Annotated in this window: 110 protein-coding genes (2 of these 110 cut by a window edge); 43 read left to right on the top strand and 67 right to left on the bottom strand. The window is 54.2% G+C overall.

Features of this window, described 5'->3' with window-relative positions; genetic code table 11:
* From KGP16_RS08825 to ygbI, 10 genes are all read right to left on the bottom strand, one after another.
* Positions 1 to 710, bottom strand: partial view of a fimbria/pilus outer membrane usher protein gene (locus KGP16_RS08825; RefSeq protein WP_223501169.1) — the 5' end (the start) only. 1,384 nt of this gene lie to the left of the window's left edge; the window shows 710 of its 2,094 coding nt (coding positions 1-710); its start codon is at positions 708 to 710; its stop codon lies beyond the left edge, outside the window.
* A gap of 89 nt (positions 711 to 799) precedes the next feature.
* Positions 800 to 1,288 carry a hypothetical protein gene (locus KGP16_RS08820; protein WP_021805103.1) on the bottom strand — a complete coding sequence of 163 codons (489 nt, stop codon included), beginning with the start codon at positions 1,286 to 1,288 and terminating at the stop codon, positions 800 to 802.
* Positions 1,289 to 1,700: 412 nt separating this feature from the next.
* Positions 1,701 to 2,366: a LuxR C-terminal-related transcriptional regulator gene (locus KGP16_RS08815; RefSeq protein ID WP_223501168.1), complete on the bottom strand. Its 666-nt coding sequence runs from the start codon at positions 2,364 to 2,366 to the stop codon at positions 1,701 to 1,703.
* A 100-nt stretch (positions 2,367 to 2,466) separates the two neighbouring features.
* A complete protein-coding gene (locus tag KGP16_RS08810) occupies positions 2,467 to 3,126 on the bottom strand; it encodes a fimbria/pilus periplasmic chaperone (RefSeq protein WP_021805105.1) in 660 nt (219 codons plus the stop codon).
* 9 nt (positions 3,127 to 3,135) lie between these two features.
* Entirely contained in the window at positions 3,136 to 4,779 is a 1,644-nt protein-coding gene (locus KGP16_RS08805) for a hypothetical protein (protein WP_223501166.1), read from the bottom strand.
* The gene (locus KGP16_RS08800) at positions 4,769 to 7,252 is read right to left on the bottom strand and encodes a fimbrial biogenesis outer membrane usher protein (protein ID WP_209555348.1); all 2,484 of its coding nucleotides are present in this window, start codon (positions 7,250 to 7,252) and stop codon (positions 4,769 to 4,771) included. The genes KGP16_RS08805 and KGP16_RS08800 overlap by 11 nt, the downstream gene beginning before the upstream one ends.
* A gap of 115 nt (positions 7,253 to 7,367) precedes the next feature.
* Positions 7,368 to 8,036, bottom strand: a complete 669-nt coding sequence (locus tag KGP16_RS08795; protein WP_059200281.1) for a hypothetical protein — start codon at positions 8,034 to 8,036, stop codon at positions 7,368 to 7,370.
* A 77-nt stretch (positions 8,037 to 8,113) separates the two neighbouring features.
* Positions 8,114 to 8,704 carry a common pilus major fimbrillin subunit EcpA gene (locus tag KGP16_RS08790; protein WP_021805109.1) on the bottom strand — a complete coding sequence of 197 codons (591 nt, stop codon included), beginning with the start codon at positions 8,702 to 8,704 and terminating at the stop codon, positions 8,114 to 8,116.
* A 943-nt stretch (positions 8,705 to 9,647) separates the two neighbouring features.
* A complete protein-coding gene (locus KGP16_RS08785) occupies positions 9,648 to 10,436 on the bottom strand; it encodes a winged helix-turn-helix domain-containing protein (RefSeq protein WP_037375075.1) in 789 nt (262 codons plus the stop codon).
* Positions 10,437 to 11,164: 728 nt separating this feature from the next.
* A complete protein-coding gene (ygbI, locus tag KGP16_RS08780) occupies positions 11,165 to 11,929 on the bottom strand; it encodes a DNA-binding transcriptional repressor YgbI (protein ID WP_021805110.1) in 765 nt (254 codons plus the stop codon).
* A gap of 260 nt (positions 11,930 to 12,189) precedes the next feature.
* Here ygbI and ltnD point away from each other — a divergent pair, with 260 nt between their 5' ends.
* The 6 genes from ltnD (at position 12,190) to KGP16_RS08750 (ending at position 17,893) form a co-directional block, all read left to right on the top strand.
* Entirely contained in the window at positions 12,190 to 13,104 is a 915-nt protein-coding gene (gene ltnD / locus KGP16_RS08775) for an L-threonate dehydrogenase (protein ID WP_021805111.1), read from the top strand.
* The gene (gene otnK, locus KGP16_RS08770) at positions 13,104 to 14,366 is read left to right on the top strand and encodes a 3-oxo-tetronate kinase (RefSeq protein ID WP_305802308.1); all 1,263 of its coding nucleotides are present in this window, start codon (positions 13,104 to 13,106) and stop codon (positions 14,364 to 14,366) included. The genes ltnD and otnK overlap by 1 nt, the downstream gene beginning before the upstream one ends.
* A 2-nt stretch (positions 14,367 to 14,368) precedes the next feature.
* Entirely contained in the window at positions 14,369 to 15,001 is a 633-nt protein-coding gene (gene otnC, locus KGP16_RS08765) for a 3-oxo-tetronate 4-phosphate decarboxylase (protein WP_037375203.1), read from the top strand.
* 3 nt (positions 15,002 to 15,004) lie between these two features.
* Positions 15,005 to 15,781: an HPr family phosphocarrier protein gene (locus tag KGP16_RS08760; RefSeq protein ID WP_021180527.1), complete on the top strand. Its 777-nt coding sequence runs from the start codon at positions 15,005 to 15,007 to the stop codon at positions 15,779 to 15,781.
* 111 nt (positions 15,782 to 15,892) lie between these two features.
* Positions 15,893 to 17,263 carry a GntP family transporter gene (locus KGP16_RS08755; RefSeq protein WP_059200275.1) on the top strand — a complete coding sequence of 457 codons (1,371 nt, stop codon included), beginning with the start codon at positions 15,893 to 15,895 and terminating at the stop codon, positions 17,261 to 17,263.
* Between the two features lie 99 nt (positions 17,264 to 17,362).
* Entirely contained in the window at positions 17,363 to 17,893 is a 531-nt protein-coding gene (locus KGP16_RS08750) for a GNAT family N-acetyltransferase (protein ID WP_021805116.1), read from the top strand.
* Here KGP16_RS08750 and KGP16_RS08745 read toward each other — a convergent pair.
* Positions 17,876 to 18,751, bottom strand: a complete 876-nt coding sequence (locus tag KGP16_RS08745; protein WP_223501164.1) for a LysR family transcriptional regulator — start codon at positions 18,749 to 18,751, stop codon at positions 17,876 to 17,878. The two genes, KGP16_RS08750 and KGP16_RS08745, sit on opposite strands and share 18 nt — an antisense overlap.
* A gap of 94 nt (positions 18,752 to 18,845) precedes the next feature.
* Between KGP16_RS08745 and KGP16_RS08740 the strand changes: the two genes are divergently transcribed.
* Entirely contained in the window at positions 18,846 to 19,847 is a 1,002-nt protein-coding gene (locus tag KGP16_RS08740) for a nitrilase family protein (protein ID WP_021180523.1), read from the top strand.
* A gap of 118 nt (positions 19,848 to 19,965) precedes the next feature.
* Here the strand turns inward: KGP16_RS08740 and ompX are convergent, their stop codons facing one another.
* A complete protein-coding gene (ompX, locus tag KGP16_RS08735) occupies positions 19,966 to 20,484 on the bottom strand; it encodes an outer membrane protein OmpX (RefSeq protein ID WP_021180522.1) in 519 nt (172 codons plus the stop codon).
* Positions 20,485 to 20,877: 393 nt separating this feature from the next.
* Here ompX and rhtA point away from each other — a divergent pair, with 393 nt between their 5' ends.
* Positions 20,878 to 21,765, top strand: coding sequence for a threonine/homoserine exporter RhtA (rhtA, locus tag KGP16_RS08730; protein WP_059200273.1), 888 nt, complete (start codon positions 20,878 to 20,880; stop codon positions 21,763 to 21,765).
* Between the two features lie 133 nt (positions 21,766 to 21,898).
* The gene (gene nanQ, locus KGP16_RS08725) at positions 21,899 to 22,366 is read left to right on the top strand and encodes an N-acetylneuraminate anomerase (RefSeq protein WP_021805120.1); all 468 of its coding nucleotides are present in this window, start codon (positions 21,899 to 21,901) and stop codon (positions 22,364 to 22,366) included.
* A 44-nt stretch (positions 22,367 to 22,410) separates the two neighbouring features.
* On the opposite strand, the gene KGP16_RS08720 is transcribed toward nanQ, so the two are convergent.
* From KGP16_RS08720 to KGP16_RS08695, 6 genes are all read right to left on the bottom strand, one after another.
* Positions 22,411 to 23,616, bottom strand: coding sequence for an aldose 1-epimerase family protein (locus tag KGP16_RS08720; RefSeq protein ID WP_218519630.1), 1,206 nt, complete (start codon positions 23,614 to 23,616; stop codon positions 22,411 to 22,413).
* A 270-nt stretch (positions 23,617 to 23,886) separates the two neighbouring features.
* Positions 23,887 to 24,420 (bottom strand): AAA family ATPase, encoded by a 534-nt coding sequence (locus KGP16_RS08715; RefSeq protein ID WP_094982948.1) that lies wholly within the window; start codon positions 24,418 to 24,420, stop codon positions 23,887 to 23,889.
* 66 nt (positions 24,421 to 24,486) lie between these two features.
* Positions 24,487 to 25,449, bottom strand: coding sequence for an aminoimidazole riboside kinase (locus KGP16_RS08710; RefSeq protein ID WP_115159212.1), 963 nt, complete (start codon positions 25,447 to 25,449; stop codon positions 24,487 to 24,489).
* Between the two features lie 23 nt (positions 25,450 to 25,472).
* Positions 25,473 to 26,840, bottom strand: a complete 1,368-nt coding sequence (locus tag KGP16_RS08705; RefSeq protein WP_059200268.1) for a carbohydrate porin — start codon at positions 26,838 to 26,840, stop codon at positions 25,473 to 25,475.
* A gap of 182 nt (positions 26,841 to 27,022) precedes the next feature.
* Positions 27,023 to 28,456, bottom strand: a complete 1,434-nt coding sequence (locus KGP16_RS08700) for a glycoside hydrolase family 32 protein (protein WP_223501162.1) — start codon at positions 28,454 to 28,456, stop codon at positions 27,023 to 27,025.
* A gap of 18 nt (positions 28,457 to 28,474) precedes the next feature.
* Entirely contained in the window at positions 28,475 to 29,716 is a 1,242-nt protein-coding gene (locus KGP16_RS08695; RefSeq protein ID WP_037375204.1) for an MFS transporter, read from the bottom strand.
* A gap of 245 nt (positions 29,717 to 29,961) precedes the next feature.
* Here KGP16_RS08695 and KGP16_RS08690 point away from each other — a divergent pair, with 245 nt between their 5' ends.
* The 3 genes from KGP16_RS08690 to KGP16_RS08680 all read left to right on the top strand — a co-directional run bounded on the left by KGP16_RS08690 (position 29,962) and on the right by KGP16_RS08680 (position 32,217).
* Complete coding sequence (locus KGP16_RS08690; protein ID WP_209555298.1) at positions 29,962 to 30,969, top strand: LacI family DNA-binding transcriptional regulator; 1,008 nt, start codon at positions 29,962 to 29,964, stop codon at positions 30,967 to 30,969.
* 365 nt (positions 30,970 to 31,334) lie between these two features.
* The gene (gene dps, locus KGP16_RS08685; protein WP_021180512.1) at positions 31,335 to 31,838 is read left to right on the top strand and encodes a DNA starvation/stationary phase protection protein Dps; all 504 of its coding nucleotides are present in this window, start codon (positions 31,335 to 31,337) and stop codon (positions 31,836 to 31,838) included.
* 154 nt (positions 31,839 to 31,992) lie between these two features.
* Positions 31,993 to 32,217 carry a DksA/TraR family C4-type zinc finger protein gene (locus tag KGP16_RS08680; RefSeq protein ID WP_223501161.1) on the top strand — a complete coding sequence of 75 codons (225 nt, stop codon included), beginning with the start codon at positions 31,993 to 31,995 and terminating at the stop codon, positions 32,215 to 32,217.
* An 87-nt stretch (positions 32,218 to 32,304) separates the two neighbouring features.
* Here the strand turns inward: KGP16_RS08680 and tnpA are convergent, their stop codons facing one another.
* Positions 32,305 to 32,763: an IS200/IS605-like element IS1541C family transposase gene (gene tnpA, locus KGP16_RS08675; protein WP_032908551.1), complete on the bottom strand. Its 459-nt coding sequence runs from the start codon at positions 32,761 to 32,763 to the stop codon at positions 32,305 to 32,307.
* Between the two features lie 543 nt (positions 32,764 to 33,306).
* Here tnpA and glnH point away from each other — a divergent pair.
* From glnH to glnQ, 3 genes are all read left to right on the top strand, one after another.
* Positions 33,307 to 34,050: a glutamine ABC transporter substrate-binding protein GlnH gene (glnH, locus tag KGP16_RS08670; RefSeq protein ID WP_021805128.1), complete on the top strand. Its 744-nt coding sequence runs from the start codon at positions 33,307 to 33,309 to the stop codon at positions 34,048 to 34,050.
* A 113-nt stretch (positions 34,051 to 34,163) separates the two neighbouring features.
* Complete coding sequence (gene glnP / locus KGP16_RS08665; protein ID WP_021805129.1) at positions 34,164 to 34,823, top strand: glutamine ABC transporter permease GlnP; 660 nt, start codon at positions 34,164 to 34,166, stop codon at positions 34,821 to 34,823.
* Positions 34,820 to 35,542, top strand: coding sequence for a glutamine ABC transporter ATP-binding protein GlnQ (gene glnQ, locus KGP16_RS08660; protein WP_021180508.1), 723 nt, complete (start codon positions 34,820 to 34,822; stop codon positions 35,540 to 35,542). The genes glnP and glnQ overlap by 4 nt, the downstream gene beginning before the upstream one ends.
* Before the next feature lie 34 nt (positions 35,543 to 35,576).
* Here glnQ and KGP16_RS08655 read toward each other — a convergent pair whose 3' ends face one another.
* The 14 genes from KGP16_RS08655 to KGP16_RS08590 form a co-directional block, all read right to left on the bottom strand.
* The gene (locus tag KGP16_RS08655) at positions 35,577 to 35,807 is read right to left on the bottom strand and encodes a hypothetical protein (RefSeq protein WP_021805130.1); all 231 of its coding nucleotides are present in this window, start codon (positions 35,805 to 35,807) and stop codon (positions 35,577 to 35,579) included.
* Positions 35,782 to 36,315, bottom strand: a complete 534-nt coding sequence (locus KGP16_RS08650; RefSeq protein WP_094982952.1) for a hypothetical protein — start codon at positions 36,313 to 36,315, stop codon at positions 35,782 to 35,784. Before KGP16_RS08650 ends, KGP16_RS08655 begins: the two co-directional genes overlap by 26 nt.
* Positions 36,316 to 36,531: 216 nt before the next feature.
* The gene (locus tag KGP16_RS08645) at positions 36,532 to 37,836 is read right to left on the bottom strand and encodes a PAS domain-containing methyl-accepting chemotaxis protein (RefSeq protein WP_223501160.1); all 1,305 of its coding nucleotides are present in this window, start codon (positions 37,834 to 37,836) and stop codon (positions 36,532 to 36,534) included.
* 283 nt (positions 37,837 to 38,119) lie between these two features.
* Positions 38,120 to 39,085 (bottom strand): 23S rRNA (adenine(1618)-N(6))-methyltransferase RlmF, encoded by a 966-nt coding sequence (gene rlmF / locus KGP16_RS08640; protein WP_223501159.1) that lies wholly within the window; start codon positions 39,083 to 39,085, stop codon positions 38,120 to 38,122.
* A gap of 93 nt (positions 39,086 to 39,178) precedes the next feature.
* Positions 39,179 to 40,198 carry a glycosyl hydrolase family 8 gene (locus tag KGP16_RS08635; RefSeq protein ID WP_371822688.1) on the bottom strand — a complete coding sequence of 340 codons (1,020 nt, stop codon included), beginning with the start codon at positions 40,196 to 40,198 and terminating at the stop codon, positions 39,179 to 39,181.
* A 2-nt stretch (positions 40,199 to 40,200) separates the two neighbouring features.
* Entirely contained in the window at positions 40,201 to 40,686 is a 486-nt protein-coding gene (gene bcsD / locus KGP16_RS08630) for a cellulose biosynthesis protein BcsD (RefSeq protein WP_021180504.1), read from the bottom strand.
* A gap of 2 nt (positions 40,687 to 40,688) precedes the next feature.
* The gene (locus KGP16_RS08625) at positions 40,689 to 44,678 is read right to left on the bottom strand and encodes a cellulose biosynthesis protein BcsC (protein ID WP_179248145.1); all 3,990 of its coding nucleotides are present in this window, start codon (positions 44,676 to 44,678) and stop codon (positions 40,689 to 40,691) included.
* A gap of 36 nt (positions 44,679 to 44,714) precedes the next feature.
* Positions 44,715 to 47,141, bottom strand: a complete 2,427-nt coding sequence (bcsB, locus tag KGP16_RS08620; protein WP_209555302.1) for a cellulose biosynthesis cyclic di-GMP-binding regulatory protein BcsB — start codon at positions 47,139 to 47,141, stop codon at positions 44,715 to 44,717.
* A complete protein-coding gene (gene bcsA, locus KGP16_RS08615) occupies positions 47,138 to 49,249 on the bottom strand; it encodes a UDP-forming cellulose synthase catalytic subunit (RefSeq protein WP_059200259.1) in 2,112 nt (703 codons plus the stop codon). Before bcsA ends, bcsB begins: the two co-directional genes overlap by 4 nt.
* 17 nt (positions 49,250 to 49,266) lie before the next feature.
* A complete protein-coding gene (gene bcsQ / locus KGP16_RS08610; RefSeq protein WP_037375089.1) occupies positions 49,267 to 50,073 on the bottom strand; it encodes a cellulose biosynthesis protein BcsQ in 807 nt (268 codons plus the stop codon).
* Positions 50,064 to 50,597: a cellulose biosynthesis protein BcsO gene (locus KGP16_RS08605; protein WP_223501158.1), complete on the bottom strand. Its 534-nt coding sequence runs from the start codon at positions 50,595 to 50,597 to the stop codon at positions 50,064 to 50,066. The genes bcsQ and KGP16_RS08605 overlap by 10 nt, the downstream gene beginning before the upstream one ends.
* Before the next feature lie 443 nt (positions 50,598 to 51,040).
* Positions 51,041 to 51,994: a DNA-binding protein YbiB gene (gene ybiB, locus KGP16_RS08600; RefSeq protein ID WP_209527907.1), complete on the bottom strand. Its 954-nt coding sequence runs from the start codon at positions 51,992 to 51,994 to the stop codon at positions 51,041 to 51,043.
* Between the two features lie 37 nt (positions 51,995 to 52,031).
* The gene (locus KGP16_RS08595; RefSeq protein ID WP_223501157.1) at positions 52,032 to 52,664 is read right to left on the bottom strand and encodes an FMN-binding negative transcriptional regulator; all 633 of its coding nucleotides are present in this window, start codon (positions 52,662 to 52,664) and stop codon (positions 52,032 to 52,034) included.
* 225 nt (positions 52,665 to 52,889) lie between these two features.
* Positions 52,890 to 54,308, bottom strand: a complete 1,419-nt coding sequence (locus KGP16_RS08590) for an MFS transporter (protein ID WP_223501156.1) — start codon at positions 54,306 to 54,308, stop codon at positions 52,890 to 52,892.
* A 98-nt stretch (positions 54,309 to 54,406) separates the two neighbouring features.
* On the opposite strand from KGP16_RS08590, the gene KGP16_RS08585 reads away from it, so the two are divergent.
* Positions 54,407 to 55,237 carry a helix-turn-helix transcriptional regulator gene (locus KGP16_RS08585; protein WP_021180495.1) on the top strand — a complete coding sequence of 277 codons (831 nt, stop codon included), beginning with the start codon at positions 54,407 to 54,409 and terminating at the stop codon, positions 55,235 to 55,237.
* On the opposite strand, the gene dinG is transcribed toward KGP16_RS08585, so the two are convergent.
* Positions 55,238 to 57,439: an ATP-dependent DNA helicase DinG gene (gene dinG, locus KGP16_RS08580; protein ID WP_223501154.1), complete on the bottom strand. Its 2,202-nt coding sequence runs from the start codon at positions 57,437 to 57,439 to the stop codon at positions 55,238 to 55,240.
* A gap of 364 nt (positions 57,440 to 57,803) precedes the next feature.
* Here dinG and ompC point away from each other — a divergent pair, with 364 nt between their 5' ends.
* Positions 57,804 to 58,898 carry a porin OmpC gene (gene ompC / locus KGP16_RS08575; RefSeq protein ID WP_021805140.1) on the top strand — a complete coding sequence of 365 codons (1,095 nt, stop codon included), beginning with the start codon at positions 57,804 to 57,806 and terminating at the stop codon, positions 58,896 to 58,898.
* Positions 58,899 to 59,090: 192 nt separating this feature from the next.
* A complete protein-coding gene (locus KGP16_RS08570; protein WP_179248152.1) occupies positions 59,091 to 59,927 on the top strand; it encodes a GNAT family N-acetyltransferase in 837 nt (278 codons plus the stop codon).
* A 45-nt stretch (positions 59,928 to 59,972) separates the two neighbouring features.
* On the opposite strand, the gene KGP16_RS08565 is transcribed toward KGP16_RS08570, so the two are convergent.
* The 4 genes from KGP16_RS08565 to KGP16_RS08550 form a co-directional block, all read right to left on the bottom strand.
* Entirely contained in the window at positions 59,973 to 60,284 is a 312-nt protein-coding gene (locus tag KGP16_RS08565; protein WP_021805142.1) for an AzlD domain-containing protein, read from the bottom strand.
* Positions 60,281 to 60,988: an AzlC family ABC transporter permease gene (locus tag KGP16_RS08560; protein ID WP_059200250.1), complete on the bottom strand. Its 708-nt coding sequence runs from the start codon at positions 60,986 to 60,988 to the stop codon at positions 60,281 to 60,283. The genes KGP16_RS08565 and KGP16_RS08560 overlap by 4 nt, the downstream gene beginning before the upstream one ends.
* Positions 60,989 to 61,058: 70 nt before the next feature.
* Positions 61,059 to 61,904 (bottom strand): AraC family transcriptional regulator, encoded by an 846-nt coding sequence (locus tag KGP16_RS08555; RefSeq protein ID WP_371822686.1) that lies wholly within the window; start codon positions 61,902 to 61,904, stop codon positions 61,059 to 61,061.
* A gap of 30 nt (positions 61,905 to 61,934) precedes the next feature.
* A complete protein-coding gene (locus KGP16_RS08550; protein WP_209555309.1) occupies positions 61,935 to 63,389 on the bottom strand; it encodes an MFS transporter in 1,455 nt (484 codons plus the stop codon).
* Between the two features lie 103 nt (positions 63,390 to 63,492).
* On the opposite strand from KGP16_RS08550, the gene KGP16_RS08545 reads away from it, so the two are divergent.
* The 3 genes from KGP16_RS08545 to KGP16_RS08535 all read left to right on the top strand — a co-directional run bounded on the left by KGP16_RS08545 (position 63,493) and on the right by KGP16_RS08535 (position 65,559).
* The gene (locus KGP16_RS08545; RefSeq protein ID WP_021805146.1) at positions 63,493 to 64,146 is read left to right on the top strand and encodes a metalloregulator ArsR/SmtB family transcription factor; all 654 of its coding nucleotides are present in this window, start codon (positions 63,493 to 63,495) and stop codon (positions 64,144 to 64,146) included.
* Positions 64,147 to 64,287: 141 nt separating this feature from the next.
* On the top strand, positions 64,288 to 65,199 hold the full coding sequence (gene yedA, locus KGP16_RS08540) for a drug/metabolite exporter YedA (protein WP_021805147.1): 912 nt from the start codon (positions 64,288 to 64,290) through the stop codon (positions 65,197 to 65,199).
* A 183-nt stretch (positions 65,200 to 65,382) separates the two neighbouring features.
* Entirely contained in the window at positions 65,383 to 65,559 is a 177-nt protein-coding gene (locus KGP16_RS08535; RefSeq protein WP_021805148.1) for a hypothetical protein, read from the top strand.
* Between the two features lie 6 nt (positions 65,560 to 65,565).
* Here the strand turns inward: KGP16_RS08535 and KGP16_RS08530 are convergent, their stop codons facing one another.
* From KGP16_RS08530 to KGP16_RS08500, 7 genes are all read right to left on the bottom strand, one after another.
* Complete coding sequence (locus tag KGP16_RS08530) at positions 65,566 to 66,348, bottom strand: phosphate/phosphite/phosphonate ABC transporter substrate-binding protein (RefSeq protein ID WP_218519646.1); 783 nt, start codon at positions 66,346 to 66,348, stop codon at positions 65,566 to 65,568.
* A gap of 5 nt (positions 66,349 to 66,353) precedes the next feature.
* Positions 66,354 to 67,124: an ABC transporter permease gene (locus tag KGP16_RS08525; protein WP_059200245.1), complete on the bottom strand. Its 771-nt coding sequence runs from the start codon at positions 67,122 to 67,124 to the stop codon at positions 66,354 to 66,356.
* On the bottom strand, positions 67,121 to 68,056 hold the full coding sequence (locus KGP16_RS08520) for an ABC transporter ATP-binding protein (protein ID WP_021805151.1): 936 nt from the start codon (positions 68,054 to 68,056) through the stop codon (positions 67,121 to 67,123). Before KGP16_RS08520 ends, KGP16_RS08525 begins: the two co-directional genes overlap by 4 nt.
* Positions 68,053 to 69,207: an ABC transporter permease gene (locus KGP16_RS08515; RefSeq protein ID WP_305802311.1), complete on the bottom strand. Its 1,155-nt coding sequence runs from the start codon at positions 69,205 to 69,207 to the stop codon at positions 68,053 to 68,055. Before KGP16_RS08515 ends, KGP16_RS08520 begins: the two co-directional genes overlap by 4 nt.
* Positions 69,208 to 69,307: 100 nt before the next feature.
* Positions 69,308 to 70,237, bottom strand: a complete 930-nt coding sequence (locus tag KGP16_RS08510) for an ABC transporter substrate-binding protein (RefSeq protein ID WP_021180478.1) — start codon at positions 70,235 to 70,237, stop codon at positions 69,308 to 69,310.
* 29 nt (positions 70,238 to 70,266) lie between these two features.
* Complete coding sequence (locus KGP16_RS08505) at positions 70,267 to 71,298, bottom strand: fatty acid desaturase (RefSeq protein ID WP_223501152.1); 1,032 nt, start codon at positions 71,296 to 71,298, stop codon at positions 70,267 to 70,269.
* Positions 71,299 to 71,476: 178 nt separating this feature from the next.
* Positions 71,477 to 72,370 (bottom strand): LysR substrate-binding domain-containing protein, encoded by an 894-nt coding sequence (locus tag KGP16_RS08500; protein WP_059200243.1) that lies wholly within the window; start codon positions 72,368 to 72,370, stop codon positions 71,477 to 71,479.
* Between the two features lie 139 nt (positions 72,371 to 72,509).
* Between KGP16_RS08500 and KGP16_RS08495 the strand changes: the two genes are divergently transcribed.
* The 3 genes from KGP16_RS08495 (at position 72,510) to KGP16_RS08485 (ending at position 75,658) form a co-directional block, all read left to right on the top strand.
* Positions 72,510 to 73,154: a hydrolase gene (locus KGP16_RS08495; protein WP_059200242.1), complete on the top strand. Its 645-nt coding sequence runs from the start codon at positions 72,510 to 72,512 to the stop codon at positions 73,152 to 73,154.
* 75 nt (positions 73,155 to 73,229) lie between these two features.
* On the top strand, positions 73,230 to 73,775 hold the full coding sequence (locus KGP16_RS08490; RefSeq protein WP_094982970.1) for an antibiotic biosynthesis monooxygenase: 546 nt from the start codon (positions 73,230 to 73,232) through the stop codon (positions 73,773 to 73,775).
* 11 nt (positions 73,776 to 73,786) lie between these two features.
* Complete coding sequence (locus KGP16_RS08485; protein ID WP_223501151.1) at positions 73,787 to 75,658, top strand: amidohydrolase; 1,872 nt, start codon at positions 73,787 to 73,789, stop codon at positions 75,656 to 75,658.
* Between the two features lie 87 nt (positions 75,659 to 75,745).
* Here KGP16_RS08485 and KGP16_RS08480 read toward each other — a convergent pair whose 3' ends face one another.
* Complete coding sequence (locus KGP16_RS08480) at positions 75,746 to 76,876, bottom strand: Gfo/Idh/MocA family protein (protein WP_223499140.1); 1,131 nt, start codon at positions 76,874 to 76,876, stop codon at positions 75,746 to 75,748.
* Positions 76,877 to 77,132: 256 nt separating this feature from the next.
* Here KGP16_RS08480 and KGP16_RS08475 point away from each other — a divergent pair, with 256 nt between their 5' ends.
* The gene (locus tag KGP16_RS08475) at positions 77,133 to 77,645 is read left to right on the top strand and encodes a DUF523 domain-containing protein (RefSeq protein ID WP_094982973.1); all 513 of its coding nucleotides are present in this window, start codon (positions 77,133 to 77,135) and stop codon (positions 77,643 to 77,645) included.
* On the opposite strand, the gene KGP16_RS08470 is transcribed toward KGP16_RS08475, so the two are convergent.
* Complete coding sequence (locus tag KGP16_RS08470) at positions 77,616 to 78,038, bottom strand: NUDIX hydrolase (RefSeq protein WP_223501149.1); 423 nt, start codon at positions 78,036 to 78,038, stop codon at positions 77,616 to 77,618. The two genes, KGP16_RS08475 and KGP16_RS08470, sit on opposite strands and share 30 nt — an antisense overlap.
* Before the next feature lie 94 nt (positions 78,039 to 78,132).
* Between KGP16_RS08470 and sseA the strand changes: the two genes are divergently transcribed.
* Together sseA and KGP16_RS08460 are read left to right on the top strand one after the other, a co-directional pair.
* Entirely contained in the window at positions 78,133 to 78,993 is an 861-nt protein-coding gene (gene sseA, locus KGP16_RS08465) for a 3-mercaptopyruvate sulfurtransferase (RefSeq protein ID WP_021805162.1), read from the top strand.
* Between the two features lie 13 nt (positions 78,994 to 79,006).
* Positions 79,007 to 79,519, top strand: coding sequence for a GNAT family N-acetyltransferase (locus KGP16_RS08460; protein ID WP_037375098.1), 513 nt, complete (start codon positions 79,007 to 79,009; stop codon positions 79,517 to 79,519).
* On the opposite strand, the gene KGP16_RS08455 is transcribed toward KGP16_RS08460, so the two are convergent.
* The 8 genes from KGP16_RS08455 to KGP16_RS08420 form a co-directional block, all read right to left on the bottom strand.
* Positions 79,514 to 80,452 (bottom strand): cation diffusion facilitator family transporter, encoded by a 939-nt coding sequence (locus KGP16_RS08455; RefSeq protein WP_021805164.1) that lies wholly within the window; start codon positions 80,450 to 80,452, stop codon positions 79,514 to 79,516. The two genes, KGP16_RS08460 and KGP16_RS08455, sit on opposite strands and share 6 nt — an antisense overlap.
* Before the next feature lie 135 nt (positions 80,453 to 80,587).
* Complete coding sequence (locus KGP16_RS08450; RefSeq protein ID WP_021180467.1) at positions 80,588 to 81,052, bottom strand: DUF1456 family protein; 465 nt, start codon at positions 81,050 to 81,052, stop codon at positions 80,588 to 80,590.
* 130 nt (positions 81,053 to 81,182) lie between these two features.
* Positions 81,183 to 82,070: a phosphonate ABC transporter, permease protein PhnE gene (gene phnE, locus KGP16_RS08445; RefSeq protein ID WP_223501148.1), complete on the bottom strand. Its 888-nt coding sequence runs from the start codon at positions 82,068 to 82,070 to the stop codon at positions 81,183 to 81,185.
* Complete coding sequence (gene phnE, locus KGP16_RS08440; RefSeq protein ID WP_223501147.1) at positions 82,070 to 82,933, bottom strand: phosphonate ABC transporter, permease protein PhnE; 864 nt, start codon at positions 82,931 to 82,933, stop codon at positions 82,070 to 82,072. The genes phnE (KGP16_RS08445) and phnE (KGP16_RS08440) overlap by 1 nt, the downstream gene beginning before the upstream one ends.
* Before the next feature lie 118 nt (positions 82,934 to 83,051).
* Complete coding sequence (phnD, locus tag KGP16_RS08435; protein WP_021805167.1) at positions 83,052 to 83,984, bottom strand: phosphonate ABC transporter substrate-binding protein; 933 nt, start codon at positions 83,982 to 83,984, stop codon at positions 83,052 to 83,054.
* A gap of 37 nt (positions 83,985 to 84,021) precedes the next feature.
* Positions 84,022 to 84,855: a phosphonate ABC transporter ATP-binding protein gene (gene phnC / locus KGP16_RS08430; protein WP_021805168.1), complete on the bottom strand. Its 834-nt coding sequence runs from the start codon at positions 84,853 to 84,855 to the stop codon at positions 84,022 to 84,024.
* Between the two features lie 146 nt (positions 84,856 to 85,001).
* Positions 85,002 to 86,459: a tagaturonate reductase gene (locus tag KGP16_RS08425; RefSeq protein ID WP_223501146.1), complete on the bottom strand. Its 1,458-nt coding sequence runs from the start codon at positions 86,457 to 86,459 to the stop codon at positions 85,002 to 85,004.
* A 70-nt stretch (positions 86,460 to 86,529) separates the two neighbouring features.
* Positions 86,530 to 87,555, bottom strand: a complete 1,026-nt coding sequence (locus KGP16_RS08420) for a zinc-binding alcohol dehydrogenase family protein (protein WP_179246150.1) — start codon at positions 87,553 to 87,555, stop codon at positions 86,530 to 86,532.
* 149 nt (positions 87,556 to 87,704) lie between these two features.
* On the opposite strand from KGP16_RS08420, the gene KGP16_RS08415 reads away from it, so the two are divergent.
* Together KGP16_RS08415 and KGP16_RS08410 are read left to right on the top strand one after the other, a co-directional pair.
* Entirely contained in the window at positions 87,705 to 88,610 is a 906-nt protein-coding gene (locus tag KGP16_RS08415; RefSeq protein ID WP_021805171.1) for a GntR family transcriptional regulator, read from the top strand.
* Between the two features lie 210 nt (positions 88,611 to 88,820).
* Positions 88,821 to 90,179 (top strand): MFS transporter, encoded by a 1,359-nt coding sequence (locus KGP16_RS08410; RefSeq protein WP_037375099.1) that lies wholly within the window; start codon positions 88,821 to 88,823, stop codon positions 90,177 to 90,179.
* 36 nt (positions 90,180 to 90,215) lie between these two features.
* Here KGP16_RS08410 and trpS read toward each other — a convergent pair whose 3' ends face one another.
* The 4 genes from trpS to KGP16_RS08390 form a co-directional block, all read right to left on the bottom strand.
* Positions 90,216 to 91,223 (bottom strand): tryptophan--tRNA ligase, encoded by a 1,008-nt coding sequence (gene trpS, locus KGP16_RS08405; RefSeq protein ID WP_021180458.1) that lies wholly within the window; start codon positions 91,221 to 91,223, stop codon positions 90,216 to 90,218.
* Between the two features lie 203 nt (positions 91,224 to 91,426).
* Positions 91,427 to 91,954: a cysteine hydrolase family protein gene (locus KGP16_RS08400; RefSeq protein ID WP_223501145.1), complete on the bottom strand. Its 528-nt coding sequence runs from the start codon at positions 91,952 to 91,954 to the stop codon at positions 91,427 to 91,429.
* 46 nt (positions 91,955 to 92,000) lie between these two features.
* Positions 92,001 to 93,104, bottom strand: a complete 1,104-nt coding sequence (locus tag KGP16_RS08395) for a suppressor of fused domain protein (RefSeq protein ID WP_115159188.1) — start codon at positions 93,102 to 93,104, stop codon at positions 92,001 to 92,003.
* A gap of 126 nt (positions 93,105 to 93,230) precedes the next feature.
* Positions 93,231 to 94,115 (bottom strand): oxygenase MpaB family protein, encoded by an 885-nt coding sequence (locus KGP16_RS08390; protein ID WP_223501144.1) that lies wholly within the window; start codon positions 94,113 to 94,115, stop codon positions 93,231 to 93,233.
* 101 nt (positions 94,116 to 94,216) lie between these two features.
* Here KGP16_RS08390 and KGP16_RS08385 point away from each other — a divergent pair, with 101 nt between their 5' ends.
* Positions 94,217 to 94,660: an acetyltransferase gene (locus tag KGP16_RS08385; protein ID WP_094982983.1), complete on the top strand. Its 444-nt coding sequence runs from the start codon at positions 94,217 to 94,219 to the stop codon at positions 94,658 to 94,660.
* Between the two features lie 47 nt (positions 94,661 to 94,707).
* On the opposite strand, the gene KGP16_RS08380 is transcribed toward KGP16_RS08385, so the two are convergent.
* Positions 94,708 to 95,355, bottom strand: a complete 648-nt coding sequence (locus tag KGP16_RS08380; RefSeq protein WP_021805177.1) for a TetR/AcrR family transcriptional regulator — start codon at positions 95,353 to 95,355, stop codon at positions 94,708 to 94,710.
* 438 nt (positions 95,356 to 95,793) lie between these two features.
* On the opposite strand from KGP16_RS08380, the gene KGP16_RS08375 reads away from it, so the two are divergent.
* Positions 95,794 to 96,051: a YdgH/BhsA/McbA-like domain containing protein gene (locus KGP16_RS08375; protein WP_021805178.1), complete on the top strand. Its 258-nt coding sequence runs from the start codon at positions 95,794 to 95,796 to the stop codon at positions 96,049 to 96,051.
* Between the two features lie 51 nt (positions 96,052 to 96,102).
* Here KGP16_RS08375 and KGP16_RS08370 read toward each other — a convergent pair whose 3' ends face one another.
* A complete protein-coding gene (locus KGP16_RS08370) occupies positions 96,103 to 97,401 on the bottom strand; it encodes an SLC13 family permease (RefSeq protein WP_223501143.1) in 1,299 nt (432 codons plus the stop codon).
* Positions 97,402 to 97,648: 247 nt separating this feature from the next.
* Here KGP16_RS08370 and amyA point away from each other — a divergent pair, with 247 nt between their 5' ends.
* The 3 genes from amyA (at position 97,649) to KGP16_RS08355 (ending at position 101,418) form a co-directional block, all read left to right on the top strand.
* Positions 97,649 to 99,139: an alpha-amylase gene (gene amyA / locus KGP16_RS08365; protein WP_021805180.1), complete on the top strand. Its 1,491-nt coding sequence runs from the start codon at positions 97,649 to 97,651 to the stop codon at positions 99,137 to 99,139.
* Between the two features lie 123 nt (positions 99,140 to 99,262).
* Positions 99,263 to 100,114 carry a PA4780 family RIO1-like protein kinase gene (locus KGP16_RS08360; RefSeq protein WP_021805181.1) on the top strand — a complete coding sequence of 284 codons (852 nt, stop codon included), beginning with the start codon at positions 99,263 to 99,265 and terminating at the stop codon, positions 100,112 to 100,114.
* 128 nt (positions 100,115 to 100,242) lie between these two features.
* Entirely contained in the window at positions 100,243 to 101,418 is a 1,176-nt protein-coding gene (locus KGP16_RS08355; RefSeq protein ID WP_059199164.1) for an IS4 family transposase, read from the top strand.
* A 53-nt stretch (positions 101,419 to 101,471) separates the two neighbouring features.
* On the opposite strand, the gene KGP16_RS08350 is transcribed toward KGP16_RS08355, so the two are convergent.
* A complete protein-coding gene (locus tag KGP16_RS08350; protein ID WP_094982987.1) occupies positions 101,472 to 101,936 on the bottom strand; it encodes an isoprenylcysteine carboxylmethyltransferase family protein in 465 nt (154 codons plus the stop codon).
* A 76-nt stretch (positions 101,937 to 102,012) separates the two neighbouring features.
* Between KGP16_RS08350 and KGP16_RS08345 the strand changes: the two genes are divergently transcribed.
* Entirely contained in the window at positions 102,013 to 102,828 is an 816-nt protein-coding gene (locus KGP16_RS08345) for an AraC family transcriptional regulator (protein ID WP_094982988.1), read from the top strand.
* Here the strand turns inward: KGP16_RS08345 and KGP16_RS08340 are convergent.
* Positions 102,804 to 103,397: a LysE family translocator gene (locus tag KGP16_RS08340; protein WP_021805184.1), complete on the bottom strand. Its 594-nt coding sequence runs from the start codon at positions 103,395 to 103,397 to the stop codon at positions 102,804 to 102,806. The two genes, KGP16_RS08345 and KGP16_RS08340, sit on opposite strands and share 25 nt — an antisense overlap.
* 231 nt (positions 103,398 to 103,628) lie before the next feature.
* On the opposite strand from KGP16_RS08340, the gene yajD reads away from it, so the two are divergent.
* The 3 genes from yajD (at position 103,629) to KGP16_RS08325 (ending at position 105,244) form a co-directional block, all read left to right on the top strand.
* On the top strand, positions 103,629 to 103,970 hold the full coding sequence (gene yajD / locus KGP16_RS08335; protein WP_021180444.1) for an HNH nuclease YajD: 342 nt from the start codon (positions 103,629 to 103,631) through the stop codon (positions 103,968 to 103,970).
* A gap of 336 nt (positions 103,971 to 104,306) precedes the next feature.
* Positions 104,307 to 104,942 (top strand): division plane positioning ATPase MipZ, encoded by a 636-nt coding sequence (locus KGP16_RS08330; protein ID WP_021805185.1) that lies wholly within the window; start codon positions 104,307 to 104,309, stop codon positions 104,940 to 104,942.
* Entirely contained in the window at positions 104,939 to 105,244 is a 306-nt protein-coding gene (locus KGP16_RS08325; RefSeq protein WP_021805186.1) for a hypothetical protein, read from the top strand. Before KGP16_RS08330 ends, KGP16_RS08325 begins: the two co-directional genes overlap by 4 nt.
* Positions 105,245 to 105,476: 232 nt before the next feature.
* Here KGP16_RS08325 and KGP16_RS08320 read toward each other — a convergent pair whose 3' ends face one another.
* The 3 genes from KGP16_RS08320 to KGP16_RS08310 form a co-directional block, all read right to left on the bottom strand.
* Positions 105,477 to 106,400: a dihydrodipicolinate synthase gene (locus KGP16_RS08320; protein ID WP_021805189.1), complete on the bottom strand. Its 924-nt coding sequence runs from the start codon at positions 106,398 to 106,400 to the stop codon at positions 105,477 to 105,479.
* A gap of 92 nt (positions 106,401 to 106,492) precedes the next feature.
* A complete protein-coding gene (gene bglX / locus KGP16_RS08315; RefSeq protein ID WP_037375104.1) occupies positions 106,493 to 108,790 on the bottom strand; it encodes a beta-glucosidase BglX in 2,298 nt (765 codons plus the stop codon).
* A 96-nt stretch (positions 108,791 to 108,886) separates the two neighbouring features.
* A complete protein-coding gene (locus tag KGP16_RS08310) occupies positions 108,887 to 109,813 on the bottom strand; it encodes a LysR substrate-binding domain-containing protein (RefSeq protein ID WP_039995865.1) in 927 nt (308 codons plus the stop codon).
* Between the two features lie 140 nt (positions 109,814 to 109,953).
* On the opposite strand from KGP16_RS08310, the gene KGP16_RS08305 reads away from it, so the two are divergent.
* Both KGP16_RS08305 and KGP16_RS08300 read left to right on the top strand, forming a co-directional pair.
* On the top strand, positions 109,954 to 111,108 hold the full coding sequence (locus KGP16_RS08305) for a pyridoxal phosphate-dependent aminotransferase (RefSeq protein ID WP_021805192.1): 1,155 nt from the start codon (positions 109,954 to 109,956) through the stop codon (positions 111,106 to 111,108).
* A gap of 33 nt (positions 111,109 to 111,141) precedes the next feature.
* The gene (locus tag KGP16_RS08300; RefSeq protein ID WP_223501142.1) at positions 111,142 to 111,924 is read left to right on the top strand and encodes an ABC transporter substrate-binding protein; all 783 of its coding nucleotides are present in this window, start codon (positions 111,142 to 111,144) and stop codon (positions 111,922 to 111,924) included.
* A 51-nt stretch (positions 111,925 to 111,975) separates the two neighbouring features.
* Here the strand turns inward: KGP16_RS08300 and ddlA are convergent, their stop codons facing one another.
* Entirely contained in the window at positions 111,976 to 113,082 is a 1,107-nt protein-coding gene (gene ddlA, locus KGP16_RS08295) for a D-alanine--D-alanine ligase (RefSeq protein ID WP_094982991.1), read from the bottom strand.
* Between the two features lie 171 nt (positions 113,083 to 113,253).
* On the opposite strand from ddlA, the gene KGP16_RS08290 reads away from it, so the two are divergent.
* The 3 genes in view from KGP16_RS08290 to dld are tightly spaced (at most 43 nt apart) and all read left to right on the top strand, a layout consistent with a single transcriptional unit that may run on beyond the window.
* On the top strand, positions 113,254 to 113,457 hold the full coding sequence (locus KGP16_RS08290; RefSeq protein WP_024527427.1) for a ParD-like family protein: 204 nt from the start codon (positions 113,254 to 113,256) through the stop codon (positions 113,455 to 113,457).
* Positions 113,454 to 114,248, top strand: a complete 795-nt coding sequence (gene map, locus KGP16_RS08285; RefSeq protein WP_021180434.1) for a type I methionyl aminopeptidase — start codon at positions 113,454 to 113,456, stop codon at positions 114,246 to 114,248. The genes KGP16_RS08290 and map overlap by 4 nt, the downstream gene beginning before the upstream one ends.
* Before the next feature lie 43 nt (positions 114,249 to 114,291).
* Positions 114,292 to 115,343, top strand: the 5' portion of a protein-coding gene (dld, locus tag KGP16_RS08280) for a D-lactate dehydrogenase (RefSeq protein WP_021805196.1). It continues 646 nt past the right edge of the window; 1,052 of the gene's 1,698 nt are visible here — the first part of the coding sequence; it begins with the start codon at positions 114,292 to 114,294; its stop codon lies off the right edge, out of view.

Here is a 115,343-nt window from a genome sequence, read left to right as displayed (position 1 = left end):
TATACCCAAGGCAACACTGGCCCCTGTGACGAAGGAAACATATTATCGTCAGATGACAATTTTATCCCACGATTGGGGAAGGGATCCAGATAGAAAGTATTATTGTAGCCCTCACCAAAATACAGACGAGAGTTTATCGCGGGGATGTCTCTTTCAGCGTAAAGATCGGAAAACCTTATCCGTTTCTGTGGCATACCCTCATTATCATGAAATTGCCGTGATCTTAATCGCCAATGTTGGTAGTTGATGCCAGACTCTAACTCAACGACTAAGTTATCTTTTCTTTTTCTTCTGATATAACGTTCTCCCTGATATTTTTTATAGTTAACATCATAGTTTATCAGGATAGCTGGAATACCCTCATCTCTATACTCGATAGCCAGGCGAGGATCGGCCTTGACCTCCGTTGACTCTAAGAATGTAAAAAAAAGAAAATTCACCTTATCAATTAAGGTAACGGTAATATTTAATGGATAAAGATCTTTAACTTTGATACAGCCGGTTTGTGGTACCTCACTCATGTTTTCTGGTGAGAGGATTTCCCATTCTATAAGCTTTTTTCTATCAAAACACGGAAAACCGTCCTCCGCCATGTCCAATTCAATATGACCGATATCCCGATCCCCTTGGGAGATATAAAAATACTCACCTGCATGGGCAAAACAGGCTGCCATGAATAGAATAGGAAAAGCGAATAAACTTTTATTCATATTGTTCGGGTGGGAATAATAGAATTTATAAAAATGCACCGGCAGTCATCATTAAACATGCCGGTACATTATTATTGAATTAAAACAGTTTACTTACCTTCGACGGAAGGCAGGATCGCATCCAATTTATCCAACTCACTCATCATGGCACGATAAACATAGAGTTTAGACTGAGCATGGCGCCCATCTAATTTGTTTGTTGCGCCAAGATCACGCAGCTTTTTGAGCAATTTCTGAGTATTTGGTTTGTTGGCATCTGCCTTGGGAATGGCGCTATATTCTGCAAAGAGATCCTGCCACTCTGCTTCCCAAGCCTCTTGCTGGTTGTACCCTGGCGTGATTGCAGTTCTGGTTTTAGCGGCAACGGAACCACAATACTTATGTGCACCACCGCGTGTGCCGTAAATAACCCAGAGAGGCGATTTTTCCCGAGGATCATTGCCATATGACTGGATATCACTGACGCACTTGGTAACTTCATTACGCATATTTTGCTCTTGGCTGCTGATACCAGCAAAAGCATTCGCTGAGAACACCAGAGTACCGAGCATCAAAAGCCCAATTTTGCTTTTATTCATCTATATAGATCCTTCTAGAATAATTAATTAAAAACATGAATACGCCGTTCTTAAAGGCAGAAGGACCTTAATTTATAGCATTTATTAAGACAATAAAATTCAGCTAAAATTTTTTACTTTCGGATCTTTCATGAGAAATTCTTTAATATAACCAGTAAATTCTCAACTTAACACCGGAAATGATAATATTATCACGCTATTAATAACACCAGGCTGGTCGTTTTATAGTCACTTGTAATGTAAAACAGCGAACGATTCGCTTACCAGTGTTATATATATCATTAATATAAATCCTGGAATGAAGAATAAAACCAGAATAAAAGTGATTTGCACTGATTTAAGCCAGGTAGATTGACAGTGGAATTGTTTGAACTAACGCAACTGGCATTACCTGAGAAAGAGCCCTTCTCTCTCAGTGAGGTGGAGCAGGATGTATGCCCGAAATGGCAGTTTCATCCCAGTAGCGGGTTCTGAACGCCAACAGCAGCTGCATAAAGCCAACCTGATTCAGCCCCAACTTGCGCATAATATTCAGCTTATGGGTGCAGACGGTCTTATAGCTGCGCCCGATAACCTGAGCGGCATGCTGTGCATTGGCTCCGGCAACCATCAATCCCAGGATACGCCATTCACAACCTGATAATGGCCGCAGTTCCTGCAACAACAGTTGCCGCATCGCTGGGCTACGATAACTGGCGGTGGGATGAGCCGCCGAAATGGCTGCCAGTAAATAATTCACACTATCGCGCTTGGCCACTAATGAGAGGTGTTTTTGCGTTGCAAGCAGCGACAAAATATCCGGGTTGATGATATCGGTGAAAACCACCAAAGACGCCTTTGGCCAAAGCGTACCGAAGGTCAACACGAATCGCACTACCTGATAAATTTCTTCGGTATGATGGTAGAGCTCCATAATAACCGTTTGCTGTTCATTATCATTGAGTGATGAGACAATATCTTTCAGTCGACTTAGATGGCTGATTTTTTTATTTTTCGGGTCAATCAACGCCTGCAGGCCGATCTTTACCAAAGGATGGGGCTCAAAGAGAATAGACGTCTCGTTATAGAAGGCATACATAATTAATTATCCAATTGAAAATATTTTATTTTTTAGTTTATAAAAACCACCTGAAACCCGCGTTCCTTGCCGAATGGTCAATAAAATCCAATCTGGCTAATTAAATACAACTTTTATCCACGTTGATAAACTTATCGTTATAAATAATAAATTTCTGACCTTGCAGTTTGATACCCGGATGCGACAGCGTATCCCCTGGGCGTAAATACTCGGTGATCCCCTCTTCATCAGTGCTATCACAACCGGGTTTCAGCAGAAACTTAAAAAAGGTATTACCGGTGTTTTTGAGCGTACCGCGCTGCTTGTCAAGCTGGTAGTCAAACAGGGTGACACGCGGTCTGACCACCAGAATGGTATCCATTACCACGATCGGCTCCAGATTGGCACCGGCTTTGTTGCTCTGCCCGGTGGTCAGCAGGTTAGTCGGTACCTCGCGAAATGAGACACGATAATAACGCTCTTTATTATCCTTCGGCCCATGGTAGTAGAACTTGTAATATTCCCCCTGCCCTGCCCGCAGCGTCAGTTGCTTGGGGGCAAACAGCAATTCACCCTCTGCTGGTCGGGTTCGCACCTCTTGCTCCCCTGGCCGATCGATGGCACGAATGGAAACCTGATAAAACCGGGCGCTGGCGTTATTGTTCAACACCCGTTTGGCGACAAAGGACTGATCCTGATCCATCGCAAACGTCATGGTGCCCACGTTGATCGCCCCGGCGGTAAAGGGCAGGAAGATTAGCCATAGCAGCAGAGTTTTCACATCATCCCCTTAATTGATATTGCGCCAGGTTGCCTCAACGTGGATTTCACCGGCGGCATGCACATCACCATACCAGGCGTTACCTTCCACCGTTTTCAGCGAGATCGGTGCGTTCATCGGGATCCTGAACTTGACCTTGGTCTTGTTCATCACCCCCACGTCACCGGAAATATCGTTCCATGGTGTGCTGCTCCACAGGGCGTTGGTCATATCGTGCCACTGGCTGTCACAACCGGCATCAAACACCTGCTCCGTCCCCGTGCTGGTAGTAATACTAAGCTGGGCCGGGAATGGAACCTTCGTGGTATTGTCTGGCGAGGAGAAAATACAGTAGTTGATCCCTCCCAGTGACTGCGTTGGGCCGGTCGCCATAACCCTGACCTGATCGGCATTGGTCTTAGCGCTAGTGGTCACAATATAACCAAATTCCAACGGTGGCTCTGAAGGGCCAACATAGCCTTCCCGGTGCGGGCTGTTATCGAAATCCTCGGAAATAATGCTGATACTGAAATCACGAGGCTTGATGATCAGTTGGTTAGAAGTCGAGAACTCATACCAACCCGATTCCGGCGAGGTGGTGTTCTGGAAACGGAAGTTAATCAGATCGTGCGTACCGCCGTCGGTGATCCCCAGCTTGACCATCTGTTTGAAGAAGTTACTGGCAAAAAACACGTAAACGGCATTGCTGCTCTTCAACTCGTTAAACGTATAGTAGCTGCCGGTACCCGAGGTATTTTTCCAACTGTTGCCATTCAAACTGAATTGCAGATCGGCCGCATTAACCGCCGATGACAGTGCGGCATGGTTGATCGACGGAAAAATATGGATCGAGGTGTTACTGACGCTGCCATCCGTTTGCAGATCGTAGCTGACCATCTTGCACATGATACCGCTGCGGGCACCGACGGTTTGGTTGCGACAGTCCGCATTACCTTCACCGATGATCGGTATCCCATCGCTGTTGACGAACACTTCCGATACCGCATTGGTATTGATGAAGCGCAGGTGTGCTGCTTTGCTATGGGTGACGTTACGTCGATACCAGGTGCCTGAGCTTTGATCCTTGCAACGTTCGCCGTTGCTGGCATTGTAGACAACGTTGGTCTGACAACCGTTGATCTGCATGCTGAACGAAGTGCCCGCTCCCATCTGTTTCAGGTACTGATAAAAACTCGGTGACATCATGCCGTGCATCCATTTTGCCCCACCAGAGGTGACGACAGCACCGTAAAACCCTTTCTCATCGGTGGTTTCTGGCAAGATCAGGCTGGTATCCATGTCACAGCCGGCATACCAGTTGATGCAGCGCAGGCCAAGGAACGGGTTTTTAATTGGCGCATTTTCCAGCCACATATCAAAGCGGTTGTTAGCCGTCAGCCCATAATTATAGCCATTATCGACGTAACCCAGGCTCTGCTGGTAAATGGTGCCGGAACCCCCATATTTCAGGCCGGTCCATTTATTGGCACCGGTCAGCCGCGGATCGAGTCCCCCTGCCGGGGTCACAAAGAAGTTATCGTCCGCATTGTTCTCAACAAAGACAAACTTCATCGTGGCGGCATCTCCCAGATTGGTCGGGTTCACCGCCTGCGCCGGGGCGATGCTCAGCAGGCCACCGATCAACAGCGCCAAACGTATGCTATTAGCCTTCATTGCTCATATCTCCTGGTTGGCCCACTTTGGCGTAGGACTTCAAGCCGCGGCAAACCACGTCGCCGACCCAGACCGCACCCTGTGCCTTGCTCAGATCCAGCGCCACCTCACAGCTTTGATTGTGGCGGTAGGTAAAATCGATTACCGGGAATTTCTTATCCACATCCATCACGAACTCCCCTTTTTCATCCGTACGGGTACGCCCGATATGGTTGTTGATATTGGCGTTGGCCAGCAGCGTGCCATCCTCGGCCTTGATACGGCCAAATACCGTGACCATCTGTTTGATTTGCGGTTCGATGACCGCCACGTTGCCCGGGTACAGCGTCAGGCTGTTCTTACGATTGGTGACGATATCGAAGCTTTCCGCCGAGTTTTTGTTGTTCATCAACTCCACCACATACTGACCGTAAGGGGACAGTGGCAGGTAGTTCTTGTCGCCGGTCAGCTTGACGACGCGGCCATCTACGCGCGCAGTCAGCATGCCTTCATTTTCCAGGCCGGTATTGATAATGATCCCTGAGTTACCTTCATTGCGCCCACTTGCCGCGATATGACGCCCCTGCCAACCAACGCTACCGTTAGCGGTCAGGCTGGTATTCACGTAGCCGTCTGCGGAGCTGCTAACGTTGACGGTGCCGGTAGAATACTTGGTGTCAAAACGGGCGTAGGCACCGCCGTTAAAGCTGTTATCCCCGTTGGTATCCCCGGAGATGGCGCGCGACAGATTGGCCCCCACGGTACGGATCGGCCCATCGGCAATCTCTTTACGCGCCGCAATATTGGCCGTGGTGTAGCCGTTCTGGTTAGAAACCCCGGCGCTGAACCAGTTGCCCAGTGGCAAGGAGAAATCGAGCGCAATGTACTTGCCGGTATTACCGCCGGAATGGCCATTATTGTATCGCTGTACCCCCGCACGTATGCCCAGCGTGCCGTAACGGCCGGTGAACAGATTCTGGTAGTAATCCACGTTGTAATAATGGCTGCTATTTTTCTTGTCGTCGTTATAACTGACGCTGAGCGTGCCGAGGTGAGGCACAATCGCCCCCAAGTTCAGCGAGCCGCCGATCGCCCGGTTATGGGCATCGTTTTGGCGCAGTTTGTTGCCGATCACCGTTTTTTCTTCGTTGGCCCACAGCGTACTGAAACCACCGGGCAGCGTGGCGCTCACGGTGTTGATCAGCGTCCAGGATCGGTCCGTGGCTACCATGCTCTGCGTGCTAACCTGCACCGCATCGATGATCGGTATGCTTAAACGGCCTTCCGCCACCGAAGTACTGTCCAGGGAATAGCCGGACAGCGCCCAGTTAAAGCGAGACAGGTTGCCAGAGGCTGAAGCCCCCAGCAGGTAGCTATCTTTAGCCTCAGCGAAGCGATCGTTGTCGCCATGCCACTCATCCATACGCACCATACCGCCCCAATACTGCCAGAACATCGGCGCACCCGCGGCGTGCAGCGGACTATAGAGTTTGTTAACCCGCTGCATACGGCGGCTGATCACCTGACCATTGACGATCACCTCAACCTGCACATCGTAAATACCGAAAGGCAGCGTGCCGGTATCCACTTCGTGGTTACCCATGGAGAAATTCTGTACGCTGAGCAGGCGGCCATCACGCGACAGGTGAACCTCCCCCGCCGAGGGGAAGAAAGCGACAATCGGCGTTAACGACTGGGTATTATCAAACACCGTCGAATTGGCACGGCTGCCATAGGACATGCCGTAGATTTTGCTCGAATTGATGGTGGTCACTGGGCCCAGCGATTGCAGGTTCCAACTGTCGAGCATGCCTGCGGCAAAGCGTCGGCCAGCGAAGTCACGCTCATACATCACCTTATACAGCGTCGAATCCTGGTTGCTGCTGCCAATCCCATAGACAGAACCGTTCACTTCCACATGATGCTCACGCAGAGAGGTGACGTTATTCAGCGATAAATAGCTGGAGGTAAAACCTTCACTGGCTTTGGTGCGATTGTCGTAAATGCCCAGGTTATAGGCTAGCGTGCTGCTTATCTCATCAACACTCGACGCACCAATATCGCTGGCGCGCTCACGCAATACCGTCCCCAGGGCCGATTGCTTCACCACCAATTGCAGGTTCAACTGGCGGAAATCCAACGCCAGCCAAGCATCATCCGACAGCGTGATGCGTTGCTTATCGTCAAAGTTGGCATCATTGAGCGCATTGAGCTGCTTGGTGATCGCGGCGGTCAACTGTGCGCCACCCTCGTTATCTTCCAGGGTAATTTCGCTGATTTTCAGATGGTTATCATCAAGCACCAGCAATGCGCGCCCAATGCGTTGATCGTCTTTCAGGGTGCTGTTTTGTTCAAAATGCAGCAATAACGGGATGCTCATCCCCTCGCGCAATGCCATGCTGAAAGTCTGGGGGATCAACACGCCATCAATTTGGGTTAACCCGGCGGCAAGAGCCGACTGCCCAGGGATCATCACGGCCGGGATAACGCTCATCCCCACCGCTACTGATATCTTGAGTAATGCACTATCCAGTGCTAGTTTCACGTCTAACTCCTTGAACTATTATGCATCCCTTTACTGCAACATCCCGTGGCAGCCCAACTCAGTGTTATTTGACTTGAATAAATTGCTCTCCATACCAAAGCGCAACGTGGCTTTTCTTATCATTGATATCCACTTTGGACAGGCCACGATCTTTACCTGGCATGACAAAATAGTTTTCCTTGCAGTTGCTGCCTTCTTTCTTATTCTTGCAGGGGCCGTAGGCCACCATTTTGAAGGTGGCATTGCCGGTATTGGTGATTTTGTTATTGGCAAACTGATGATTAAAATTAACCTGACGTGGCGTAACCACTAAAATGGTGCCAATACGCGCCGAGGTGGTGGCCACGCCATTGCGTTTGGCGGTATTCTGCCCCGCATCGGTTAATGCCTGATCAAACCAGACAATCCGGTAATAGCGTTCTTGATTATCTTCTGGCCCCTTATAATAAAAACGGATCACGTCCCTGGCGTTGGCTGGCATCATCAGGCTGGCGGGTGACAACAGCATTTCGTCTTTCGTCGCCATCGGGATCACGGTGCCCGATTCCGTCGGGTCGGAAATCCTTTCTATTTTTATATTCACCAGGCGGCCGCTATCCGTCGTATTTTTAATTTCTTTACTTAGCGTCGCGCTATTACTGGGCATAAAGGAACTGATCGCACCAACATCCAGCGCCAAAGCGCTGTGGCACAGAGACAGCAACAGGGGAATAGAAAAATAGAAACGATTCATAGCGGTATTCCAAACTCTTTAGCTGACAAAAACAGGGGGTTTCCCCCCTGTTAGGACGCATTACTCTGGGGAAAAGATTATGCGGTAGTCCAGGTAGCGTTGAACTCTACGCTCACGTCACCACTCCAGATACCTTCAGGCAGGGTGCTGAAATCCGTCACCGCAGTTGTGCCATCAGCAGTTGCGCCGATAATGGTGAAAGTGAACTGGTCTTGCGCGCTGGTACGAACGGCTTTGTCGTAAGCTGCAGACAGTGCGCTCAGGTTACCACCCAGAACACCGGCCTTAACGTCGATCATGGTAGTTTGAGCGGTTTTGCCTACGTTAGCGCCGTTGTAGTCAACGCCGACTTCCAGGGTAGAACCCGAGGTGTCAAGCTGAGTCAGAGTATTGGATACCAACTTGGAGGTCAGTTTAAAATCGGTGGCGGTTCCTTCGCCCTCGATAGTCACGTCGAACAGACCTTTCTGGCTGTTGAAGCCTTTGATGCCTTCAGCATATTGGAAAGACAGGCTGCCGATTGGCGTCACAACCAACTTGCTGGTGGTATCTTTCTTGGCAGTGGCTGACCAGGTAGCCAAGGCTTGTGCGGTAACGTCTGCTGCCTGAGCGGTGCCCACTACTGCGAATGCTGAAACGATTGCCAGAGCAAGTGTGATCTTTTTCATGGTAAAACTCCCTAAGTTATAGATTTCTATTGTCCGTTAAATGTACCGATCTTTGTCATCTCCACTCACTCCGGTATTGCCAGTTGCTAGCGGGATAACGCCAAGTATTGATATGCAACGTGAGTATGCCTCTCGTCCTACTTGGCGAGAAAAATCTTAACCCAAATAAATCTTAAGATAATCATTAACTAGTAAATGTGAAATGTTTAGATTTAAATCCTGCATTTAATCTTTTTAACACTCAATTAAGGATAGAAATCCCACCCACGCTAGGCGAGTAGCAGAATTATCCTAGATTAATTCGATCAAACATTAATCACGTTATAACTACCGTTATTCGGCGTCCATTCTGGTGAAAAATCAGCCTGTACAGTTATTGCCTGTCAGTTAAGGCAACCCATTTCCTCTCACCCCACCCCTCTCCCAAAGGGCGAGGGAGCTAGTACGGTGCCGTGTTCAAGTGCAGAGAAAAGCTGCGACAGGGTTGATGCAGAGGAGGTGTACCGTAATAAAATTGTGGCACGCTCGGTCCCTTCTCCTTTTGGGCGAGAGAGCTGGTACGGTGCCACGTTCAAGGTGCAGAGGTGAGCGGAAAGAGGGTTATTGCAGAGACGGTGTGCCGTAATAAAATGGTGGCACGCTCGGTCCCCCTCTCCTTTTGTACGAGGGTGGCGGTACTACAGGTGCAGAAGTGAGCAGAGAGAGGGTTGAGACAGTGTGCCGTAATAAAGTTGTGGCACGTTCGGTCCCCTCTCCCTTTGGGAGAGGGCTAGGGTGAGGGGCATTACTGTTTCGGGATAGTGAGCCAGCGGAATAATAAGGGGGATAAATCACTGTAACGATCGTACTTGAGGGGAGATAACGTTAGTAAAGTGGTTAAATCTCAGGCCACGATGTTCTGGCTGTCGGTCGTTCACCCCGCCAGCCAATCAGCATCATTCAATTACAGGGAGGATTCGCTTTCCAGACCAGAGCAAAGTTCAATCTTATGCTCTCGCAAAATCTTGCAGCGGAGAAAAAATAGCCGTGAGATGCCAGAAATATACGACTTCACCTGATTTCCACGTATCAGCAACAGGTATTCATCCGGCTGGCATTGGATTTTTTGCCTTGCCACCTGCGCCAGCACATCATCGCTGAATGCCGGATCTGCCCGAACCGTGGAGTACGACATAAATACCGCGCAGTTACCCGATTTACCCAGATAGCTCTCTTGCCGGATACTTGGATTGAAAATATAGAACGCTATGCCTGCCAACACCACACACACGAAGCCCAGCATCCCCCAACCATAGCGCAAGGAAGCACGGGAGAACACCTTACCTACCACCACGGGTATGGTTTTAGCGACTGATACCGGCGGTTCGGCACCAAGGATCGGCGTATCCTTATCATCTTCACAAGACACAATCTGGATTTCGCTGTGCAGCATAAAACCCACCTTGGGAACCGTGACGATCACCTCCTCATCAATTCCCAGCGCCTTGATCACTCTACGTAACTTGCTCACGCACTGGTTAAGATTATTGTTACTGGAAATCATCCCATAATCATCCCACACCTTTTTGAAGATCACTTCACGGCTCACAGCATCGCCCTGGTGGACAATAAGTAACTGCAGCAAGCGCTTGGATGGGTTGGAGATGGTGACAGTATCGTCAAACAGATCGCTCAAACTCAGCGTTCCGCTATCGACATCGAAGATAATACGGTCATTAAGCTTATATTTCATTATATTCACGACTTTCACTATAAAAACAGACAGCCCAGGCATTAATCGTTAATAAAATCATTTAATTGAAATTAAAAAAAAGCCTTCGTGAACGTTTTTATCGCTAGTAAATAGACCGCGGGTAATTGTCATTAACTGTGGCATTTTTCCTTCTCCCTGGAATAAGAATTTTCTCATGACCAAAACAAAGATTATCGAAACACGCTGATTATTGATATATTGATTCGTTAAATTTCATAAGGATAGATTTTTATGTTGCCATAAATATATTTTTAGCGAAAAAATTCACCAAAACACCTTGCAGAGCCTGTTTTAATGTAAAAATATCGCAGATTTAACCATCACTAAGATCTTACAGGACTGGGAAAGTCGATGTTTTCGGCTAGCGTTGATAACCTTTATCATTTAAATCAATGGTTTTAACCTGTCACTCTGCCAGATAACCGCCTTGACATGACACTGACTTTACATAGCGATATAACCTGGTATTAACCATACTCATTAGGGTGTATATCAGCACCGCATTAAGGTGAATCCATAAAAATAACTCATTAACTTTTTATAGGTAAATATTATGTAGTAGCGGGCTGACGGTGCCACCGGCTGGCACCTGGACGTGATGGAATTATTGCGGCTCAATGCCTGGATTATCTGCTGTGGAGTCTGTAGCCACGATCTTGGGGCAGCGATAACCACCCCGGTGTTTATCAGATTGGCGGGATTGAAAGTCACTGCATCGCAGTAAGCAACGTAATATTTGCCTGCGTAATCGCCTCACGCGCCGCTTCCGGCAGGTGATCGTCAGTGATGATCACCTCAAAGACCGAAATCGGCAGCGCCAGATAGGTGGCCACTTTGCCATATTTGGACGTATCACTTAGCAAAATGCGACGGCGGCTGGCCTCAACGATGGCGTTTTTCACCACCACCTTATCCTCGTTCGGGGTAGACAAACCACGCATACTCCATGAAGAAGCAGAGATAAACGCCAGATCGATAAACAGATTACGTAAAGCCTGAGCCGCAGCGGCCCCGACGCAGGAACGGTTTTCCCGGCATACCGTACCGCCGGTGTGGATCAGCTTGCACTGGCTATGTTCCAGCAGATAGGCGGCAATAACAAAATCGTTGGTCACCACGGTGATATCGTCACGATCGCCGAGCTGACGAGCCAGGGCCAACGTGGTGGTGCCTGCATCCAGGTAGATGCAGCTGTTGGCCGGGATCTGCCGCGCGGCCAGTTGCCCAATGGCAGCTTTCTGCTGGCTGAACATCCCTTCCTTATCCTGATGCGAAGGCTCAATCGCCACTCGTTCGGCCGACTGCACACCGCCAGAAACGGGCAGTACGCTGCCCTGCTCTTCCAGTTTTTGCAGATCGCGCCGGATGGTCATGTGTGAGACCCCGAGCCTTTCGGTCAGTTCAGCTATGCTGACTGCGCCGCGCTCGGACACCAGCGCCAAAATTTGTTGGTGGCGTTCAACAGGTATCACGGTTCCCCCTCTGTGACTACGATGATAATAATTGTGATTTTACGTCAATTTTCGTGCGACGGTAGTAAAGCTTTTCAGGCTGTGAAGTCAGTCATAAACATAAAAAACATTTAAAAGCATTATGTTAGCAAGCGTAACCGTTTTTTCGACCGTCTGTTGCATTGTTAATAATTGTGAAGGTGATCACCGATATCCGCGTCAATAACGCTTACATTTAACACATCAAAACAAATAATCACTAAAATTAACAGAGGTGCATCATGGCACAACCAGGAAACTACGCAGTTTGTATCGTCGGTTTAGGTTCAATGGGCATGGGCGCGGCAACGTCCTGCATCAATGCCGGGCTGACTACCTATGGCGTCGATCTCAACCCTCAGGCACTGGCGGCGCTAAAGCAAGCCGGTGCCAAACAGGCCGCCACCAGCGCAGCAGACTTTGCAAACGAACTGGATGCGGTGCTGCTGTTGGTGGTTAATGCCAACCAGGTAAAACAGATCCTGTTCGGGGATAACGGCCTGGCGGCACAGTTGAAACCCAATACGCCGGTGATGGTGTCATCCACCATTGCTGCTGCGGATGCCAAGGAGATCGAACAGAAACTGTTGGCGTATAACCTGCCGATGCTGGATGCCCCGGTTTCCGGCGGTGCAGCCAAGGCCGCGGCTGGCCAAATGACCGTGATGGCCTCGGGCAGTGAGAGCACCTTTGCCCAGTTGCAACCGGTGCTGGATGCCGTCGCCGGGAAAGTGTACCGCATTGGCGACGAGATCGGCCTGGGGGCAACGGTCAAGATCATCCATCAATTGTTGGCAGGCGTACACATTGCCGCCGGTGCTGAGGCGATGGCGCTGGCCGCACGCGCCGGTATCCCGCTGGACGTGATGTACGATGTGGTCACCAACGCCGCAGGCAACTCCTGGATGTTTGAGAACCGTATGCGCCACGTGGTCGATGGCGACTACTCACCAAAATCTGCGGTAGATATCTTCGTCAAGGATCTTGGGCTGGTGGCCGATACCGCCAAAGCGCTGCACTTCCCGCTGCCATTGGCCTCCACGGCGTTCAACATGTTCACCTCCGCCAGCAACGCAGGTTTCGGCAAGGAAGATGACAGCGCGGTGATCAAGATCTTCGCCGGGATCGAACTGCCAAAGAATAAGGAGAACTCATAATGTTACTCGGAGTGATTGCAGACGACTTTACCGGTGCCACCGATATCGCCAGCTTCCTGGTGGAAAACGGTTTACCTACGGTCCAGCTCAATGGCGTACCGCAGGATGATACCCCTGTCGACTCGCAGGCGGTGGTGATCAGCCTGAAATCGCGCTCCTGCCCGGTCGACCAGGCGGTCGAGCAGTCGTTGCAGGCTTTAGCCTGGTTACAGCGCCAGGGTTGCCGCCAGTTCTACTTTAAGTACTGTTCCACCTTCGACAGCACAGCCCAAGGCAATATCGGGCCGGTTACCGACGCCTTGCTCGATGCGCTTGGCGAACAGCAAACGGTGATTTCCCCTGCACTACCGGTAAATGGCCGCACGGTATATCAAGGCTATCTGTTCGTGATGGACCAGTTGCTGTCGGAATCCGGTATGCGCAACCATCCGGTGACGCCAATGACCGACAGTAATCTGATGCGGCTAATGGAGGCCCAGGCCAGCGGGCGTTGCGGGCTGGTCAACGCGGCAGAGATGGATCGTGGAACCGGTGCAGTGCAGGAAAAACTGCAACAGCTGGCACAGCTTGGCGTGCGCTACGTGGTATTGGATACCCTGAACGAACAGCATCTGCTGACACAGGGCGAAGCGCTGAAAACCATGAAGTTGGTCACCGGAGGTTCAGGGCTGGCGATCGGCATTGCCCGCCAATGGGCGCAGCCGGGCCAGGAAAAAGCCCAATCTGCCGGAGCGCCACAGGGGAAGAAAGCCGTGGTCCTTTCCGGCTCCTGCTCCACCATGACCAACAAGCAGGTAGCACGCTACCGCCAACAGGCTCCGGCACAGAGCATTGATGTCTCTCGCTGCATCACAGCAGGCGAACGCAGCGCCTACGCAGCAGAGCTAAGTTCATGGGTAGAACTGCAGGCCGCACAGCCACTGGCCCCATTGCTGTATGCCACCGCCGAACCGGAGCAACTGCAACGAACCCAGCAGCAATACGGCACCGAAGCCGCCAGCCAGGCGGTAGAAGCCCTGTTTGCCGAAGTGGTTAAACGCCTGCAACAACAGGGTTTCAGCCGCTTTATCGTCGCCGGCGGTGAAACCTCTGGCGTGGTCACCCAGGCATTGGGGATCCGCGGCTTCCATATCGGCCCTTGTATTTCTCCAGGCGTGCCTTGGGTACGCGCAATCGAACAACCGGTATCACTGGCCCTGAAATCGGGCAACTTCGGCGATGAAAACTTTTTCGCCAGAGCACAAACGGAGTTTTCAGTATGACGATGACCGCTGACACTGAACGGCTGGCAAGGGAAGAGATGGTGCGCCTGGGGGCTTCGTTCTTCCAGCGCGGCTACGCTACCGGTTCAGCAGGCAACCTTTCGCTGTTGTTGCCAGACGGTACCCTGCTGGCCACCCCAACGGGCTCTTGCCTGGGGGAGTTGCAGGCAGACAAGCTGTCGAAAGTCAGCCTGAGCGGTGAATGGATTTCTGGCGACAAGCCCTCGAAAGAGATCAGCTTTCACCGCGCGCTGTACCAGAACAACCCGGCGTGCAAGGCGGTAGTGCATCTGCATTGCACCTATCTGACCGCGCTTTCCTGTCTGCAAGGGCTGGATACGGCAAACGCCATCAAGCCGTTCACCCCTTATGTGGTGATGCGCGTCGGCCAGGTGCCGGTGGTGCCTTACTACCGCCCCGGCGATCTGCGGCTGGCGGAAGATCTGGGCAAGCTGGCCCCAAGCTACAAGGCTTTCCTGTTGGCGAACCACGGCCCCGTGGTCACCGGTGAGAGCCTGCGGGAAGCCGCGAACAATACCGAAGAAATGGAAGATGCGGCCAAGCTGATTTTCACCCTCGGCAACCGCCCAATTCGCTATTTAACCGATGATGAAATTGCCGAGTTACGGAGCTGAACCATGCCAAAATTTGCTGCCAATTTATCAATGATGTTTACCGAGCACTCGTTTCTGGATCGTTTTGATGCCGCTGCGGCGGCCGGATTTAAAGCGGTAGAGTTCCTGTTCCCTTATGATTACCCTGCCGATCTACTGGCGGATAAACTGCAACAAAATGGTCTACAGCAGGTGTTGTTCAATACCGCGCCGGGCGATGTGGGCGCAGGCGAATGGGGGCTGGCGGCATTGCCAGGCCGCGAGCAGGATGCCCGTGCGGATATCGATCGCGCTCTGGAATATGCCATCGCCCTCAAGTGCCCTAGCGTTCACGTGATGGCTGGCGTAGTGCCGCCAGGGGAAGATATTGCCCGCTATCGGGAAACCTTTATCAGCAATATCCGTTACGCCGCCGACGCCTTTGCCCCTCACGGCATCAAGGTGTTGATCGAAGCGCTCAGCCCACCGATCAAGCCCAACTACCTGTTCTCTAGCCAGCATCAGGCGGCAGAGCTGGTGGCCGCCATCGATCGCCCGAACGTGTTTATTCAGTTCGACTTCTTCCACGCGCAGCTGGTGGACGGCAATATCGGCAATCTGATCGCCTCATTGGCCGGGCGCTATGCCCATATCCAGATCGCCTCGGTGCCAGACCGTAATGAACCCGATGACGGTGAGCTGAATTATCCTTGGCTATTCGCCCAGTTGGATAAGGTGGGCTACCAAGGCTGGATCGGTTGTGAATATAAACCTCGTGGAGAAACGACGGCGGGTCTGGGTTGGGTGAAACCTTACCTGTAATCAAGAACTCGTAGCGCCAACACCAGTTCCAATAACATAAAAAATAAACGCACCCGTATCGCCCCAGGGCGATCGCGGTGCCGGACTCTTACCTGAATTAAAGGCTATGCTATGTCTCCAACTATGCTACTGATCATTGCCGTACTGGGTGTCGTACTGCTGCTATTGATGGTCATCAAGGCGAAGGTTCAGCCGTTTGTCGCCCTGCTGGTCGTTAGTCTACTGGTCGCGCTTGCCAGCGGGATCCCAACCGGTGAAGTCATGAAAGTGATGACCGCCGGGATGGGCGGTGTACTCGGCTCGGTGACCATTATCATCGGCCTGGGTGCCATGCTGGGTAGAATGATCGAACATTCGGGCGGCGCAGAATCCCTGGCGCAGCGTTTCAGCAAAGCGCTGGGGCCAAAGCGCACCATTGCCGCGCTAACCAGTGCCGCATTCGTCCTGGGCATTCCGGTGTTTTTCGACGTCGGCTTTATCATCCTGGCCCCGATCATCTATGGCTTTGCCAAAGTGGCTAAAGTCTCACCGTTGAAGTTTGGCTTGCCAATGGCCGGTGTGATGCTGACGGTCCACGTTGCTCTGCCACCACATCCAGGCCCGGTCGCGGCGGCGGGGCTGTTGAATGCCGATATCGGTTGGCTGACCATTATCGGCCTGGTCATCTGTATCCCGGTGGGCGTTATCGGTTACTTCGCGGCAAAATATCTCAACCGTAAAGCCTACCCCCTCTCCATTGAGGTGTTGGAACAGCTACAGCTGGCAGCCCCTGAGCCAGCACCAGAGGGCAAAGCCCCACTCAGCGATCGGATCAATCCGCCGAGCGCCGGGTTGATTACCGCGCTGATCGTTATTCCTATCGCCATCATTATGCTGGGCACCGTTTCTGCCACCATGCTGCCACCAGGTTCAGCGCTGCGTGATGCCTTGTCATTAATCGGCTCACCGGGCGTAGCGTTAATGATCGCCCTGGTGTTGGCGTTCTATCTGCTGGCTATCCGTCGCGGCTGGAGCCTGCAACACACCAGCGATGTGATGGGAGGCGCGTTACCGACAGCGGCAGTAGTCATCATGGTTACCGGTGCGGGCGGAGTGTTTGGCAAGGTGCTAGTCGAGTCTGGCGTGGGTAAAGCGCTGGCAGATGTGCTGACCACCATTGGCCTGCCGTTAATCCCGGCTGCATTTATCATCTCGCTGGCACTGCGTGCCTCGCAGGGGTCGGCTACCGTCGCCATTCTGACGACCGGCGGGTTGCTGTCCGAAGCGGTTATCGGGCTTAACCCGATGCAGCTAGTGTTGGTCACGCTCGCCACCTGCTTTGGCGGTCTGGGGTTATCCCACGTTAACGACTCCGGCTTCTGGATTGTCACCAAATACCTTGGCCTGTCAGTGGCCGATGGCCTGAAAACCTGGACGGTATTAACCACCCTGCTCGGTTTAAGTGGCTTCGTCTTTACCTGGCTGCTGTGGCTGGTAGTGTAACTTCCCGGTATTGCTAGAGCCAAAGCAGTTCGGCTACAGTGGTGAGTATCTTGAGGCGTTGCTCCGGCAGCGCCTTTTCTCTTGTTCAGGAAGCGAGCCATGACCATTCACACCGTTGCCCCCACCTTGATCACCGAACGTCTGATCCTGGATGCCCACCGGCTGGAAGATTTTGACGATTTAGCCGCCATGTGGGCCGATCCTGCGGTGGTGCGCTATATCGGCAGTACGCCACGCGACAAGGAGGACAGCTGGGGCCGCCTGTTACGCTATATCGGCCACTGGAAATTGCTGGGTTACGGCTACTGGGCGGTGCGGGAGAAAAACAGCGGCAGGTATATTGGCGGCATTGGCTTCGCCGATTTTCACCGAGATATTCAACCCGCACTCGATGTCCCCGAAATGGGCTGGACGCTGATCACGGCTGCACACGGTAAAGGCTATGCTACCGAAGCCTTGAACGCCGCGCTGGTCTGGGCCAAAGAGAATTTCTCACAGGACAAAGTCGTTTGTATCATCTCGCCGGATAACCGCCCTTCGCTTGGCCTGGCGAAAAAAGTCGGCTTTGTGGCAAGCCACCGCAGCGAATACCACCAACTGCCAACGGTGGTGTTATACCGACCGCTCTGAGTCCAAGATATCCTGGATAAAATTATCCCGTAGCGCATCAGGCCGCTGCGGGTTCCACGCCAGCCCAACCTGCCACTGCGTCTGCTCGCCGCTCAACGGCAGAATGTCGACCCCAGCCGGGGCAATAAACGCAATGCTATGTGGCAACAGCGCCACGCCTATCCCCGCCGCCACCAGCGCCAGCAAGGTTTGGATGTCCTCTGCCTGCTGCACCACGTTTGCCCGCAGCCCCTGAGCGGCAATAAAACGCAGCGCTTGCTCACTCAACCCTCGGCCACGCGAAGGTTCCAACTGCAACAGAGGCAAACGGTGGAAATCCGCCAACAGGTTCTCCTCCTGCAACGCCATCGTTCGCGGTGCGGCCAGCACCAGCCGATCGCTCAGCAAAGGCAGTGCCTGCAGAGGAGCAACAACGGGCAAACGCACAAAGCCAGCCTGTAGATCGCCACTTAGCAACAATTGGTATTGCCGTTCCGAAGGAAGATCCTCCAGGCCCACCACCACCGTAGGAAAGCGCTGGCGAAAAGCTGCCACCCGTTGCGGGGCCAGATGAAAACTGGAAAGCCCAAAGCCTAAGGCCAGACGCCCGGTTTCCCCCTTCACTACCTGCAACGCATAAAGATGAAACTGCTGGTAATGGGTCAATAATTCCCGCGCTCTGGGGAGGAGAGCTGTACCGTTGGCAGTCAGTTGTGCACCTTGCCGGCCCCGTTCAAACAGGCGGGTGCCCAACTGCAGTTCGATGGCTTGAATTTGCTTGCTCAACGCGGGCTGGGTGATGCAGAGCCGCTCAGCAGCCAGGTGATAGCGCCCCAGTTCGGCCAAGGCAACAAAGGCACGTAGTTGACGATTATCCATTCCATTAGGTTATCAAAAGAGGATTTTAATTGATTATACAGTAATCGATACGGCTGCTGTAATTAACAGACAAAAAACCCCACAGGAGCTTGCTATGACCACGACCCTTCGTGCTGCGTCGGTACAATTTCAACACCGCGCCAACGACAAGAACTACAATCTCGGCGTTATGGAAGACTTTATCGCCCAGGCCGCCGCCGATAACGTGCAGGTCCTCGCCTTCCCGGAAATGTGCATTACCGGCTACTGGCACGTACGCCATCTGGCCGACAGCGAAATCACCGCTTTAGCTGAACCTATCGCCACCAGTCCTTCGTTGGCGCGCATCCGCCCACTGGCAGAACGGTACCAGATGGCCATCGGCGTTGGATTGATTGAGCAGGGTGAAGACGGCCAGCTGTACAACGCTTATGCGGTTTGCCTGCCGGATGGCCAAACCCATGTGCACCGCAAGCTCCATCCTTTTGAACACCCGCTAATCGCTAAAGGCGATAGTTATACCGTGTTTGACACCCCTTGGGGGGTACGCATGGGGATCCTGATCTGCTGGGACAACAACCTGGTGGAGAACGCCCGTGCCACCACGTTGCTGGGTGCCGATATTCTGTTCGCGCCTCACCAAACCGGGGGGACAAATTCACGCAGCCCGCACGGAATGAAGCCGATACCGCTGGCTCTATGGCAGCAACGTAAAGAAAATCCGACGGCTATCGAAGAGGCTTTTCGCGGCGAAACTGGCCGCGGTTGGCTACTGCGCTGGCTACCTTCTCGCGCCCATGATAATGGCCTGTTTATTTTGTTCAGCAACGGCGTAGGGCGAGACGATGATGAAGTGCGTACCGGCAATGCGATGCTGCTGGACCCTTATGGCCGTATCCTGTCAGAGACCTGGGCGGCGCAGGACGCCATGGTCACCGCCGATCTGGATCTGAGCTTAATCCCCATGAGCAGCGGGCGGCGTTGGATCCACGGCCGTCGGCCAGAGCTCTATGGGCTGCTGACCGAGCCGCAGGGATATGAGCGCGATCCCCGTACGGCGCGTTTTTCATTGCAACCGACCACGGTATTGGGCAAGCCAAATAAATCGATGGATTAACACGTTTGTCTGCAGTTTCAATCTGTTACTGGCAAAAAAAATCCGCCCCTAAGAGGCGGATTTTCATTGAGCATGGCCAGCAAGGCCACGCGCTCATGCCCGAAAGCATGGGGAAATCTTAGAAGCGGTAACCTACGCCCACGTTCCAGGTGCCAACGTCAACGCTGCGGATACGGCTCTGCTCGTAACCCACGTCCAGAGCAACCTGTTGCATTGGGTTGAACTGCAGACCAGCACCGTAGGTGAAGCCGTAGTCGCTGGTGTTGTTGTTGTCAGTACCGTTTTGAGCGTTGGAAGTGAATTTACCATAGCCCACACCGATCACACCGTAGATGCTCGCCCAATCGTTGAAACGATAAGCCGGGCCGGCAGTGATGGAGTTGTATTGTGCTTTGTTGTAGAAGCCGTCTTCAGAACCGTTCTTTTCCAGATGGGTGAAAGAACCGATCACACCCAGTGGGCTGTTGTCGTACTCGTAACGGTACTTCAGGTTGAAACCGTCGGCCTTGTTGGCAACGCCTTGGAGATCGCCCTGGGCATAGCCAGCGGACACGGTGCTCTCACCAGCAAATGCGGTACCTGCTGTTACGGCCAATACACAAGCTGCTACTGCGGAAAGACATGCAATTTTTTTCATAACCACCTCAAACGCGTTTTATTATTAAAGTGCTTCAATTTCTCATACATTGAAAATATAGCAAAAATTAGCGTGAAACTCTGCCTTTAAATGAGTGTCTAAATCTTTGTATCGTGTAACAGAAGATTTCAAGAACACTATAGCATGCTAATTTCCCTACATTTTTCGCGAATTATACTCCTTTTTGTGACGCGAATCACCTATCTGAGTTCCAGAATACTCTTAAAAAAAGCGCACTTATTGCTTGCTTGAACCAAGTTGGCGCATATTTTTGACAGATTCAACTCGGCCCCCCGTTTTTCGCCAACACCTTGCTGCCAATTCCTTTACACTGTGCAACACCTGTACTCAATACCTTCCCAGACGTTGGGGAGCTCCATAAGGCCAGAAAGGATGTCTTCGTCTGTAACCACTAAAGCGTCTTCCACGCTGGTGCCCGTGTGTTTACTGATCATTGCAATGATCTCGATCCAGAGCGGGGCTTCATTAGCCAAAAGCCTGTTCCCGCTGGTGGGTGCCGAAGGCATCACCACCCTACGCCTGAGCATCGGTACGCTGATCCTGTTTATCATTTTCCGTCCGTGGCGCATGCGTTTCGCCGCCGGTAGCCGGTTGCCATTGCTGATCTATGGTCTGTCACTGGGAGCGATGAACTACCTGTTTTATCTTTCATTACGCACGGTGCCACTGGGCATTGCGGTGGCGCTGGAGTTTACCGGTCCGCTGGCGGTGGCAATGTTCTCTTCCCGCCGCCCGATCGATTTTATCTGGGTGGCGCTGGCGATTGCCGGATTGTGGTTTCTGCTGCCGCTTGGCCACGATATGGGCAGTATCGATCCCGTGGGGGCAGCCTGTGCGTTGGGTGCCGGTGCCTGCTGGGCGATATACATTATTTTCGGCCAGAAGGCCGGGGGAGATCACGGACCGGGCACCGTAGCCGTGGGGTCATTGATCGCCGCCATCGTATTCTGCCCGATCGGTGCCTGGCAAACCGGCAGTGCGCTGTTGAACGTGGATATTCTACCGGTAGCGTTGGCCGTCGCGGTGCTGTCTACCGCGTTGCCTTACTCGTTGGAAATTATCGCGTTACCCAAGATCCCCGCCCGTACCTTTGGCACCCTGATGAGTCTGGAACCGGCAATGGCCGCCCTTTCCGGCATGATCTTCCTCAACGAACACCTAAACCAAACGCAATGGTTGGCATTGGCCGCCATCATTACCGCCTCGATGGGGGCCACGCTAACCATCAAACCCAAGCCAAAAGTTGAAAGCCTCTCGTGAGCCCGCTGGCGCCTGGCAGCAAGCCTCCGGCGCCTCGCTCAAAAGGTTGTATGATTGCAAGCCAGTTAACTTTTTTCCTGAACAATAATAGACATACTCTCAGCAAGTCTTTTATTTATTAGGGAGCATCAGGATGATCTATGGCAGTTTGTACAACCCCCGCTTCGGGCGTGGTCTCTCACCCGCTTTAGCCAATATCCTCAATACCGTACGTCAGTATGATTTGCCTAACCTGCCGTTGGGCCGGCACGAGATCGATGGTGATCGGGTGTTTATGAACGTGATGGAGCTAATGACGGAGCCAGCAGAAAGCAAACGCGCCGAGCTTCACCAGGAGTATCTGGATATCCAGATCCTGATCGGCGGCGAAGAGCGGATCGATTTTGGCCTGCCAGACAGTTGGGAAAGCAACGATCCTTACGATGAAAGCAAAGATCTGCAATGGCTGGATATCAAACGCGGCGCGCAAACCCTGAATCTTACGCCGGGCATGTACGTGATCTTTTTCCCATTGGAGCCACACAAGCCCGGATGCCAGATAGCTGGATCAAAAAACATCAAGAAAGTGGTGGTGAAAGTCCACTACGAACTGCTGCTTTGACGCCAAAGAGCCGGTCGCTTGACCGGCTTCCCCCTCACCAGACGCTATTCCACCGCAATTGGAGTATCGACCAGTTTAACGGCACGGTCACCTTGCAGCGTTTTTATCTTGTTTTGGTACTCTTTTACTTGTTCAGCATTTTTCAGCAAAGTGTAAGTCAGCTCGAAATCGGTACTCTTTCCGGGCTGTAACTGTTTGATTCGCCCCTGCTCACGTTCGATTTTTACCGGGTACGCATAGCTGGTCCCTGGCTCGATCCCGGTAACATAGCCCTGACGTTCAGTATCCGTGTTTTTCCACAACGTCAAAACCGGTAACTGGCGGGTATCAAAACCAATTGCCACTCCCCGATCCCCTTTCTTGTTGTTCATCATCGCCAGGGTTTTTCCTTGCGGATCACTGTAAGGCACGATGTTGAACACCATCTCATCGAAGCCTTTGGTAGGCCCCTGGTAAGTATGCCAGTCTTTCAAACCGCCCTTGGCATAATCATTAAACGGCGAAATCTCCTTGATTGCCGCACTGAACACGGCTCCCTCTTCCAGCAGCGGCTTACCGAAGTTACTGTGATAAATAATCTGATAGTCACGCGGATAATCAGCATGATTGGTTAGACGATCGTGAACCGTAAACTGCTGCGTGCCGGGAACGTAACGCAGCTCAGTCCAGGTTTCCAGATTACTTTTCTTAAAGGTATTCTCTTTCAGCAGGCCGCGGATACGGATTTCATACGGCGCTTTTTCAGCAATATCCACCACCACCTTGGAAGCCGGAGTATTTCCTGCACGGCCATGTAACGTATACAGTGTGCCGTTCTCTACGCCCGGATGCCCGGTCCATTCGTAGCCGCAGCGCACCATCATTTCGTTAAAGCCGTCAAGCCAACCCAGCCCGTTGCGACTCTCTAGGTTGATATAAGCCGGATTGACCACTTCGGTCACCGGCGAATCCCACCCCAGCCTTACGCCGGAACCGTTGACATGCAGAATATCCATACCGCGCGTTGGGCTAAGAGTGATGGTCAACCCCTCACTCGTCAGGGTAAGGACTTTCGATCCCTCTTGCTTGCCACCGTGCAAGACTTGCTGTTGCAGGCTGAAACGCGGTGCGGGAATTTTCAGCTGTGAGCTGTCAATCCGCCAATTGCCAAGTTCAATACCGTTCTCACTGTCGGTCAATACGATAGTTTGAGCACCGGCATAGCCAGAAATCAAGGAGATAGCGAGCGAAAGTACAGTAAGCTTGTTCATTTATTGTTCCTTCCTGGTTAGCTGAATGGTTTTAGCAAAACCATCACAAACTAAGTTCTTAGCCCATTTTAAAATGCGATGAGGGTCACTTTTTCTACAATGAGCATGGAAAAAACAAAATTTGCGTGACTTATAGCGGGAAAAATTATGAATACTGAATCATATCTAACAAATTAATCAGATAAAGATCATGTTTATAGCTGAAGCAAGTTCAGCTTAGACAGAGTTCCATACCTAGTGAACATAAAAAGCTGAATCGAATAAAGCTCCCTAGCAGAGGCTAGCCAGAAAAGCCGCGGTTTCCGCCGGAGAGCGCAGTTGGATAAAACGAATATGGCGATTGGCGGCATCCTGCTGCTCTGCCAGATACTTTATACGATTCTTGCGGTAGGTTTTGAGGGTCCACAGGATGATCGACTCACGGCTAAAGAAAGACCGGCGAAAGCTCTCGCAATTGCCAGTATCGGGCCATAGCTCAGTCTGGTGCCAAGCCCGCACCGCTGCGCGGCGAACCGCCTGCCACAGCGTGCGACAGAGTCCGTAGTCAACCCAGACAACCCAATCAACGTCCCGCCATTTCACGGCTTTGGTCCGGGTATAGTTGCCATCCAACACCCACCCCGCAGGGGCTGATACCAACGCCTGTTCGACCAGATGCAAAAACTCGTCATCCGAGGCACCTTGCCAGTTTGGCCGCCAGTAAAGCTTATCCATCTCGATATAAGGTACGGCCAGCTTTTGCGCCAATTGGCGGGCAACGGTGCTTTTACCGCTGCCGCTGGTGCCCACCACGTTAATTTTCATGCTTTCCGACGATATCCATTTTAACTGACTTATAGACATCTTATATTACAATAGGTCTGCTGCATTTCACTCAAGAAGGTTTATAGAATTAACCTTAAATGTCAGTCTATGCTCAGATCCAATAAAACGTTTAACCCCCTCCGCATCGGGTAATGCTGATAAAGCTCCTTTTTGTGTCGTCGCCAGCGCGCCACAGGCGCTGGCTTGCGTCAGGGCTAATTTTAATTGTTCAAAATCAAGCAAACCATTTCCAAGAGAGATATTTGCCAATAGCCCAGCGATAAAGGCATCTCCTGCCCCCGTCGTATCTAAACTGTTCACCTTGTACGAGTCTACGTGTATGACCAAGTCTTGCCATAAGACAATAGCCCCTTGGATACCACAGGTGACAATTTTGAGGCTAGAAGGAAATCTCTTTAGTATTTCCAACGCTTTTTCATCATGAGTAGTACCGGTTATCCAGTATAATTCTTCTTCTGAAAGTTTTAAAATATCGGACTGATTAGCAAATTGCGTTACCGTTGCCAGCATCTCCTGTGGGTTTTCCCACATTGTCTCCCGCAGGTTGACATCAAAGCTCAACATGCCACCGCGTTGCTTTATTAAGCTCATCGCCTTGACCAAGGTCTCCCGGCTCTGCTTGGCAACCAGAGCCAACGAACAAAAGTGCAATATATCATCCTCAAAATCGGGTAGATTTTTAGAGGATAAAAACTGGTCGGCAGAAGGATTTACCAGAAATGTAAAACTGCGATCGCCATCATCCCCCAGCGCTACCAGCACGGTACTGGTATGATAGTGCTCATCAAATTGTATATACTGCGTTGCGACTCCCTCTGAATAGAGAGTTTGCTGGAGAAAGTGGCCAAATGGGTCATCACCGACTCTGCCAATAAAACCACAATCACATCCCAAACGAGCTGCCCCCACAGCAACATTTAACGGCGCACCACCAGCACAAGCTTTATATTGCCTATCTGGCTGAGGTAATAAGTCGATTACCGCATCACCAATTGTCCACAGTTTCATAGTGTTTCCTTAACCACCCAATTTTAGAATAAATATTTGAAGCGCACCCTCATGCCATAGCGCATATCGGTGTCACCTGGATTTATCGTCGAAGCATCCAGCCAGGAAGCATAAGCCCCTAGGTAGGTATTAAAGTTTGGCATATCCATGATATTCGGCAGTTGCCAGGAAGTATGAATGGTGTGGATATCGTAGTTTCCTGGTGCCAGGATCGCGCAATCGCTGTCACAGTCAGCATTCACACTGTTCATATTGAAACGGTCGATTTTGTTATGCGCGTAGATATAGCCCAGCTCAACGCGATGCCATAGCGCATTGATACCGGCGCTGAAGTTCTTTTCATCCGTCGCATCAAGATATGCGGTGCTCAGGTTCACCACCGCCCCGTTCTGCGTATCGGTTTTCAGCGTATTCCAGCTCATGGTCATACCGTAGCCGGTACGCCTGGACTGGTCGACCCAAAGGCCCTGCTGATTCTGATAGCCGTAGGCATTATTAACGAGGTTGCTCTCCAGCGCTGCAGCCACCGACCACTCGCCGGATTGCCACGCGGCAACAGGGCGCACGTAAACCACGTTTTTACGGCTATCCAGCGCGTTGCCGTGATAGTTCTGGTCGACAAACAGCGAACTGCCGTCCTCCACCAGCGTATTCACTTCAAAATACCAGTTATCAAGTGTTTTACTGAGCAGGAAGTTGCCGCCGCTGCTGCTGCGCCCGCGCCCCTCTTTCATCATGTAAATGTAACCGTAGCCGTCGGAATACAGGTCATTGGCCGTATTACCAGAATATTCAATAAAGGTATCCTGATTAAGCGGAAACATATCAAAGGCCTCAAAACGACCCATTTTAATCTTCCAGTCATCTTGCTGGCCGAAGAAAAATGCCGCATCATCAAGATTCATTTTGCCATTCATATCCGCCAGCGGCTGTACGCTGAAACCGGCATATTTCCCATTCGATCCTTTACGTAATCCATCAAAGCCAAGCAATATACGCCCGTTAATATCCCAGCGTTCTTTATCGCCCGGCGCCCAGTTTTTATTAGCGCTGGTTTTCAACGAGGTCAGGCTGCCGGTACGGCTAGCGCCATCCATATTAAACTCAACGTCACCATAGAATTTTAATTCGCCATAGTCATTAAGCCGTAATGCCGGTTCGGTCGGCGTCGCGCTGGCCACCGTTACCGGTTTGTCCTGCCGTTTCAGCGCACGAATCTCCGTCTCCGCACGGACGGCCCGCTGCTCGGTCTCTTTCAGTCGCTGTTCCAAGTGCGCCAATCGCTCCTCGATAGATAGAGGTGCTTGAGCGTTCGCGCAAGCGCTTGCTAAAAACGTGAGCAAACATCCGACCCGGACTTTTTTTACCTGTAAACCATCATTATTTTTCATCGTTAATCCATTATTATTTAATTTATATTTATGGGTGAAACTCGATGATGAAGACAATAATTATCCACCCGCTATGACAAACGGGTTGTTAACACATTTAAATCTATGCTTTAAATCGTTCGGGATGCGGTACCCGCATGCGCAATACTTTATTTACCACATCCCTTGCATATAAAAATAGATTATTCGAGCTGCCAGGCCCCTGCCTCGGATAGGGAGGCCGAACCGCTCCAGGAAAATAACATTAGTTCACGGCGTGCAGCATCCGGGTAAATACGACTACTAAGGCACGCCTCACCATCATTAACAAAAACTTCCACGGAGGAGCTATCAAAAAACAACCGCAGTTTCAGCGATGCTCCGGCTGTCAACGGTACGCTTCGTACCCCGCAAAGGCCATACTGCGGATAACGGCGCTCCAGAACCAGACGCTGCATCTGCGCATCAACATAAACGCGCAGCCCCTCGCCGAAGCTGATGCCATACTGTTCTGCGCTGCTGTTAGCACAATCCCAGTTTAGGATCACCTCCATCGCTTCGCAGTTTTCTACCATCGTGGTCTGCTGATTTTTCAACGTACTCACTGGCCATGGGAACCATGCGCCGCGCAGACCTTCTACCTCTTTGGCCGGACGCATTTGCAGACGGTTATCTGCGCCGAGGCTCAGTTCTCGCGGAAGAGAGAGCATTCCCGCCCAGCCATCTTGCTGTTCGGGCAACGGCGATTCCCACATATCCAGCCAGCCGATAACGATGCGGCGGCCATCGGGAGTCAGGAAGCTTTGCGGTGCATAAAAATCGTGGCCGTGGTCGAGTTCAATAAACTCGCTTTTGCGAACAAACGGCTGCCCCGGCTGCCATTCACCGAGCAGATAGCCGCTCTGGAACAGATTACGGTTGTTGAAACCTTCAGCCGCCATCCCCTGAGGAGAAAACATCAGGATGCGTTTATCCCCGAGGGTGAAGAAATCTGGGCACTCCCACATATAGCCCATCTCTTTTTCCGCCTCATCAAGGACACCTGCATCATGCCACTGATGCAGGTCCTCCGAACGGTACAGGCGCACCTGGCCGGTCTCGCCATCGCGAGCACCGACTATCATGTACCAGCTATCCCCTTCACGCCACACCTTCGGATCGCGGAAATGGTGCAGACCCGGCGGAGTATCTACCACGATCCCCTGACGCTCAAAACAGACCCCGTCGCGGCTAGTCGCAAGACACTGCACCTGATAAAGGTTAGCCTCATCGCTGGTGTCGCCATGGAATTTATGCCCGGTATAAATCAACGCCAGAGTATCGCCATCAACAACCGCCGAGCCAGAGAAGCAGCCGTCTTTATCTTCCGGGCCTTCCGGAGCCAACGCGACCGGCAGGTGCTCCCAATGAACCAGATCTTTACTGCGCGCATGGCCCCAGTGCATCGGCCCCCACTGCGTGGAATACGGATGATGCTGGTAAAAAGCGTGATACCAACCGTCAAACCAGACCAGACCGTTAGGATCGTTAATCCAGCCCGCGCGCGCGGCAAGGTGGTAGCGCGGATACCAACGCAAGTTCAGCGTTTCACGTTTAGCCTGCAGTTCCTGTTCAGCCTTGGATATTGAATACGTCATAGTCTTTACTCTTTTCAATCATATAGCGGAAGGTTGCGACATCAGAGGATCTGAAGATAACTTACTGGAGCGCAACAGGAAGATGGAGATAAAGGTGGTGCAGAACACCAGTAGTCCCATAATCAGATAGGACTGGGCAAAGCCGTATTTTTCGTAGCTATAGCCTGCCAGCGGCGACAGTACCGAGGCGATAACCGAGCTGGTGCAGGCGAACCCCACCAAATAGAGAGTGGCAGACAGGCGTTTGTCGAAATTCAAACTGTTGTATTTAAAGATAGCGACCAGCAGAATCGGCAGTTCTACCGCGTGCAACAGTTTAGTGATGGAAATCAGCAGCGGCCCTTCTACCAGCCCGGAGGCAACCATACGCAACGCCATCACCATCCCGGCGAAAATCAGGCCATTTTTCGCACCGATGCGGTTAACCAACCACGGGGCGCAGAACATCCCGGCGGCTTCGAGGAATACCTGGAACGAGTTGAGGTAACCGTACATGGCGTTGCCTTCCTGCAACGTGGCGAATTGTGAAGAGAAGTAAACCGGGAACTGCTGATCGTAAACGCCGTAAATACAGGTACCGATGACGAAAAACACCAGCGCCCAGAAGCGGGGTAGCGTCAGCAGACGCAGCACGTCATCCAGCTTCACTTTGCCACCGGACACCGCCTCCTGCATCGCGTGCGGTGCAGAAGACACCCGCAACCGCGCAAGCAGGATAAAGAACACCAGTCCGGCACAGCTGGAGACTGCGAAGTTTAGTTTCGGGTTGATGTTAAACAGAAGTCCTGCGAAGAAGGTCGCTACCGCCCAGCCCAGCGATCCCCACATCCGCGCCTTACCGAATTCGAACTGGCTCTGGCGCGCCACGCGTTCGGTATACGATTCCAGCACGCCGATACCGCCGTTAAAGGTTATGCCGATATAAATCCCACCGAAGAGACTTCCGAGCAATATATTGATTTGTAACAGATAACTAAACAATAAATAGGCTGGTCCGGAAAGGATTAACAACCCGGTAAGGGTCCAGAGCAGGTTTTTACGCAGGCCGAGTTTATCCTGGATAAAGCCGTAGCAGATTTGCGCCAATAGCGCGGAGACGGACAACACCGCGTAGATAATACCGGTATCCCCCGCTTTCAGCCCCACTTCCTGGTGCAACCAGATCGAGAGCAAAGAGCCAGTTGAGGACCAGGACACGAAAAAGAAAAACAGTAATGCACTGAGTAGTGGGTAGCTATGAGAGTGATGCGCTTTCATTATGGCATTCTCGTATTGGAATAATGCTCGCATGGTAACGTTAACAAGTAAAAAACCGCTTGTCGTTTTGCTGAGATTCATGATGTTAATCACAAAAGTTAACGTTAACATCAAAAAAATGAGATCATGATCAAAAATCACTCGCTACGGTTCTTTTAATTTCTACGACAGAATAGCCGCTGAACCTTTTACATCAGCAACGTCGTCGTATAGCCTGTTGCCTGAAGGTAATGACGGGAGTAATAGATATGGCTTCTCTTAAGGATGTGGCGAAACTGGCCAATGTGTCGCTCATGACGGTTTCGCGCGCGCTCAATAGCCCAGAAAGGCTAAAGCCTGAGACCCTGGCACGCGTGCAGGTCGCCATCAAGGAGACCAATTACGTTCCGGACCTGTCAGCGAAAAAAATACGCGGCGCCCATGCCACGCCGAATACTATCGGGGTGCTGGCCCTCGATACTGTGACCACGCCATTCTCGGTGGAAATCACTCTGTCTATCGAAGAGACCGCCCGGGCGTATGGCTGGAACAGTTTCGTGGTAAATATGTTCTCTGACGATAACCCAGATACCATTGTCGACCTTCTGCTTTCACACCGGCCAGACGGCATCATCTACACCACCATGGGGCTACGTCAGGTGCCGCTGCCGACCAAACTACTCACCCTCCCGTGCGTGCTGGCCAACTGTGAAAGTTTGCACGATCCCGTAGCCAGCTATATTCCGGACGACGAACAAGGCCAGTTTGAGGCGGTGCAGGCTCTGCTCGCAGCAGGTAATCGTCAACCACTCTGCCTGCATCTGCCACAACACCATCTTGCCACCTTGCGCCGCCGTCAGGGATTGGAGCGCGCCTGCCGGCAAGCAGGTATCAACCCTGACACTCTCATGCATGTCTATATGGAGCATGGCGATGAGCACTACCTTGATATCCCGGCCATTGTGCTAGCACATATCAAACAGGGTAATCCGATGTTCGACTCGGTCATTTGCGGCAACGATCGTATCGCCTTTATGGTCTATCAGACGCTACTGGCGCAGGGCCTGCGCATCCCGCAAGATGTGTCGGTCGTGGGTTACGACAATATGGTTGGCATTGGCGAGCTATTCTTACCGCCGCTCTCGACGGTACAACTGCCGCATTACGAAATAGGTCGCCATGCTGCGCTGCATATTATCCAGGGCAAGACGCAGACCGATACGGTCAAAATACCCGCGCCCTTACTCAACAGAGACTCGATCCATTGCAACCTGTGATGGTACAAAAAAGAGTTACGGCGAACACCCTGAGGATAATTGGCTATCAATATGAATTAATGGGAAAATAATCCCTATTTCGACGTTCAGAAACACCCTGCAATAATTGCGCATTGAAATATCCCTTCAATCGGTGTCTATTATTAGTGGGGGATCTCAACCGTTACCCTCTAAAAGCTTAAAAAACGTTTATTATCAATATCTCACGAATCGCCAAATATGTCATACGCCTTTCTGATGAAAATATCCAGCAGTTATCACCTATTTATTTAATCGCCCTTTTCGTCCTGCAAAATAAATTTAAGCTGCTATAATTTCTCCCGTAACAAAATAGGATTACACCCATCAAGAAGAGGATATCTATTATGAGTACCGCTAAACTGGTGAAAACGAAATCTTCTGACCTGTTGTACACACGCAATGATGTGGATGAGAAAACCAAGCAGGCCGCCATCAAGGCGCTGAACCATCAGGTTGTGCAGTTTATCGATCTGTCGTTGATCACCAAGCAGGCGCATTGGAACATGCGTGGTGCCAATTTTATTGCCGTGCATGAAATGCTCGACGGCTTCCGCACCGCCATCACCGACCATCAGGATACTTTTGCAGAACGTGTCGTACAACTCGGTGGCGTTGCGCTGGGTACGGTACAGGTGGTAAATGACAAAACCCCGCTGAAAAGCTACCCGACCAATATTCACAGCGTGCAAGATCACCTGAAAGCGCTGGCCGATCGTTATGCAGCCGTCGCCAACGACATCCGCCAAGCCATCACGGAAGTTCCGGATGAAGACACCGCAGACATGTTCACCGCCGCATCGCGCGATCTGGACAAATTCCTGTGGTTTATCGAATCCAACATCGAATAAAACCAGCCATCCTGGCGCGAAACAACAGGTTGTGGGCCTTGCCCCAGCCTGTTTTTTTATCTGCAAGCCGAGTTGTATAAAAAACAGGCTGGATTACACTGGTTATGATCTAATCAGGATTGCAAGCATTCACAGGTTCAATAGTGAGGTGGGCATGGCAGGCGGATGGACAGCGGACGGCGCGGTGCAGGATCAAATCGACTCAACGGTAGATGATGCCGTACAACGTGCTCGCCAGGCGCTCGGCCACGGCGAAAGCGAACACTATTGCCAGGAATGTGGCACAGAGATCCCCGAAGCCCGACGTCTGGCGCTGCAAGGGGTGCGCTACTGCGTTAACTGCCAGGCGGAAATGGATAATAAATATCCTCCGGCATAGCCGGAGGTTTTTCATATGCGCCTATAAGGCTCTCTTGCCAGCCGCGCCCTAACAGGCGCATTGCGATCTGACATTTGCATTTATGGGTTACTTACGGCCCGTAAACGGGCTACCTGGATACGGGATCGACAACTGCTCACCCATCTTATCCTCTTCCAACTGGTGCTTTATGTATTCTTGTATCCTGGCTGTGTTTTTCCCCACCGTATCAACGTAATACCCTCGGCACCAGAACTCCCTGTTACGGTATTTGAACTTCAAATCGCCAAACTGCTCATAAAGCATCAGGCTGCTCTTTCCCTTCAAGTATCCCATAAAGCCCGATACACTCATTTTGGGCGGGATTTCCAGAAGCATATGGATGTGATCCACACAGCATTCTGCTTCCAGAATATTCACGTTTTTCCATTCGCACAGCTTTCTTAAGATACTCCCTATCGCTTTGCGCTTTTCCCCGTAGAACACCTTTCTTCGGTACTTCGGCGCAAAAACTATGTGATATTTACAGTTCCATCGCGTGTGCGCTAAGCTCTTTTCGTCCCCCATAGGGACCCCCTTTTGATTTCTTGTTGAACGTTTGCAGTTGCCAGACCGCAAACTGTTTTAACAAATCAAAAGGGGTTTTTATAACTGGCTCAAAGCTGAAAGCTTTACGGAACCTCCAGCCTAGCTGGAGGTTTTCTGTGTACAAAAAACAGGCTGCCAGCAGCCTGTTCAATCGCCGGGGCAGCAAAGACAGCCAGCTGCGTTAACCCTACTTCCCTTCAAAACACGCCTGTTTGCACCAAATGACATCGGACTATGGCTATAAAGTTAGAGTTAGTTATCATTATTGATCGATAATTGTTAATTATCGGTTGTTTCCCGGCTATTGTTTAGTTGATGATAGCTCAATTGCACCACCAAGGCCTCACTGCACCATTTTGGTGCCCGAAAGTGGTGCGTAAAAATTATAATTGGCTATCCAAACCCAACATCATAGCGCAACCCCTTGTTTTTATAATGATTGCAAACTTGGCACGATTCTTCCATAGCACAAAATGCAACATAAAAAATGGGTAATCCGCAACCTGTACAGGAATTCCTCTCATGAAGTCTATTTTTAAAGTTTCCCTGGCCGCACTTTCCCTGGCCTTTGCCGTTAGCTCTCACGCAGCAGACAAGCTGGTTGTCGCCACGGACACCGCTTTCGTGCCGTTTGAATTCAAACAAGGTGACCAATACGTCGGTTTCGATATCGACTTGTGGGCGGCGATTGCCAAAGAGCTGAAGCTGGATTACACCCTGAAGCCAATGGACTTTAGCGGCATCATTCCTGCGCTGCAGACCAAGAACGTCGATCTGGCGCTGGCCGGTATCACCATTACCGACGAACGCAAAAAAGCGATCGACTTCTCCGATGGCTACTACAAAAGCGGCCTGTTGGTGATGGTCAACGCTAACAATGACAGCGTGAAAGGCATCCAGGATCTGGACGGCAAAGTGGTGGCAGTGAAGAGCGGCACCGGCTCGGTGGATTACGCCAAGCAGCACATCAAAACCAAAGATCTGCGTCAGTTCCCGAACATCGACAACGCCTATATGGAACTGGGCACCAAGCGTGCTGACGCCGTGCTGCACGATACGCCAAACATCCTGTACTTCATCAAGACCGCGGGGGCTGGCAAGTTCAAAACCGTTGGCGACTCCCTGGAAGCCCAGCAGTACGGCATCGCCTTCCCGAAAGGCAGCGACGAGCTGCGTGAAAAGGTGAACGCCGCACTGAAAACGCTGCGCGACAACGGGACTTACAACGAAATCTACAAAAAATGGTTTGGTACCGAACCTAAGTAACTGATGAAGTTAATAAGCCAGTAAGTTATTAATTGAGCACAGGGGAGGTGTACCCGCCCCCTGTGCTTTGTTGTTATTGATCCCCTTGCTTGGGATCACCGGGAGATAACATTATGCAATTCGACTGGAGCGCCATTTGGCCCGCCATCCCAATTTTGTTAGAAGGCGCCAAGATGACCCTGTGGATTTCGGTCCTCGGTCTGATTGGCGGCCTGATCATCGGCCTGGTTGCCGGTTTCGCCCGCACCTATGGCGGCTGGATCGCCAACCATGTGGCACTGGTATTCATTGAAGTGATCCGCGGTACGCCGATTGTGGTACAGGTGATGTTTATCTACTTCGCCCTGCCCATGGCCTTTAGCGATTTCCGCATCGATCCTTTCACCGCCGCCGTGGTCACCATCATGATCAACTCGGGCGCCTACATTGCGGAAATTACCCGTGGCGCGGTATTGTCGATCCACAGCGGTTTCCGAGAGGCCGGCCTGGCGCTGGGGCTGTCACGCCGCGAGACCATCCGCTATGTGATCATGCCGCTGGCACTGCGCCGCATGCTGCCGCCACTGGGTAACCAGTGGATCATCAGCATCAAGGATACTTCGCTGTTCATCGTGATCGGTGTAGCGGAACTGACCCGTCAGGGGCAGGAAATTATTGCCGGTAACTTCCGCGCGCTGGAAATCTGGAGCGCCGTTGCGGTGGTGTACCTGATTATTACCCTGATGCTTAGCTTCGTGCTGCGTCGTCTGGAAAGAAGGATGAAAATCCTGTGATTGAATTTAGAAACGTCTCCAAGCACTTTGGCCCGACCCAGGTGCTGCACAATATCGATCTGCATATCAAACAGGGTGAAGTGGTGGTGATCATCGGGCCTTCTGGCTCTGGTAAATCAACCCTGCTGCGCTGCATCAACAAGCTGGAAGAGATCACCAGCGGTGAACTGGTGGTCGACGGCCTGAGGGTGAACGATCCGAAGGTGGACGACCGCCTGATCCGCCAGGAAGCCGGTATGGTGTTCCAACAGTTCTACCTGTTCCCGCACCTGACGGCGCTGGAAAACGTGGCCTTTGGCCCAATCCGCGTACGCGGTTTGAAAAAGGCCGATGCCGAAAAGCTGGCACACACGCTGTTAGCCAAGGTTGGGTTGGCCGAGCGTTCTCACCACTACCCTTCCGAGCTTTCGGGTGGGCAGCAACAACGTGTAGCTATTGCCCGGGCGTTGGCGGTGAAGCCTAAAATGATGCTGTTCGATGAGCCAACCTCGGCGCTCGATCCAGAATTGCGTCACGAAGTGCTGAAGGTCATGCAGGATCTGGCCGAAGAAGGCATGACGATGGTGATCGTGACTCACGAAGTCGGCTTCGCTGAAAAGGTGGCCTCACGCCTGATCTTTATCGACAAAGGCCGGATTGCCGAAGATGGCAACCCTCATGACCTGATCAACAACCCGCCAAGCCCACGCCTGCGCGAGTTCTTGCAGCACGTTTCCTGAAGCGATAATAATAAGCCCCGCAAGGGGCTTTTTATTATGCTATTGGGTATTTAGTTTTCTTTGGTCTGGCTCCAAAGATTGACGGGCGAATTACCTTCATGCCGGCGCCAAACACATAGCGGCCATTAATGAACTTCACCTCACCAGTCTCCAGCTTATCTTTCAAACCCTGAGCCGCTGCCGCTTGGAGACGCATGCCCATCTCAAAGGAGAGAGATTCTGCCGAGATAGTGTGCGGTTTAGTAACTTTGAGTAGTAACGACATAACCTCTTCCTCCTGTTGCAACGTCGCTAAAAGCTTCCCATCCCTGTAACCTGCCGAATAACCGACTTTTGGGTTTACCAGCAAGGCCAAGAAGCCCATTATAAATGTCAGCCAGATCGGTTTGCCTCAGATATTGGGGATCGTTGGCTGCAGAGAAGACATAAGTTCCTGCGTGACAAAGAGTATAATGGTCATAAATTATACTTGCAACGTTGAGTAGGACTTTGCCGCCTAGCAAACCCGTATGCTGCACATGTTGAAAACCCTTAAAGTCCATAATGGTAGGTTCAATTTCGTCGAATACCACTGCCCATACCCCGTTGCTTGAAAAGCGAAAGTTCGGATAAACAGAAAGAATATCGATACCCTTGCTATTCAGATCATGCATCGTAAGAATTTCTTCAAATCCAACGGCATAGGGAACACCACCCACATCAAATAAGCGGTAAACCATCCCGGTGCCAAACGGGTCGCTAAAAGGCGACTGCCACCGAACTCCTTGATTCATAGATCCTCTCCCTGAGCGCGAATAGATGACATATTCAAGCAAATCAAGCCACCAGGCACCACCAAATAGCAATGCCTAGTCGTACTCAGATAGGGATCTGTGGAGCGGTATCGCACACTGGCACTTCACATATTGACGAGTGTATTTCCTCAACTATAAGTTTAGGATTTAAAAAGTCGCCCCTATAACAACGTCCATCACCGCAAGTTCAAAACCTCAGTGGATCACATCGCTCTGTTTGACCGAGGTAAACGCCTGCATCAGCTTGACCACGTCCTGCATACCCACATTGACCTGATTGATTACCTCCCCGGCATCCTTGGCTAGCGCCACGCCCCCTCCCGCCTGTTCCACGCAGGTCACCATCTTGTTGATTGCCGCCGTTACCCCTTGCTGAATGGTTTTGGTGACTTGCTCAATCTCGCTGGCCGCTTTACGGGACTGTTCGGCCAAGGTACGCACCTCATTAGCCACTACGGAGAAACCGCGCCCATGCTCGCCCGCATGCGCCGCTTCGATCGAGGCGTTAATCGCCAGTAGATTGGTCTGGGCGGCAATTTTGCGGATCGCCTCAACCATATTGCCAATCTGTTGCGAACAGCGCCCCAAGTCGCTGACTACGTCCGAAGTCTGCCGTGCGGCCATCTCCACCTGCTGCATCCCCTGCACCGCCTGCTGCACAATGATCGCCCCTTGGGCAGCGGTTTTATCGGTCCCCATGGAGAGATGATGGACATTTCGCACCATTTCCTCTTCATGCTGCTGTTGGAAAGTCTGGCGGGTAATGTCCTGGGCGATTTTCACCACCTTTAATACCCGCCCTTCATTGTCGATGATTGGGTTATAGCTGGCCTCCAGCCATACCCGCTCTCCACACCGGTTGAGGCGTTCGAAACGCCCGGTCAAAAACTCCCCCTGGGCCAACCGTTGCCAGTGCTGATGATACTCGTCAGAGTCGGCGAACTCTGGCGTACAAAGTATGCTGTGCGCCTGGCCGCGTGCTTCTTCCAGCCGATAGCCCATCAGATCGAGCATATTGTCGTTGGCATCCAGGATAATGCCGGTTGGCGAGAAGGTGATCATCGCCATTGAGCGATTCAACGCCGCTAACAGACTCTGATGCTCCTGAGCCTGAGTAATACGGCGGGTCACCTCGCTGGCAATCTTGATGATCTCCACCACCTCACCGTGCTTATTTAACACCGGGGTATAGGTTCCCTGCAGCCAGACTACTTCACCATCCTTGCGAATACGCCTGATATTATCGGTAATAGCTTCGCCGCTATTTAACTTTTGCCAATGCCGCTGATAGGCCGGGCTGGCGACATAGCGTTGATCGCAGAAAATACGATGATGCTGACCAATCACTTCCTGGCGCTCAAACCCCATCGTTTGCAAGAACAGATCGTTGGCACGTATTACGGTGCCGTCGGGTTTAAATACGATCATCGCTACCGCGTCTTCAATGGCTGCCAATTCAGCATGCCACGGGCTATTTGACTGACGGAGGTTTAAAAACATCGGGTAAATCCTTCTGGCAGATGGAGTTAACGGCAAGCACTCTCTATTTTTCTGCATTTCTTGCTCGCCTGTAAGCGCGCTATCGCCCTGAACATTGCGCACGACAATGCTCCAGATTAACTGGATAAAAACGGTTATTAAGCTATGTAATGATTGTTTTTTTAACTAATGAACAGCGTGGGAATTTATTAACAGTATTGAGGATAACGCAAGCCAGACGGAATGAAAGGAACGACAGAATAAATAATCGTTGCCGGCTCGATCGCCGGCAACGGTCGGGCAATTACTGCCAGCGTTCTGCCGCCCAGGCGGCTTGCTGCTCGGCATCAAGGAAGGTCCAGGCCACAAAGCGGCTAATCTTCTGCCCCTGTGCCATTTCGATGGTGCGCACCTCAGCGGCCCCGGCCTGCTTGAGCGCATAATAAATGGCAGGCAGCGTGGTGTTTTTCGAGATCAGCGAGGTGAACCACAGGCAGTTCTTCGCTTTGCCGACGCTCTCTTCAACCATCTTGCGAACAAAGGCCTCTTCGCCTCCTTCGCACCACAGCTCATTGTTCTTGCCACCGAAGTTCTGCACCGGCTTTTCTGCCACCGCCCCTTTGCCCAACTTATGCAACTTGAGGCGGGTACTGGCGCGCGCTTCCTGCTCGGAACCGTGGAACGGCGGGTTACACAAGGTAGCATCGAAGCGCTCGGCAACGCCGATAATGCCGTTGAAGATACAGTCCTGCTGTTTCTGCTGGCGTAGGCGCACGGTGTTTTTTAACGTCGGGTTCATGGCCACGATCATCTTGGCAGCCCCCAGCGAGACCGGATCGGTCTCCGAGCCGGTAAAGCGCCAGGCATATTCGCGCTGTCCGATGATTGGGTAAATACAGTTGGCCCCCACGCCGATATCCAGGATCGCCACGCCTTTGCCACGAGGGATCTCGCCGCCGTTGCTGGTCGCCAGCAGATCGGCCAGGTGATGCAGATAATCGGCACGCCCCGGGATCGGCGGGCAGAGATAGTCGGCCGGGATATCCCAATGTTCGATGCCATAAAAGTGCATCAGCAAGGCGCGGTTGAGCATTTTCACCGCGGCAGGATCGGCGAAATCCACCGAGATATCGCCCCAGGCGTTGGGCTTCACAAAGGGTTCCAACCCCGGACAGGTGGCGATCAGGGTAGGGAAATCATAGCGTGAGCGATGGCGATTGCGCGGATGCAGGCCGCTTTTCTGCTGCGGGAAACTTTTCTTTTTTTCCACCGTGACGGGCTCTCTGAAAGGGTTTTCTGGCGCGTAAGATAGCATAAAGCCCGGCGAGGCGCTTGCCGCTGAGGTGAAAAGCGCCAAGTTACACTAGAGTTGGCTGCGCTGTGCCCAGTAGGCCAGCAGGTGCAGGCTGGCAGAATAGTAATCCTCATCGGGTGCCAGGCGATCTTTTAGCGGCCCCCGATCCCCCACCGTCAGATCCCTGACCGCCCTCATCCCCTGACTTTGATTATAGTCGGAGCGCTGGCCGCTCAGCACATCCAGCCAGGCTGGTGTCGCCCGGCGATCAAAGCCGCGCCAAAAGCTGGCAAACGGACTCAGTGACAGGCTGTCAGCCTTGTCCCAATAGAGATAGAGCGGAACCCGCACCGCATCAAAACCAAATCTCGGCGCCCAGTCGCTGGCAGGAGCCATTTGCCCATTGGCCTGAAGCGTAACCCAGTCGCTGGGCAGATGCTGTTTGCCAAAGCGCATTCTGCTGACCATCGTCATGCTATCGTCGATGAGCTTTTTCCACGCTGGCAAATGGCTTTCCTGGTAAAACGCGTGCCAGGCAGGAAAGACAAAATAGGAAGGATTAACGATCACCGAACCGTTTTGCCTGAAACCGTTAGCACCAGGTAACATCACCCGATATCCGGCATAGTCGATCACGGTATGTTTGAGCAGGGCTTGCTGAATCTGCGCCGAGGAGGTCAAGTAGGCAGGCACATTCCAGCGTTTCCCGGCCTTCAACAAAGCCCAGGCGATTAAGATATCGCCATCGGTGGCATTATTTTTATCGGCTATCGGCACCGCTTTCCCCGGCTCATAGCGCCAGGAAAACAGGCCGATATCCTGGCGATACAGGGTGTTGCGGGTCCATTGCCAGAGGTTGTCAAACGCGGGGCGGTCGTCATTGTAAACCGCCAGCAGCATGGCGAATCCTTGCCCCTCGGTATGGCTGATATTGTTATTGCCGGTATCGACAATCCGCCCATCAGCTAATAGAAAACGCTGTTTGTATTGCACCCAACCGCTGTCGGCAGCCTGCGCACCAAGGGAAAACATCAACCCCAGCCAAAGCAGGAGTACGTGGAGCCTACCAAACCTGCTTTTCGTCATCATGTTTACCTGCGTTGCTCGTTTCTGTAGCAAAAGACCAGGGTGTTATCCTTGGCCGGGCTGTGCCAGCGCAGGGAAACATGCGGTTCTCCGCCCTGAGCCAGCAGCCAGGCGTCATAGGCCCCCTCAAGCACCGTGGCAAAAGAGAGTGCCCAGACGTCCTCGTTGGCCGGATCGGCACTGTGCGGGTAGGCATAATGAGTCAGGATCATCTGTTCGCCATTCGCCTCAATCTGCACCCTGCCCCAGTCAAACTGACGTAGTAAGGCATTGAGAGCATCCTCCAACTCTCCCACCGTTTCCGCCTCAGGTAATGGCAGCTTCTTCGCCAGGTTGCTCCCCATCAAACGCAGAAAATCGCGGCTATCCGCAGCATCAGCAGAAGCCAGGATGCCGGAGAACACCACTTCGATCAGATCCTGCCAACCCGCCTTAAACTGACGCTGGCGATAATAATCAAGCTCATACCAGGTAGTGTTAATATCTTGCATGGTTATTTTCCATCTAACAGATATTTAAAATAGAGCAAAGCCGTGCTCTCGGAATAGCTGCCGAAAGTGTCATAACCCAACTGCCCCCCAACCAACACGCTTGGCGTGACCTTATAGGTTCCCCCCGCCTTCAGGCTGTAACCAATGCCACTCTTGTCCTCGCTGGCATATCTGGCCTCTTTGCCGTACCCCTGGCTGACCAGGCTTTCCAGTTGAGACTGGAGATTCGGATCGTTCGGGTAGTACAGGCTTTCCTGATTGTTATAGGTCTGATAACCGACGTTGCCGCTCAGCATATAGGTGAAGTTATTCTGCTTTTTGGTGTACTCCACCGGCAGCGAGATGCTGAGATAGTCCTGCGGGCTGAAGTAACCCCCTTGGCCATAGCTGAAATAGCTGAGGTTTTTGTCAAAATCCATATAGTTGACGTTAACGCCCACCTTCAGCTCGCTATCATCATCCTTATAAGGGCGGATGTAGGCTCCAAGGATGCCGGTCACGCTATGGTTATCTGCCACGTTGTCACCCACGTAGCTGTAATATCCCGCGCCACCGTAAGCTCCGAGTACGCCATCATCGTATCCAAGATTTACGCCACCGCCGTTCTTGGTCACCGCCCCCCATTTCTTGCCGGTGATGGTATCTTCGGTCCCGACATAGGAGAGCAGGCTATCTTTTACCGCGCGGCGTTCAAGCGTCATATCCAGCGTTGAGTGCTCGGTCAGCTTGGGTGACCATTTCACGCCACCCACCACCGAACTGATGCCGCTGCCCATTGGCGTACTGCCTACGTCCAGCTTATAGCTGTCGCCGCTTAACGCTAACGCCAGTTCAACCCCGGTATCTTGCTGCTGCCCCGGTGAGTCGGCATAGATATCGTTAGGGCCAAAGGTTTTCGGCTGCGTCACCAGGCCCGCCAGCGTCTGCCTTTCGTTAAAGGCCTGATCCTGCGCCACCGTGGCGGCGGCGCACTCTGGCGAAGTGGCGTCAATAGAACACAGGCTATCGCGGGTGGCATGCAGTTGCTGATAGCGCAGATCGGCGGCCTGTGCGGCAGCAATCGAGTTCTGTGAGGCAATGACGGAGGCCTGAGTTGCGGCCTCGATAGCCCTGGCCTGTTGCAGCGCCCCGGTACCAAAACGGCTGTTGGCGCTGTCGGATGGCGTCCCGGATTTCAGCATCACCGGCGTCACATCAACACTGAGCCTGCCATTATCGAACGGCATGCCTGACAGAGTGATCGGGCTTCTCACTTCCGTGATATTACTCAGGCCATTTTCACCACTGCTGTTATCGCGCAGAGAAATGTTTCCCTGTACCCAGGTGGCAGTCTTGTCCTGCACCTCGTCCATCAACTTATCAATCTGCTGCAAGGTAGGATTTTTCACCACCGCCGCAGGAGCACTAGTGTAACCCGGGGCAGCAACCTGCCAAGGCAGCACCTCACCGTAAGCCGAGGAGGAGGTATTCACGCTCGACGATACCGTGCTCTGCGAGGCAAACGGGTTATCCGCCAGCCGCAAACCGCCAATCACTGCCGGCCCCCCGCCTGGAGCACCTGTTACGCCATTGACCCGGTTTTTCGCCTCGCGCAGAAACACCATCGCCTGTGGATAGTTGCCGTCCGCTTGAGCAACGCGCGCCGCCAGCAGCAACTGATCCGGCGTTTTAAGCGCAGGCAAGCCGCGCAGCAACTGTTTGGCCCGATCGACATCGCCTTCGGACAATGCGACCCCAACGGCACCTTCGCGCGCCCCCTGGTTCAGACTGTCACGGCTGAGCAGGTAGTTGTAAACCTGCCCGGCCTCTTTGTTCATATTGCCAGACTGATAGAGTCGCCCCATCGCCAGCATGATATCGGTATTTTGCGGGTCGTTTTGCAGCGCGCCGATCAGCTTGTCATACGCGGCGCTGTACTGCCCCTGCAAACGCAGTTTATCCGCCTCATTGATCACGCTGCCGTTGCGCAGTTGGCCAATCTCGCGGGTTGAACTGCGCGCCCGCAGCGCCGGGTTATTCAGCCAGGCATCGGCCTCCTGGCTTAACCCAGCCTGATTGAGCACCGCGATCTGGGCCGCGTAATCGCCCGCATTCCCTTTAACCCCCAGGCGCATGTTGTCACGCACCAGTTGGACCGCCGTTGAGGTATCCCCCACCGTCATCAAATCTTTTGCCAGTTCCCCAAGGGCCGCGGGTTCAGTCGGCGGCTTTTGCGCCAACTGCCGCAAGATGACCGCTGCGCTGGCCGTGTTGCCCTGGCGAAGATAACTTTCTGCACTGGCCCGCTGCTGGTTGGCCGATGCAGTGGCCGCCAGAGCCCGCATGCTGCTGTTCTGCCTCCCTTGCGGGATACGCGCCATCAGGGTGGACACGTTCAGCCAGTCGTTACGTTCTGAGGCAAACAGCGCTGCCGCATACAGGCTGTCTGGCGAAGCGCCAACCTGCATCAGCGGGGAGATCAAGGTTTGCGCCTGCAACTCTTGCCCCTGTTTGTTCAGGATGCGTGCCATATCCAGCCGCACCCAAACGTTCGATGGCTGCTTTTCCAGCGCCTGTTGCAGGATCATCATCGCTCGCTGCGGATCGCCATTCTGCATGGCAGCCTCGGCCTGCCTGCGCTGAGGATCGACATTCACCCCCGCCACTGCCTGCGAGACTTTAGGCCGTTGATCGGCTGGAATAGTTTGCAGTATCTGCGCAGCTTCCGGACCTTTATCACGCTGTTGCTGCAACAGATAATACAGCCCCAGCCTGGCATCATTATTCTGCGGATTTTGCGTCAGCAAGCCGCGATACATCTGCTCAGACGCTGTGAAATCCCCTTTCTTGCGAGCCAGGTCGGCCCGGAACAGCGTCGCCGCATTGCCCTTATCCCCGGTGGCTCGGCTCAAGGGCGCACTGATCGCCAAGGCTTCATCCAATTGCCCTGCGTTGGCAGCCTGCTTGGCTTTATCCAATGTCGCATAAAACGCCGCTTCCTGAGCCAAGGCTCCCCACTGCGCACTCTGTGGGCCGCCCTGTTTTGCCGCCTGGGTGAGGTAGTTTTCTGCCTGCGCGAAGTCTCCGCTGCGCATCGCCGTAAATCCCATCCCGGCCAAAGCATCCGCATCATTCGGGTTGCTCGCCAGGATAGCGGCAAACTGATCCTTGGCGCCGCCCAGATCCCCTTTATTCAGTTCGGAGAACCCAACGCCTTTGGCCGAACCGGCAATAGTCTGCTGATAATAGCCAGCCACGGCCTTGTCCTCCGGGTGCCGTTGCTGATAGGCATCATACAGCGGCTTGTCTGCCGGCAGCGGAGCCAGCCACAGCAGCGCCTGTTTCAACGCCTGGTCCGCTTCATTATTGTTCGGGGCCATCGCTGCCAACATATCGATCCCCTCACGGCGGGTCGATTCCTGATAGGTCAGCACCTTGCCCAGTACCACGCGAGTTTGCGAGTCATTGGGTTGAATAGTTAGCCGCTGCTTGAGGCCATCAATCGCCTCCTGCCTGCCAGCGGGTGACCCCGCCAAGGTGAGGTAATACTCGTTGGCGAGGTTATCGATTGGTGTCTTGCCGTTGAACACCGCCTGATAGGCCGCAGTTGCCTGGGCAAACTCCCCCTTGGCCGCCAACTGCCGAGCCTGCGCTAACAGATTCTTGGAGACCGACGGAGCGGCTTCGGTGTTACTCAACGCCTGGAGACGGGGATCGTTGGGCGCAACTGCACTCAGTTTTTTGCGCCAGATTTCGGCTTTGGCCTTATCCCCGCCCTGCATGGCATACAGGGATAGCAGATACATTGCCTCGGCGTTGTTCTCGTCGATCAACAGGATTTTCTGCAACGCTCCCTGAGCCAGTTCGTCATGCGATTTGTCATGCCAGTAAGCCGCCTGTTGAAACAGGGCTTTCAGCGCCGGGTTATTGTCATCCGCCAGCGCCGACACCGAAAAAATCGTCAGCCCGGCCAGGGAGACCCAATACAGTTTCTTTTTCAGCAATAGGTTCATTGGCGGCTCCTGTCTAGCTTCTGGTCGAGACGTGCTTTAACGTTCATCTTCTGCATCTCTCCCCAGGCGTTTGGCGGCGTGCTTGCGTAGCAAAATATACAGCCCCAGCCCCAACACCACGGAAATCCCCAAACCAGTCAGGGATAAAAGCACCACATGTTTACTGGCATACCAGATAAAGATCAGATACCAGGGCAGTTCCCCGCTCGGGAACTGTTCGCCAACCTGGAAACTGCGTACGCCGTTCTGATCGGTGATCACCGCCAGATCGCCACGCACCCCAGCGTTGATCCGGGCCGATTTCAGATCGCCATAGATTTTGTTCAAGCCATCGTCGGAAGAGGCGCTAGCCACCACCACCACCCGTTGCGGATCCCAACCGGAACGGAAGCTGAAAAATCCACGCCAGTCCGTCAATGAGGAAAGATAGCGATCGGCGTCGATGCCCTGGGTTCGCCAGTTACCTTTCAGGTAGGACTGCAATTTTTCCAGCGTAGACTGCGCCTTCACCACCAGCCCGCCGCTATCGTTTAGCGCAAAAGGCACCTGTTGCAACAGCCGCTGATAGAAGGCGCTCTGCGCCAGTGAGGCGACCACCAGCACGTCTTTGCCCTTGAAATCGTCCAACTCGCTCTCGTTGCCCCGCAGGCCAAAGCGGATATCCACGTTGCCAATCGAGCTGCCGGTAGCCGCACCTGAGCGAGCGGTCAGGTTCAACAGCATGCGTACTTCGCTGGCCGTGGGTTTTTCCGCCATTAACAGCACGGTTTGCGAAAAATCTGCCAGCTTGGAGAATGGGAAGGAAGCCCCGACGTAATACGAGAGATTGGGCAACTCGGTGAAATGGTAGGTATCGCTCAGATCAATATACGAGTTGGGCCCGATATGGCTCTTGAGGGTATTACTATCCGCCGGATCGCAGGAGGTACCGTTTTTCGGCACGATAGAGAAATAAAGCTCCAGCATGTTGTCGCCGTAAATCAGATACGGTGGCAGGGCCAAGATGTATTGTTCCTGGCGAATGTCGCCGCCAAACTGGTGCCACAGCAGCTCCAGCAGTCCGTGTTTGTTCACCGAAAGGTTACGCAGGAAGGTGCCGTTCAGCGTGGCGCTGAGCTGGGATTTATTCTCATCGATCCAGTTGTCGGTGGGGAAACGGTAGTTGATTTGCAGCGGGACGTTTCTGCCATCCCACATAAACAGGTCCGGGGCGGCACGAAAAGCAATGCGCACCGCATCATGGTAAACGCCAGTGACGGTCAGTTCCTCATTACTGGCCACCAGCTTATCAAAGCTGACCGGCTTGCTGGTATCGATCCAGCGCGGGGCGTCATAGGGCTGGCGCAGCGGAATAGTCACCGGCTTCACCGCCAGCGACGCGGTTTTCTCCGGCAACGGCTGGCTGACCAGACGATAGGCGGCCTGGCGCATCTCGGTGGCGTTACGCCCCATCACCAGCAGCAGCTTGTAAACCGGGTTCAGCGGATTATCAATCATCTGGATGGTAGGTCCATCGGCCTGTGGCAGAGTCAACTGGCCAATCTGCTCGCCGGGGCGCGCAAAGATAATGCCGTTCTGCTCAGGCAAGCTGTCCTGCAACACCTGGAAGTTCAGGTTGTTATGGCGCGTAATTTTCCCCAGATAAGAGCTGACGATAGCGGCTGCGGCCACCTCTTCCGGCCGTTTTTCCTGGCCGAAGATCACGTCCACCAGGGTGGGTTGCATGGCCTGAGGATCGAAGAACGGGTTAGGGAATCGGCCAAGGTTCGGGCTGATATTCAGCACCTGGTTTTCCAGATGCAACTGGCTGGTTGGCAGCACCTTGAGCCAATACTTATTGGCCGCCCCCTTTTCGCACAACATGGCCGCATTGCTGCCGTTGCCGATGCTGAAACTCAGGTTGTTGCGCGCCACAATCATCGCGGCAGGGATTGGCACCTGCAAACTCACCTTGGCTTCTTGCAATTGGTTAAGCTTCTGGGTGCTCAAGGGTTGTCCATTGAGCATCAGTTGCAGTTCGGTATCGGTTCCCATCAGCGCTGGGGAGATTTCGAGATCCAGCACCAGATTGCCGTCCGTCACCACCCAATCCGAGGGTAAGGTAAAGGTGAAGCCGGACTGCTGCTGCCAGTTGCTCAACGTCAAGCCATTGCTCTGCCCCATCTCGCCCACGCTGAGCGTAGAAGCAACCGACTGGTTGAAAACGGTGGCCGGCGGCGAAGCGATATCAAGCGGAGCTGTTTGCTCAGCACTGCCCGGCACTGCCCCCGCTGGTTGAGCATCAGTTGGCCGCGGCAAAGTCGGAAAACCTGGTACCTCAACACTCTCGCTGGCATAAGGCGTTGCAGGCTGCGGATCGGCCGCTATCGCCAGACCAGAAAGCCCCATCCCCAACATCAGGCCGCTGACCAGGGCAATGAACGTAGATCTGCCTGTCGGCAACTTGGTTTTCACCCGGCTCATAGGGCTTGTTCCTTATCCCGCTTTAACTCAGGCCGTTTCTGCTGCTTTTTGGCCCGCCGATCGCGCCAGGAAAAATAGAACAACTCGAAAATGCAGCGCAGGACGCCCAGCAACGAACGCAGTGGCCGATCCTGTGGGAAAGGTTTGGTCTGGATCCAGGCATCCGCGCGCGCCAATACCACCCGTACCAACTCCCGCCGTTTTTCAATCGGCATCTCTTTGAACATTAAGCGGGTCACCGACTTGTCGGCATCGATCAGCTCTACCGGGAAACTGACGGCGCCGGACTTGAGCGATATTTCCACCTCTTCGATCGGATCGTTGAGGAAACGTTCGTCCGGCGTTTTCAATTTGACCCCGCCCATCGAAAGATCCAGGGTTTCGGTACGCATCGCCGCGCCGCTGGCAAAATACAGCACCGCAGGCAAAGTGGCATCGATACGGATGGTTTTTCGGACCTGGCGTGTTTCCCGCGCTACGGCAATGGCGGCCAGCAGGATAATCATACTGAAGCTGGCCCAGGCGATGTTCAGCATAATAACCTGCGGGTTGGCTCCATAGTGATCCGGCATCAACAGGCGGATCACCCCCCAGGCGGTACCGATTAACAGCAAGGACACGGCGATAATATGCGGCCGGACAATATGGAAGTCGAAATAGTTAACGTCCAGCAACGCGCCTTTATCCGTCACGTTAAACTTGCCGTGCTTTGGCGAGATCATCGTCAGCAGGGTTGGTATTACCAGATGGAAACACATCACTGTCTCATAGATTTCCCCCCAGAACGAATAACGATAGCGCCCGTTGGCTCTGGAGTTGATATAGATAGACATCACCAGATGCGGTAACACATAGGCGAAAATCAGCCCGGCGGAGGAGGCAATGATATTGAGGTTGAACAGCAGATAAACCAGCGGAGCCACGCAGAATATCACCCTGGGTAAGCCGTACTGGAAATGCAGCATGGCGTTCAGATAGCATAAACGCTGCTGCCAGGTCAGGCCGCGCCCCAGCAAGGGATTATCCACCCGGAAGATCTGCGTCATGCCACGCGCCCAGCGGGTACGTTGGATCACGTGCAACCCCAAGCGTTCGGTAGCCAGCCCGGCGGCCAATGGCAATGCCAGGAATGCCGTGTTCCAGCCCCGGCGCTGCATCTTCAAAGCGGTATGGGCATCTTCGGTCACGGTTTCTACCGCAAAACCGCCCACCTCTTCCAGCGCCGAACGGCGGATCACGGCACAGGAGCCACAGAAGAAAGTGGCGTTCCAGTTATCATTACCCTGCTGCACCGGCCCGTAGAACAGTGCGCCTTCGTTAGGGACTTTGCTCGCCTCTGACAGGTTGCGTTCAAACGGATCCGGGGAATAGAAGTAGTGCGGAGTCTGGATCAACGCCAGGCGCTCATCCACCAGGAAGCTGCCGACCGTCGCCTGCAAGAAGGCGCGGGTTGCCACGTGATCGCAGTCAAACACGGTGATCAATTCACCCTGCGTCACTTTCATCGCGTTATTCAGATTGCCCGCTTTGGCATGGTGGTTATTGTTGCGGGTAATATAGCCTACGCCCGCATCGGCACAGAATACGGCAAACTCATTACGTTTGCCGTCATCCAGCACGTAGATTTTCATTTTGTCTTTCGGATAGTCAATGCACTGCGCCGCCAGGATGGTGTCGCGCACCACGTCCATACTTTCGTTGTAAGTAGGAATATAGACATCTACCGTTGGCCATAGCGACGTGTCGTCGGGCAGCGGTTCAATAGTGCGTTTTAATGACCAGGTGGTCTGAATATAACCAAACAGCAATATCACCAGGGCATACAGCTCGGTGATAAACAGGGCAATACCTAGCACAGCCTCCAGAGTACTGTTGAAATGCAGGGTTTCTGTCGCGCGCCAGTAGATGTAACGTAATGACATCAGGGTCGACATCACAATCATTACCAGGGTAACTTTTTTGCTTTTACTTACCCCTAAGATAAATACGATCGCAATGCAGATCAGGCCAAAGATATACTGATTATCACTGCTCATGGGGGCAATGATAATCAACAGGATAAAAGGTAAGGCCAACAGCAGTAAGAAATAAAAGAGTATTTTATTCATAACTAACCAGACAATCCTTACGAAGAGCCATAAATAGACGTAGTATGATGATACGTCCCATCTCCAACACTAAGCCCTAAAATTACTGCGACCTTTTTACTGATCTGCTCAATATCAAATGCAGCAGCCGACACTGGGCTAATATCCATGATCGCCCGTTGCGATGCATTGGCCTCAGGGACACACTCATCGCGGTGGATGGTACCCAGTAGTTTGTCTTGCAAACGCTGCTCAAAGAAATGGGTCACATCCCTGCTCAACGTACGCCGCATGTCACTCTGGTTGACCACATAATACTCGCCGACCTCATTGCTGGCGGGCGCACTCATAAATTTATGCTGCTCAATAGTGGGCAATAAACTGAGCGATGCGGTATCGGCCAGCAACACCATAATGCGCATGTCCGCCGCGACCTGCATGGCCTGTACTGCTGCGTTACGCCCTGGCGGCATATCGGCAATTACCACCATGCCGGGGATCTTCAGCACCGCACTCAGGCCACGTTGGATAAACATTGGCTCATTGAGCAGGTTGTCATCGAACTGAAGTCGCTGCTCATCGGTGACGTCACCGTAAGGTAAAACGAACAGGTTCGGCCCAACCTTGAGAATAAATTGGCTCCAATCGGATAAACTCGCCGACTGAGCAACAAAACCTCGGTTATCGGAAATAGGCACGCCAAAATGCAGCCTTAACGCATTCTGCGAGTCGAAGTCGACCACCAACACCTTACTGCCGCTACGGGCCAATGCATAAGCCAAATTAGCAGTAACCGTGGTTTTCCCTACCCCTCCTTTCGGAGAACAAACACAAACTAACGGCATGAGGCAATAGACTCTAAAAGTGGTTTGAGTAATGTATTGCGACCGGCATCCATCACCTCACCGGCAGTCGACATTTTCTTGCTGAACATCTGCTTGAAACGTTGATTCTCTGGCTGTGGGGCTGGCGATGGGGTGCTTGAAAGCGAATTAAAAGGGTTACCCTGAGCAGGAAGAGGACGTGAGCTTTCCGGCTGGGCATTTTTGTTAAGCTTAGGCTCCGCCGGAGGAGCGAAACGATCAAAATTATGAGGAATGTGGCCGGGCAAGGCGCTATTTTCTGTTATCACCGTCTTGGGTTGTACAGGTGGTTCGCCTGCTAAAGGTGCGCTGGAAAAAAGATCCGTACCAGCGATCGGCGTTGGCTGCGAGCTGTTGGTAGGGACACCCCCATTGCCTGCTACCTGCTCAACAATAGACCAGCGATACGGCGCCGATGCTACATCGTCTCGGGGAAACTCTTTATAATCAATCCCTTTGAGATTTGTCTTATCTTTAAATCCTTGGACATCATCATATTTACTCATAATCCCGACCTATAAGCTTACGCTTGGCACTGTATGAATACATACAAATCACGAATGTGAAATAGCGTGATCTATAACCCAAATACAGAATGGAAAATCGTCTATGTATTTTAAGCGCTTCTCTTCTTATGATTTAGATAGAGTAGCTTACAAGTCCTTTTTTACAACCAAGATGGAGCAAACCTCCGTCATCGATGGAAAGTCATGCAAGACCCCAAAAGCTGGTGAGCTGAGTGTAATCTACTTCTTTAAAGTTATACACTGAGTTTTAAACGTTTTTATCCCGTCTTATCACATATCCCACCAGCTTATGCCATAATTTAAGTGGTTAGTAATATATAGTCTGGTATTGGAGATTTTTTTACTTAAAATAACCAACATAACAGTGATAAATACTCGGAGCGAAGGTATTCACCCCGAGTAATAGCAGGTAATAAGGGAGATTATCGCAACCTGACCAGCCCATGCTCCAATGTCTCCACTTGGCCGGTAGCGACCAGGCAGCAGGCAACCTGCCGAGCGATAGGCTCGGGAATGGCAACCTCACCAGCCAGACAACGTTCCGTCCAACGCGCCGTAGTTGCGGCATCCTTGGCGGCAGGCACCTCAGCCAACGCATCCTGTTCTGGCCGTTCCAGCAAAATCTGCTGCTGACCACCGACGATATAGTGGATTTTTGGACAGCGTTGCGGATTGGCGTAAGCCTCCCCTTCGGTACCATGCATCAGCAATCCCCGTGCACCGATCTGGCAGAAAAATGAGGCAACGCGCTCGACGTATTCCGGATGAGAAACGCTGGCGATGCGCAGCACGTCCTGCTCACCAAATGGCGTCGCCAATTTTGCCAGGGTATGGGCGCTGTTACGCACGCCCATCTTCCAGCGCAGGCCAAGCTGTTTTTCCAACGCTGGCGCAAGCGCCGACACGGGGATAAACACCGCATCTCCGCCGTCCAAACGCCGTTGGGCAGTCTGGGGATCTTCAGACCACGGCACCCCAAGCTCACGGAAAATCTCTGCGCTGGTGACACGCGTGCTGTCGTTTACTACGCCGTGAACCAAGACCGGCAACCCTACCCTGGCCATTAACAGCGCCAGTAACGGCGTCAGGTTGGCCTGTTTACGAGCGCCGTTGTAACTGGGTAGCACCACCGGCATCGGACGGCCCTGTGGGGGTTGCAACCGCATCACCTGCTGTTGCATTGCCTGATAGAAGCCAAGCATTTCCTCCTCGGCTTCTCCCTTGATACGCATGGCAACCAGGATGGCTCCCAACTCCAGGGGCGGCACAGCATCGGCCAGCATCGCCTGATAGAGCTCAAAAGCCGTTTGCCGATCCAGATCGCGCGCATGGTTCTTGCCACGGCCTATTTCTTTGATAATTTTGCTGTAATCCATCGTTCGCCCTGCAGAAAACATTTGCACTAAGCATACCTTATCCGCGACGGCGCTCAACCTCATCGGCAAGTTGCTGCTGGCAATCGTCACCGGCTCGCAGGCCGTCGATCACCCCGTCGATATCTTCAGCGCTGCGGTTCTGGCTCATTTTCCATTTCCCTTCACGCCGGGTGACGGCGATTTCGATGCCGATAATGCCTTTGATATTGGCGGCAATATACTCCGCAGACGCATCGTCAAGACGCCAAGGTTGCGGCTGGTTACCTTCATGCACCGCCGTCAGTTCCGTCAGCAACTGACGCAACCAGGCGCTATCTTGCGTGACCGTTGGCGTTCCCCACATGTGTACGGCGGCATAATTCCAGGTCGGCACCGCTTTGCCAGTGCGCCGCTTGGTTTCATACCATCCCGGCGAGATATAGCCTTCGGCCCCCTGGAATACTATCAGGCATTCTTGCCCGGCTTGCAGCACCGACCAATGTGGGTTACCTCGCGATAAATGCGCCCTGAGTGTCAGTTGCCCTTGCTCATCGGTATCTATCAGAAAGGGGATCGGATCCGCCATCAGCCCTTGGGGTCCCTGGCTAATGAGCATCCCCAGTGGGTTGGCACGCACCAAGGCTATCTGGGCGTCCAAATCGTCTTCACGGAATGACGCTATCTGGTACATGGCTGACGTTCTCCTTATTTTATTGCTGAGAGCTTGCGGATATAGCGAGATCTAGTGGATTAAGGAAGTATCCGCAAGCATAAAATAGAATGATGTATTCCCCGTCATACATGGCATGAAAAATGGGGATCTATGTCGCTATAGCAGCGATCGCCGTAGCAGTGGGGTTCCGGTGATAACTGATAAATTACAACGCAGCGCCGGGCAAACCGGCGCAATAATGCTTTAATCGCCCCTAGCTAGCTGCCGATGGGTGAAGATCAGCAAGACCAAAGCAACCAGCATCGCCAACAGGCTGTAACCCATGGCACCAGCAAAGGCGCTGGCATAATGCTGTGGATCTGCGCCCCCGGCCAGCAACGGAACAAAGAACATGCCGCTGGCCGCAATCCCCAGAGCACCGCCTACCTGCTGCACCGTTGACACCAAGCCAGCCGCCATACCGGCCTGATGCTCCTTCGCCAAGCCAAGCACCCAATTAAGCAATGGCGTCATACTCAATGCCTGGCCAAAGCCCAAAATCATCAGGCCGGGTAAAAGTTGTAACGGATGGCTGAACGCTCGCCCCCATAGCACCTGCACCACCAGCAATACCATGCCACTGGCGTAGACCACCCCCCCGCCTGCCAACACAATATTCCCCCAACGTTGCAACCAGCCCGGAGCCAAAAAGGAGGCCAGCATAAAGGCGGCACTGGCCGGAGCAAACAGGCAACCCGCCTGGAACGGCGTCAGCCCTATTCCGGCCTGTAGCAGTAGGGCAAAACAGAGAAAGAATGAGGATGCGGTGGAGTAAATCGCCAGCACAATTACCGTGCCGCGGGCAAAGTGACCTTGGCGAAATAGCGCCGGATCGAGCACCGCATCACCGGAGTGACGGGCAAGTTGCCGTTCCCAACGCACAAACCAGGCTAACAGCGCCACTGCCAGCACCATCATCGGCACGGTCCACCAAGGCCAGTGACGCGATGGGCCTTCCAGTAACGGGAACAATAGCAGCAGCAAACCGCCAGCGGCCAGCAGCAGACCTTTAGCATCCAGCCGCTGCGCCTGCTCCAGCCTTGACTCCGGAATACGTCGTGCCGCCATCACCGCCAGCACGCCAATCGGCAGGTTGATCAGAAAGATCATGCGCCAACTACTGCCCAGAATATTGGCCTCGATAATAAAACCGCCCAACACCTGGCCACAAATCGCCGCCAACCCCAGCGTCATCCCCAAACGAGCAAAGGCTCGCCGCCGCTGCTCTTCGCCATACAGTACGCGCAATAAGGCATAAATTTGTGGAAACAGCAGCGCCGCCGCCGCACCTTGCAAAAAGCGGGCAACAATCAGCACCCACAGCGAACCTGCCAAACCGCAAAGCGTCGAGGTCAGCGCAAAAGCCAACATGCCATAGCTAAACATACGCCGCCGACCGAAGCGGTCTCCCAAGCGTCCGCCAGCAATCAGCAAGATGCCGAAGGCCAGTTCATAACCAGCGATAATCAGCCCAACTTCAGCAAAGCTGGCGTTGAACTGTTGCTGGATCACCGGCACCGCTACGTTAACCACAAACAAATCGAACATGGTGACGAACCCACCGAGTAACAACACCGGCAGCCCCGGTAATCCGGCCTTTCTGTCAGACAAGGTATGCTCCATAACGCCTCCTGATAACATGATGGCGGCAGTATGGAACATGCTTTAAACTGTTACTATATAGCCAATTATACTATTACCAAGAGTAACAGGACCCGCCGATGCCACCACGTACCCTTAACCGCACCCGTCAAGAGCTGGCAGATTTCCTGCGTATGAAGCGTGAAAAACTCTCTCCCCAGGCCGTTGGCCTTCCGAGCGGCACGCGGCGGCGTACGCCTGGGCTAAGGCGTGAAGAAGTTGCCGCCTTGGCTGGCGTGGGCCTGACCTGGTACACCTGGCTGGAACAAGGGCGGGAAATCAATGCTTCGGTGGGATTTCTGGAGGATCTGGCGCGGGTTCTGAAGCTGGATGCGACCGAACGCTATCATCTGTTTTTACTGGCGCATCAGCGGCCCCCGGTAATAGCAGGCCACCAGTGGTGCCAGGTCACGCCGTTGGTACGCCGCTTGCTGGACGATCTTACCCTGCGCCCGGCCTATGTGATGAACCTGAGCTGGGATATTATCGCCTGGAACCCGGCGGCAGACCGCCTGTTTGCCATCGCTGAGCGTCAGCCACAGCAGCGCAATATGCTGTGGATGCTGTTTGCCGATCCCGAACTCAATCAACGGTTGATGGGATGGCAGGAGCAGGCCCCGCAAATCCTAGCCAGCTTTCGCCGTGACTACGCCCGCGCCCCGCAAGATGCCACCATGTTGCAACGCATTCAGGCTCTGAGCGAAGTATCCCCTCAATTTCGCCAACTGTGGCAGCAGCACGATATTCATGGCCGCTGCCAGGGGCAACGTACTTTCCTGGTTGCAGGGGCAGGTGAAGTGACGTTTGAACACGCCTCGTTTATTGTCGATGAAGACAACCACCTGCGGTTGGTCATGTACAGCGCACAGCCTGATTGTCCCGCCAGTGCCGCCTTTGAGGCAATGCTGTAATCAGCGGGTACGGCGGCGAGCAAACGGATTTTTGCGCTTTTTCTCTTTCTTGGCGGCCTCTGCCGCAGATTTCAATGCCGCCTTGTGGGCTTTGTCCGCTTCCGGCACTTCGCGCTGTTCGATCGGAAACACCGGCAGCGCCGCCAACAGGCGTGAACCATAGCTCTTGGTCAACAGACGGCGGTCATAAATCACGATTTCACCGTGGCACTCGTTGCTTCGGATCAGGCGGCCCACCTGTTGGATCAGGTTAAACGACGCGCTTGGCAGGCTCTGCACCTCAAACGGATAACGATTGAGGGATTTAAGCCATTCGCCCTCGGTGAGGATCACCGGGCTGTCGATCGGCGGGAAGGCAATCTTGTGGATATGCACCTGGGTCAGCAGTTCACCTTTCAGATCCAAGCCTTCGGCAAATGACTGTAGCCCGACCAACACGCTGGCAGTGCCCTTCTCTACCCGCTTACGGTGTTCTTCCACCAGCCGGTAGCGTGGCTGATCTCCCTGCACCAGCAACATCAGACGCAGATCGGTGACATAGCTGAGGAAGGTCTGCATCGCACGGTGGCTGCTGAACAGGATCAGCATCCCCTTGTGCTGGCCGCTGGCCTGCTCGCCACGGAAAAAGCGCGCCATCTCTTCCAGATGCTCGGCCTCGTTGGCCATCGCCGGTTCAAAACGCATCTTGGGAATGACGATTTTACCCTGTTCGACGTGATTAAACGGCGAAGACAGCGTTTCGAAGCGATCGCCCGCCTTCTCGCTCAGCCCGCTCATCTCTTGCAGCCGTGAAAAACTATTCAATGAGCGTAACGTTGCCGAGGTGACCACCACGTGTGGCACCTTGCGCCACAGTAGTTTTTCCAACTGATCGCTGACACGGATGCCCACGCAATGCAGATAAAGATGGGTAACGTTATCGCGTAGTTCACGCGCAATCCATTTGGAGATCGGCGCATTGGAGGATTTATCCATCGCCGCCAGCCGCCACAGCTTGCTCATCGCTTCCAGGTAGCCCAGCGTGCGGCTCATCTGGATGATGGACCGATGCAACCGCACAATATCGTGCTTGCCGGTCTGCTCGGTGAGGTCGTTAAGAATAAATTCGGACAGGCCGCGCAGGCCGTCCGTCAGTTTGAACAGGCGCGCGCAGATCTCGACCATCTCCGCAGGAAGTTCACCCATTTCGAAACGATATTCGGCGTTGCCGCTGTCTGGCGGCAGATAGGCGTTGGCCTGGTGCTCAAAAATCTGGATCAGCTCGCGCAATTCTTCACAGTGGTTTTTTAGCCGTTCGCTATTGGCCAACCCCGGCGGGTTCTTTGGCCGGTACTGCGTCATGCACTGTTCCACCTGGCGCACGATCATATCGAGCTGGAGGTTGGTTGACAGCGCGGTGATCTCACCGTCAATCTCCAGCGCATCCCGTGCCACCTCCGGCAGATGATGGCCTTCGTCCAGCACCAGCAGCAACTCTTTCGGGTTCGGCAATACCGACTCGGTTTCCAACGCAGCCATCACCAACGCGTGGTTGGCTACCACCACGTCGGCGGTTTCAATTTCTTTGCGGGCGATGTAGAACGGGCATTCACGGATATAGTGGCAATTGCGCCCCAGGCAGTTGGCCTTGTCGGTACTCAGCTTGCCCCAGAGGGGGTCATCGATCGATAGCGGGTAGTGATCGCGCAGGCCATCCCATTCATGGCGCGCCAGGGCTTTCGCCAGCTTTTGGCACAGCGCCTGCTCTTCACCACTGGACGGCGCCAGCTCGTCTTCGTCCAGGTACAGCATCAGATCGCCCTGCTCGACCACGTCGGTGCTCATCGCCGCCAGATTGCGCGGGCAAACATAGCGCCCACGGCCAAACGCGCCAGTGAATTTCAGATCGGGAATGATCTTTTTCAACAGCGGTAAATCTTTGCTGTAGATCTGATCCTGCAGCGCCACGTTGGCGGTACTGACCACCAACGGTTTGCTTTCGGCACGGCCAACGGCAATACCCGGTATCAGGTACGAGAGCGTTTTACCCACGCCGGTTGGCGCCTCGATCGCCAGATGGCGAGGGTAATCTCCGGCCAGGGTCTTCGCCACTTCAGCGATCATCTGTCGCTGAGGGGCACGGGAAATAAAATCCGGTATTTGCTGCTGCAGGGCTTTGTACCACTGGCCGATCTGATCTTTAACTGCGGGGGAAAGCGCCATTCAACTCTTATCTATACGAAATGATGGCGCTATTGTCCCACAGACCGCCCGCGGCGTCAGCCCGAGTTACGGTTGGCTTACCAACATTGCAAAACGTACCGCAATGCCCCCCTTCTCTCACAGTGGAACATTGAATTTTTTGCGCATAACCTCGCATGTTTGCACAACAGAACCCCGCCCCTCTGAAACAAAAAACGCCTCTCCTGGATTATTTTTCACCCTTCGATATCCATTTACCTGACCTGTCATAAATACATCACACAACTGCGGTAAAAAATCTTCGCTGCGCTAACTCCGGCAGTAAAGTAAAACAGCGATACAGCTGATGATAAGCGTCTTTCAATCGTACAAAGCAGGGAACACCATGAAACCTAATCTTCTTGCCGTTATTGCGGCACTTTTTATTGCTCAGACCGCACAGGCAGCAGAGATATACAATAAAGACGGTAACAAGCTTGATTTTTATGGCCGGGTAAAAGCACTGCACTATTTCTCTGACGATACCAGCAATGATGGTGATAAAACCTACGTACGTATCGGCTTTAAAGGGGCAACCCAGATTAACGATATGCTGACCGGCTATGGCCAGTGGGAATATCAGATCGCCGCCAACCATAGCGAATCGGATGGCACTAAAGACACTAAAACCCGTCTTGGTTTTGCTGGCTTGAAAGTGAAAAACTTTGGTTCATTTGACTATGGCCGTAACTACGGCGTTATTTACGACGTTGCTGCCTGGACGGATATGCTGCCGGAATTTGGCGATGACACCTATATCAAAACCGACAACTTTATGACCGGGCGCGCCAACGGCGTGGCCACCTACCGTAACAACGATTTCTTCGGCCTGGTCGATGGCCTGAAGTTCGCGTTGCAATATCAGGGCAAGAACGAAAACGATGCCCGCGCCAACAGCAAAGCTAACGGCGACGGCTTCGGTCTGTCTTCCAGCTACGAAATCATCGATGGCGTCAGCGTTACGGCCGCCTATGCCTCTTCTAACCGGACTACCGGTCAGAAACAGAGCAGCTATGGCAAGGGGGATAAAGCCGACGTGTGGGCAACCGGCCTGAAATACGACGCCAACAGCGTGTATCTGGCCGCCACCTATGCGGAAACCCATAACCTGACGCCAATTTCCGGCACCGCGACCATTAATAATACCCCTACCTCAGTAAGCGGGTTTGCCAATAAAACCCAGAACGTGGAAGTGGTTGCGCAATATCAGTTCGACTTTGGCCTGCGCCCGTCACTGGCTTATGTCCAATCCAAGGCTAAAGATATTGAAAATATCGGTGACACCGACCTGGTGAAATATATTGATGTGGGTGCTTACTATTACTTCAACAAAAACATGTCCACCTATGTGGATTATAAAATCAACCAACTCGATGACAACAACAAGCTAGGTCTAAAAAACGACGACGTGATTGCCGTGGCTTTGACCTATCAGTTCTGATTTACGCTGTGACACATAACCACTACTGCAATTTATAGCTACGGCTATTTCTGAAGTGACTTCGCCGGGCGAATTCGCCCGGCTTTTTCATCACGATGATTGCTCACAAATCCGACACAAACAGCTTAATACTTGCCTGATTGGCCAATCGCAGCTAGATATAGAGGTCTCATCGCTGCCTTTGGAACCGCCATGCCTATCGATAGCCAGTTCGAGTTTCACTCCGCCTTGCACTACAGCAGCATGCAGCTGGCGCAAATACTCAGCCACTGTTTCGAGAACTACATTGTTCCCTTTGTGATCGACGGCGAAACCTTTAGCAGCCGCTTTGCCGCCGAAGACCTCAGCCTGAACCACAGCATTGTCGTCACCCACCAGCAGCACCCGGTGGCGCTGGCCCTGATCGCGAGCCGGGGCCAACATAGCCGTGTGGCGGCCTTATCTATCCGCCCGGAAATGCGTGGCAGAGGGTTAGGCAGGACGTTGATGCAACGCATTATTGCGGATGCCCATACGCGAGGCGATCGCCGGCTTTCGCTGGAGGTGATCGCCGGTAATCAAGCGGCTCTGGCACTGTATCAACAGGTGGGCTTAGCCATCACCCGCACGCTATGGGGATTTCACGCCCCCTTGGCAACCCCGGAACCCTCGGCAACCTTGCAACCGATCGACCCGTTGGCACTTGCCCAGCAGATGACCGCCGACGGCCAACATGGCTTGCCGTGGTTAATTGCCCCAGAGTCGCTGTATAAACTGCCCGGCTCCCCGCGCGCCTTCACTCTGGAAAAGCAGGCTTTTGCTTTGGTGATACCGGGCGCACAGCAGTGCCATCTGCGCATGATTTATGTGCCGCCAGCGCTTCGCGGCCAAGGCCAGGCACGCCTTCTGTTGCAAGCACTACAAGCACAGTTTGCCCCGCTGGCGCTGTCGGCCAACGTATTTGTTCCGGACGATATCGCCCCCTTCTTCCAGCACCTTGGCTGGCGTGAAGATCCTTTGCGTCAGTTTGAAATGACAATGGCGATCTGATGCTTTCCCCCTGAATTATTCAGGGGGAATATTCTGAGGCACGGGTTATAACAGTGTACGTAGCAGAATAAACATCAGCATACTCAGCACCACGACCGCCAGCGTATTGCGCAGGAAAACGGCCAGAACAATAGCGAATACGGCTCCCCATAGATAAGGGTTTTCGGGCAGTGCGCGCCACTCATCCCCGTTGAAGGCGATGATTGGTCCGCAGATGGCAGTCAGTACCGCGGGTACCGAGAAGCTCAACAAAGTTCTCATCCGTTGCGATAAGCGCACCGGTAGGCCAGGTGCCAGGAAACAGTAGCGGTTGAAGAAGACGATCACGCCCATCAACACAATGGTCAGCCAGATCATTCTTTCCCCCTGCTGCACAGCAGCCCAACCAACATCGCCACCACGGTGGTAATAATCAAAGCGCCAGGTACCTGATAATGGTGCAAGCCAATCGACAGCACCAAGGATGTCAAGACGCAGGCCAGCACCGGCAGGTTGCGTACCAACGGCACAATGATGGCGATAAAGGTCGCCGCGATTGAGAAATCAAGACCGTAGCTATCGAGATCAATGCTGCTGGCCGCCACTACGCCGAGCAAGGTGGCCAAGAACCAGCTCAAATAAAACGCCAGCCCTGCCCCCAGTGCATACCAACGGTTAAAGCGCGCTGGACCATGATCCCCCGTCAGAGCAAATAGCTCATCGGTCAGCAAAAACGCCAGTGCTACCCGCCACCGCAGCGGTAGCGGAGCAATACATTCCCGTAAGCGCAGACCGTAGAGGAAATGCTGAGCGGTGACAAAAAAGGTGGAGATCAGGATCGCCAGCATACCGGCACCGGTCTTGATCATCCCCATCGCCACCAGTTGCGAGGCTCCGGCAAACACAATCGCCGACATCCCCAGCCCCTCGGCCGCCGTCAGGCCACTCTGGATCGCCATTGACCCCGCAAGTATCCCCCAGGGCAATACCGCCAGGCACAGCGGCAGAATCGACACGGCCCCTTGCAAGGCCGGACGCAGGCGCAACGTTGGCGGCTCCGTGAGTGTTGATTGGTAAGTCATTCTTTTCTCCTTCGAACGAAGAAGTAGCATAGCGCAGGAAAGAGAGCGAGTATTGTATACGCTTGCGTATTTATCTTAACGATTTGACATAGTCACCGGGCGTCACGCCGATGGACTTGCGGAAATGACGGTGGAAATGGCTCTGATCGTGAAAACCGCAGGCCAGTGCCGTTTCCAGCACGCCATTGCCCGCTTTCAACAGCTGGCGCCCTTTACGCAAACGCGCCTGGATCTGGTAGGCATGAGGCGGTAAACCGGTCACCTGTTGAAACTGGCGCAACAAATAATAAGGGCTCAGCCCGGCTTTCTCTGCCAATTCCAGCAGGGAAATATTGACCTCGGGGAAATCATCCAGAAAGGCTTTGATCCGCGCTATCTGGCTTTGTGCCTTACTTTGCACGGCAGGCACTATGCGGCTTTTACCGTGGCGCAGCATCAACCAGGTCAGCGCCGAAAACACCAATGTCTCTTTCACCAGACGGTTTTCATTACTGCGCATCATACCAAAGGCTAATCGCAACTGCCCGGCTAGCCCGGCGTCCTGCACCACGGGATTAGGAAAATAGGGCGTAGCCCCGGCGACGGTTTTCAAATCGCGGGATAAGAACGCCAGCAGTTCCGCTTTGGGATACATGGCCTGATAGGACCAGCCGTCTTCGCTGGCAGAGCTGCCGGTATGGATATCATCGGCGTTGACCAGGATCACACTGCCCAACGGCGCGACATGCTCGCCGCCAGTACGGTAAAAACGCTGGGCTCCCTCGTCAATCACGCCTACGCAGAAACCCTCGTGACTGTGGCGGGAGAAGGTCTGGCGGCGATAGGTGGCCTGCAACACCTCCAGCCCGCCGAGATCGTCGACGTGCATGAAATTAGCCTGTTCCTGACGCCCTTTCCGGCTCATGCTCTTCGCCATGCTTACCTTCCCCGCTGAATGAAAAGCATTCTAGCACTCACCTGAACCAGGCGTTTGTACAAAATTGCTCGGATCCTCGGCAGGCTGGCTAATGGCCGCACTGCGCCAGGCGCTGTAGATCGCCAACAGCGGGGCCAAGGCAAACAGCAGGAACAGCCAATGAGCAGCGGAGGACGCGCCCTCGATCCCGCCCGGCGCGGTAAATCCGGCCAGATTGGTGACCATCCCCGCCAATGCTGCGCCAAACGCCGTGGCGAAGAGTTGCACCGTGGTAATGGAAGCCCCGGCAATATCCTTATCGGCCTGAGGGGCCACCTGCAAAATGCGCGTCAGCAGGTGCGGCCAACCAAAACCGATCCCGAAACCGACCAACGTCAAAGCCAGCACGATCGGCCCCAGCGCCTGCCAGTGGCCGTTAGAAGGAATTGGCATCAGTACCGCCAATCCCAGCAGGCCAAACAGCACCAGGATCGGCCCGCTGATAATCGCCAAACGGATCCCCACGCCGCGCCAACCGGAGCTAAGAATTTCCGACAAGGTCCAACCCGCTGCCATTGTGGCGGCAATATAACCGGAAATCAGTGGTGACTGACCATGCAGAGTTTGCAAGAAGTAAGGCACAAAGATCTCGCTGGTCATGCCGATCACCAACAAAGTCACTGTCACGTACAGCGAAGCCAGCGCCGAACCACGACGCAGCGCCTGATGTGGCAACAGACGAGCTCGGGAATGTCCCTCACGCCGGATTAGCCCAATCAACAACAACAATGCCAGCACAATCCCGCCCACGTTTAGCCAACCGCTCTCTGCCAGGCTGCCAGCCGACACCACCAATACCGCGCCAGCCAGCAGCAACAACTGCATCAGCGGTAACGGCGTTGGCCGCTGCTGCGGTTTACCCTTGGGCAGAATACGGAACGTAAAGGCGGCGTAGAGCACCATAATCGGCAACAGAATACCGAACGCCCAGCGCCAGGCGTTCAATTCGGCAAAAATCCCGCCGACGGCTGGCCCCACCAACGTGGCAATCCCCCACATCGCGGAGATCAGCGCCATGGCGCGTGGCCAGAGTTTTTGTTCAAACACCAGGTTAATCATCGCGTAGGACAAAGCAAAGATCAGGCCACCGCCAAACCCCTGTACCGTGCGGCCAATCAACATCACCGGCATGGAAGGGGCCAGTGCACACAGCATCGCCCCCACAATGAAAAACAGCGACGCCACCAGATAAGCGCTACGCGCCCCGTAGCCACTCAGCAAACGTGCCGATAGCGCCGAGCCTAATATCGAGGCCACCACAAACAAGGTGGTGTTCCAGGCATAGAGATCCAACCCACCGATGTCCTGCACCACCGACGGTAAAATGGTGGTCGCCACCAGAATATTGATCGCATGCAAAGCGACGCCAAGCGACAGTGCGATGGCACTGGCGGCATTTTTGCCGGAAAAGAGATCGCTCCAACGGCTGTTCTCATCGGTTATCACGGTTATCGTCCTGTTTTCAGAGGAATGGCATTGAGTTGATCTTGCTATTAGGCTAAATTTAACAAGCAATATCTTGGAATAATTAAGGGCGAGGCGCTGTAATATGTCAAGAATTAACTTGGAAAATGGCGAATGCACCGCACATTCGGTCAGTGACCGCTTGCTGAAGCTGTTGAAAACCCACGGTCCGCAGCAAGCCTCAGAAGCGGGAAAGGTCCTCGGCACCACTGGTGAAGCCGCTCGTCAGCAATTCGTCAAGCTGGCAAAAGAGGGTCTGGTGGAAGCCAAGGCAGAAACCCGTGGCGTTGGCCGCCCGGTACAGCTCTGGCAGTTGACCGCCGCAGGTAACGCCCACTTTCCCGACGCCCATGCCGAATTAACCGCCCAACTGTTGCGCACGGTGCGTGACAAACTGGGTGAACAGGCGATGGACCTGCTGATCGACAGCCGAGAGCAGGAGACCCTAATTAATTATAAACAGGCGATGGTCGGTGCAGCCGATTTACGTGAACGTGTTGCTCGTCTGGCGGCCATCCGTTGCCGTGAAGGGTATATGGCCGAGTGGAGTGAAGAGAAAGACGGCGAGTTTCTGCTGGTGGAAAATCACTGCCCCATCTGCAGCGCCGCGGCGGTTTGCCAAGGATTTTGCCGCGCCGAGCTGAACGTATTTACCGAGGTGCTGCAAGCCAAGGTTGAGCGCAGCGAACATATTCTTACCGGTGCCCGCCGCTGCGCCTACCAGATCTCCCAGTCGTAATCCCTTGATTGTAGGCCAGGGACTGGCAGCCTCCCCCGGTAGCACGACACCACTAAACGAGTAGAAAAGCATTGCTTATCGGCCATGCCTTAAGGTTTACTGAGTGTCCTAACGATTTTTCACCCTACCGAATAATAACCCATGCTGAGCCAACAAAATCGTCATCTCCTGCCGTTAATCGGGGCGCTGTTTACGTTATATATTGTCTGGGGATCGACCTACTTCGCTATCCGAGTGGGGGTGGCAAGCTGGCCTCCCTTGATGATGGCGGGCATTCGTTTTCTGATTGCCGGTATCATCCTGTTCGTTTTCCTGTTGCTGCGGGGCCATGCCCTGCCCACTCTGAAACAGTGGGTCGCCGCTGGCACCATTGGCATTCTGTTGCTGGCCGTGGGTAACGGCCTGGTCACGGTAGCCGAGCACCAGGATGTGCCTTCCGGCATTGCCGCGGTGATGGTCGCTACGGTTCCGCTGTTCACCCTCTGCTTCAGCATGTTTTGGGGGATCCGCAATACCAAGCTGGAATGGACCGGTATCGCCCTTGGACTGGTGGGCATTGTGTTGCTCAACACCGGCAATAACCTGGTGGGCAACCCGACCGGCGCGCTGTTAATCCTGTTGGCTTCCGCCAGTTGGGCCTTTGGTTCGGTACTCGGCTCACGCATTTCACTCCCTGCCGGGCCGATGGCCGGTGCCGCAGAAATGCTGGTAGCCGGCGTGGTGCTGACCATCGCCAGCCAACTGAGCGGTGAGCATTTGGATAAAATGCCCACCTTCAGCGGCTTTATGGCGCTCGGTTATCTGATTGTTTTCGGTTCAATGCTGGCGATCAGCGCCTATATGTTCCTGCTGAAAAACGTACGCCCAGCGGTAGCGACCAGCTATGCCTACGTCAATCCGGTGGTGGCGGTGCTGCTCGGCGTCGGTTTTGCTGGCGAATCCCTGGGCCCGCGCGAGTGGCTGGCGTTGGTGATTATCGTCTCGGCGGTGGTGTTGGTGACGCTGGGTAAATACCTGTTTGCCCGCCCGGCCAAGGCACAACAGGTCAACTAAATGCCCCCCCTTACCCTCTCCCAACAGGAGAGGGGACCAAATGTGCTACCTATTAACTCCCGCGTCTGAGCACTGCACCGCAACAAAACTTGAAGCAACATACCCCCAATTAAACGAGTGTTGTTTCACCCGCTGAAGGGGCTATAATTCCCGCTGTTCTGGACAACCTGCGAAATCATCATTATGCGGAAAAAAGCGTTCCTCATCGTCATCGCCTTATGCGCCTTCGGCTCTCTGGGCGGCGTGTTTCTGGCCGGGCTGAATATGTACACCCGTTCCACCACGCCACAAGAAGAGACCACAACCACCAGCGATGCCGCTACCGATAGTGCCCCAACGGCCACTATCCAAGCGAAATAACCCGCTTTATAACGCCGTGACGCCAGCGTTGGCCGCCAGCCTTTCAAGCTCGGCCACCCGCTGATAAGCAGTACGCGGCACCAGACTAAAATCGCCGATCAGCAGGCTTTCACTGGCCGTATGGTTGACCATGGCACTGGCCGCGGTGCGCAGGATTGCCAATTGTGAGTCTGGCGTTCCGGCCGCCGTGATCAACGGCAAACCCGGTACCGCAGCGGTACGGCCAATAATCTTCAGGCCAGCAACGGCTTGTGGCCGTGCCCGTTTCAACAGGGCAAAGCTGATACAGTCGATGGCCGCAATATCCGCCTGCCCCTCCAGGATCATCTCCAGTGAGCAATAGTGGCTGCCAGAGGCGATCGCCTGACGGAAAAAATGCCCTTCCTGCGCCAGCGGTGCAATCAAGGCTCGCAGACTGTTATACCCCGACTGTGAATCCTGGCTGTTATACGCCACCACGCGATCGCGGAAATCTTCCAGACGGTCAGCCGGTTCCTCCTCACGCACCACCAGCCAACTGCTGTAGTTCGCTCCGCTGCAACCTTCCACACGGTAATGGTAAGTCCCCACCAGCTGTACCTGTGGTAACACCGTCACCAATGGATATCCGCAGGTCTGGCTAAGTAGCAGATCCGGCCGTTGCCAGTGTTGCGGCAAATCCTGCGGCCAACTCAGCGTCTGGGGAACCTCCGCCATACCCAGTTGCCGCAGCTTATCGCGTAGCGCCTGCCAGAACGGTTCCACCTGTTGGTGGCTAACGCCGTACATCGGTAAAGAGACTATCGCCATGGAAGTTACCCCGCAGAAGATGAGACAGTCAGCCGTTGCTGACGCCAGGCGGTGAGGTAGCGTACCCAGCGTTCGAACAGCATGTCGGTAATGATCGCCAACAACGCCACTACCACCGCTCCCTGGATCACATACGCCGTATTGAAGCCACTCAGGCCAATAATGATCGGCGTTCCCAGCGTTTTGGTGCCCACCGTTGAGGCTATGGCCGCCGTGCCGATATTGATAATCACCGAAGTGCGGATCCCCGCGACGATCACCGGGGCCGCCAACGGCAGCTCAACGCGCCACAAAATTTGCCAGCGGCTCATCCCCACCCCTTGAGCCACTTCACGCGTGCCCGCCGGAACCGACTCTATCCCGGTCAAGGTGCCTTGCAGGATCGGTAATAAACCATACAGCACCAGCGCAATAATCGCTGGCTGCTCACTAAAACCCATTACCGGTACCGCCACCGCCAATACCGCAACCGGTGGAAAAGTCTGCCCAACGGCAACCACGGTTTCCACCAATGAGCGAAACTCCCGCCCGGCACCGCGCGTCACCGCAATGCCAGCGGTTACGCCAATCATTACCGCAATCAGGCTCGATACGGCTACTAGCGATAAATGCGCAACAACCAGCGAGAAAAAGCTGTCCTGCTGATACACTGGCCGCTCCAACTGTGGGAACCAAGCGGCAAACAGGCCGTGCAGATGGTTCATGCCGAAGACCAACGCCACTAGCAGAGCAAATGTCCACGGCAGCGGATCGCGCCACCAGCGCGTGATGTTCATGATAGCGCCTTGTGTGTAATCAAATCGCTGAAATGCAACACGCCAAGCGCTTGCCCCTGTTCGTCAACCACCGGCAAACGTTCGCAGCCTCGGGCAACAAACACCGACAGCGCCTCACGCAGGCTCATCATGGCCTGGATGGGTTCCCCTTCCGCCTCACCCGGCCGCACCCTTTCGGCTACCGTGCCCAACGCCAACAGCTTGATCCCCCTATCGCTGCGGCCAAAGAAGTCACGCACAAAATCATTCACCGGGTTGGTCAGCAACGCCAACGGAGTGCCCTGCTGCACCACTCGCCCCTGATCGAGCAGCACGATCCGATCGGCCAACCCCAGCGCCTCATCGATATCGTGCGTCACCAGTACGATGGTGCGGCCAGAAAGTTGATGAATACGGGCAATCTCAGCCTGCAACGAGGCCCGGGTCACCGGATCGAGCGCACCAAAGGGTTCGTCCATGAGCAACACCTCAGGATCGGCGGCCAGCGCCCGTGCCACCCCAACCCGCTGTTGCTGTCCGCCGGAAAGCTGATGTGGATAGCGGCGGCGGAACAGCTCCGGCTCCAGTTGCAGCAGCTCCATCAGCTCAGTCACCCGATCGCGGATCCGTGCTCTTGGCCACTTCAGTAACTGCGGCACCGTGGCAATATTCTCTTCTACCGTCCAATGGGGGAACAGACCGATCGACTGGATGGCATAGCCCATTCGGCGGCGTAAATCCTGCGGTTTGAACTTATGGATCTCCTCACCGGCAAACCTGATCTTGCCTTTATCATGCTCGATCAGGCGGTTGATCATCTTCAACGTGGTGGATTTGCCTGAGCCGGAAGTGCCGATCAGCACGGTAAACTCCCCTTCCGCCATGCTCAACGAGAGATCGTCCACCGCCGGTTTCCCCTGAAAAATCTTGCTTACCCGGTCAAAGTTAATCATCTGGCAGTCACTTCCAACATTGAAATTATGAATTTAAACAGCGAATCGACGATCACCGCCATGGCGATCACCGGGATCACCCCGAGCAACACCAGATCCAGTGCGCTGCTGAGTAATCCTTGAAACACGATCGCACCAAAACCCCCGGCACCAATCAGCGCTGCCACCACCGCCATTCCCACGGTTTGTACCGCCAGGATGCGCACGCCGGTCAGGAACAGTGGCATTGCCAGTGGCAGCTGGACGCCAAAGAAAATCTGCCCGCGCGTCATTCCCATGCCGCTGGCGGACTCAATCACGCTGGCGGGCACGCTTTGCAAACCGGCGACCACGCTGCGCACCAGCGGCAACAGGGCATAGAGCACCAATGCCACAATCGCCGGGGCCATGCCGATACCGCTAATGCCTAAGTTCGCCAGCCAAGGTAGCGCCGCCGCCAGCCCGGCCAACGGGGCGATCAACAGGCCAAATAGCGCAATGGAAGGGACGGTCTGGATGATATTCAGCGTGGAGAAGATGGGACCCTGCCAGCGGGTTGAACGAAAACACAGCACGCCCAACGGCACACCAATCAGCAGAGCCGGTACCATGGTAGCCAGCAAGATGGTCAAATGCTGTAGTAATGCAGCGTCAAATACCTCTTGCCGGTTGTGGTACTCCTTCAGCAGGGAAAGCTGGTCCAACTGATGGGTAAACAGCAGCAGCGCGGCAGGTAGCAGCACCAAGACGTTACCCAGAATGCGCCACAGGTGCGAGGGAGTGATCCGCGTCATGGCATCAGCGGCGATCAGGCCGCTCAATGCTGCCATTAGCGCACAGCCGCTGCTCCAGGAAGTGCGTGCCAACGGCGAGCCCTGCAATGCCAGTTGCTGCGCGGTATAGCCGCTCAACCAAAAGATCATCGCCAATAGAACAGCGGCAACGCAGGCGGTCAGCCGCGCCCGATTGCGCGTGGGGGTCAACAGGCTGAGCACGGCCAACGCCAATAATGGCAGCAGCAGCCACAGAGCGGGGCCATGCAACAGTGAAATCAGAGAGATACTCTTGCCAGACAGTAGGCGATTAGGAGCATAACTGAGGAACGGCAGGCCAAAGGCCGCAAGCAGCAGCAAAACAAACAAAGTCAGTAATACGCGGTTTTTCAAGACAATAATCAAAATCACTCCCCGGTACCCGGGCATCCCCTTGGTCTTTCAGGCGGTAATATGGCCGACTGGGCCGCTCACCGCTGCCCGGTCGGCGGGATCCAGGTTACTTAATCAACCCTTTCTGTTTCAGGTAATTGACCGCCACCTGTTTGGCATCCTGGCCTTCTACGGCGATCTGCGCGTTCAACTGCTGTAAGGTTGGGCCGTCGAGCGTAGCGAATACCGGTTTGAGCAGTTCGGCGATATTGGCGTGCTGTTGCAGCGTTGCCTCACGAACAATCGGAGCCGGGGCGTAAATTGGCTGTACGCCCTGTGGGTCTTCCAACGTTTGCAGGCCCAGCGCGGCCACCGGGCCATCAGTCCCATACGCCATCGCCGCATTCACCCCAGAGGTTTGTTCCGCCGCCGCCTTGATGGTCACCGCCGTGTCACCGCCAGCCAGTGACAGTAACTGATCCTGATTAAGCTTGAAGCCATAAGCATTCTGGAAGGCCGGTAGCGCGTCCGGGCGTTCGATAAACTCTGCCGATGCCGCCAGTTTGAACTTACCACCGTCGTTGATCCACTTGGCCAGATCTGCCAGGGTTTTCAGATGGTTGGCCTGCGCCACGTCCTGGCGAACGGCGATCGTCCAGGTGTTGTTAGCCGGGGCGGCATCCAACCAGACGATCTTGTTCTGGTCATAGTCGAGCTTTTTCACCTTCTCGAACCCGGCCTGAGCGTTTTTCCACGCCGGATCTTTTTCATCGGAGAAGAAGAAGGCACCGTTACCGGTGTATTCCGGGTAGATATCAATCTCGCCGGAAGTGATGGCACCACGTAATACCTTGGTGGTGCCCAATTGCAGTTTGTTGGTAGTTTTGATGCCGTTGGCTTCCAGCACCTGCACAATGATATTGCCAAGCAGCGAGCCTTCGGTATCAATTTTAGAACCCACGCGTACCGTATCGGCCGCCTGTGCAACACCGCAGGCTCCCGCCAGAACGGTCAATGCCAATGCCAAAAAACGTGCGCGTAATGGGGTAATAGCCATGCTTTATCCTCTTTGATGATGCTTTCCGGCTATTTCGCCAGATCGATTGGAAAATCCTGCGCGGTATGGGTCCAGCCTATCACATGCTGCTTCTCGACTCTCTCCTGTTCAAACGGGTGTACTTCAACGGCAATCGGCGTCACGGCATGATCGACCAACCAGTTGCCATAGCCCTGCACCACAAACCCCTGGCTGCGTTGCCGGTAGGCCTGCTGCTCTGCCAGATAGACTTTTCGCAGCCCATACCAAGGCAAACCGGGTAAATCATGGTGCACTAAATGATAGTTCAGATTGAGAAACAGCAGTCGCCAAGGCCAAGAGGCCTCATTAATAATAGAACGTGCCTGCGGAGCGTCCACCGCGCGATGCTCATAAAACGAACGGATCTTGGTCAACCCCAGCGCCGGGTAGCTCACCGCCAGCAGATAAAAGGCGGCAGAAATGCCCTGCGCTTGCAGCCAGGCAAGCAGAGCTACCAACAGTGCGCCGTGTACCAGCCACATCGTCAAGGTCCGCAGATCACCAGCCAATATGGCTTTCAGAGCGTTGGACAGCGTGGTGATAATGTCCCAGGCCGGGCCAAGCGTGACCCGGCCAAGCAGGGTATTACGCACCTTGGCCAACAGAGGCAGCCAAACAGGAAATCGTTGCCACTGCGCCCGGCTGAAATAGTAACTTTCCGGATCTTCGGCAGGTTGGGTCAGATGATCGTCGCGATGATGCTGAATATGGCTGTCGCGGTACAGCCCGTAGGGATACCACACCGCCAGGGGAAGCAGGCCGAACAGTTGGTTGAGCCGCGGCCACCGGGTGGGATGGCCGTGGATCAGCTCATGCTGCAAAGAGAGATACCAGGTAGTCGCCAACGTCAGCAATGGTGCGCCCAGCCAGGGGCCGAGCAGCTGCCAGTAATGCACCACGCCGAACCAACTACCGTAAACCAGCAGCATAATGCCCCAGGTCGGCAGCTCCAACCGCCAGATCCATTGCCGGTTAAGCTGTTGGATCCAGGCTCGTTGTTCGCCATGCAGATAGTGACTATGGGGTTTGGCTGAGGGCATTTTCCGGCTCGCTGAGGCTATTTTTCTCAGTATCGGCGAAGCGGATCGGCGCTCAAAATAACAAAAGTGGTAAAGCAAAGTTAAAAATCAGCATCATGACGTTAGCTGCGTGGATAACAATCCTGGCGGGCAACAACAGGCTATGCGTTAACCTACCCTGCCTTGCCAACCTTCAGAGTCATTCCCCCGTCACGGCATAAGCTTGCAACCGCTCACGCCACCAGAGGCTGGCCAGGCCGCTGGCACTTTCTCGCCAGCCGAAGTAGGCGGTGTCGCTATCGCGCTCTGCCTCCACGCTTTTCGTGACCAACTGGCCGGTTTTCAGATAAGGTTCTGCCAGATAATGAGGCAGATAGCCACAGCCCAACCCGGCCAGCTGCGCCTGCAATTTGGCCTCAAAACTGAATACCGTCAGTTGATCCTGCTCATCCAGCACGTGCAGACTTTGCGGCGAATTCACCCGCGACGAGTCATGAACCACCACTGCGCGATGCTGGCGGATGCTGCTTTTCTGCAACGGTTCCGGCTGGGCGGCCAACGGATGGTGCGGGGCGACGGCAAACACATACTCCAACTGCCCTAGCGGGCTAAAAGCATAGCCCGCGCGCGAAGGCGGCTCACAAATCGCACCGATGATAATATCGGCACAGCCGTGTATCAGCGCCTCCCAAGAGCCAGCCAGCACTTCGTGGCTGAAACGCAGCCGGGTGTGGTGGTGATTACGGTAAAACTCATCAATCAGCGGTAGCAGCCGGGCAAAAGGGAACGATGCATCTACCGCCAGGGTGAGATCGCTCTCCCAGCCACTTTCCACATAGCGCGCCTGCTGCTCCAGATCTTGCGCAGCGCGTAGCAATATCCGCCCCTTTTCCAGCATCAGCTTGCCGGTAGCGGTGAACTTGGCCCGATGGCCGGAGCGATCGAGCAGCGTGATCGCCAGATCGCTCTCCAGTTTCTGCACCATGTAGCTCAGGGCAGAAGGCGTTTTAAACAGCGCGGCAGCCGCTGCAGCAAATGACCCATGACGATCCAGTGCGTCCAGGATCAATAGCGCTTCCAGGTTTAGTCTCACCCCTTTCTCCCATAGATAAAAAAACTTAACAAGAAGGTAAAAATTCTACGCTATCTTTGAAAACGGCACCTACCTACCATTCATTCCATTGATACAGCGCATCCGTCTTATTCACGGTAATACAATTGGAAGGTACATTATGTCTAAGTTTCAACTGCTTGATCCGAAAAATTCCGCACTCATCTTTATCGATCATCAACCGCAAATGGCTTTTGGCGTGGCCAATATCGATCGCCAACAGCTGAAAAACAACGTGGTAGCGCTGGCCAAAGCCGGCAGCATCTTTAATGTTCCCACTATTTTTACCTCGGTCGAAAGCGAAAGTTTCAGCGGCTATATCTGGCCGGAATTGCTGGCGGTGCATCCAGAACTCACCCCTATTGAACGTACTTCGATGAATTCCTGGGAAGATGCGGCATTCGTTAAAGCCGTCGAGGCCACCGGCCGTAAAAAACTGGTGATCTCCGCCCTGTGGACCGAGGTCTGCCTGACCTTCCCGGCATTGATGGCAATGGAAGCCGGATATGAGGTTTATGTGGTTACAGACACCTCTGGCGGCACCTCGGTGGATGCTCATGAGCGCGCTATCGATCGCATGGTACAGGCTGGGGCGGTTCCGGTGACCTGGCAACAGGTGCTGCTCGAGTACCAACGCGATTGGGCACGCAAGGAAACCTACGATGCGGTGATGGATCTGGTACGTGAACACAGCGGTGCCTACGGGATGGGCGTTGACTATGCTTACACTCTGGTGCATCACGCTCCGGCTCGCAACGGCAAGTAAAACCGCGCAGGGCTCACCTTGACTGACCGCAATACCCTCCCGGCCATGTGCCGGGATTTTTCAGGAGTTGGATCCATGTCCCATCAGCAACACGTTACGCTGGTGATCACTCACCATCTGACACCCGGCCAGGAACCAGCCTATGAAGCCTGGTTAAAACGCATCATGCCCGATGCCGCCCGGTTTGACGGCCACCTAGGCGTTAACGTCATTCGCCCCTCCGGCAGTGAACAGGCTTATACGGTGCTGGTCCGCTTCGATAATCTGGACAATTTATACCGCTGGATCCACTCGCCGCAGCGTCTGAAATATATCGAAGAAGTCACACCACTGCTGCTGGAGAGCGATCATATTGAGATCCGCCCCGGAGCCGAGTTCTGGTTCACACCAGCCAGCGCCAACGTACGCCCACCGGCCAAATGGAAACAGTTTTTAATCACCCTGCTGGTGATCTTCCCTTCGACCAATCTGGTGCCCTGGTTTTGGGGCAAGTTACTGCCGGGACTGAGCGGCACACTGGCTGGGCATTTACTCAATGATGCCAGCGTTGTCGCCCTGGTGGTCTTCCTGTGGATGCCGTTGGTTACCCGTCTGTTTCACCAATGGCTCACCCGCCATTAAAGGAAAACGTTATGAGTCACACCGCATCATTGATCATCAGCAACGGTAAATTCCATACCGTCGATCGCGAAAATCCCACCGCTCAGGCCGTGGCGATCAAGGACGGTAAGTTTCTGGCCGTCGGTAGTGAGAGCGACGTCATGCAATACGCCGGGCCGGAAACCCAGATCATCGACCTACACGGCCATACGGTGGTACCCGGCCTGAATGATTCACACCTGCACCTTATCCGGGGTGGTTTGAATTACAACCTGGAGCTACGCTGGGAAGGCGTGCCTTCGCTCGCCGACGCCTTACGTATGCTCAAGGAACAGGCGCTGCGTACGCCCAGCCCACAATGGGTCAGAGTGGTTGGCGGTTGGACCGAGTTCCAATTCGCCGAGCGCCGTATGCCTACGCTGGATGAAATCAACGCCGCCGCCCCTGACACGCCGGTATTTATTTTGCATCTGTACGATCGCGCCCTGCTTAACCGTGCTGCGCTGAAAGTGGTGGGCTACACCAAAGATACGCCAAACCCGCCAGGGGGCGAAATCCAACGCGACGGTAACGGCAACCCAACCGGGATGTTAATCGCCAAGCCCAATGCCATGATCCTCTACGCAACCTTGGCCAAGGGGCCGAAGCTGCCGCTGGAACAACAGGTAAACTCCACCCGCCAGTTTATGCGCGAACTCAACCGCCTGGGCCTGACCAGCGCGATTGACGCAGGCGGCGGTTTCCAGAACTATCCCGAGGACTATCAGGTCATCGCGGAACTGCACGATAAACAACAGTTGACCCTGCGTATCGCCTACAACCTGTTTACCCAACGGCCAAAGCAGGAGTTGGAGGACTTCCAGCTGTGGACGGATATGCTCAAACCCGGCCAGGGAACGGACTTTTACCGCCATAACGGCGCGGGTGAAATGCTGGTGTTCTCGGCGGCCGACTTCGAAGACTTCCTGCAACCTCGCCCGGATTTGCCTGAAGGTACCGAGGATGAGCTGGAACGCGTGGTGCGCCATCTGGTGGAACACCGCTGGCCGTTCCGTCTGCATGCCACTTACGATGAATCTATCAGCCGGATGCTGAACGTGTTTGAGAAGGTTAACCGCGAGATCCCCTTTGCCGGTCTGCACTGGATTTTTGACCATGCAGAAACCATCTCAGAGCGTAATATCGAGCGGGTGAAAGCCCTCGGCGGCGGCATTGCCGTACAGCACCGCATGGCGTTTCAAGGGGAATACTTTGCCGAGCGCTATGGCATCGAAGCGACCAAACAGACGCCTCCGGTAGCTAAAATGCTGGCGGCAGAGTTGCCGGTTGGATTAGGCACCGACGCCACCCGCGTCGCCAGTTACAACCCTTGGACAGCGCTGTACTGGCTGGTTTCTGGCCGCACGGTCGGCGGTATGGCAATGTATGACGACCAGGCTCGTCTGGATCGTGAAACGGCATTGATGCTTTGGACACAGGGCAGTGCCTGGTTCTCTACCGAACAAGGCAAAAAGGGCCAGATCAAGGTGGGACAGCTGGCGGATATAGCCGTGCTGTCACAGGATTACTTCAGCGTACCGGAGGAGCAGATCAAGGGAATTGAGTCGGTCATGACCGTGGTGGATGGCAAAGTTGTCTATGCTGCGGGCAGTTTCTCGCCGCTCTCTCCGCCGCCGTTACCGGTATTGCCTGAGTGGTCACCGGTGGTCAACGTATCGGGGCATTATCGCTCAGCACCGCCCGCAACCACCGGCAAGGTGGGTGCATTAAGCCAGGCACACCAGTGTTGCGGCCCTTGTGGCGTTCATGCTCACCAGCATGACATTGCCCGCCGTTCCAGCATTCCCATCGCCAACGAGAATGCCTTCTGGGGCGCATTCGGCTGTTCTTGCTTTGCGTTTTAACCGTTCAAGGGCCTTGCATGTTGCCTAGTGGGTGCAGCAAGCAAGGCCCTACGGGACAGCGCCGCTAGCCGTCTCCCGGTAACAGAGTCAATCGCGGTTGATATCCAACCAGCGGCGCTGTTCGGCAGAGGCGGCAATCGCATCCAGCACGCAGGATACCTTCCAGCCTTCCTCAAAATCTGGCCACATCCGATCACCCGCGGCAATACCATTGACCAGATCGCGGATCTCCACCGTTTTCTGATCGTTAAAGCCGATACCATGCCCGGCGCTGATACAAAACGCAGCGTAATCCGGGTGTTTCGGCCCTACCATGATGGTTTTGAAGCCCTGCCGCTCCGCCGGTTCGTCATGACGATACAGTTTCAGTTCGGCCATGCGTTCCTGAGTGAAACTCAGGGTGCCCTTGGTGCCAGTGACCACATAGGTCAGGCCCATTTTACGCCCGCAGGCAATGCGTGAGGTTTCTATGGTGCCCATTGCGCCATTGGCAAAGCGCACCAGTGCGCTGGCCTGATCTTCGTTTTCGACTTGGCACATCTTGGCCGGGTTGTTCGGATCGGGCCGCTGTTTGATCAGGGTTTGCATATCGCCCGACACCGCGACGATATCCCCCACCAGATAATGTGCCATGTTCACGATATGAGCCGCCAGATCGCCCAACGCCCCCAACCCAGCGGTGGCTTTGCGGCAGTGCCAGTCGATCGGCGTACGAGGGTCGGCCAGATAATCTTCATTATGCGTACCGTAAAAGTGCACCACCTCGCCAATTTCACCGTTGGCGATGATTTCCCGCGCCAGCTGGCTGGTCGGGTTTTTCATATAGTTGAAGCCAACCAGAGTTTTGACCCCTTTGGCGCGCGCGGCCTGCACCATCTCGGCGGCGTCTTGCGCATTCAGCGCCAGCGGCTTCTCGGAATAGACATGCTTGCCCTGTGCAATGGCCGCCAGAGCCATCTCTTTATGCAGGAAGTTCGGGGCACAGATATCCACCACGTCTATGGCGGGGTCGGCCACCAGTTCGCGCCAGTCACCGGTTGAACGTACGAAGCCAAACTCCGCCGCACGCTGGGCTGCCAGCTCGGGGGTAACCTCCGCCAGCATCTCCAACACCAACCCCCCTTTCAGAGGGAACACCGTGCCTGCCTGTGCATAGGCGATAGCATGACAGCGGCCAATATAGCCGGTACCGATCAATCCAACGCGCACCTGTTTCATGGTTTTCTCCCTTGCCTGTCATTTGGAAAATAAAAATCATTATGTATTTATATGAAATTTAAATTTCATTAACAAGCCGATAATCAACTTTGCCCCGGATCCGTGACTGCCCTCATAAAACGCGGTGGATAAAGAACACAAAGTAAGCAAAATAGTGGGAAGGTACGGCTGGCATAATGCTAAACCCCGCTGCTATTATAAAGCCGAGCGTGTGGCCTTGATGCCACACTTTCGCCCCCTCAACAGAAGACTCCTCATGCCGCCGAAAATCTTGCTCAGTGCCTGCCTGGCCGGTTTCAACGTCCGTTATAACGCCTCCAGCAAAACCGTTATCGATACTACCTTACAGCAGTGGCAAAAGGAGGGACGATTAGTGGTGTGCTGCCCCGAATTGGCCGCAGGTTTCTCTACGCCGCGCCCACCAGCAGAGATTGCGGCCGCAGCTAATGGTGCTGAAGTGATAGCCAACCGGGCCAGAGTGATCGACGCGCAAGGGAACGACGTTACCGACCAGTATCTACTGGGTGCCCATCTGGCGCTGGATACCGCTCGCCTGCATGGCTGCCGCTTTGCCCTGCTGAGCGATCGCAGCCCTTCCTGCGGGAGCCAGACCATCTACAACGGCGCATTCAACGGCCAAACCCAGCCCGGTCGCGGCGTCACCGCTGAGCTGCTACGCCAACATGGCATCGAAGTATTTTCCGAGCATCAGGTCGACGCGTTGATCGAGCGTGTCCGGCTAGTCGAGCTGGGCCAGACGATCCGCTAACCGCTGACGCAGATGGGCAATGCCCTGCGGGTGCCGTACAAATTCATCCGCAGGCATCATTTGCCAGCACTGCCCCTCATTACCGAAGCGGATCGCCGCAATCTGTGCGAGGGTGATTTCCCCCACCATAAACCAGGTAGGCGGCGAGCCAGGCATGATCCCGGCGTAACGCTGCTGCCAGACAATTTGCCGTGCGGACAATAGAATGCCGAACTCCTCCTCGGTTTCCCGTTGCACACATTGCATCGGGGTTTCATCCCCTTCACGTCCGCCGCCGGGCAAGTCCCAGCAGCCGGGCCAGGGGATTGCCGGGTTGTCATCACGCTGGTAAACCAGCACCTGGCCGCCGTACAGCAAGGCGATTTTCGCCCCGCCAAAGTCTTGGTCAATCATCTGCCCTGCCCCCTTTCAAACCGCAGCATACCAATATGCAAGATCGTTGAGGTATAGTGAAAACCTTCTTTGTCCTGACAGGCGAACAATAATCATGAACTCTGCTTTTTTAGTGACCGCGCAATGGCTTGAGCAACATATCAACGATGAGAATCTGACGCTGGTTGACGTGCGTATGGCGCCTGTCGGCCAGGTGCCGAAGCAAGACATGTTGGCCGAATTTGAGCGGGGCCATATTCCCGGTGCGGTGTATTTCGATATTGACGACGTCGCGGATAAAAATACGACGCTGCCGCATATGCTACCCACGGCAGAAGCCTTTGCCGCCGCCGTAGGTAAACTGGGCATCAATGACCAGCAGACCATTGTTTTCTATGATGGAGGCAATCAGTTCTCTGCCCCACGCGGTTGGTGGACGTTCCGTAATTTCGGCGCGCAGAACGTATTCGTGCTTGATGAAGGTTTGCAGGGTTGGACATCACGCGGTAACGCCTTGGAGACCGGCCCTGCGCAGCCTACTCCTGCCACCTTCCGCGCGCACTTTAATGCCGAAGCGGTGGTGGATATGCAGCAGGTGGAACAAGCGATGAACGACCAACGGCAGATCCTCGATGCCCGTGCCGCACCGCGTTTCTATGCCCAAGCCCCGGAACCGCGCCCAGGCCTGCACCGTGGCCATATTCCGGGCAGCATCAATATTCCGTATGGCGATCTGCTGGAGAACGGACGTTTCAAATCACTCGAGGCGCTGAAAAAAACCTTCGATGAAAAAGGGGTCGATATCGACGCGCCCACCATCGTCAGCTGTGGTTCTGGCGTCACCGCCGCCGTACTAGCCTTTGGCCTGCAATCACTGGGCGCCAAGCAGGTGAAACTCTATGACGGTGCCTGGAGCGAATGGGGTGCGCTGAGCGGCAAGCAGCCGATCGCCCAAGATGAGTCAACTAACCACTAACAGAGAGGCTGTCGTGTTCAGGATCCGTCAAGCGTTGCCCGCTGACTTAGCAACCGTGAGGGAAATCGGGATTGCCAGCTACCTTGCTCACTTTGCCGAACTTTGGCAAAACCAGCAGGAGTTGCAGGCGTTTCTGTCCAAGGATTTTGCCGAACAAGCGTTGGAGCCCTCATTGCAAGACCGCGATACTTGCTGGCTGCTTGCCTATGAAGGGGAAACACCGGTAGGCTTTGCCAAGCTTAATTTCGACAGCATGCAGGCTGCGACCGCAACCCTCGGGGCCGAGCTGCAGAAGATTTATTTCCTGCCGCAGTTTGCCGGACGCGGCTATGGGGAGCAGCTATTTGCCGAAGTACAGCGACGAGCCGTTGAGAGAGGGCAACCCATCCTGTGGCTGGACGTGCTGAAAAGCAACGTGTCTGGCCAACGCTTTTATCAGCGGCAAGGCATGACGATCGTGGGTGAGGAGAGCTATACCAGCGTCAGCCAATCCGTGGCCATGTGGGTGATGGCAAAAAACCTATAGCCACTTGGCGTTATGGGTAAAGGAGATAGTCAGCCAGCGGTGCGGGCTATCTTCACCAATAGCGTCGGCTATCTGGTCACGGATTTTATCCAGCTTGTGTACGCCGCTGTGTTCCATCTCTGGCGGGATCACGATGTGGATCTCAATAAACAGCCCACGGCCAACGCGGGTGGCGTAATTGGAATAATCCAGGAAGCCATACTCCAGCGTCAGCTGCGCCATGATGGATTCCACCTTGGCATCCAGGTTGTCCGGCGTCATCTGCAATACCTCCTGAATGGCAGATTTTACCGTTTTGATCGGCACCGGGATCAAGACCAGCGTCAACAGTGCCAGCGCGACAGGGTCGGCATAGACGTTGAGGTATTCATAACGGGTGCCTTCCATTAGCCAGGAAAGAATAAAAGCCACTAATAACGCCGAACTGATGCAGGCCGACATCAGCCAGCTTTTGTTATCCAGCGCGATCAGTTCCGATTTAACCTGCTTATTCAGCCGGGTTTGCTTAACGTAGAGGGTAAAGCAGAAAAGGCTGACGGTAACGGCATAGACAATCGCCCAGCCCAGCTCGAGTTCGCGCCCTCCGTCGGCAATGCCTTTGACAGCGTTCACAAAGGCATACAGACACAGCAACGTCAGCAAACTGCCGTTAAATGCCAGCACCAGCGGTTCGACATGCCAGAACCCATACTGAAAACGGCGGCTATGGGGTTGCCCCAACAGGCGGGACACCAGCAAGGATAATGAACACATGCCCGCATCCAACGCCGAGAACATGCCGTCAAACACGATCGACATGGAACCACAGACAATCCCAAACACGATCCCGGCACTGGCAATAAACAGCGTGCAGAAGATCGACCTGCGCAGTATTTTTTGTTCTATTGCCGTGCTGGTTAACACCGGCGGCAACGTGGTGGGTGCTGTCGTCATAATTCCCTCATTTCAGTCGGAAAGTTCGGGCATGTTCTACCGCCAGGCGGCATCGTACTGAGTATGATCGACAAATGCAGGGGGCACAAAAAAAAGCGCCCTCAATGAGGACGCCTGATGTCGTGATACGCAGGATTATGCGCCGCGTATGCGCTGGGTCAGCCCTTTCAGGAAGTAGCGCAGCATCTGATCGCCACATGGGCGATAGTTTTTGGTGCCTTCTTTGCGGAACAGCGCGCTCAGCTCAGGCTTGGAGATACGGAATTCCACCGCGGTAAAAATCTGGTGCAGATCGACATCTTTCAGTTCAAACGCCACACGCAGCTTTTTCAGCACCAGGTTGTTGGTGATCGGCAGCTCTACCGCCGGTGCCGGGAATTTATCGTCTTTGCCACGCTTGAAGAACACCAGGCCATTGAGGAAATGCGCCATCACTTCGTCGGGGCAGTTGGCAAAACCCGGCTCGCCTTCCTTGATCATGTAGGTCCCCATGGCTGCGACATCGACGTCAAAACCGTCCAGCTTGACGATCTCTACCATCTTCGCGTCATTAATAGCCAGCATGTAGCGCACGCTGCGCAGCACATCATTGTTAATCATGGAATAGCCTTTCGCTTGTCAATCAGGAGAGGCGTGCAGCGCTGCACACCTTGCATGGCGGCAGTATAGGGATCCGGCGGGGGTTTCTCAATGGAATTTCCACGGGCAAACCAGGGTTTACCCGCAGAGGTTAATGATTTTTCGGGTAAAGCGGAATTTCTTCGCCAACGATATATTTGTTACGTAGCATGGCAGAGATCTTGTCCATCAGCATCACGATCACCACCAGGATCAGGGTGATAAACATCACCACGTCCCAGTTCCACAGCCGCATGTTCTCGGCATAGACCAGGCCGATCCCCCCTGCCCCGACAAAACCTAGCACCGCCGCCGAACGGGTATTGGACTCAATCTGATACAGGCTCAGCGCCAGAAAGGTCGGGAAGGATTGAGTGAAAATGCCGTAACGGTGTTTTTGCAGCCCATTGGCACCCACCGCCGTCAGCCCACGGCTGGGGGATTTATCCACCGCTTCGTGGCCTTCGGCATACAGTTTGCCAAGCAGGCCGATATCCTGCATTACGATGGCCAGCACCCCGGCCAGCGGCCCCATACCGACGGCACGCACGAAAATCAGACCCCAGATGGCCATATCGATGCCCCGGAGAATATCCAGCAGGCGGCGTACCAGCGTCGCAATTGGCCGTAGAACAGGCGAGGACATCACGTTGCGCGCGGCAAGAAACGACAGCGGTAAAGCCAGCAGCGTTGCCGTAATGGTGCCAGCAAACACGATCGCCAGGGTGATAAAGATCTGTTGGAAATAATAGCCAAACGGCCAGTTGGCAAAGTCGTGCCAGACAAACATACGCATAAAGTAGCGGCTAATCTGTTGGCAACCGTTGGCAAACTGCAGCCAGGAAATGCCAAACACCAGGAAGAAGAAAACGTAATACAACACAATCGCCACGGTAATCATGCCGAGGGTGCGCAGATAGCGCCCTTGGCGTGAGAAGATTTCCGGGTTCTGCTGCTTGAGCTGCTGCAAATTGGTGGTAGAGATCGGCTGAACGGACATTAGGCTTTCCCCTCGACAACGCGTTTACGTAATTCACCGGAGGCGTAATCCAGCAGCGAAACCACCACGATAATCAGCAGCAGCGTCATGCTGACCTGATCGTAACGGTCGAGTTTGATATTGGTCATCAGTTCCTGACCTATTCCGCCCGCCCCGACCAGGCCGAGGATGGTTGACTGGCGAAAGTTGATTTCCAGCCGCATAAAGCTGTAGGACAGGAAGATCGGTTTGACCTGCGGCCACAGGCCGAAACGCATGCGCTGTAACGGCGTGGCCCCACAGGCGGCCAGCCCGCGCACCGGCTTGTTGGAGGCGGTTTCGATCGATTCATAAAACAGCTTGGTCAGGCTGCCGATGGTGTGTAGCGCCAGCGCCATAAAACCGGGAATGGCACCGATGCCAAACGCCATCACAAACATCACCGCCCAGGCCAGCTCCGGCATGGTGCGCAAGAACGCCACCAGCGTACGAATGGCAAAGCGCAGCGTCGCCGGGCTGTGGGTATTATTGGCCGCCAGAAAGGCCAGCCCGCCCGCCACCAGCACGGAGAGGATGGTGGCCGCCAGCGCCAGCTGTAAGGTTTCCCAAATCAGCGGTAATTGGATATGCAACCGGTAGCCCCAATAGGCGAAGGAGCCTTCGGTATGGCCGTCGGCGAACAGCAGCGGCCAGTGCAGTACCGGGATGGTTTCTGCCAGATAGTCAAAGAAATGGGGGATCGACACCCAGACGATATGCAGGTTGAACTCGGCAATATTGCCTGCGCCAAGATAAAGCGCTACCAGCCCGAGCGACCAGAGCAAGGTTTCACGCTTCTGCTTACTGCGGATCCGTTGGTAGTAGTGTGCGAAGTCTCTATTCAAAATCGCTTCCAATATTTTATGGCTGGATAAATAGGCCCCTCACCCTAACCCTCTCCCTGTGGGAGAGGGTTAGGGTGAGGGGCCGGGAAGCAAGCCGCCTTAGCGGAAGCAAGCCGCCTTAGCGATCGCCCTTGGTCAGCTCACGCTTCATATCGATAATGGTCTGGTATTCCGCCAGCTTGACGTCGCCAATGTGCTGCTTGCCGCCCATCGCCTTGATAAAGCACTGATGGTTGTCGGTATCCAGCTTCTTGATGGCGGTAACCACCTTGGCTTTGAAATCCGCAGGCAGGGAGTTGCTCACCAGGATCGGGCCATTCGGGATCAGCGGCGACTGCCAGATAATGCGGATCTGCTTCATCAAATCCGGATGATCCATACGGATCATGCGGTTGAAGGCTCCGCTGGTATAGCCGGTGTTGTAATCGCCAATCATCGAGGCCCAGGTGACCGCACCTTCAAACTGGCCGTTCAACACGCCGAGTACGTCCTGCTCATGACCACCGGAGAAAGTGACGCTGGAGAAGAAGTCGTTGTATTTGTTATCCGGCGTGCCGCCAAACTGCTTCTTGAACACCTGGTTTGGCACCAGGAAACCGGAGGTCGAATCCGGATCCGCAAAGCCGAAGGATTTCCCTTTCAGGTCTTCCAGCTTTTTGTAAGGGCTGTCGGCTTTCACCACCACCACCGAGTGATATCCGCGTGACTGATCGGTATCATCCACCGCGATCCCCACCAGATCGACGGCCTTGGGATCCTTGATATACACCGAAGCAAACGACGACGGCGACATGCTCAACACCAGATCGATCTTGCCCCCGAGCAGGCCCTGGATCACGCCAGAGTAGTCGGAAGAGTTACGCAGCTTGGTGTCAACGTTCAGCTCTTTATCGAGAAAATCTTTCACACACTGGTTATCGCCAATCTGTTGAGTGGCGTTCTGCCCACCCAGGATCCCCAGGTTCAACTCTTTCGGCGCATCCGCTGCACCTGCATTAAATACCATCATTACGCCGGCCATCATGGTGGTCAGTGTGAATACTTTTTTCATTGCGCATGCCCTGTGTGTAAAGGTGACGTTCAAGTGATTAATGGATCTGATTGGCTTCTTCGCCATACAGCTGCTGCAAAATACGTTCGTTAAGCTGCGACGGGTGGCCGTCGAAAATGATTTTGCCCTGGGCGATACCAATCACCCGGGTGCAGTATTCCCTCACCAGTTCGACCGAGTGCAGGTTCACCATCACCGCGATATCGTTCTCGCTGACTTTCTGTAGCGCATCCATAATGCGGCGGGTGTTTTTCGGATCGAGCGAGGCGACCGGCTCATCGGCCAGCAGAATTTTGGGGTTTTGCATCAGCGCACGGCAGATGGCGACACGCTGCATTTGCCCACCGGACAGGTTCTCGGCACGTTGCAGCGCATGCGGCAGCATATTCAGCCATTGCAGCAGCTCGATTGCCCGCGCACGGTCAGCATCATCGAACACTTTGAAGAAGGATTTCAGCGTCGAGGTGTGGCTGAGGCGGCCTAGCAGCACGTTGGTGATCACATCCAACCGGGGGACCAGGCAAAAATCCTGGAAGATCATGCCACAGCGGGCGCGCCACTGGCGCATCTGGCGGGCCGAGAGTTGTGCGATATCCTGGGCTACCCCATCGTCCTCAAAATGCAGCATCTCGCCGCAGCTGGAAGGGATGGTGCCGTTCAGCGTATGCAGCAGGGTAGATTTACCGGCCCCGGAGCGGCCAATCACCGCCACAAACTCCCCGGCGTGCAGATCAAAATTGATGTCGTCGAGGACACGTTGTTGAGATTGGTAAGCCTTACCCAAGCCTTTTACCGCCAATACCTTGCGTAACGGGATGGGTTGCTGCCCTGGATAGTCGGTCGGTGCCAGTTTTAACAGTGCCTGCGCCATATGATTTCTCTGATTTCAGTGGCTAATCTTATGGGCACCTATTAACGAATAACTGTATGACACGCAGATGATGGTTTTATGGCCGGGAAATGACGTTCAACGTCATTTCCCGTGATTGGCAGGATTAAAATATGCGGATGGAGGTTTTATCGGCGTTCCATTTCACTCAATGCCGCACGCATTCCGTGGTCAAGAATAGCTTGCAGATCGGTGGTCACGGCAGCGGTAAGCCCAGGAACGGCGTTGAGATTTTGCCCCCAGTGCGCCTCATCGGCCAGCACGTTTTCTACCAACGCCGCGAGCGTCATATCGTGATGTTCTACTCCAGCCCACAACGTTGCGAACCTCGTCAGCCAATGGGCATCATCCTGTAATGCATAGCTACCCGCCTGTCGTTCGCCACGATAGAAGGCCAACAACGCGGCCAAGGCAAAGGTCAGCCGTTTCGGCAGCGCGGCATTTTTCTGTTGGCCTGCCAGTAACTGCGGCAAAATACGCGTGCGGAATTTGGTCATGCCGTTCAGCGCAATCGACAGCAACTGGTGCTGAATAAACGGGTTACGGAAACGGTTCTGTACCGCTTCGGCAAATGGCCGTAACTCTTCCTGCGGCAGATCGAGCACCGGCATAATCTCTTCGGCAATGGTGCGTGCCACATAGCCGCCGATCTGCTCGTCGCTCATGGCCTCGCCCACGGTATTCAAACCGGCCAGGAACGCCACCGGCACCAGCGCCGTATGTGCCCCGTTAAGGATCGCTACCTTGCGTTCTTTATAAGGTTTGATGTCATCGACGATGTGGACATTCAGATCCAACTTATCCAGATGCAGCTCTTGCGCCAGCCACTGTGGGCCCTGGATCACAAACAGATAGAAATGTTCCGCCGTGTCGAGGAAGCTATCTTGATATCCCAACTGCCGTTGCCACTGTTCTACTTCATCGCGTGGGTAGCCCGTGACGATACGATCGACCAGCGTTGAGCAGAAGGTGTTGCAATCGTTCAGCCAATCGGTAAAGGCCTGCGGTAACTGCCATTGCTGCGCGTAGCGCAATACGTACTCTTTCAGCGCTTCGCCGTTGTAGTCGATCAGCTCACACGGCAGCAATACCCAGCCCTTGTCTGTAGCACCGTCAAAATGCCTGAAACGCTCAAACAGCAGCCGTGTCAGCTTGGCCGGGAAACTGGCAGCAGGAGCGTCGGTGAACTTATCGTCCGGTAAATAACCGATCCCCGCTTCGGTGGTGTTGGAGAATACGAAGCGGATCGCCGGATCCCGAGCCAACGCCAGATAGCTGTCGTACTGGTGGTAAACGTTGATTTCCCGATTGACCGAGCGGATCAGGCGCGGCTCGCAAACCGCCTCCCCCTGCTCGTTCAACCCACGGATAATGGTGGTGTAAAGGCCATCCTGAGTATTGAGCGAAGGTGGCTGCTGGCTGTCGATTGGCCGCACCACCACCACGCCGGCATTCAGCCCGGTATGCTGGTTTAGCAGGTCGATTTGCCAATCGACAAAGGCGCGCAGGAAATTACCTTCACCAAACTGGATAATGCGATCGGGATATTGCGCACCAGGAAATTCACTACGATTGAGTTGTTTCATTATTGTTCCTTGCATCCGGCGATCCCCCAGGCTGCAAATTACTCTCGGCAAGATCTGGGGAGTCATCGAGTTAGTTAAAATGAATCACGCCTTTAATCAGCTGTTTATTATTAATGACTTCCGCTTCATAAATATCTGCCAGCGTGGAAAACTCGAATTGATGGGAAAGCATCATCCCGGCAGTGATTTTTCCGGCGGCCATTAAGCGCCCAACCTTGATAAAGTCTTCTTTGGTGGCATTGCGGCTCCCCATCATGGTGGTTTCCTTTTTATGGAATTCCGGATCGGAGAACTGCAGATCGCCCTTGAACAGGCCGACAAACGTAATGCTGCCGCCATGGCGGATCAGGTTGACGCTATGGTTCATCGCATGCTGATTGCCGGTGGCATCAATGATTTTTGCCGCCAGCATGCCGGAGAATTGGGCTCTTAAGGCAGCGTCAAACCCGGCGTCTGACGGATCTAACGTGGTCAGCCCGAGCATGTTTTCCACATGGCTTCGGCGCTCTGCGCTGGTATCGGCCACGATCACGGTTGCCCCGTCCGCCTTGGCGATAGCCGCAACCCCCAGGCCAATCGGCCCTGCTCCTACCACCAATAGATGATCGCCCTGCTCGATGGCCGCTCGGCGTACGGCGTGAGCACTGATGGAGAATGGTTCAATCAGCGCCGCCGCTTGGGGCTCAACATCATCCACGGCCAGCAGGTTGTTCACCGGCACGCTTAAAAACTCGCTAAAGCCGCCGTCTTGATGCACGCCAATCACCGAGATATTTTCACAGCAATTGGGCCTGCCGCTGGTGCATGCTCCGCAGTGATGACAGGAGACATAAGGGATCACCGCCACACGCTGGCCGACGCGCAATTCACCAACCTGGCTACCGACGCTGACAATCTCGCCGCATATTTCATGCCCCAGCACCCGCGGGTAGCTGAAGAACGGTTGTTGACCAGACCAGGCGTGGATATCGGTACCGCAAATGCCTACCGTCAGTATTTTGAGCACCGCTTCATCCGGCGCAGGCTGCGGTATCGGCCTTTGTTGGTAAACCAGCCGGGTCGGCTCCAGACAAACTAGCGTATTCATTGTGGTCATAATCCCTCCTCCTGTGATGTGGCGCTGTTATCCCGCAAAAAGAACAGGTGCATTGCGCTGATGAGGAGAATTTGTGAGTCAGCACAAATTAAACCGGTTTAAATGGGTTTTAAATACTTAAAAAACATCTAAACCCACAGAGGGATCTCATGAGCAGAACGCAAAACCTCCGCCAGAACGTGGTTAATCAGATGATCGACGGCATCATCAAAGGGCATATCCGCTCACCGCTGCCTTCCCAGGCGGGGCTGGCAGAAATGTATAACATCAGTCGCACCACAGTGCGCCACACGCTAACGCATTTGCATCAACGTGGGGTTCTGGAGAAGGTCAAGGATGATTATGTGATCCTGCGTATGCCGCTGGCAGAAGACGGCTTTGAATGCATGAGCCACTCGTTGGACGAGCAAGGCAAGCTGTTTGAGAAAGCGTTCTATCAGATGATTAACCAAAAGCAACTGCGTGCGGGGGATTCATTCACCGAATTGCAGCTTTCACGCGCGGTTAACGTCAGCCCGGTAGTGGTGCGGGAATTCCTGCTGCGCTTCAGCCGCTTTGACCTTATCGACAACGTACGCCGCGGCCAATGGAGCATGAAAAAGTTTGATCAGAACTATGCCGAGCAGCTGTTTGAACTCCGCCAAATGCTGGAAACCCACGCGCTATCACGCTTTATCAACCTGCCCGCACAGGATAGCCGTTGGTTGCAGGCCAAGGAGTTGTTGAACCGTCATCGCGAGTTGCGCGACACCATCAGCGACAATTATCGGCTGTTCTCTCAGCTGGATCGTGACTTTCATACCCTGATCCTGTCGGCCGCCAACAATCCGTTTTTCAATCAGTCGCTGGAAATCATATCGGTGATCTTTCACTTCCACTATCAATGGGATGAAACCGACCTGAAGCAAAGAAATATTATTGCAATTGAAGAGCATATGGCCATTTTAAGCGCCCTGATCTGCCGCAGCGATCAGGAGGCCGCCCGTGAGCTGCACCGCCATCTTGATACTGCCAAACAGTCGATGATCCGTTCCATCAAACAGGATGCCTGCTGATTTTTATTGATAAAAAACCGATGAAAACGGGATTTAAAACCGATTAAAAACAGCAAAATCGTAACCGCCGCACGGAACCGGTTAAAAAAAGCACCATGAGACATTTTCGCCGCCTAGGCTCATTGCCGAAAGACATACCGTTGTTAACACCGAACCAGGGCCATGCCCCGGAAGAATAATTAATATAAATACGGAATATAGAGGCGAGTGATGGAAAAGATAACCACCGTGAGCACTGGGAAAGAACCGGCGGACAGCTATTCAGATAGTATTAATCCTATACCTAAAGGCGGCATAGCGGAGCGCTCTGCAAAAATTAAAAAAATCCAGACTACGGCAATGATCCTGTTATTTTTTGCTGCCGTGATTAATTTTCTCGATCGCAGTTCGCTGTCCGTTGCCAACTCCACCATTCGTGAAGAAATGGGGTTGAGCGGTACCGAGATCGGCCTGCTACTTTCCGCCTTTTCGCTGGCCTATGGGATTGCTCAATTACCCTGTGGACCGCTGCTGGATCGCAAAGGTCCGCGTATCATGCTGGGTCTGGGAATGTTTATCTGGTCTGCGTTCCAGACGATGTCGGGCATGATCCACAACTTTACCCAGTTTATCTGGGTGCGTATCGGCCTGGGGATCGGCGAAGCGCCAATGAACCCTTGCGGCGTGAAAGTCATCAACGATTGGTTCAACATCAAAGATCGCGGCATGCCGATGGGGATCTTTAACTCGGCCTCCACCATCGGGTTAGCCATCAGCCCACCCATCCTCACCGCCATGATGCTCGTGTTAGGCTGGCGCGGGATGTTCATCACCATTGGTTTACTGGGCATTGCCTTGTCCATTGGCTGGTACATGCTGTATCGCAACCGTGAAGACATCAAACTCACCGAGCAGGAGCAAAGCTATCTCAACGCCGGTAGCGTGAGCGCGCGCCGTGAACCAATGAACTTCAAAGAGTGGCGATCGCTGTTCAAGAACCGCACCATGTGGGGAATGATGATCGGCTTTAGCGGCATCAACTACACCGCCTGGCTGTATCTGGCCTGGCTGCCGGGCTACCTGCAGACCACCTACCATCTGGATTTGAAAAGTACCGGTATGTTGGCGGCAATCCCGTTCCTGTTTGGTGCGGCGGGCATGCTGTCAAACGGCTTTGTCACCGACTTCCTGGTGCGCCGGGGCATGGCTCCGCTCAAGAGCCGTAAAATCTGTATCGTCGCCGGTATGCTGCTTTCCGCTGGTTTTACCTCCGTCGTGGCACAGGCCACCACCACCTCCAGCGCGGTGGCATTAATCAGTATGGCGCTGTTCTGTATCCACTTTGCCGGTACCTCCTGCTGGGGGCTGATCCACGTGGCGGTCACGTCCCGTATGACCGCCTCGGTGGGCAGCATTCAAAACTTTGCCAGCTTTGTGTTCGCTTCGTTTGCCCCGGTGATCACCGGCTGGATCCTGGATACCACTAATTCATTCAGCCTGGCACTGACCATTTGTTCCTGCGTTACCCTGATCGGGGCGCTGTCTTACGTGTTTATCGTCAAACACCCGATCACCGACAGCGCGGCCTGATCGTCAGACTTCCCCTCTCCAATCGGAGAGGGATACTCAATCCAAGGCAAAAAAATCCAGACCCAGAGCAGACTTGACCTGTGCCAAGGTGCCCTGGGTCACCTGGTTAGCCCTCTGGCTGCCCTCTTTCAGAATGCGCATCAGCTCGCCCTTATCGGCGCTGTACTCCGCCCGCCGGGTACGGATAGGCTCCAGCAGCGTTTGCAGGCAATCCTCCAGCAGCCGTTTAATCTTCACGTCACCTAACCCACCCTGACGATAGTGATCCTTCAGCTGTGCCACCAGCGCCGCATCCTCGCAAAACGCGTCCAGATAGGTGAACACCATATTGCCTTCCACCTGGCCGGGATCGCTGACGTTCAGGTGGTTGGGATCGGTAAACATGCTCATTACCGCCTTGTGCACTTCGTCAGCGCTGGCCCCCAGCATGATGGTATTGCCGCGTGATTTCGACATCTTGCCCTGCCCGTCCAGCCCCGGCAGCCTTCCTACGCGGCTCAGCAACGGCTGGCACTCCACCAGCACCTCGCGATCGACGATACGGTTAAAGCGCCGGACAATCTCGTTGGTCTGCTCCAGCATCGGCAACTGATCTTCGCCGACTGGCACGTGAGTCGCCCCAAACGCGGTGATATCCGCCGCCTGGCTGACCGGGTAAATCAGGAATCCGGCAGGCAGGCTGCGTGAAAAGTCTTTCTCGATGATTTCGCTTTTCACCGTGGGATTACGTTCCAGGCGGGCAACGGTGACCAGATTCAGGTAATACATCGTCAGTTCTGCCAGCGCCGGAAGCGCCGATTGCAGACACAGCGTGGTCTTGGCAGGATCGATCCCCACCGCCAGATAATCAGCCACCACGTTTAGCACGTTGGCACTGATTTTTTGCGGATTGCTACCGTTATCGGTCAGCCCTTGCAGATCGGCCACCATCACCGTTTGCTGATGATGATGCTGTAGCTCAACACGTTGGCGCAGTGAACCGACATAATGACCCAAATGCAGTGAACCGGTGGCGCGATCGCCAGTCAGAATGGTGTAACTCATAGCCTTGCTCCTGGAAGTAAACAGACCGCCGGATCAACGCTATAAAAATGCCGCCAAAACCGGCGGCATTAAAAAAGAGGGATGAATACCCGTGCCGCCCTTAGAAAAGGCGCCACCAGCTAAAACAAGATGTGAACTGCGGGAAGATATTCATCCGGCTACGGTACACCCCGCTCAGAACCGCGTCAAGGGCGACATCTAGCTCAAAAACTCACTTCGGCTGTAGGCACGGCGCTGATCGCCACGCCAAAACTCTTGATACTCGACAAGGTAGCATTATGGTGAGCACGGATCTGTAACCCACTGGCGTGGGGTTTGTCGTGGCTGGTATGTGCATCTGCCGCCAGCACCACCGGGTAACCCAGGCCAGCGGCCCGGCGGGTGGTGGTATCGACACAGTATTCCGTGGAATAGCCGCAGATCACCAACTGTGTCACCCCTTCAGCAATCAGCAGCTTGCCCAGATTGGTACGTAAAAAGGAGTCTGGCGTGGTTTTATCAACCCGATGATCCCCCGGTTTTACCTGCAATCCCTGATGGATCTGCCAGGCTACGCTGCCTGCTGATAGCTCTTCATGAGCTGTCTGATGCTGAATAAAAATCACTGGCACACCAGCCTGCCGGGCACGTTCACTCAGCTGATTAATCCGCGTGAGCACCTGCTCGGCCTCTGCTGGCGGGGGATTAAACAAGCCCTGCTGCACATCGATAACTAACAACGCTGACTTCATAGCTGGCTCCAAAAGCGATCGTTAAATAGACAGTGCCCCGCCCTCGTTAAACGAGAGGTTGGCGTGGACGGAAGATATGGTCAACGCCCTGTTCACGCAGCCTTGTGACCAAATCGTGACCACCGTTGGGCGTGGCCTGCGCCAATTCCCGCTCGGTGGCAAACACCGGGCTGGCCCAGAAAATATTCACCGTATCACCGTATTGTTTTGGCAATACCAAGTGCTCACTGTAGGGGTAAAATGACGAAGAGAGCACATAGCCTTCATAGCCCTGCGGAGCCACCGCCGACGCCAGCGTATGCCCTTCGCCAAACCAGGTGATGTTCGCCCAGGGCACATGGGCAAATCCCGCTAACGCGCTGGCCATCTGCACCGCGTTTTCTTCGGTCATAAACTGCCCATCAATGGCTATCGCCATCTCCATCCGGCGGAACCTGGCGGCATCGTCGTTGAACAGAATCTCTACCCACGGCATCGGCCGGATGCTGGCCCCCATGGTCAGGAAATAGTAAACCCCGTCGCGCTCATGCTGGGTGATGGCCATAGGCGGCCATTTGCCCTGATCGATAGCGTAATACTTCACCGAAGGGCCAAAGTGTTGTTCGTACAGTGCCTGGTAATCACTCTGCATTTTTGGCCAGGGATTCCCCTCTTCCCGCTGCCAGCTACGCCAGAACTGCCGGGTATTTTCCGCCAGCGCATATTGCGTATTGGTAGATGCGGAACCCAGCGGATAGGCCAATGGATTCTCTTTGATGCAGCTTGCCGAATAGCAGACCGAGTGATCGATGTATAAACTCCAGCCAGGGATCACTGCTAGCAGTTGCCCGTGATACCACAGGGCAGCCCCGTCGTCGCTTTCCGTCCAGATCACCATCAGCCCGGCGGGGTCCAATGGCGCTTCGCCTTCCAGATTACGGCAAAACTCGGCCGCCAACATGGGGGGAAGACCGGCTTCCATAGCGGCGAGATCTTCCTGCTGCGGAGCCGTAGTCAGGTTGCGCAGCCAACAGGCACGTACCTGAAAACGTTCACTGTATTCTTCCGTTGGGTAGATATAAAAATAGGCGGCCCGGCTATCTTGCTGAACCACCGCGACCAGCGTTTGATTCTCGTTATTCACTTCAGCAAGTACGTTTGACTGGTTCATATCACCTCAAGGGGTTGCTGGCGCACAAATAGGCTGCACGCTAAAAATAGAATATTTCTCTGGGCCAGTGTAGAACGCATCATCAATCGGGATCACGGGCAATAGTCTCAAAAGTGGCAGCGCTGGCTAACATTGCGCTGAAGCGCTCTTATTCATACGCCGCATCGCCCGATGGTAGGAGCCATTGCGTACCGAAGCCCGCAGCACCCGCCCAACACCGCCAACGCCAATACGTACGCACCGCCGCCGGGTCACTCCAGGGGTAAATCCCAACTGTTGCTGCGCCCAGTCCGGCAACAGATCGATCCCTGCCTGCATCACCAAAGCGCCGAACGGCCGCGCCAGCGTGCTGGGAGCCGGGGCAGCCAGCAGAATGCGCGCCACTTCCAGTGTGCGTTCATCGCAGACCAACTGAGGGCGCATCTGTTGCAGATAATCGTCAACCGCCGCACAGGATTTTGGGATATCGCGCGCGCCCAAGGCTTCCGCGACGCGAGCCGTTTCACGGTAGTAGGTATCCTGTTGAGCGAGAGACAGGTGTGGATTGCGGTAACGCAGGTGCGATGCCAGGAAACGGCTGCTTTCGGCGACATGGACCCAGGTGAGCAGATGCGGATCGCTGGCGGCATATGGCTGGCCGTTATTGTCGGTGCCGTTGACCTGTAAATGGATGGCTTTGACTTTGGCGATCAGGCGTTGCGCCTCTGCACTGGGGCCAAACGTGGTGACAGAGATAAACTGGCTGGTACGACGCAGGCGCCCCAGCATATCCTCGCGGAAGTTGGAATGATCCCACACGCCCGCCAAGGCCAACGGGTGCAGCATCTGCAATAGCAACGCACTGACGCCGCCGCAAAGCATAGAGGTGAAGTCACCATGCACTTGCCAGGTGACCGACTGCGGGCCAAACAGCCCCGGATCGCCAGCCGGATTTTCAAAATCAATCCCGCCGAGTGCCAGCCCGGTCAGGCTGAGCACCTGTTTCTCTATCGCTGCGCGTATCACTTCCATCCCCCTGTCCACGGCCTATGACGCAGTTTATCATAGTGAGGGGCTGAGTCTGCTCAACTCGCTATGTTGATAGCTTACTTGATAATAGATTGAGAATTTCGATGATAACAATAAGAACCCGCGTGGCTGCGGATAACGCGCAGCTAGTTGAAATCTGGCAGCGTTCGGTGCGCGCCACCCATCACTTCCTGGCCGAAGAGGATATTGCGCACCTGTATCCGCTGATACTCAACGACTATCTCCCGGCGGTCAACGTCTGGGTTGCCGAAGATGCTGCCGGGCAGCTATGCGGTTTTATCGGCCTGGATGGCAACAAAGTGGAAATGCTGTTTATTGATGCCGATCGGCGTGGCGAAGGTATTGGCAAGGCCCTGCTGGCTGAGGTTGAGCCCATGCATCAGGAACTGCTGCTGGACGTCAACGAGCAGAATCCGCAGGCATTGGCGTTTTATCAGCATTACGGTTTTGTGGTGACGGGCCGCAGCGAGCTGGATGGCCAAGGCAAGCCTTTTCCACTACTGCATATGATGCGGACAGCGCGGTAAAAACGGGCCCCTTTCCCGCAATGAGAGAGGGGCTGTCTAGCGGCAGATCAAACTTTGTTACCCACCTGGCTCAAACGCGGCCACACCATCATGGTGGTCTCCAGCAGCCGCAGCAGATCTTCACGGCTGGCCCCTTCACGCGCCTGGGCGGACATGCCTTCAATCAGGCAAATAATATATTTCGCCAACAAGGCTGTATCGGTGCGAGCCAGCAATTCCCCTTGCTGCACCTTACGGTCAAAGCAGGCTTTCAGGCTGGTTTCCTGCGCAAAATGCTTGTTGCGCAGCATCTCGGCCAGATCGTTTGAGGAGGAGGACAAGGCGGCGTTGGCACAAACCATAAAACAGCCGCTGGGGTTTTCCGGATCGGTAAATACCTCTGCCGAGGTGCGCAGATAGGCTTCGACGATATCGGCGATCGGTAACTCCTGGGCCAGCAGGCGGTTGTAACATTCCACGTAGCGGCTCAGATAGCGCTCAACCGCGGCGCGAAACAGCCCCTCTTTGTTACCAAACTCCGCATACAGCGTCGGCGCTTTAGCCCCGGTCGCCTCCACCAGATCGGCCAACGAGGTGGAATCATAGCCATGGCGCCAGAACAGCTCAAGCGCCTGCTCAACGGCCTGATCGCGATCAAACTGCTTCGGCCTGCCGCGTGATTTCTTCGCGCATGCGTCTTCATTATTGATACTCATAGCCCCTCACTTTCCCGGTGGCCCAACTCGGGCGCAATAAATAAATTATCGATCGGTACAAAAAATAGTACGCCGCCGATGATAAGCGAGCAACTTTTAATTGGCGATCGGTAAGCAATGCGGCCAATGACGCTCCTTACCGGGAAAAAAATAGCATCCAATCCGGGTTGCGTCTGGCTACAAAGCAGGCGAAAGCTATCACCAAATAAAGATAAAGATAAAGACATTAATTAACAATAATTTATATTGAAACAATGCCATAAACCCCCTTACCTGGCAGCTTACGGCTTAAGTGGAATAGCACGAATTAATTAACGACCACTAAAAAAACATTTGCAATCGCTCGGGCAGGAGCCTAACATTAAGTTATCGACCGTTAAGTAATTAAACGGGCTAACACAAAAATTTTTATTGCTCATCTAGAGATAGGAAACCATTATGAAAAACCTGAAAATGACCCTCGCCGCCATCGCACTAGCTTCTGTCTCTTTCGGTAGCTTCGCCGCAGAGTTGGTCAGCAGCCAACCGGCCGATCTGCAACAATCCGGCGTGATCACCGTGAGTGGCGCTTCTGACCTGTCATCGCTGGAAAATAAACTGGCGGCAAAAGCGGATGCAGCCGGCGCCAAATCCTTCCAGATCATCGCAACAACCGGTAGCAATAAACTGCACGGCACCGCGATTATCTATAACTAATCGTTCAACGGTTTTATGCAAAGAGGCGGCCCTAGTGCCGCCTTTTGCTCGTCAGCCAAACCAGCCCAATAACCCGAACCACAGATAATCCAAAGGTACCAACAGCCCAAAGGTTAACAGGGCCAGCAGCAGACACAGTTTCAGTCCTTCGCGCGGAGGAACTTTCCCCATCCCCATTGCCACCACAATCGGTGATGCCTGATACGGCAGCAGCGGCGTGGCATAGCCAATCACCTGAGTCATCAGTACCGTGGCTAGCGGCAGGCCGCTCCCCTCTGACAGAACCTGCGCCAGCGGCGTGAACAGCGCGGGTACGCCATTGGCCGTCACCACAAAATTCAACAGCGTCGTAATACCGATCAACATGCCAAAAGCGGTAAATGGCCGATCCTGGGTTTGCGGTATGACGTTCAGCAATGCATTGCCTAACCAATCCCCCAACCCGGAGTGGCTCACTAAAGCCGTCAACCCAAGGATCCCCGCCACATAGAGACAGGTGCGGATGTTGACACCGGCCGCAAACTGCTCACCCGTCAGAAAACCAATACGCGGCAACAGGCAAACGCAGGCGGCAGCCAACCCCACCCAGGCGGGAGCGATGCCGTGCCAGCTATCGGTGATCCACAACAGCACCGTGATCAGCAACAGCGCGATCAACCGCCATTCGGCCACGCTTAGAGCACTCTGCTCAATAGTTTTTTCCACCGGCTGTGGTTTGGCGCGGAACAGCCAGCAGATGCATAACGTGAGCAACGCGCCTTTTGCCAACCCCAGGATCGGCGCATGTAGCAACAAGTAGGACAGATAGGTGAAATGAACACCGTAGGCACTTTCTGCCGCCCCGCTCATCACCAGATTAGGCACGTTGGCCGGCAAAATGCTGGCCGAAAGCTGGAAGGTGCCAAACCCCACCGCTAACGCCAGGCCATAGCGGCCACGCGAGCCTTCCGCCAATCCGGCACGTTCGGCTAACGCCATGATAATCGGCATCAGCAGGGTTATACGCCCCATGTTCGACGGCATGACAAAGGCCAGCGCATAGCTGATGGCCACCACGCCGCCAACCAGCCGTGGCCAGGAACCGGCCAGTAGCGGCAAAATACGGTTGGCCAACCGATCGGCCAGCCCCGTAGAACGAATGGCCGTTCCCAGCACAAAGCCGCTCAATACCAGCCAGAATGCCGATGAGGCAAAGCCGGAAAACACCACGGCCGTCGGCGCTAGCTGCAACACCATTACCGCAGCAAAAAACAGCAGCGCAACCAGATACTCCGGCAAACGCGACGTTGCCCATAAGGCGATCACCACCAAAGTCACCAGCGCGGAAACGCCCATCGGGTAATCCATCATCCCCACTCCCTGTCATCGTTAGCTTTTTGTTATCAACTGGTTATATCTTCACATAACGCAAACGCCCGAACGGTGAAACGGCTCACAGTTCACGGGCGGCGGGTAAATTGGCCATACTCTCCCCGCGCCAAGAGGCTACTCTGCTTACAGGCTGGCGCCACGTATTTTCCCTTTTGCCAAAAGTGGCCCATGCTTAGAGGGGCCGAGCATTTGGCACACGTTTACTGACGAACCGGGGTACTGACTGATGACGAAAAAGACCACGCTGTTACAGTTTTTCCATTGGTACTACCCGGATGGCGGCAAGCTATGGCAGGAAGTCGCCGAGCGTGCCCCTGCCCTGGCCGAGCTAGGTGTGACCGATCTATGGCTGCCACCAGCCTATAAAGGGGCTGCGGGTGGCTATTCGGTGGGGTATGACAGCTACGATCTGTTCGATCTGGGGGAGTTTGATCAAAAAGGTACCCGCGCCACCAAATACGGCGACAAAGAGGCGTTGATACAGGCCGTTAATAGCCTGCGCGAACACCAGATCCGGGTGCTCTATGACGTGGTGTTCAACCACAAGATTGGCGCCGATGAAAAAGAGCAGGTGCACGTCTATAAGGTAGATGAAGATAACCGTAACGATATCGCAGAAGTTGGCATCGACGCGTTAGCCTACACTCGCTTCACTTTCCCAGGACGGCAAGGAGCCTATTCCAAATTTATCTGGGACTACACCTGCTTTAGCGGCGTCGATTATATCGAGCAACCGGATGACAAAGGCATCTTCAAAATTGCCAATGACTACGGCGAAGAGGGGTGGAACGATCAGGTTGACGACGAAAATGGCAACTTTGACTATTTGATGGGCGCTAACGTGGAGTTTCGTAACCACGCCGTCGTCGAGGAGCTAAAATACTGGGCACGCTGGTTGATGGAAATCCTGCCTTGCGACGGGTTCCGGTTGGATGCCACCAAACATATCCCAGCCTGGTTCTTTAAAGACTGGGCAGATCACGTGCGCGATGCGGCACAGCGCGATCTGTTTATCGTGGCCGAATACTGGTCACACGATCTGGCGGCATTACAACAGTATTTAGCACTGGTCGATGGTAAAGTGATGCTGTTCGACGTGCCGCTACAGCTGAAATTCCATCTGGCGTCAAAACAGGGCGATAGTTACGATATGTCGCAGCTGTTTACCGATACGCTGGTCGCCGTCGATCCTGCCCATGCGGTAACCCTGGTGGCAAACCATGACACTCAGCCGTTGCAATCGCTCGAAGCGCCGGTCGAACCTTGGTTCAAACCGCTGGCCTACGCCCTGATCCTGCTGCGTGAACAAGGCGTTCCTTGCCTGTTTTACCCGGATCTGTACGGTGCCAGCTATAGCGATCAAGGCGATGACGGCCAGGAATACCAGATTGACATGCCGGTGATAGCCGAACTGGAGAAACTGATCCAGGCGCGTCAACGCTTTGCCAACGGCGAACAGCACGACTATTTTGACGATCCGCACTGCATCGCCTTCAGCCGCAGTGGCACTGCCGAGCAACCAGGTTGCGTGGTGGTGATGACCAACGGGGCCGAAAGCAGTAAAACCGTCGCGCTGGGCGAAAATTTTGCGCATAAATCCTGGCGTGACTTCCTCGGCAACCGCGAGGACGATATCATGACGGATGAGCACGGCAGCGCAGCCTTCCCGGTCAACGGCGGCAGCGTTAGCGTCTGGGTCATGGCCGAAGCAGAGTAAGGACCTCCGGGGAGGCAATGTACCACCCCGGCGGCAAAACCCATTTTTGCCTTTTTGGTCTGATTTTTCATTAAGACCATAAGCAAATATTCACAGCGGAGCCTAAATAGGGTACAAGGCTGCATGAAAATTCCAAAACGACTCCAGCCATTGGTAGATGATGGTTTAATCGACGACGTCATCCGCCGTTTGAAAAGTGGCAAAGAAGCCGACGTATTTATCGTGCGTTGCGGTAAAGAGATCCGCTGCGCCAAAGTGTACAAAGAAGCCGATAAACGCAACTTCAAGCAGGCCGTGAACTACCAGGAAGGCCGCAAGGTGCGCAACAGCCGCGACGCTCGCGCCATGAGTAAAGGCTCCAAATTTGGCCGCCAACAGCAGGAAGAGGCCTGGCAAAATACCGAAGTGGACGCGCTATACCTGCTGGCCAAGGCTGGCGTGCGTGTGCCACAGCCGGATATCTGCCTGGACGGTGTATTGCTGATGGAGCTGATCACCGATGAAGAAGGGCTGGTAGCCCCACGCCTGAGCGACGTCACCTTAACGCCGGAACAGGCGTTGAACGATCACGCCTTGATGATGAACTATGCCGTACGCATGCTCTGTGTTGGGCTGGTTCACGGCGATCTGTCAGAGTTCAACGTGCTGATGGATAAAGACGGGCCGGTGATTATCGATCTGCCGCAGGTGGTAGATGCCGCCGCCAACAACCACGCCAAAAGCATGTTTGAGCGCGATATCAACAATATGACTCACTACTACGGCCAGTATGCGCCGCAATTGCTGGGCAGCAAGTATGCCAAAGAGATTTGGGCGCTGTACCAGGAAGGCAACCTGACGCCAGAGACGGAGTTGACCGGTAAGTTTGTTGAAACCAGCAAGCGGGCCGACGTTGACTCGGTGCTGGAAGAGATCCAGGCGGCCAGTGATGAGCACCAGCGGCAACTGATGGCGCGTAACGAAGAAGAAGATTGATATTCAGCATCAAAATGACCCCTCACCCTAACCCTCTCCCACAGGGCTGAGGAATCCCCACAAAAAAATGAAAGGCACGATGAAGTGTGATCTACTGGTTGCGCTAACAAAACAGAAGAGACCTCATCGTGCCTTTACAAACAGTTTGCCAGAAATTTTTCTCCGCGTCTTTACGTGGTATTCATTCCTTTCGGATCAATGTACTTATCTCTATGGCCATTGCACTTTGCAACGGCGCTGACTTGACGCTAACCAGTCTCGGCCGTTCGCTTCCAGGCAGAGCTCACGTCAAAAATAAAATTAAACGTGTCGATCGGGCCCTCGGTAATACCGCTATTCATCACGAACTTCCCCTTATTCAACAGATGCTTACGCGGTCTATCACCTCACTGATGCCGTTCTGCGTTATTGCTGTCGACTGGAGCGGATGGCATGACAAAAACTGGCATCTGCTGCGAGCAAGCCTAGTCTGTAATGGCCGTTCCCTCCCTCTGATGAGCGAAGTGGTGCCCGCCTGGCTGGCACAAAACAGCCAGGTTCAGTGCGCCTTCCTTGACCGTCTCCACGCGGCCATTCCCGACGGAAAACCCGTCACAATAATCACGGATGCGGGCTTCAGAACTGACTGGTTCAGGCACATAAGCCAACTGGGCTGGTGTTTTACGGGCAGGGTCAGAGGGCTCGTCTGCTTCCAGTTGGAAGGAAGCACCCGCTGGATGAAAATCAGTGACTTGCAGGCGGAGAGCACTCCCATAAAAGTCGGTTACGGTGTACTTGCTCGTAAGCCGAGGATGCCTTGTTACGGTAGCTTTTATCTGCAAAAGCGCCCATCGGCGGGACGTCACGGAAAAGGCAGACGGTCAAAAACGGAGAAAGAGCATCGAAGTAGCGCTCAGGAACCGTGGTTGCTGTTCAGTAATGTTGAAGGCCTGGAGCCTCATCAGATAATGACCCTGTACAGTCGTCGGATGCAGATAGAGCAGAACTTCCGCGACGAAAAAAGTCCGCGCTTCGGATATGGGCTGAGACTAAGCCGCAGCCAGGGCTGGGGTCGCCTGGCGGTTCTGAGTGTAGTGGCAGCGATGGCCAGCCTGGTGATGTGGCTGACGGGGTATATGGCGGAAAAGAAACAACTTCATAGGCATTATCAGGCAAATAGTGAGAAAGGGAGACGGATCCTGTCGTATCTGAGGCTTGCTGGTGAGGTCCTGAGAGACAGAGCGGGAATAGTGAGACGGATGAATATAGTTAATATGCTGAAAAAGTTAGGGAATGAGTACAGTAATATGGTCATGGGATGCTGACCATATTACTGGGGATCACTCAGCCCACAGGGAGAGGGTTGGGGTGAGGGGCCTCAAAGCCAACGCCTTACCCGCCGGCAAAACGCCTCGTAGTCTTGGCCAAAGTTGGTAAGTAGGAACGCCTCTTCGCGCGGGATCTGCACACGATCCAGGTAGGCAAAAAACAGCCCCCACCATAACCAGACGCCGATACCGCCCAGCAATAGCCCCCAGGCCGCCAACAGCAGGATCTGCCCCAGATACACCGGATTACGGCTGAAACGGAAAACTCCGTTAACCAGCAACGCGCTGACCCGCTGAAATTTTTGTGGATGCAACGTGGTGCCAGCCCGGTGAAAAGCATAACTGGCACTAAACATAATCATCACAGAAGATACCGCCAATACGCCTGCGGCCAAGAGAATAAGCAGGTTATCTTGCCAGTCCCCCTCGGTTAGCCAGCGGGTTGCCGCCATCCCCGCAGCACAAACTGCCATCACTACCGGCGGCAAAGCCAGCCGCTGCAACCACGCTACCATTTTTTGTTCCCTCTCGACCACACAATGCAATTTAAGCTATAACAAGCTCTCCCTGTAATAACGCCAGAGAAAAACAATGAGCCAATATGCCCCACAATTCTGGCGCGATGAACGCCTGCCGTTCGTTGAGGCCCGTCACGTCGAAGATGGCCGCAAGCTTTGTTATGCACTACACAGCCACGAGTTTTTCTGTATTGGCACCATCACCGCCGGTACCAGCACCTATGTTAGCGGCGATCAGCATCTCCAGGTTAACACCGGTGACGTGGTGATCATCAACCCGCAACAGACGCACGGCTGCAATCCCATTGGCGACCAACGCTGGGCCTATACCATGTTTTATATTGACCAGCACTGGTTGGCAACGCTTCAACAGGACCCTGGCGCAGGCTTCGTGCCGTTCAAGCAGATTATGAGCCAGGATAAGACACTGTTTAACGGCCTGAATCAGCTGTATGGGGTACTGACCGATCCGCTCTGTTGCCATCTGGAAAAGCAGATTGCCCTGGTGGATTACTTCAGTAACCTGCCACAGTTACTCGGCGAATCTCCGGTTCCACAGCAGGATATGACCCCTAAATTGGAAATAGCTGCGGCGTTTATCCGCACTCATTGTACCCAGTCGCTGACGTTAGAGGCGATCTGCCAAGCATCGGCCCTCTCCCCTTCTTACCTGATCCGCGCATTCAAGAAGCGCTACGGTATGACGCCTCATGCCTACCTGGTCAATCAACGCGTCCAGCACGGCCAGCGGCTACTGAAACAGGGCTTCTCGATTGCCGCCGCCGCCAACGAAAGCGGGTTTGCCGATCAGGCGCACTTTCAGCGCACCTTCAAACAGCTGCTGGCAGCCACCCCCGGCCAGTATCAGATCCCCTCGGCCAGCAAGTAACAGGCGCTGAACGCCAGCAGCAGCGCCATCAAGCGGTTAAAGCGCCGCAGATTGTGCGCCCGTTGCAACAAGCTGCTCAGCATAGCTCCGGCGTAGGCCCAACAGGCTATCGACAGGTAGCAAATCACAAAATAGAGCCCGGCAAATTGCCACAGCAGCCGCATCTCCCCATCACCGACAAAGGCCCCCATGCTGGCGACAGAAGCCAACCAGGCCTTGGGGTTCAGCAATTGCAGCAAGGCACCATACCAATAAGAAGGGGTTTGCTGCCGATTGCCCTGGCTCAGTGTCCCGTCATCCGCTGCAAGCTGATAGGCCATATAGAGCAGAAAAGCCACGCCAGCCCAAAGGATCACGGTAGTCAACCCCGGCCATAAGGTAAGCACTTCATGCATTCCCAAACCAACCGACACCAGTAATAACGTGAAACCCAAGGTCGCACCGGTCACATGCCGCAGACTGGTCGTAAAACCAAACTGCGCGCCACAGCTCAGTGCCACGATGTTCACCGGACCTGGGGTAATGGATGAAGCCAACGCGAAGGCGGCCATAGAGAGGTAAAGCGTCATAGTCAGCACCTGTAGAAGATAATTACAGGTGCCAGCGTGCCGGGTTACAGCGGGAGAGTATTGAACAAAATTGCCCTGCTTCTTCACCTTGATTTTCAGGGAAAGCGTTCAAACTCATAAGACTTGGCGCCGGGAACGGCATCTCTTGTTCATCGGGTGCAGATTGCGCGATCTCCTGGCGGTTTGTGGTAATATTGAGCGCAATATCATTCTGATCCTGTAGGTGCCCACATGGCATACATTCCAAAAAACTACGCGAGACTGGAAACCGGTTACCGCGAAAAAGCACTGAAAATCTTCCCGTGGGTCTGCGGGCGCTGTTCACGCGAATTTGTTTACTCCAACCTGCGTGAATTGACGGTGCATCACATCGATCATGACCACAGCAACAACCCGGAAGACGGTAGCAACTGGGAAATGTTGTGCCTGTACTGCCACGATCATGAGCACTCAAAGTACACCGAAGCCGATCAGTATGGCTCCACAGTGGTGGCAGGTGAAGATGCGCAGAAAGACGTAGGGTTAGCCACACATAACCCCTTCGCCAATCTGAAAAACATGATGAAAAAGTAGCGTTATTCCCCAAGCGGGGCCGCAGCATGCATGCGGTTCCGCCACATCCCTACCTTAATGACTTCACAAAACACCAACCTGTTAAGCTATTAACTTAGTTAAATTCAACGCTCATTTTAGCCCTTTTTCTCAGACAATAACTCACTAAGCTAGTAAGTTACTAAACAAATAAACCCACAAGTTAAGACTTCCGCTACTTGGCAAGCCACGGCCAATGGGGCATATTGTCGTCATACGCACTTGTTAACTCATTTAACTACCAACCTAGCAAGCGCATTAACTTATTAAGTTAGCTAATTGATAAGTTATCTGCTTGGCAACTTGAGAGATGGCAACATGATTGTTTTGATTGGTTCGCAGAAAGGCGGCGTCGGCAAATCGACCATGGCGGTAAACATCGCCGGATATCTGATCCTGCAACAGAAGAAAACGGCCATTATCGTCGATGCCGACGACCAGAAATCCATCATGACCTGGTTCAACGACCGTCAGAATGTTGAAGGGCTTCCGCAGATCCCGGTGGTGGCAGCCTCAGGCAAGATTAAAGAAACCCTGCTGGAACTGAACCGTCACTACGATTATGTGATTGTCGATACCGCTGGCCGCGACAGCGCAGAATTACGCTCCGGTCTGCTGGCCGCCGATCTGTTCATCTCGCCGTTGCGCCCTTCACAGATGGACCTGGATACCATCGGCTACCTGTCCGAGATGTTCTCCACCGCCCAGGAATATAATGAAAAGGTAAAAGGCCACATTGTGCTCAACCTGTGCCCAACCAATATCTTCATTAACGAAGCCAACGAAGCGGCCGAAGTGCTAAGCGAATACCCGGAACTGAAGTTGGTGAGCAACCGCCTGTGCGATCGCAAAATTTATCGCGATGCCTGGGGCGAAGCGCTAACCGTGCATGAAGCGCACAATGAAAAAGCACAGCACGAAATCGAAAGCCTGGTAACAGAGGTGATCCTGTGAAAAAACGTACGCCAACCCACCGCATGTCGGAAGATGAATTTATCAACAGCGCCACTTCGCATACGTTGATTGTTCCCGCTCCTGCCGCCGTTGCCGAAAAGCCCCAGGGCCGTAAGCGCATTTATAAAGCGCTGTCCGTCAGCCTGACGGATAACCACGTGGAGATGATCGACGAAGTGATCGGTCATGCGGCGCGTAACGGCATCGTACGCATCACCCGTTCTGATGTGATCAAGTTGGCCATCGACACTTTGGCCGACAAGAGCGAGGCGCAGTTGCTGGCCTTGCTAAAGAAGATCTGAATAACTTAATAACCTACCAGCTTATTAAACCAATAAGCTGGTGGCGCAGACGATAAATTAACAACCAGGTAATTTGATAGCTCATTAAGTTATTAAGTTATCAATTAAATTCCATTGATATTACTAAAATTAATCTGTCAGTAATAAACTAACCTGCCGAGTTACCCCTTGCGGGAAAGGGCTACAGTGAGTGGGACTTAACGGGCCGCAGATTGAGTACGGCCCTGAAACATTAGCGGTTAACGGAGCGGGCAATGCGGGTATATGTGTGGCGTACGCCGCGGATCGCCACGCTGTAGGCAAAGATATTCTCCGGCAACGCCAAGCCAAGATAGCCGGTATCACCAATATGATGCAGATCGGCCCCTGCCATTTTGCTCATCAGAGCAATCTGGCGAATGGTTTGCACATCGGCCCCCTCCTGAGAAGTGCCGATGGCGGTCATCGCCAGCGCGCCCTGTTGCTGAGTAAACGTAATCAGCGAGGCGACCTTTTCCTGCGACATGCCGGGGATGGTGCCCGGTGCTGGCAGCAGAACGATATCAGCTCCATTTTCTACAAACAGTGCGATATCTTGTTCAGTGATCAACTGACTGCCGCTTTCACGCACAATCCCGGCACCGTGCATTTTGCCGGTCACCAGCACCAGCTTATCGCCCACTTCGTCACGAATGTGCTTCAGCGCCTCTGCGATGGCCTGGTTGCTGACGCCGTTATTCGGGTTACCGGTCAAAACCACCATGCGAGCGCCAAGCTCATACAACTTTCGGGCGTTTTCCGCCGTGGCCGCGCGCCCCGCCGTCATCTGCCAGAACTCATTATGCGTGGTGGCAAACGCCGGATCGACGGCTTCCAGATTGACCCCGATGACGCGCCCGGTCAGCCGTTGCAGTTCGCGTATGGCATTCTCAGGCGGCACATCGCCAGGCAGCCCGGCAATGTGCGGCTGATTGACATCAAACAGGTTCAGCAGCAGGATGTCGGCCCCCTGGCTGGCGGCCAGCTCGGCATTGGTAACGTTATTGAGTAGCGGCTGAGTGACCGCGATGCTCTCACTGACCAAGATGCGCCCTTCGCTGGCACGGATGGCGTAGATCAGATCGTCTTTGCTGATGTTGGCCAGATCGCTGGCGCTACAGTCCAGATATCTTTTCATGATGCAATCTCCGGTGATTTTTATCGTGAACCACTTGGTATTTGATGAGGGGACATGGCATCGGAGCCGGGATACCTTGTCCCCTCACAAACTTATTTCAGGATAAAGCTCTGCTGTTGCAGGTTGTCCGAGTCCAGGCCAACAAACACGTTGAATTTACCCGGCTCCGCGCCCCATTTCAGGCTGGCGTTATAAAACTTCAAATCGTCCTCGGTAATCGGTAATTCCACCCGCTGTTCCTGCCCGGCACGCAACGTCACCTTCTTGAAGTTACGCAGCTCCTTGATCGGGCGACTGACCGAGGCGGTTACATCCTGCACATACAGCTGCACCACGGTAGCACCGTTATATTTACCGGTGTTTTTCAGCATCACGCTGGCGGTAATTTTGCCGTCGCGCGCCATTTCGGGGCTGGAGAGTTTGAAATCGGACAGGGCAAACTGGCTATAGCTCAGACCATACCCAAATGGGTACAGCGGGCCATTCGGCGAATCAAAGTAGCGCGAAGTGTACTTGCCCGGGTTTTCCTTGCCGAACGGTCGGCCAGTGTTGAGATGGTTGTAGTAAATCGGGATCTGCCCCACCGAGCGCGGGAAGGTCATTGGCAGCTTGCCGGAAGGGTTGTAGTCACCAAACAGCACGTCGGCGATGGCGTTACCGCCTTCGGTGCCGCTGTACCAGGTTTCCAGCATCGCATCTGCCTGTTCACTTTCCCAGCTCAATGCCAACGGGCGGCCATTCATCAGCACCAGAACCAGCGGTTTACCCGTGGCTTTCAGCGCCGCGATCAGGTCACGCTGGCTTTGCGGAATGGTGATATCCGCCCGGCTGGAGGCTTCATGAGCCATCCCCTGCGCCTCACCCACTACCGCCACCACCACGTCGGCCTGTTTGGCGATCTTCACCGCTTCATCAATCATCTGTTGTGGCGGACGCGTGTCAAAGGCCACCGCAGGTTCATACTCGTTCAGATAATCAATAATGCTCTTGTCCTGAGTAATATTGGCCCCTTTGGCGTACAGGATGCTGGCCTTATCGCCCACCGCATTCTGCAACCCTTCACGCACGGTGATCGACTGCTTCACCACGCCTGCGGCTGACCAACTCCCCATAATATCGCGCTGGCTGTCGGCCATCGGCCCGATCAGCGCAATGGTACCCTGCTTTTGCAATGGCAGCGTCTGCTTGTCATTTTTCAGCAGCACCATCGTTTTACGGGCAATCACACGGGCTTCCGCACGGTGCAGACGGCTTTCGGCATTGGTATCCTGCGGGTCGGAACCAACCGGGCCAAGGTGGTTATACGGATCTTTAAACAGGCCCATATCATATTTGGTGTTCAGCACGTCGCGGCAGGCTCGGTCGATCTCACTTTCAGAAACCAAACCCTCCTTCACCAACCCCGGCAAGTATTGGTCGTAATACTCGTCGCTCATGCTCATGTCGACGCCGGAGGTGATCGCCAAGCGCACCGCGTCGCGCGCGTCCGCGGCCACGCCATGCTTAATCAACTCTTTAATCGCGCCGTGATCGCTAATGGTGATGCCTTTAAAGCCCCACTGGTCGCGCAGGAGATCTTTCAGCAACCATGGGTTGGCCGTCGCCGGTACGCCGTTGATTGAGTTCAACGAAACCATCACGCCACCGCTGCCAGCATCTACCGCCGCCTTATACGGCGGCAGGTAGTCCTGATGCATACGCAACGGGCTCATATCGACGGTGTTATAGTCACGGCCACCTTCAACTGCACCATACAAGGCGAAGTGTTTCACGCTGGCCATCACCGAACCCGGCTTGGACGGATCGCCATTCTGGTAGGCATCCACCATCACTTTGGCAATCTTCGATACCAGCCAGGTATCCTCACCGAACCCTTCGGAGACTCGGCCCCAACGCGGATCGCGGGTAATATCCACCATCGGCGAGAAGGTCATGTTCAGGCCGTCATCGCTGGCTTCCTGCGCTGAAACACGTCCACTCAGGGCGATAGCCTCCAGATCAAAACTCGCCGCCAGCCCCAGGCTGATCGGGAATACGGTACGCTGGCCATGTACCACATCATAGGCAAAAAACAGTGGGATCTTCAGGCGGCTGAGCTGCATGGCCTGATCCTGCATGACGCGGATATCTGGCCGGGTCACGGTGTTGAAGATCGCCCCGATCTGGCCTTTGCTGATGCCGTCACGAATGGCCTCTTTCGGGTTATCTGGCCCAACGCTGATCAAACGTAGCTGGCCGATTTTCTCTTCCAGCGTCATCTGCTTCATCAGGTTGGAGACAAAGGCATCACGCTCCTGAGCATAGATCCCTTGGGTCACACTGCTTTCCTGCGCAAAAACCGGGCTGATAGCCAGGCCGGACAACATACTCACCACACAAAGCCATTTCATAGTTTGATTCTCAGGCACGTCCCCGCCGGCAATGTCGGCCAGGAGGCATTAATAGATGTGAGCACGCAGTTTGCCATACTCTTTTTATTTGCAGAATCAATTCGTCTGCGTTGTTGTTAGCAGATGATGCAATCTGCTCCGGCTGGCTTGCGCCTCTGCCCCTAGCCACTCCACCAGCCGGGTTAAGGCCGCAGGCACCACCGCATGTTCGGGGTAAACCAGATAATAGGCGGCACCGCTGACCACGCTGATCGGGAACGGCGTAATAATGCGATTGGCCTGAATATCCTCCTCTAGCAGGCACAAATCGCCAATGGCGATACCACAGCCCTGTAATGCGGCGCTCATCGCCAGATCGAGCGTATCAAAATGCTGTGACTTGGCAGAGGGCAACGCCGTCTGCCCCGCCGCTTTCAACCATAGCAACCAATCACGGCGATCGCGCGTAGGATGCAGCAAGGTTGTCTCCGCCAGATCGGCAGGTTCTGGTGGCCGATCCAGGCCAGGCAGATAGTTCGGCGTGCAGACCGGCGTCAGGATCTCATCAAACAGATGGTGCACCACCAGCCGTTTGCCCTGAGGTTTGCCAAACACCACCGCCGCATCAAAATGCTCGCTGCCAAAATCCAGCCCGTGCGACACCGACGCGGTCAGTTCGATATGCATCTCTGGCCGTTCATTCTGCAGGCGAATAATGCGCGGCAATACCCAGCGCATCGCACAGGTTGGGCATTTGACGCGTAGCGTACCCGGCTGCTCCCCGGCCTTGGCCAGCGCTTGCGCCAATTGCTCTAACGCCAGTTGTACCGGTGCCAACAGCAGCGCGCCCTGTGGCGTCAGCGTTAACCCACGCGCGCGGCGGCTAAACAGCGGATAACCCAGTTGCTGTTCCAAACCCAGGATCTGGCGGCTGACCGCGCCCTGCGTCAGATGCAGCGTCTGGGCGGCATGGGTGAAATTGAGACGCTCAGCGACCACCACAAAGGTTTTCAGCACGTCGAGCGACGGCAGCGATGTTTGCATAATAAATCCCGATACCTGCATTTATTTTCACTATCAGCCATGATCTGGCTGCATGGCAAGCATGACGAATTTTCTCTTGTTAGCCCATCCTAACTGATGCTTAATCATTCGACACTCGATTCTTTTGCCAGGAGCCCCCCATGCACAGCGCCTGTTCGCAACGTTCGAAACTGCCGGACGTTGGCACTACCATTTTCACTGTGATTGGCCAACTGAGCGCCGAACATCAAGCCCTGAATCTGTCGCAGGGCGCCCCCAATTTTGCCTGCGATGTGCAACTGGTTGAGGACGTTGCCCAAGCCATGCGTGCAGGTCATAACCAGTACGCCCCGATGAGCGGCGTAGCGGCACTGCGTCATGCACTGGCGGAAAAAGTTGAGCGGCTGTATGGCGCCCACTATGACGCCGACGACGAAATCACGGTGATCGCCAGCGCCAGCGAAGGGTTGTACTCCGCCATCAGCGCGCTGGTCCATCCCGGCGATGAGGTGATCTATTTCGAACCTGCCTTCGACAGCTACGCCCCGATTGTGCGTCTGCAAGGGGCGACCCCGGTTGCCATCAAGCTTTCACTGCAAGATTTAACCATCGACTGGAATGAGGTGGCGGCGGCAATCAACAGCAAAACGCGGATGATCATCGTCAACAGCCCGCACAACCCTACCGGCAGCGTATTCGATGAACACGATATCGAGCGCTTGACTGCCCTGACCCACAATACCGATATCGTCATTCTTTCCGATGAAGTGTATGAGCACGTGGTGTTTGATGGTGGCATTCACCACAGCATGGCCTGCCATCCTGCTCTGGCAGAGCGCAGCGTGATCGTCTCTTCCTTTGGCAAGACCTATCACGTCACCGGTTGGCGCGTCGGTTACTGCATGGCACCGGCAGCGCTGATGGACGAAATCCGCAAGGTGCACCAATTTATGGTGTTCTCTGCCGATACCCCGATGCAATACGCCTTTGCCGCCGCCCTGAATAATCCACAGAGCTACCTGGGGTTGGCGGAGTTCTACCAGCAAAAGCGCGATCTGCTGGCAGCCGCGTTGCAAAAATCACGCTTTGAGTTACTGCCCAGCCGTGGCAGCTTCTTTATGTTGGCCCGCTTTAGCGGTTTCAGTCATGAAAGCGACAACGACTTTGCGGTCCGTTTGATCCGCGAAGCCAAGGTGGCCACCATCCCGCTGTCGGCGTTCTACAGCGACGGCACTGATACCGGCATTATCCGGCTTAGTTTCTCGAAAGATAATGACACCCTGCTGGAAGGCGCTCGCCGTCTGTGTCAGGTGTGATCCATTGATTTTTACCATGGGGAAGCAACAACAATGAAAAAAGCACTGAAAACGCTGATCGCGGCGGGATGTTTACTGGCAGCCGGTTCCACACTAGCGGCAGAGAATAGCCTGCGTTTTGGGCTTGAAGCCCTGTATCCGCCTTTCGAGTCCAAATCCGCCAGCGGCCAGTTGGAAGGCTTTGATATCGATCTGGGTAACGCCGTGTGCGCCGCCGCACAGGTCAAATGCAGTTGGGTAGAAACCTCGTTCGACAGCCTGATCCCGGCGTTGCAGGCCCGCAAATTTGACGTGATTAACTCGGCGATGAACGTCACCGAGCAGCGCAGGCAGGCGATTGTGTTTACCGATTCGATTTATCAGGTGCCAAACCGCCTGATTGCCAAGGCCGACAGCGGCCTGCAACCCGATGCCAAATCGCTGGCGGGTAAGCACGTCGGCGTGTTGCAGGGTTCCATTCAGGAAAACTATGCCAAGGCACACTGGGCACCGGAAGGGGTTGATGTCGTATCCTATCAGGATCAAAACCAGGTCTATCTGGATCTGACCGCTGGCCGCCTGGATGCCACCTTGATCATGGCCCCTGCCGGGCAGAGCGGTTTCCTGGCGCATCCGGATGGTAAAGGCTTCGCGTTTGTTGGCGATGCGGTACAGGACGATAAAATCCTGGGCGAAGGGATCGCCTTCGGCCTGCGTAAAGATGACACCGCGACGCTGAAAAAGCTCAACGACGCCATCGCCAAGGTGAAGCAGCAAGGCACCATTGGCGAGCTGTCCAAGAAGTACTTTGGCGATATCGATGTCACGGTGAAGTAAACCGTTGTCTTCTGGCACTCTTCAACTCGGAGAGTGCCAGGAAAACGCCATTTACTTGCTGTCAAATACCGAACTGTTCAACCCGCGATCCTGCTGATGCCGCTCCAGCGCCAGTTCAATCAATATGGTGATCAGTTGGCTATAGCTCACCCCGCTGGCTCCCCACAGTTTTGGATACATGCTGATATTGGTGAAACCGGGCAACGTATTAATTTCGTTGATAATCACGTTATTGTCCGGCGTCAGGAACACGTCGACGCGCGCCATACCCAGGCAATCCAGCGCCTTGAAGGCTTGCAATGCCACCTCGCGGATTTTATCGCTGACGTCCTGATCGATCGCCGCCGGTACCACCACCTGCGCGCCTTGCTCATTAATGTATTTGGTGTCGTAAGAGTAGAACTCATCGCTCAGGACGATTTCGCCACAGACGCTGGCCTGTGGATTGTCGTTGCCCAATACCGCGCATTCGATCTCACGGCCAACAATAGCCGACTCCACCAGCACTTTATGGTCGAAGCTGAATGCCAAGGCGATGGCCTTTTCGAACTCAGCCTGGTCATGCACCTTGCTGACGCCAACGGAGGAGCCCTGGTTCGCCGGTTTAACAAACAGCGGTAACCTCAGGCTCTCACTTAATTGAGCAAAGCTGTACTTGTTGCGGTTGGAACGCGTCAGCGTGACGAACGGCGCTACTGACAGCCCGGCATCCCGCAGCAGACGTTTGGTGACGTCTTTGTCCATGCTGACGGCGGAGCCCAGCACACCCGCCCCCACGAACGGCATATTCGCCATGCGCAGCAGCCCTTGCAGCGAGCCATCCTCCCCCAAGGTGCCGTGGACGATCGGGAACACCACATCAAGCTGCCCCAAAGCACCGGCACCGTCGGCTTCAATCAGTTGCTGTTTCTCATACCCAGGGACCAACGCCACGTTTTTATTCGAGTGGTTCAGCGCGATCAACGCCGGGTTTTCCGCATTCAGCAGGAAGTTGGAGGCATCGTTAAGGTGCCACTGCCCCTGCTTATCAATGCCCAACAGCGTGACGTCAAACTTCTCTTTGTCGATGGCATCCAGAATATTTTTTGCCGACTGCAGCGAAACCTCATGCTCCGCCGATTTGCCCCCAAAGATCACCCCAACACGTAGTTTAGTCACGCCTTAAATCCTTCTTAAAAAAGTCATGGCAACAAAGCCGACGATCACAATAAACGCATTGTGCGACCCCGGCAATGACCATTGGGCCTAAAATGCCTGCGCCACAGAATGCCAAACCCACAGCATCCAAAACGTATACACTCCGTATATTGTTCACTTACGGAGTCGGCTATGGGGATTGTAAAAATCTCGGAGACGCTACATGACGATCTCAGGCTCGCCAGCCTGACCATGTCGCGTTCTATCAACGCACAGGCAGAACACTGGATCAGGATCGGCATGCTGGCAGAGCTGAACCCAGAGCTAACCTATCCTCAACTGGTAAAGAAAATGATGAAAGATAATGCGCTGACGCTGAAGGAGATTGTTGGGTGAAAGATATTGTGATTAAAACGCCGCAGGAGATTGCCATCATGCGCCACTCCGGCGCGCTGCTGGCCAAGGTGTTTGCCATGCTCGATGAGGTGATCCGCGAAGGCATCACCACCATGGAGATCAATGACCGTACCGAAGCCTTTATCGTCAATGAGCTGAAATCACGCCCTGCCAGCAAGGGCCAGTATGATTTCCCCTACGTGCTTAATACCTCGATCGACGAGGTGATCTGCCACGGTATCCCGTCGGCCAGCAAAATTCTGCGCTCGGGGATGATCGTCAATGTCGATATCACTTTGGAAAATAATGGTTTTATTGCCGATTCCAGCAAGATGTATTGCATCGGTCAAACCACCCCGCTCGCCAAGCGCCTGGTCAACAATGTCTACGAGTCAATGTGGCAAGGTATTCGGGCTGTGAAACCCGGTGCTACGCTGGGTGACATCGGCCACGCCATACAGCAACATGCAGAACAGGCGGGTTATAGCGTAGTACGGGAATATTGTGGGCATGGCATTGGCCGTGAAATGCACGAAGGCCCAGCGGTGCTACACTTCGGCCTGCCCGGCACTGGCACTGTGTTGCAGGAAGGGATGGTGTTTACCATCGAACCGATGATTAACCAGGGCGACCACCGCATCAAACAGAAGAAAGATGGCTGGACCGTGGTCACCCGTGATAAAAAACTTTCCGCCCAATGGGAGCACACCGTGGCGGTGACCGCTGACGGCGTGGAGATCCTGACGTTGCGTGCAGAAGAACGTGAGGCGGGATATCAGGAACGCTATTAAACATTAAACCCCGTTGCAACCCGGCGGGGACATGGAGATGGGCATGACGCAGGCATTTATCACTCAGTTGAAGAGTATCGTTGGCAACGCGCAAGTGCTGACCGGCGAGCGTAGCACCGAACGTTATCGCAAAGGTTTCCGCTCCGGCGGTGGCAAGGCATTGGCCGTAGTGTTCCCTACCCGTCTGCTGCAACTGTGGCAGATCCTGCAAGCCTGCGTTGCCGCCGATAAGATTGTCATTATGCAGGCGGCCAACACCGGCTTGACCGAAGGCTCTACCCCCAGCGGTCAGGATTATGACCGTGAGATTGTCATTGTCAGCACCCTGCGGCTCGATCATATTCAAGTATTGGATAACGGCAAGCAGGTGGTCGGCTTCCCTGGCAGCACGCTCAATAAGCTGGAGAGGTTACTGAAACCTTATGGCCGTGAACCGCACTCGGTGATCGGTTCTTCCTGCATCGGCGCCTCGGTGATCGGGGGAATATGCAACAACTCCGGTGGGGCGCTGGTCAAGCGCGGCCCAGCCTATACCGAAATGGCGCTGTACGCCAAGCTGGACGCCGATGGCCAGTTACGGTTGGTCAATCATCTGGGGATTAACCTGGGCGATACGCCGGAAGAGATCCTTACGCGGTTGGAAAAGGGCGATTACCGGCCAACGGATGTTGAACATGGCGAACTGCGCGCTTCGGATAATGAATACGCCAGCCGGGTGCGCGATGTGGATGCCGATACCCCTTCCCGCTTTAATGCCGATAAACGCCGCCTGTTCGAGGCTTCCGGCTGTGCCGGGAAGCTGGCAGTGTTTGCAGTCCGTCTGGACACCTTTGCCAAAGAAGACAAGGAACAGGTGTTCTATATCGGCACCAACGACACCGCGGTATTGACCGAGCTGCGCCGCCATATGCTGAGCCAGTTTGAAAATCTGCCGGTGGCCGGGGAATATATGCACCGCGATATTTTCGATATCGCCGAGGTGTATGGCAAAGACACCTTTATGATGATCGACAAACTGGGCACCGATCAAATGCCGCGTTTCTTCACCCTGAAAGGCCGGGTGGATGCCACACTGAACAAACTGCCACTGATACC

Origin of the sequence: Serratia sp. JSRIV006 (assembly GCF_019968685.1) — a bacterium.
Classification (GTDB): domain Bacteria; phylum Pseudomonadota; class Gammaproteobacteria; order Enterobacterales; family Enterobacteriaceae; genus Chania; species Chania fonticola_B.
Note: the sequence above shows the minus strand (reverse complement) of the source record. Positions and strands in the feature narration are given on the sequence as shown.

Excerpts from the sequence above, each read along its gene's own strand:
- KGP16_RS08820 (WP_021805103.1), bottom strand. The coding sequence starts at position 1,288 with ATGAATAAAAGCAAAATTGGGCTTTTGATGCTCGGTACTCTGGTGTTC.
- KGP16_RS08815 (WP_223501168.1), bottom strand. The coding sequence starts at position 2,366 with ATGTATGCCTTCTATAACGAGACGTCTATTCTCTTTGAGCCCCATCCT.
- KGP16_RS08805 (WP_223501166.1), bottom strand. The coding sequence starts at position 4,779 with ATGAAGGCTAATAGCATACGTTTGGCGCTGTTGATCGGTGGCCTGCTG.
- KGP16_RS08800 (WP_209555348.1), bottom strand. The coding sequence starts at position 7,252 with ATGAGCGTTATCCCGGCCGTGATGATCCCTGGGCAGTCGGCTCTTGCC.
- KGP16_RS08795 (WP_059200281.1), bottom strand. The coding sequence starts at position 8,036 with ATGAATCGTTTCTATTTTTCTATTCCCCTGTTGCTGTCTCTGTGCCAC.
- KGP16_RS08790 (WP_021805109.1), bottom strand. The coding sequence starts at position 8,704 with ATGAAAAAGATCACACTTGCTCTGGCAATCGTTTCAGCATTCGCAGTA.
- KGP16_RS08785 (WP_037375075.1), bottom strand. The coding sequence starts at position 10,436 with ATGAAATATAAGCTTAATGACCGTATTATCTTCGATGTCGATAGCGGA.
- ltnD (WP_021805111.1), top strand. The coding sequence starts at position 12,190 with ATGGCACAACCAGGAAACTACGCAGTTTGTATCGTCGGTTTAGGTTCA.
- otnK (WP_305802308.1), top strand. The coding sequence starts at position 13,104 with ATGTTACTCGGAGTGATTGCAGACGACTTTACCGGTGCCACCGATATC.
- otnC (WP_037375203.1), top strand. The coding sequence starts at position 14,369 with ATGACCGCTGACACTGAACGGCTGGCAAGGGAAGAGATGGTGCGCCTG.
- KGP16_RS08760 (WP_021180527.1), top strand. The coding sequence starts at position 15,005 with ATGCCAAAATTTGCTGCCAATTTATCAATGATGTTTACCGAGCACTCG.
- KGP16_RS08755 (WP_059200275.1), top strand. The coding sequence starts at position 15,893 with ATGTCTCCAACTATGCTACTGATCATTGCCGTACTGGGTGTCGTACTG.
- KGP16_RS08750 (WP_021805116.1), top strand. The coding sequence starts at position 17,363 with ATGACCATTCACACCGTTGCCCCCACCTTGATCACCGAACGTCTGATC.
- KGP16_RS08745 (WP_223501164.1), bottom strand. The coding sequence starts at position 18,751 with ATGGATAATCGTCAACTACGTGCCTTTGTTGCCTTGGCCGAACTGGGG.
- KGP16_RS08740 (WP_021180523.1), top strand. The coding sequence starts at position 18,846 with ATGACCACGACCCTTCGTGCTGCGTCGGTACAATTTCAACACCGCGCC.
- ompX (WP_021180522.1), bottom strand. The coding sequence starts at position 20,484 with ATGAAAAAAATTGCATGTCTTTCCGCAGTAGCAGCTTGTGTATTGGCC.
- rhtA (WP_059200273.1), top strand. The coding sequence starts at position 20,878 with ATGTCTTCGTCTGTAACCACTAAAGCGTCTTCCACGCTGGTGCCCGTG.
- nanQ (WP_021805120.1), top strand. The coding sequence starts at position 21,899 with ATGATCTATGGCAGTTTGTACAACCCCCGCTTCGGGCGTGGTCTCTCA.
- KGP16_RS08720 (WP_218519630.1), bottom strand. The coding sequence starts at position 23,616 with ATGAACAAGCTTACTGTACTTTCGCTCGCTATCTCCTTGATTTCTGGC.
- KGP16_RS08715 (WP_094982948.1), bottom strand. The coding sequence starts at position 24,420 with ATGAAAATTAACGTGGTGGGCACCAGCGGCAGCGGTAAAAGCACCGTT.
- KGP16_RS08710 (WP_115159212.1), bottom strand. The coding sequence starts at position 25,449 with ATGAAACTGTGGACAATTGGTGATGCGGTAATCGACTTATTACCTCAG.
- KGP16_RS08705 (WP_059200268.1), bottom strand. The coding sequence starts at position 26,840 with ATGAAAAATAATGATGGTTTACAGGTAAAAAAAGTCCGGGTCGGATGT.
- KGP16_RS08700 (WP_223501162.1), bottom strand. The coding sequence starts at position 28,456 with ATGACGTATTCAATATCCAAGGCTGAACAGGAACTGCAGGCTAAACGT.
- KGP16_RS08690 (WP_209555298.1), top strand. The coding sequence starts at position 29,962 with ATGGCTTCTCTTAAGGATGTGGCGAAACTGGCCAATGTGTCGCTCATG.
- dps (WP_021180512.1), top strand. The coding sequence starts at position 31,335 with ATGAGTACCGCTAAACTGGTGAAAACGAAATCTTCTGACCTGTTGTAC.
- KGP16_RS08680 (WP_223501161.1), top strand. The coding sequence starts at position 31,993 with ATGGCAGGCGGATGGACAGCGGACGGCGCGGTGCAGGATCAAATCGAC.
- tnpA (WP_032908551.1), bottom strand. The coding sequence starts at position 32,763 with ATGGGGGACGAAAAGAGCTTAGCGCACACGCGATGGAACTGTAAATAT.
- glnH (WP_021805128.1), top strand. The coding sequence starts at position 33,307 with ATGAAGTCTATTTTTAAAGTTTCCCTGGCCGCACTTTCCCTGGCCTTT.
- glnP (WP_021805129.1), top strand. The coding sequence starts at position 34,164 with ATGCAATTCGACTGGAGCGCCATTTGGCCCGCCATCCCAATTTTGTTA.
- KGP16_RS08655 (WP_021805130.1), bottom strand. The coding sequence starts at position 35,807 with ATGTCGTTACTACTCAAAGTTACTAAACCGCACACTATCTCGGCAGAA.
- KGP16_RS08650 (WP_094982952.1), bottom strand. The coding sequence starts at position 36,315 with ATGAATCAAGGAGTTCGGTGGCAGTCGCCTTTTAGCGACCCGTTTGGC.
- KGP16_RS08645 (WP_223501160.1), bottom strand. The coding sequence starts at position 37,836 with ATGTTTTTAAACCTCCGTCAGTCAAATAGCCCGTGGCATGCTGAATTG.
- KGP16_RS08635 (WP_371822688.1), bottom strand. The coding sequence starts at position 40,198 with ATGATGACGAAAAGCAGGTTTGGTAGGCTCCACGTACTCCTGCTTTGG.
- bcsD (WP_021180504.1), bottom strand. The coding sequence starts at position 40,686 with ATGCAAGATATTAACACTACCTGGTATGAGCTTGATTATTATCGCCAG.
- KGP16_RS08625 (WP_179248145.1), bottom strand. The coding sequence starts at position 44,678 with ATGAACCTATTGCTGAAAAAGAAACTGTATTGGGTCTCCCTGGCCGGG.
- bcsB (WP_209555302.1), bottom strand. The coding sequence starts at position 47,141 with ATGAGCCGGGTGAAAACCAAGTTGCCGACAGGCAGATCTACGTTCATT.
- bcsA (WP_059200259.1), bottom strand. The coding sequence starts at position 49,249 with ATGAATAAAATACTCTTTTATTTCTTACTGCTGTTGGCCTTACCTTTT.
- bcsQ (WP_037375089.1), bottom strand. The coding sequence starts at position 50,073 with ATGCCGTTAGTTTGTGTTTGTTCTCCGAAAGGAGGGGTAGGGAAAACC.
- KGP16_RS08605 (WP_223501158.1), bottom strand. The coding sequence starts at position 50,597 with ATGAGTAAATATGATGATGTCCAAGGATTTAAAGATAAGACAAATCTC.
- ybiB (WP_209527907.1), bottom strand. The coding sequence starts at position 51,994 with ATGGATTACAGCAAAATTATCAAAGAAATAGGCCGTGGCAAGAACCAT.
- KGP16_RS08595 (WP_223501157.1), bottom strand. The coding sequence starts at position 52,664 with ATGTACCAGATAGCGTCATTCCGTGAAGACGATTTGGACGCCCAGATA.
- KGP16_RS08590 (WP_223501156.1), bottom strand. The coding sequence starts at position 54,308 with ATGGAGCATACCTTGTCTGACAGAAAGGCCGGATTACCGGGGCTGCCG.
- KGP16_RS08585 (WP_021180495.1), top strand. The coding sequence starts at position 54,407 with ATGCCACCACGTACCCTTAACCGCACCCGTCAAGAGCTGGCAGATTTC.
- dinG (WP_223501154.1), bottom strand. The coding sequence starts at position 57,439 with ATGGCGCTTTCCCCCGCAGTTAAAGATCAGATCGGCCAGTGGTACAAA.
- ompC (WP_021805140.1), top strand. The coding sequence starts at position 57,804 with ATGAAACCTAATCTTCTTGCCGTTATTGCGGCACTTTTTATTGCTCAG.
- KGP16_RS08570 (WP_179248152.1), top strand. The coding sequence starts at position 59,091 with ATGCCTATCGATAGCCAGTTCGAGTTTCACTCCGCCTTGCACTACAGC.
- KGP16_RS08565 (WP_021805142.1), bottom strand. The coding sequence starts at position 60,284 with ATGATCTGGCTGACCATTGTGTTGATGGGCGTGATCGTCTTCTTCAAC.
- KGP16_RS08560 (WP_059200250.1), bottom strand. The coding sequence starts at position 60,988 with ATGACTTACCAATCAACACTCACGGAGCCGCCAACGTTGCGCCTGCGT.
- KGP16_RS08555 (WP_371822686.1), bottom strand. The coding sequence starts at position 61,904 with ATGGCGAAGAGCATGAGCCGGAAAGGGCGTCAGGAACAGGCTAATTTC.
- KGP16_RS08545 (WP_021805146.1), top strand. The coding sequence starts at position 63,493 with ATGTCAAGAATTAACTTGGAAAATGGCGAATGCACCGCACATTCGGTC.
- yedA (WP_021805147.1), top strand. The coding sequence starts at position 64,288 with ATGCTGAGCCAACAAAATCGTCATCTCCTGCCGTTAATCGGGGCGCTG.
- KGP16_RS08535 (WP_021805148.1), top strand. The coding sequence starts at position 65,383 with ATGCGGAAAAAAGCGTTCCTCATCGTCATCGCCTTATGCGCCTTCGGC.
- KGP16_RS08530 (WP_218519646.1), bottom strand. The coding sequence starts at position 66,348 with ATGGCGATAGTCTCTTTACCGATGTACGGCGTTAGCCACCAACAGGTG.
- KGP16_RS08525 (WP_059200245.1), bottom strand. The coding sequence starts at position 67,124 with ATGAACATCACGCGCTGGTGGCGCGATCCGCTGCCGTGGACATTTGCT.
- KGP16_RS08520 (WP_021805151.1), bottom strand. The coding sequence starts at position 68,056 with ATGATTAACTTTGACCGGGTAAGCAAGATTTTTCAGGGGAAACCGGCG.
- KGP16_RS08510 (WP_021180478.1), bottom strand. The coding sequence starts at position 70,237 with ATGGCTATTACCCCATTACGCGCACGTTTTTTGGCATTGGCATTGACC.
- KGP16_RS08505 (WP_223501152.1), bottom strand. The coding sequence starts at position 71,298 with ATGCCCTCAGCCAAACCCCATAGTCACTATCTGCATGGCGAACAACGA.
- KGP16_RS08495 (WP_059200242.1), top strand. The coding sequence starts at position 72,510 with ATGTCTAAGTTTCAACTGCTTGATCCGAAAAATTCCGCACTCATCTTT.
- KGP16_RS08490 (WP_094982970.1), top strand. The coding sequence starts at position 73,230 with ATGTCCCATCAGCAACACGTTACGCTGGTGATCACTCACCATCTGACA.
- KGP16_RS08485 (WP_223501151.1), top strand. The coding sequence starts at position 73,787 with ATGAGTCACACCGCATCATTGATCATCAGCAACGGTAAATTCCATACC.
- KGP16_RS08480 (WP_223499140.1), bottom strand. The coding sequence starts at position 76,876 with ATGAAACAGGTGCGCGTTGGATTGATCGGTACCGGCTATATTGGCCGC.
- KGP16_RS08475 (WP_094982973.1), top strand. The coding sequence starts at position 77,133 with ATGCCGCCGAAAATCTTGCTCAGTGCCTGCCTGGCCGGTTTCAACGTC.
- KGP16_RS08470 (WP_223501149.1), bottom strand. The coding sequence starts at position 78,038 with ATGATTGACCAAGACTTTGGCGGGGCGAAAATCGCCTTGCTGTACGGC.
- sseA (WP_021805162.1), top strand. The coding sequence starts at position 78,133 with ATGAACTCTGCTTTTTTAGTGACCGCGCAATGGCTTGAGCAACATATC.
- KGP16_RS08455 (WP_021805164.1), bottom strand. The coding sequence starts at position 80,452 with ATGACGACAGCACCCACCACGTTGCCGCCGGTGTTAACCAGCACGGCA.
- KGP16_RS08450 (WP_021180467.1), bottom strand. The coding sequence starts at position 81,052 with ATGATTAACAATGATGTGCTGCGCAGCGTGCGCTACATGCTGGCTATT.
- phnE (WP_223501148.1), bottom strand. The coding sequence starts at position 82,070 with ATGTCCGTTCAGCCGATCTCTACCACCAATTTGCAGCAGCTCAAGCAG.
- phnD (WP_021805167.1), bottom strand. The coding sequence starts at position 83,984 with ATGAAAAAAGTATTCACACTGACCACCATGATGGCCGGCGTAATGATG.
- phnC (WP_021805168.1), bottom strand. The coding sequence starts at position 84,855 with ATGGCGCAGGCACTGTTAAAACTGGCACCGACCGACTATCCAGGGCAG.
- KGP16_RS08425 (WP_223501146.1), bottom strand. The coding sequence starts at position 86,459 with ATGAAACAACTCAATCGTAGTGAATTTCCTGGTGCGCAATATCCCGAT.
- KGP16_RS08420 (WP_179246150.1), bottom strand. The coding sequence starts at position 87,555 with ATGACCACAATGAATACGCTAGTTTGTCTGGAGCCGACCCGGCTGGTT.
- KGP16_RS08415 (WP_021805171.1), top strand. The coding sequence starts at position 87,705 with ATGAGCAGAACGCAAAACCTCCGCCAGAACGTGGTTAATCAGATGATC.
- KGP16_RS08410 (WP_037375099.1), top strand. The coding sequence starts at position 88,821 with ATGGAAAAGATAACCACCGTGAGCACTGGGAAAGAACCGGCGGACAGC.
- trpS (WP_021180458.1), bottom strand. The coding sequence starts at position 91,223 with ATGAGTTACACCATTCTGACTGGCGATCGCGCCACCGGTTCACTGCAT.
- KGP16_RS08400 (WP_223501145.1), bottom strand. The coding sequence starts at position 91,954 with ATGAAGTCAGCGTTGTTAGTTATCGATGTGCAGCAGGGCTTGTTTAAT.
- KGP16_RS08395 (WP_115159188.1), bottom strand. The coding sequence starts at position 93,104 with ATGAACCAGTCAAACGTACTTGCTGAAGTGAATAACGAGAATCAAACG.
- KGP16_RS08390 (WP_223501144.1), bottom strand. The coding sequence starts at position 94,115 with ATGGAAGTGATACGCGCAGCGATAGAGAAACAGGTGCTCAGCCTGACC.
- KGP16_RS08385 (WP_094982983.1), top strand. The coding sequence starts at position 94,217 with ATGATAACAATAAGAACCCGCGTGGCTGCGGATAACGCGCAGCTAGTT.
- KGP16_RS08380 (WP_021805177.1), bottom strand. The coding sequence starts at position 95,355 with ATGAGTATCAATAATGAAGACGCATGCGCGAAGAAATCACGCGGCAGG.
- KGP16_RS08375 (WP_021805178.1), top strand. The coding sequence starts at position 95,794 with ATGAAAAACCTGAAAATGACCCTCGCCGCCATCGCACTAGCTTCTGTC.
- KGP16_RS08370 (WP_223501143.1), bottom strand. The coding sequence starts at position 97,401 with ATGATGGATTACCCGATGGGCGTTTCCGCGCTGGTGACTTTGGTGGTG.
- amyA (WP_021805180.1), top strand. The coding sequence starts at position 97,649 with ATGACGAAAAAGACCACGCTGTTACAGTTTTTCCATTGGTACTACCCG.
- KGP16_RS08360 (WP_021805181.1), top strand. The coding sequence starts at position 99,263 with ATGAAAATTCCAAAACGACTCCAGCCATTGGTAGATGATGGTTTAATC.
- KGP16_RS08350 (WP_094982987.1), bottom strand. The coding sequence starts at position 101,936 with ATGGTAGCGTGGTTGCAGCGGCTGGCTTTGCCGCCGGTAGTGATGGCA.
- KGP16_RS08345 (WP_094982988.1), top strand. The coding sequence starts at position 102,013 with ATGAGCCAATATGCCCCACAATTCTGGCGCGATGAACGCCTGCCGTTC.
- KGP16_RS08340 (WP_021805184.1), bottom strand. The coding sequence starts at position 103,397 with ATGACGCTTTACCTCTCTATGGCCGCCTTCGCGTTGGCTTCATCCATT.
- yajD (WP_021180444.1), top strand. The coding sequence starts at position 103,629 with ATGGCATACATTCCAAAAAACTACGCGAGACTGGAAACCGGTTACCGC.
- KGP16_RS08330 (WP_021805185.1), top strand. The coding sequence starts at position 104,307 with ATGATTGTTTTGATTGGTTCGCAGAAAGGCGGCGTCGGCAAATCGACC.
- KGP16_RS08320 (WP_021805189.1), bottom strand. The coding sequence starts at position 106,400 with ATGAAAAGATATCTGGACTGTAGCGCCAGCGATCTGGCCAACATCAGC.
- bglX (WP_037375104.1), bottom strand. The coding sequence starts at position 108,790 with ATGAAATGGCTTTGTGTGGTGAGTATGTTGTCCGGCCTGGCTATCAGC.
- KGP16_RS08310 (WP_039995865.1), bottom strand. The coding sequence starts at position 109,813 with ATGCAAACATCGCTGCCGTCGCTCGACGTGCTGAAAACCTTTGTGGTG.
- KGP16_RS08305 (WP_021805192.1), top strand. The coding sequence starts at position 109,954 with ATGCACAGCGCCTGTTCGCAACGTTCGAAACTGCCGGACGTTGGCACT.
- KGP16_RS08300 (WP_223501142.1), top strand. The coding sequence starts at position 111,142 with ATGAAAAAAGCACTGAAAACGCTGATCGCGGCGGGATGTTTACTGGCA.
- KGP16_RS08290 (WP_024527427.1), top strand. The coding sequence starts at position 113,254 with ATGGGGATTGTAAAAATCTCGGAGACGCTACATGACGATCTCAGGCTC.